The organism is Arcticibacter pallidicorallinus, assembly GCF_003002875.1.
Lineage (GTDB): Bacteria > Bacteroidota > Bacteroidia > Sphingobacteriales > Sphingobacteriaceae > Arcticibacter > Arcticibacter pallidicorallinus.
Genome location: NZ_PVTH01000003.1, coordinates 230,686 through 346,028 on the forward strand (window position 1 = coordinate 230,686; position 115,343 = coordinate 346,028).

Consider the following 115,343-nt stretch of genomic DNA (forward strand, 5'->3'; position numbering starts at 1 on the left):
GTTGTTTCATACTATGATGAAAACTGGGTGCAGCATGAGGAGACATTTAATGGCATGGCTGCCCGTGTCATTCAGCATGAATACGACCATATTGAAGGAAAGTTATTTACTGATAAGCTAAGTCCTCTGAGAAGAGCCATGCTGAAAAGTAAGTTCGATGCTATTAAGAAGGGTGCTATAAAGGTAGACTATAAGATGAAGTTCCCCCTGGCTTCCAAGGGTAAGAAGAAGTAGGCTTAGTTACTCTTACTTTTGTCTCCGTTGATAATTTGCTGAATAAAGGAGCCCCAGGCAAAGGGATTTAAAAGCGGATTAGCCATCCGCTGATTTATTGCCTTGTTGGTCAAAGCAATATGATTGTTCTGGAAGTTGACGCCTCTCATTTCCTGTCCGTCTCTTGGCAGGTCACGCGCCATCGCCAGTAATGAAGATCTTGCTACATTCTTTTTAGCAATCTCCAGATCATCATCTGCGAACTTCATAGACATAAATTCTTTGGTAAATTCGTCAACACTGGCCCATGGCAGTACGGATACCATTGGCAGGTTTACTACGACAGGCTTCATTTTAACCACTACTGTATAGCTTTTTTCACCTTCCATATCGGGTATTACGAGTGCTTCGCGGCGATAACCCACAGCACTGAACAATATGGTGTCGCCCTGAGCGGCTACAAACGAGAAGTACCCCTGAAAATTTGCTGATACGGTCCTGTTGCTTTTGTTCTTATTCGTGACGGTAACATAGGGAACCACAACATTGGAGTCGACATTGTATATGATTCCTGAAAATTGCACAAGAGGCTTGTCCTGAGCTTGTGCAAAGCCAGTTACATACATCATAATCAACGCGGCGATAAATATTCTCATCAACGTAAACCTATCAATAATTGTGCTACTATTTAGTTAAAATCTGTTAAAAGCCAAAAAAGCGAAACATGTTACATGATTCGCTTTTTTGATTATGCTAGCTGTTTGTTTACTGTGCGACGTGCGGCATGACCGCGTTCGGATCGTCCATATCAGTGAGGTTCACCGCCTCTATTCCCACAATTTCAGGAACTGACCTTTTTATGGCTTGTTCAATCCCTGCTTTCATAGTCATTACGCTCATGGGACAAGATCCGCATGCACCCAGTAATCTGACTTTTACTATATTTTCAGGAGTTATTTCTTCCACCGACACATTGCCACCGTCTGCTTCCAGGTACGGCCGAATGCTATCTAACGCACTTTCCACTCTTTGCAACAAATCCATAATAATTTTTTTATAAAATTACACAATAATCTTGAATTAAACAGAAGCCGGCTTAGCGTTATGGATAGCCACCTGCTGTGCAACCCGCTCTGCCACATTCATGAAAGCAACGGACATTGGATTATTATCCTGTAAGATTACAGGCTCTCCGCCGTCGCCAGCCTCGCTGATGGACTGCACCATAGGAATTTCTCCAAGGAACGGTACATCAAACTTTTCAGCAAGAGACTTACCTCCGCCTTTTCCAAAAATATAATATTTATTCTCAGGAAGTTCGGCAGGCGTGAAATAGGACATATTTTCAACAATACCAAGAATGGGAACATTGATGGCATTCATCATGAACATACCAATTCCCTTCTTTGTATCTGCCATGGCAACTTTCTGAGGCGTGGTTACGATCACCGCTCCTGCGACCGGATAGGTCTGCGCCAATGTGATGTGTATATCGCCGGTGCCCGGAGGAAGGTCGACTACTAAATAATCCAGATCGCCCCAGTCGGCATCATTAAACAGCTGTTTAACAGCATTAGACGCCATTGGTCCTCTCCAGGGAATAGGTTGCTCCGGATCAGTAAAGAATCCAATAGACAGCAGCTTGATTCCGTATTTCTCTATAGGTTGAATACGGGTCTTGCCTTCCGGAGTTGGGATTGCCTCGGGCTTGGCATCTTCAACACCGAACATGATGGGGATGGAAGGTCCGTAGATATCCGCGTCGATTAAACCCACTTTGGCACCCTTTTTAGCCAATCCCAGCGCTATATTGGAAGATACAGTCGATTTACCGACACCACCTTTACCTGAAGCGACGACAATGATGTTGCTGATGTTGTGAAGAGGCTGGTTCTTTTGAGTAGTTACTCGGGAAGTCATCTTCACGTCGACTTTGACATCGGGGCTGATGAAATGCGCAATCGCATTGCGACAGGCATTTTCAATTAAGTCTTTAAGCGGACATGCCGGTGTAGTGAGTATAACCGTAAACGTGACGTGGTTGCCCTCTATAACTATATCTTCAATCATGTTAAGGGTTACCAGGTCCTTTTTAAGATCCGGTTCTTCAACATGGCTTAAGGCGTGCAATACCTTTTCCTTTGTAATCATACGATGAGTATTAAAAAACAAAATTAATCAAACCAGCTCGCTTAGCTGTCTGTTTCTTTATGTTTTTACAGATATTTACACTTTGGAAACTAATCTTTTGGGATTAGCGTTTTCTTTATGCGTCTAAAAATTAAATATGTCCGGATACATGCGTATTCCTACGAACTATAAAAAGTACTTAAAAATTACGGGTATTATTCTGCTGATCATACTGGTAGTGGTCGCCATTCTCGGTTCTGTTGCTTATTCAAAAAGGGAAACCTTGTTGAAGCAGATGGTTGCCAAGGCAAAGGATAAGGCAAAGAGAGACTATAATTTAAACCTCAACATCAATAATCCGAGATTTGAAGGGTTGCGAACAATTGCTTTCTCAGACATCTCGATCGTGCCGGAAGGCCGGGATAGTCTGCTCTCGGTTCGGGATCTGCATGTTGGTGTAAAACTGATGCCCTTATTATTCGGCGACATCAAGCTGCTTGGACTCCGGGTGAATGAGGCCGATATTAATCTTATTAAGCGCGATACGGTACGTAATTACGACTTCCTTTTTAGAAAGAAGAAACCGACCTCTACTGAAAAGGGCAAGGCAGATTACGCAGAGCTGGCAAATAATCTGCTTAACCAGCTTCTCTATAAGATTCCCGATGAAATGGACGTAAAAAACTTCAAGCTTACGATCATCAGGGACGAGGAAAAACTGAACTTCCATACCACTTCTGCCGTCATAGAAAGCGGTGAACTTAAGTCGACCATTCTTGTTAACGGCGACGAGTCTGTCTGGCACGTCGATGGGAATGTCGATGCTGATGATAAAAAGCTCGATATTAAGCTATATGCCGATAACAAGAAGGTAGAGCTGCCGATGCTTGAGAAAAAGCTCGGCGGGAAGATCAACTTTGATACCGTATATACCCAGCTGAAGAACACCCGGAAAAAGGGCGATGAGTTTCATATTTACGGATCCTGGGCGATCAGTAATCTGCTGATCAATCACCCCAGGATTGCGGCGAACGACATCATCGTTCCAAGTGGCTCCATCGATGCGGATGTACTGATCGGGAAAGATTTCCTTGCTATTGACAGCTCCTCGGTAATTCATCTGAAGAATATTCAGGCAAATCCTTACATCAAGTACACGATGGGTAAGAACAAATCTTACGCGCTGAAGCTGAAGACCGGCGACATGGATGCTCAGGATCTGTTCAACTCCTTTCCTATCGGTTTATTTGAGTCTCTTGAAGGCATTCAGGTGGAGGGTAAGCTTCGGTACGAAATGGCTTTCTTCCTGGATACCCGCAAGCCCGACAGTGTTCAGTTTAGCTCATCTATGAATCCTTCCGGTTTTCGGATTGTAAAATGGGGCAAGACGAACCTTGCAAAAATTAATGCTCCGTTTGTATATACACCTTATGAATACGGTAAACCGATGCGTGATATCATTGTAGGACCGCAGAATCCGGACTATACCCCGATCGATGAGATATCTCCAAATTTGCGTAACGCATTGCTGACTGCCGAAGATCCCTCCTTTTACTCTCATAATGGCTTTGTTGAGATGTCGATAAAACGGTCTATCGCTACCAACTTTAAAGAAAAAGCTTTCAAAAGGGGAGGAAGCACCATATCCATGCAGTTGGTAAAAAACGTGTTCCTGATCAGACAGAAGACGCTTGCCCGCAAAATTGAGGAAATGCTGATCGTATGGCTGATCGAGAACAACCGCGTATCGAGCAAGAAGCGGATGTTTGAAGTCTACCTGAATATTATTGAATGGGGGCGTAATGTATATGGTATCGGGGAGGCTGCACGCTATTACTTCAGCAAGCACCCGTCGGAACTGACGATAGGAGAAGGGATCTATCTTGCGAGTATAGTTCCTAAACCAAAGTCGTCGCTCTATTACTTTACGCACGACGGCGGGCTGCGAACCAGTTTACGCGGTTATTTCAAGCTTATCGGCAACCTGATGGCCCAACGTGGATATACATCACGAGATACTAACGCTTACGGATTTTATGGAGTAAGAGTGAGAGAGGCCCTGCGTCCTGCGGCTCCGGTTATTGATACGTTGGAAATTGATTCACTTTTCGAGGCAGATGACGACATGGTGGGCGAAGACCTCTTCAGAGATCTTTTTAAGATTCAGAAAGCAGACACAGTGAAGTCAGTCTCCGAAAGGACAAAAGAAATAGCCAAAGATACCTCGTTGACGCGTGCTGAGAAGAGGAGGCTAAGGCGGGATTTGAGAAGGCAGGAAAAAGAAGCAAGTAACTAATACCTGTAAAAAACGTAAAAAGCCCTGGAAGTCCATTAGAAGGTTGCGACCTTACAGACTTTCGACAGTGCAGGTGGCGCTAACAAATTGATATATAATAAAGTACTCTGATGAAAATTGAAATTGAAGACAAAGAGTTTACCTGTTTCCTGGAATATGAGCAGATAAGGAAGCGTACCCGCCTTTTAGCCATTCAGATGAATGTGGATTATGATAACAGGCTGCCCGTGGTGATCGCTGTACTGAACGGAAGCTTTTTGTTTATGGCTGACCTGATGAAGGAAGTAACCATTCCGGTTGAAGTAGCTTTTGTCAAGCTCGCCTCATATCATGGCGGAGAATCAACATCAGGTACTGTGAAAAAAATGATCGGTTTGGAGATAGACCTGAAGGGCAGAGATGTTATTATCGTCGAAGACATCGTGGATACCGGCATTACCCTTTCCTATCTTCTGGAACAGGTAAGAGAACAAGAGCCTGCATCCGTAGCCGTATGTACGCTTCTGATAAAACCAGACTCCCTACAGAAGGAATTTGATGAGATTGCGTACGTAGGTTTTGAGATTGGAAACGAATTTGTTGTAGGCTATGGTCTTGATTACAAAGGACTAGGAAGGAATTTAAAGGATATCTACCAGGCAATTGTCGTTCCGTCGGAAACTTAATAACATTTTTAGCATATTTGCGGTTAAAATTAATTTTAAATGACAATCCACAAAGAAGGCTATACATCGATAGCGCTTTCCATTTTGCTGATCTTTATAATGAACGCCGTTGCTCACTATTACTGGCCGGATCAAAGTGTGATTAAGTGGATTATCTATATTCTTTCATTTGTGATTTTTATCACGGTGCTTCAGTTTTTCAGGCATCCGACACGGAAGACCGTTCTAAACACGGAACATATCATCTGTCCTGCTGACGGAAAAGTAGTGGTTATCGAAGAAACAGAAGAGACCGAATATTTCAAGGATCGCCGTTTACAGGTCTCGATCTTCATGTCGCCGATAAATGTCCATGTTAACCGCAATCCCATTTCGGGAATTGTAAGATACTTCAAATATCATCCGGGCAAGTATCTGGTAGCGTGGGACCCAAAGTCATCTACTGATAATGAGCGTACAACCGTAGTAGTACAGCATGAAACCGGTATAGAAATACTCTTCAGGCAGATTGCCGGAGCGTTAGCCAGAAGGATTGTCTGGTATGTAAAAGAGGGCGATCAGGTTCAGCAGGGCGAGCAGTTTGGATTCATCAAGTTCGGTTCGCGAGTAGACGTTTATATGCCCCTCGGGACAGATGTAAAGGTAACTCTCGGCCAGGTTGTTACAGGCGGCGTTACCGTGCTTGCAGACGTCACGAAAGCAGTTGAAGTAACAGAAGAAGGTTAGACTTAAGTCAGACCTTTGCCGGGAGGCTATATATTCCATAAAAGAAAAAGGCTGAAAGGAATGATGCGATATCATTCCTTTCAGCCTTTTTCTTTTATGTCAGCATCTATGTCCCCTTGCATACAGTACCCTCTACAAAAGGACATAAAAAATCCCGTTCATCGGAATGAACAGGATATGAAATTTCTTTAAGCTAAGATAATTATTTGGTAACTCTCTTAGATTTGATTCTGGCAGCTTTACCAGTTAATGCACGTAGGTAGAACAATTTGGCTCTGCGAACTTTACCAACGTTGTGAACCTCTATTTTGGCAATGTTAGGTGAGTTAATTGGGAAAATACGCTCAACACCAACACCATTAGACATTTTTCTTACAGTAAAGGTCTCGTTATTTCCAACACTATTGCGCTGAAGAACAACCCCTTGATAGATCTGGATACGCTCCTTGTTTCCTTCGCGGATTTTATAGTGAACGCTTACTGTATCGCCAGATTTGAATGCAGGCACTTCTTTCCTGGCTACAGCCTGCTCTTCAACAAATTTTACTAAATCCATGATTTTATTTATTAAAACGGCATTAAACCTTAATATCCGCCCCTTTTTTCGGAGTGCAATATTAGGCATAATAATTAACATTTGAAAGAATGATTTTCAAATAATTGCAAAAAATACAAATCAATCATTCGTTGTTCAATTGAATAGTATATGACTGACGTTAAGATGTTTCACTTAACAAAGACCCTTTTTATTCCAAAAGGTCGGGACGACGCTTCATTGTACGTTCCAAAGCCTTCTCATGTCGCCAATTGTTGATCTTCGCCTGGTCGCCACTTAATAGTATCTCAGGAACACGGATACCTCTCCATTCGGCTGGTCGGGTATAAACAGGCGCATCGAGCAGCTCGCCCTGAAATGAGTCAGACAGCGCAGAAGTTTCATCAGAGAGCACTCCGGGAATAAGACGAACAATGGAATCTACCAGAACAGCCGCGGGGAGTTCACCTCCGGACAAGACGTAATCACCTATGGAGATCTCTTTCGTTACGTACAGATCGCGAATTCTTTGATCAATGCCTTTGTAATGGCCACAAAGAATTATAACGTTCTTACCAAGCGAGAGCTGATTAGCCATGGTTTGGTTCAGGGTCTCTCCGTCGGGAGTCATAAAAACGACTTCGTCATACTGGCGTTCAGCCTGCAGCTTTTCGATGCATGCTGCAAAAGGCTCAATCGACATCACCATTCCGCTTCCACCCCCGTAAGGGTAGTCATCCACATTCTTGTGCTTATTACTGGAGAAGTCTCTCAAATTGTGCACATGAATCTCGGCTATACCTTTCTTTTGAGCACGCTGCAAAATTGAATGAGCAAACGGACTATCCAATAAGCCCGGGAGTACTGATATTATATCAAATCGCATGGTTACTAAGCTAAATATACATCCAGAAGCCCATCAGGAAGCTTTACATGTAAGTTTGAATCTTCTTCATCTATAGAAACGATCATGTCATCGTTAAGAGGAAACATGATCTCTCTGAATTTATAAGAAACTACTGCGATGAACTGTTGGGGATATTCATGAACTTCAATTATCTCCCCCAGCTCTCCTAACTTCTCATCATGAGCTATATACCCTTTAAGATCCGTATAGTAGAATTCATCATCTGACCTTTCGGGTTTCTTTGCAAGGGGCAGATAGAGCTTCTTTTTGAGCAACTTCTCCGCCTTTTCAATGACATCAATGTCTTCGAAGTAGAAATAACCCGTTGAATTTGAATGAAGCTTGCAGGAGGCGGTAAAGAATGGAATTAGCTTCTTATTTATTTCGATGAACACGGAGTCAAACTCGAGATCCTCGTAATCGTCGAATTCGAAGTAAACCTGTACTTCGCCCTTAAGTCCTTTTGTTTTGGTGATATATCCGATGTAAAAGCTTTCTTCTAGCGTCATGGCCTTGAAATAAAAATGTCATTTCAACAAAGAGAATTACCTGAATCAGGGAACTCAATCTGCCAAAATGACATTTGATGGTTCTGTAAGAAAAACTATTCAGCGTTTTCAGAAGTTTCTTCTGACGCAGCTTCTTCAGAAGCTACTTCTTCGGCTACCTCTTCTGCAGGAGGAGTGTTTTTAGCAGCTATTGCAGCGGCTCTTTCTTCCTTCTTCTTCGCTTCAGCAGCTAAAGCAGCTTTTTTAGCAGCATCTTTAGTTTGATTAAAGTTCTCTTTCTTACCAAGAGCTTTATCTTCTTTACTCTGAACCCACTCGTTAAACTTAGCTTCAGCTTGTTCAGCAGTTAAAGCACCTTTCTTTACACCACCATTCAGGTGTTTCATGTAAAGGACACCTTTATCTGAAAGAAGTGTACGAACAGTGTCAGTTGGCTGAGCACCTTTGTCCATCCAGTCTAATGCTTTGTCAAAATTCAGAACGATTGTCGCTGGATTGGTGTTCGGGTTGTAAGAACCTAAACGCTCAATGAAACGACCATCTCTTGGTGCACGCGCATCTGCTACTACTACATAGTAAAAAGGCTTACCTTTTTTACCGTGTCTTTGCAATCTAATTTTAGTTGCCATTTTTTTAAATTATATTTATGTATACAACATAGTTCCCGGAGTATCCTTCTGCGGGGTCGCAAATGTACTGATATTTAGTTATAATTTAAAACATATTGTGCTGTTTTTTAGGCTGCAAAGAGGTGACAACTGACCAATATCAGCTGAATTGCGAGAATCCAGAAATAGCATTGATTACATCTTGAGTTTGATTACGTGAGACAGATATAATTGAAAATGGAAACTTCAGGACAATATAACAAAGGCATGGATCTGCGCGCATTGGAAACGCTGACAACTGTCCTGGATAATCTAAAGGATGCAGTATGGAGCTTTGATCTTGTTAAGCAACAATACATCTATACAAATCGGCAATTCAACGAAATGTACGGCGCGACCCCGGAGCAATTACGGGCCGAGCCCTTTAAATGGAGAACCACAGTACATCCGGAAGATTATGCTTTCGTCAATAGGGAGACGCAACGCCTGTATCAGGGTGAAAGTGTGGAACTGGAATTCCGGATTGTTGTAAACGGCCAGATAAGATGGGTGAGCGATCGTAAGTCGCCCGTTTTCGATTCCGGGGGCAAGCTCTTCGCTGTCGTGGGAATAAGTAGCGACATCACAGATAAGAAGCGTGCGGAACTTGTTCTGAAAGACTCCGAATACACTTATAGGTATCTTTTTCTAAACAACCCTAACCCCTTGTGGATCTATGACCTGGAGACCCTGGCCTTTATGGCTGTAAATAACGCGGCTATTTCTGAATATGGTTTTACGGAGGAAGAGTTTCTTTCTATGAACATAACTGAGATCCGGCCAGCTGAAGAAGTGCCCCGGCTCTTGTCAGCAGTCCGCAGTGTAAAAAAAACACATAGCCGCACGCAGGGTTGGAAGCACCTCACCAAAGACGGGCGGCTTATTGATGTTATCATCTCAGGCCATGGTATCATTTATAACGGCAGGAAATCGGAAATCATCATGGTCCATAACGTGACGGAAATTATGAAGGCACGCGAAGAGATGATAATTGCAAAAACCAATCTCGATGCTACGATAGATAGCATTGATAACATCATTTGGTCTATTGACCCCGATTATCGGCTTCTATCTGCCAATGCTGCGTTTAAGACAATGATCAAAGACAAGTACGATGTGGATATTGAGCTGGGAGACTCTATACTTATACCCGTTGTTAAGCCAGAAGAAGTGCAGTTATGGAAGGCCTATTTTGACAGGTCACTTTCGGGGGAGATGGTTGTATTAAATGCAAAAATATTGCATCCAACAAATACCCACGAAATAAAGATGTACCCCATTCATCATGATAACAGGATTATCGGTATAGTATGCCAAGGACGTGATGTACAGGAAGCCCTGGATAATGCAATACGCATAGAGAAGCAAAATCGTGACCTACGGCAAATCGTCGAGCTTGCTTCGCATGACATAAGGGGACCAGTGGCGTCGTTGATGGGTATAGTACCCTTATTCAACGAGTCAAACCCGGAAGATCCCTTCAATGCTGACATTATCAATCATGTGAGAACCCTTGTCCATCAGCTGGACAGGGTTCTCCATGAGATTGTTAGTAAAAGTCATTTACTTCATCAGGAAAATACGATTAAAGACCCCTCTCCACAAAGTCAATCAGAGAATGAATAACCTTTATATGGATTTCCTGAGCATGATCTGCATATTCGGACCATGGCGCCCGAATCTCGACATCGCAAAGGTCGGCCATCTGCCCGCCGTCTTTTCCAGTTAGCCCGATTACTTTCATCCCGCGGTCTTTAGCCGCGAAAATGGCTTTGAGTACGTTTTCAGAATTTCCGCTTGTACTGATAGCTAATAAAACGTCATTACGACTTCCGATCGCTTCAACCATCCGGGAAAAAACGTGAGCATACCCGTAGTCATTGGCGACACAGGATATATGTGAGGGATCAGATATAGACAGCGCTGCCAAAGCCTTTCGATCATTTCGGTAGCGACCGCTCAGCTCTTCGGCAAAATGCATGGCGTCACACATGGAGCCTCCATTGCCGCAAGACAACACTTTGCCACCAGAAGCCAGAGCTTCTGAAAGCAAGCGTCCTGCAGCCTCTATTCTCTCAAAGTTCGATTCATCTCCTAAGAAAGTACTCAGCACTGCCTGAGCTTCTAAAAAGTGTTGTTTAGCTGATCCCATGTGAGATATAGATTTAGGAGTTATAACGAAAGAATGTTCACAATCTTTAGAAGTCTTGGATCTGCTTCTGAAAGATGCTTTACTGCATTGTAAAATGGTGTATAATGAATGTTATGGTTAACAAGACCAACCATCATGTTTTTTTGCCCGTTTAGCAGCGCTTCAACAGCTGCAACGCCCAGGCGGCTAGCCAATACTCTGTCCATACAGCTTGGTCTCCCGCCACGTTGGATATGTCCGAGAATAGAAAGCCGGGTATCATAGTTGGGGAACTTCTCTTTGATTAACTCTGTAATTTCGAAGCCACCTATCTCGTCTCCCTCTGCTACAATTATGATTTTTGACGCTTTGTCTTTACGGCCACTGGCCAGTCTTTTAAATAGCTGGTCGACATCGGTACGCGACTCTGGAATAAGGATTGCTTCAGCACCGACACCGATACCACTTCTTAGGGCGATAAGGCCGGAATCTTTGCCCATAACCTCTACAATGAAGAGCCTGTCGTGAGATTCGGCGGTATCCCGGATTTTGTCTACTGCATCTATAACAGTATTGATGGCCGTATCGTATCCAATGGTAAAGTCGGTACCGATGAGGTCGTTGTCGATAGTTCCGGGCATTCCAATTACAGGAATATCAAACTCCTTACCAAATATGTTAGCTCCTGTAAAGGTACCTTCTCCACCAATCACAACAAGGGCATCGATACCGTTTTTCTTCAGATTGTCATAAGCCTTCTGTCTTCCCTCTTTAGTGTAGAAAGCATCACTTCTGGCAGTCTTAAGAATCGTTCCTCCACGTTGGATTATATTCGCTACAGATTTGCGATTCATCGGAATGAACTCTTCACCAATAAGACCTTCGAAACCTCTCATGATACCCGTAACCTGGATATCATAATAAAGCGAGGTTCTAACAACTGAGCGGATAGCCGCGTTCATTCCCGGGGAATCTCCTCCTGAGGTAAGCACCCCGATATTTTTTATTTTATTCTTATCCATGATCATTTCTAAAATTCGCCGAAAATTTTAAACTTCTTGAGGCGACGTTGAAATTTCTTACAATTATCGTTCAAATATACTTAAGCTCTTTCAATCCAAAGCACCTTACGCCGTCCGCTGTCTTAAGCTCCAGCAGGCCCGTTTCGGTTACACCGATAATTTCAGCGTCAAAACGCACTCCTTCCCGTTCAAAAACAGCAAGCGTATTTAACCGATATAGCTTTGCTCTGTACTCCTGGCGTTGCAAAACAAGACCGCCATTCTTCAACTGACTGTATCTTCTATCTATTGCGGTTAAAAGATGTGCCAGTACGTCGTTAAGCGTCCACTCCTTTTCTGCTATAAGTGCCATCGAGGTAATATTCTTGATACTGGCAGGAAAGCTGGTCTGGTTGAGATTTAGTCCGATTCCCACTATAGAATACTTCCAGTTCGTGCCCCTTATTATATTCTCAATAAGCACACCGCCGAGCTTCCGGTCATCGAAAATAATATCGTTTGGCCATTTAATCTCACATCCCGATCCAATAAAAGAACACAAAACATCGTTAATAGCTAAACTAATGGCTATATTAAGAGAAAACTGCTGCGAAATCGGCAAGAAAGACGGAGACAGGAGGATGCTGAATGTTAAATTTTGGCCTGGTTGGCTTAGCCATTTATTATCAAACTGGCCCCGGCCTGCAAATTGCTCTTCTGCCAATATAACAGTTCCTTCCGGCACTGGCTTGGAATTTGCCACTTGTTTCTTAAGATAATCATTTGTTGAATCAACGCGCTTTAATGAGACAATATTTTGACCGACAAATAATCCCGAAATTGTTTTATTTTGCAAAGCGTTAATTGACTAATTTTAGCCAAACATAATTTTTTTTAATGATAAAAAACCAAGGACGTAATGAATCCGCTTACATTTCTGAATTAGCCATATTTGGGATTCAGGAAAAAAAAGGAAACGAGATTGTAAGGCTGGATTTAAGAAATATTCACAGTTCTGTGGCAGATTATTTCGTTATCTGCCATGCGGAATCCAGCACTCAGGTTCGAGCGATCACCAGAAGCATTGAAGAAGAAATTTACAAGGCCACAGGCGAGTGGCCTGCCCGAGTAGAAGGTCTTGAATTTGCGGAATGGATCCTTCTTGACTATGTTGATGTCGTAATTCATGTCTTTAAAACCGATAAACGCGAGTATTACGGCATTGAAGATCTGTGGGGAGACGCTGAAACGGTGCACTATCAGAGTGCATAAAATAAGTTTAATAAAATACTGATAATGAAAGACGTAAATACCGAAAATAAAAAAGGGTTTATCAAGAAAACAGGAAAGAAAATGGTTCCCAAGCCCCCACGGTTTAATATCATGTGGGTTTATGCGGGAATTATTCTGCTCCTTTTTGTAGTGCAATGGTTTTTCAATAACCAGACGATAAAGAAAATCACCTATCAGCAATTCGAAACTGAGTATCTGCGGACAAGAGACGTAGAAAAGATTGTTGCATATAAGAGCAACGATTTGGTTGTTGCTGAGGTGTATATCAAAAAAGACAGATTAAAGGATCCTAAATACAAGGATGTTCGTACGGAGGATAACCTGAACATGGGTAATGCTGCAGGTCCGCAATTTCAGTTTACCGATGGATCTTTTGATGGGCTCGAGGCGAAAATCAAAGAGGCCGAGAAAGACTTGCCTGCAAACCAGCGTACACCTGTAACTTTCGACACTCGCGAAAACTTCTGGGCAAGCTGGTTCATGTCGATAATCCTTCCTGTGCTACTACTAATTGGATTCTGGGTGTTCATCATGCGCAGAATGGGTGGTGGAGCCGGCGGCGGCGCAGGAGGTCAGATCTTCAACATCGGAAAGTCGAAGGCTACCTTGTTTGACAAGGAGGCTCAGGTCTCTGTTACGTTCAATGATGTAGCGGGACTTGAAGAAGCCAAACTTGAGGTTATGGAGATTGTAGACTTTCTTAAGAATCCTAAAAAATACACCAACCTTGGAGGAAAGATTCCAAAAGGAGCACTGCTAGTTGGTTCGCCGGGTACAGGAAAAACCCTATTAGCCAAAGCGGTTGCCGGCGAGGCGCAGGTGCCTTTCTTTTCACTTTCAGGATCTGACTTTGTCGAGATGTTTGTTGGTGTTGGAGCTTCGAGGGTCAGAGATTTATTTAAGCAGGCGAAAGATAAGGCTCCCTGCATAATATTCATCGATGAGATTGATGCTATCGGACGTGCCAGAGGCAAAAATAATATCGTAGGAGGAAACGATGAGCGTGAAAACACGCTTAATCAGCTGTTAGTCGAAATGGACGGATTTGGTACTGATTCTGGTATCATTATACTTGCAGCAACGAACAGGCCGGACGTTCTGGACTCTGCATTACTGCGACCGGGACGCTTTGACAGACAAATTTCGATCGATAAACCAGATTTAGTTGGTCGCGAGCAAATATTTAAGGTGCACCTTCAGCCGATCAAACTTGCTGAGGAGGTTGACCCTAAAAAATTATCTGCGCAAACCCCCGGTTTTGCTGGTGCAGAGATTGCCAACGTGTGTAACGAGGCTGCTTTGATCGCTGCCCGTCGGAACAAGGAAGCGGTGGATATGCATGATTTTCAGGATGCAATTGACCGGGTTATTGGCGGACTGGAGAAGAAAAATAAAATTATATCTCCGGAAGAGAAAAAGATCGTTGCTTACCATGAAGCAGGTCACGCGATTGCAGGTTGGTTCCTGGAACATGCTGATCCTCTGGTGAAAGTATCAATTGTTCCACGTGGAGTAGCTGCACTGGGATATGCACAGTACCTTCCGAAAGAGCAATTTCTCTATACTACGGAGCAGCTTACAGATGGCATGTGCATGACTCTAGGCGGCCGTGTTGCTGAAGATATCGTTTTCGGTAAGATTTCTACAGGAGCTCAGAATGACCTCGAACGTATTACCAACCTGGCGTACGGAATGGTGTCTGTATATGGGATGAATGAGAAAGTTGGGAACATCTCTTTTAACCAACAGGATCAATTCACGAAACCTTATTCTGAAACAACGGGTGAACTAATCGACTCTGAGGTACGTCTTTTAATAAAGTCAGCTTACGATCGTACGAAGACTCTGTTAACCGAGAAACGTGAGGGTCTGGAAAAACTTGCTGCGAAGCTTCTTGAAAAAGAGATTTTGTTTCAAAGTGACCTGGAAGAAATTCTGGGAAAAAGGCCTTTTAACCACCGAACTACGTACGATGAGTTTGTAAACGGGGATGATGACACAGGCAATCAGAAACTGGCGGCAGAGAACCTGCATCCTGAGCCTTTTGGAGACTCCACAGAACCTCTTAACAAAAACGAATCAAACAATTAAATATTAAAGCTCCGATAAACGGAGCTTTTTTTTTCAAAAGGATAATGCATATCTTCGGTTTTGCTGATTCCAGTACGGAAAAGAATGAAAGAGACTACCTCTAAAGAAAAAATGCTCAAGAAAATACGGAAGGCCTTGCTTGAAAAGCGAGACAATCCGCACCCTAATCTTGAAGAAGCCCCATTATATGAAGATTATACCGGCTACCTTGACGTTCTCTTTGCAGAGCAATTGAGCCTTGTAGCTGGTAAATTTATCTTTTGTGAAGATGAAATGCAGTTTGTCGAAAACCTGCTGCTTCTGGCGGACGAGAAGGGCTGGCGCAAAATATATTGCTGGGAGCAACCGCTTCAGGAGCTTCTTACGCACTTCGAATTTCCTTTTTACAGTACAGACACAGATTTCATGGATGCAGAGGTTGGAATTACTTTGTGTGAGTCGCTGATCGCTAGAAACGGGAGCGTTCTGGTGTCTAACGGGGGTACTGCGGGAAGACGGCTAAGCATTTATCCGCATTGCCATATTGTAGTGGCCTATACTTCTCAACTGGTATTGGATCTTAAAGATGGCTTTAAACAGCTGAAGAGCAAATATGACACCAATATTCCCTCAATGGTATCGACAATTACCGGTCCGAGCAGAACGGCTGATATCGAAAAAACGCTTGTTTTAGGCGCTCATGGCCCAAAGGAGTTCATTGTTTTTTTACTTGAAGGTTAAGCTTTTTAATTTTATCGACTATACAAGAAATGCGGGTTGAGTCCGCATTTCTTGTATAGTCGATAATTTTCTTTGCTATCTAAGCTTAAGCAACGCTTCCTTAATCCGTGGAAGCATCTCCTGTATATCACTTAAAGAACAAGCGCCGATTGAAGATCTGAACCAGTTTACAGAGCTATCTGCACCAAAAGCTGAAAAGGGCACGAAAGCGGCTTTTGCTTCTTTTATTAAATAGAAGTTGACATCCTCACTGTTTCTCAATACCTGCCCGTCTGAAGTCGTCTTACCGACGTAGTCGATCTTAATGGTCAGATAGATGGCTCCCATTGGCTCAATAACATCAACATCGAGGCCTTCATCCTTGAACTTCTTGAAGCCGTAGTAAATCGCATCAAGACTATCCTGAATCTTCCTTTTGAATGTTGTAAGATAAGTTTCCACAGCTGCTGAATCCTGAAGAAACGCAGCCATAGCAAACTGTTCCGCCTTTGGCGCCCAGGCCCCCATGTGCATCACGAGCGTCTTCATTTTCTCAATAATCAGCTCAGGACCAAATCCCCACCCGACACGCACTCCCGTTGAGGCAAAGCATTTCGAAGCTCCATCAATGTAAACCACAAAGTCTTTGATAGAAGGTCGTAGCGAGACGGGATCATAGTGTGTATGCTCTCCGAACGTTAGCATGGCGTATATCTGATCATAGATTACATATAACGGCTTTTCAGACTCGCCACGACGATTATTTTCTTCGAGAACCAGGTCGCATATTTCTTCCAGGTCTTTCTTCGAGAACATGGTTCCTGTCGGGTTCAACGGTGAACATAGTGCTATCAGGCTAGCATCCTTGATATGCGGACGAAGATCATTTGCTGTCGGCATAAAATTATTTTCAGGACTTGTTGTGATAGGAACACCTTTAGCCCCCGTTAGCGAACAGTAATGATCGTTGTTCCACGAAGGAGCTGCATAGATCACTGTATCACCAGGATCAATAAGCGCAAGATATGCTGCATATATCAAAGGACGTGATCCGCAGGATATCAAAATTTCGCTTGTATTGAAATTTAAGCCATAAGCATCAGCCAGATAATTACTCACTCCCTGTCGCAGAGGAAGGATACCGTCAGCAGGTGGATAATTGGTCTGATGGTCATCGTAAGCCTGCTTAATACTGTTTTTCAGGGCATCTGGAATGGGGAAAAGAGCCGGATCAAAATCGCCAATCGTAAGGTTCGCGATCTTCTGTCCCTGTTTCTTTAATTCGTTAATTTCTCCTGCGATCTTAATTATTTCAGAGCCTTTTAACTTCTGTGCTAAACGTGATACACTCATTTTCTTTTATATGGTTAAGATACCAACGCCTCAACAGCGTCTTCGACCTTTTTAAAGTTAAAATTATCAACCACTAATTTATAGGCGTCGGTGATTTGGGCGTTGCAAAGATTACCGATACTTCCTTCATGCACATGTTTTACTGACGCCGGTGCTTTAAAGTTTCCACTTTCAATCTCCATTCCAACCTTCTTATAAGCTTCTCTGAAAGGCAATCCATTAAGCACCTCTTCATTCACTGCTTCCACGCTGAACAGATATGCATACTTAGGATCATCCAATATATCGGCTTTAATAGAAATATGCTTAAGCATGTATGTGGTCATTTCCAGACATTCGTTTAGCGAAGTAAAGGCCGGAAAAAGGCTTTCTTTCAAAAGCTGCAGATCCCTGTGGTAGCCGGAGGGAAGATTTGTGGTCATCAATGCGACCTCGTTAGGCAAGGCTTGTATCTTGTTGCAACGCGAACGGATCAATTCGAATACATCCGGATTCTTTTTATGCGGCATGATACTTGAGCCCGTGGTCAGCTCATCAGGAAACTTAATAAATCCGAAGTTCTGATTGATGAACAAACATGCATCCATAGCCAGCTTGGCCAAAGTAGCAGCAACGGACGACATGGCCTGAGCCAGGATACGCTCGGTTTTACCTCTTCCCATCTGCGCATAGACCACATTGTAGTTCATAGAATCAAATCCGAGGAGCTCGGTTGTCATCGTGCGGTTCAACGGAAAAGATGAGCCATAACCGGCGGCAGACCCGAGCGGGTTCTTATTACACACCTTCCAGGCTGCGAGCATAAGCTCCATATCATCCACCAGGCTTTCGGCATAAGCTCCAAACCACAGTCCGAAAGATGAGGGCATAGCAATCTGAAGATGCGTGTAACCGGGAAGAAGTTTGTCTTTGTGTTCTTCGCTGAGATCTATCAGCAAGTCAAACAGAGAGGTCGCATTTCCTACGAGGTTCTTTATCTCAGACCGGAAAAAGAGCTTCAGGTCAACAAGCACCTGATCGTTTCTTGAGCGCCCGCTATGTATTTTCTTCCCTGCTTCGCCTATTCGTTTGGTCAGCAGAAGCTCCACTTGTGAATGCACATCCTCAACACCTTCTTCAATCTTGAACTGGCCTTGACGAATTTCCTGATAAATAGACTTTAATTCCGCCTGGACCGCTTCGAGATCTTTCGGGTCCATAAGTCCGATACTTGCAAGCATACGCGTATGCGCAAGTGAGCCTAACACATCGGCTTCGGCAAGGAACTGATCTAATTCACGATCTCTTCCCACAGTAAATTGTTCGACCGAACCTGATACTTCTTTATCTTTTTGCCAAAGCTTCATTTGGTAGTTATTTTATTCAGTAATGTGATGTAAATCGTTATTGCTTCTTCTATCTCTTTAACGTAAATAAACTCGTCTGCCATGTGTGATCGTCCCGAAAACCCTGGTCCCATCTTCAAAGACGGGATATTAAGGAGCGCCTGGTCGCTCGTCGTGGGAGATCCGTATGTATTTCGGCCCATTTCAATACCTGCTAACACGATAGGGTGATCCTTGGCAATAGAGGAGGGCTTTAGACGCATTGAGCGGGGGCGGACTTCGCTTGACACGTGCTCTTTGATTATTTGCAGTACTTCTTCCATCTTGTAGGCATCAGTCAGGCGCACGTCTACAGTGTAATTGCAGGTAGAAGGTACGACGTTGTGCTGAGATCCTGCGTTAATTATAGTGACTGACATTTTAATCGGTCCGAACACCTCGGATTCGCGGGAGAATCTGTATGTACTGAACCACTCAATATCCTTTATAGCCTTATATATTGCGTTATCACCCTCATCACGAGCCGCATGTCCCGCTACCCCCGTTGCGACGCAATCAAGCACCATAAGTCCTTTTTCAGCTATGGCAAGCTGCATTTCAGTAGGTTCGCCTACGATAGCAAACTCAAGTGTTCCTAATTCAGGGAGGATGAGTTCAATACCATTTTGTCCGGAAATCTCTTCTTCCGCGGTAGCTGCAAGACAGAGGTTGTATGGAAGATCGGTCTTCAGGTAAAAGTATCGAAAAGCAGCAATTAGTGACACCAAGGCACCACCGGCATCGTTACTTCCCAGACCATAAAGCTTACCGTCTTCCATATCTGCAGCAAATGGATCTCTCGTATAACCGGGATTTGGTTTTACGGTATCATGGTGCGAGTTAAGAAGGATGGTAGGCTTGGACGCATCAAAATATGCGTTATAAGCCCAGATATTATTAGCTTTTTCGTGAAAGACGATCTGATGCGTCTCAAAAAAAGATTTCAGTAAGGCTGCCGTCTTATCTTCCTCCCGACTTAGCGAAGGTGTCTTGATCAGTTCCTTCAGCAACTTTATACTATCGTCCGCAAGATGATCGATCATTTACTTTTCTTCTGTGTATAATCCACCTGCCTTCAGCGCAGAAAGCTTTATTCCCTTAATCAGCGACGAGCTAAAACCATGATACTCCATTTCGTTTAGTCCGGCGATGGTACAGCCTTTAGGTGATGTAACTTTATCGATTTCACTCTCTGGGTGACTTTCATGAATCAGGAGCAAATCTGCCGCACCTTTTGCTGTCTGAACAGCCATCTTTAATGCATCCTCCGCATGAAAACCTATCTCCACTCCACCTTGCGAGGCGGCACGGATAGCCCTTAAAAAGAATGCTATTCCGCATGCACAAAGTGCCGTTGCCGATGTCATCAGCTCTTCGTTAATGACGACTACAGAACCCACCGTCTCAAACATTCCCTTTACTAAATCCACATTTTCGGTTGTAGCGTTCTCCGAGGCGATACAGGTCATAGACTGACCAATTGAAATAGCTGTATTCGGCATGGCACGTATTACCTGTACGTCTTCGCCGAGCTTAGCTTTAATGTCATTGCAGGAAACGCCGGAGATCACTGAGATCACGGTATGTTTCTTCGCATCGATAACCGGCTTGATTTCGTTAAGTAGCCCGTTCAGTTGCTGGGGAAGTACAGCTAATATGATAATTGAAGCACTTGAAACGGCTTCCATATTATTGGCTGATACCTGGTATCCGAGCGCTGCCTGTTCGGAAAGGCCAGAGACATTCCGTCGGGTCAATATGATAGACGAGGCGGTTTGGTAACTCGACTTTACTAATCCGTAGGCTAACGATAGCCCTATATTGCCGCTTCCGAGGATAGCGATATTACCGATTAAACTTTTCATCAATATGGATATAATGGCGAAAGATACACGACACATGAAGCATGTGTATGGACTGCAATCACCTGTTTTAACTCCTGCTACGCAAATAGGCGCGTACCAAATTGCTCTTTGCCTAACATCTCAAGTTCTTCGGACTTACCGATGTAAACTTCGCTCACTCCGCTATTTATAGCTTGAAAAGCGTTCTGAAGCTTCGGCAACATCCCACCAGCGATAATATTTTCCGCCTTAAGGCGATCAAAGTCAGACGAGCTTATCTCTCTTAAAACGGAGTTATCATCGGCAACATCTAAAAGTACTCCCTTTTTTTCAAAGCAGTAGACGAGACTCACCTGATAAAGAGATGACAATGCAATAGCAAGTGTTGACGCGATCGTGTCTGCGTTTGTATTAAGTAGCTGTCCTTCTCCATCGTGAGTGATGGCGGAAAAAACAGGAACGACACCCGTTTGCAAAATCTCGTCAAGCTTATTACGGTCTACGGAAGATGGAGACAAATCACCAACAAAACCATAATCTATATCTTTTACAGGTCTCTTAGTCGCCCTGATGAGATTTCCATCAGCGCCGGTAAGGCCTATAGCGTTACATTGGTATCTTTGAAGCTGGGCGACTATGTTCTTATTAATAAGACCAGCATACACCATCGTCACGACTCTCAATGTATCGATATCAGTAATTCTTCTGCCATCGACCATTTTTGGCTCTATTCCCATCGTATGAGAAAGGTCAGTTGCAATTTTGCCACCACCGTGTATAAGGATTTTATCCCCGGGCAGAGTCGAAAAATCTTTCAAAAAATAGTGAAGGTTTTCAGAATTGTCGATGACGTTCCCTCCAATTTTAATGACAAATAGCGGTTTCTTATTATCCATCACCTTTCTTATGTAGATGAAAGCAAATTTTTAAGGACTGTTTGAGCTGCCCAGAGACGGTTCCCTGCTTCCTGAATAACCAGAGACTCCTTGCTATCGAGTATTTCTGAAGAAAGTTCAAGATCTCTACGGACCGGGAGGCAGTGCATAACTTTAGCTTCATTTGTAACTTTCAACCTTTCTAGATCAAGCATCCATCCATCTCCTGAGGTGAGAATCTTGCCGTAGTCCTGATAGCTCGACCAGTTCTTAACATATACAAAATCTGCATTCTTCAATGCCTCATCCTGATCATAGGTTATCCGCGCGCCAGAGGTAAACTCCTCTGCGAGTTCATAGCCTTCTGGATGCGTTATAACGAAGTCAAGCAAACCCTCAGCCTGTGCACGGCACATCCATTCTGCAAAGGAGTTCGGAACAGCTTGAGGCAGGGGCTTAATGTGAGGAGCCCAGGATAATACCACTTTGGGACGCGTTACTTTTTTATGTTCCTGAATGGTTATCAAATCGGCGAAGCTCTGTAGTGGATGTCGCGTTGCACTCTCCAGACTTACTACTGGGATGCCACTGTATTTAATGAACTTATTAAAAATGTCTTCGCTGTAATCCTCCTCCCTGTCTTTCAAGCCGGGAAAAGAACGGATCCCTAATACATCGCAATATTCACCAATTACTGCGGCTGCTTCTCGGATATGCTCTACTGTCGTCCCATTCATGACTACACCGTCGCGTGTTTCGAGAGCCCAGCCTTCTTTGTCCATGTTCATTACCATTACGTTCATACCCAGATTAAGCGCCGCTTTTTGGGTGCTTAAGCGAGTACGGAGGCTGGGATTCAAAAAAATAAGTCCTAAGGTCTTATTTTTTCCAAGACTTTGGTCAGCATAGGGGTTTGCTTTAATTGCAAGAGCTTCGTTTACCAGCTCAGCTACATCAGAAACATCGTTAACAGAAGTAAATAAATTCATCTTTATGGTGTTCTCTCTAGGGATTTAAAATACTGTTGAATGCCTGCAAAAACCTATCGGCATGTGCTTTATTCATATTCAGCGCAGGAAGCAATCGAATGACGTTCGGCTTCGCTTCCCCCGTAAAAATATGATGTTTAAATAATAAATCCTTCTTAACATGAGAAAGTTCCTCAGGAAGATCTATGCCAATCATCAATCCCTTCCCTCTAACTTCGCGCACCTGTTCAAACTTTCCAAGCTCTTTCATGAGATATTCTCCAACCGTTAGAGCGTTAGCAAGCAAGTTTTCTTGTTCGATGACTTCCAAAACAGCGAGCGCTGCAGCACAGGCCAGATGGTTTCCACCAAAAGTGGTTCCGAGCATTCCATGCCAGGACTGAAATTTAGGGGCTATAGAAATTCCGGCTACAGGGAACCCATTTCCCATACCTTTCGCCATGGTGTATATATCTGCATCCACCCCGGCGTACTCATGCGAGTAAAATTTACCTGAGCGAGCGTAACCGCATTGAACAGAATCAGCTATGTAAACGGAGTTATAAGTGTCGCATAGAGACCGAATCAGACGTAAAAAATCATCGTTTGCCGGCTTAATTCCCCCCACTCCCTGAATACCTTCGATAATAACTGCACATATTTCATTTCCGTACGCCTGGAAGGCTTCATTGAGCGCATCAAGATCGTTAAGAGGGAGGAATACGATATTATCCGTTTCATTAACAGGGGCGACAATCTTAGGATTGTCTGTTGCAGCCACAGCCAGAGATGTACGTCCGTGAAAAGCACCTTTAAAAGCGATGATCTTTTTTCTTCCATTGTAGAAAGAAGCAAGCTTTAAGGCATTTTCGTTGGCCTCAGCTCCTGAGTTACATAGAAACAACTTATAATCCGCCTTTCCAGAAACCTGACCTAGCTTTTCCGCTAGCTCTTCCTGTCCCCTTATACGAATCGAGTTTGAGTAAAAACCTATTTCATTCAATTGCTCAGTCAACCGTTTAACATAGTGTGGATGGCTGTGACCAATCGATATAACGGCATGGCCTCCGTAGAGGTCCAAATATTCCTGACCATTGCTATCCCATACCAGGCTTCCTTCGCCTTTTACAATTTCAATAGGATTTAATGGATATACATCAAATAACTTCATTCGCGTTTTGTATAATAATTATTCCTCCGGAAGCTCTCGCCATCCGGATTCGCTAAAAAGCTGCCGCTTTTAGCTTCAAACCAGCCTGTTCGTCAAAGCCAAAAAGCAAATTCATATTCTGCACTGCTTGTCCGGAAGCACCCTTAAGAAGATTATCAATTATGCTGATGATAAGCAATTTATTGTCGTGCTTCTCCAAATACAGGAAGCATTTATTGGTATTGACAACCTGTTTCAGATCTATGTTCTTTTTTAGGATATGCGTAAAAGGATGATCCTTGTAGTATTCCGAGAAAACCTTCGAGGCCTCCTCTAAACTGAGATCAGACTCGGTATATAAGGAGGCGATAATACCTCTCGTAAAATCTCCTCTGTAGGGAATAAAACTCATGTTATCCCTGGTTATTGGAGAGCCTGCCTGGTTTAATGACTGAGTGATCTCGTTCAGGTGCTGATGACCAAAGGGCTTGTATACCGATGAGTTGTTATTTCTCCAGCTAAAATGAGAAGTAGTAGACAGGCTTTGTCCGGCTCCCGTCGATCCTGTAGTTGCAGAGATGTGAATCTCGTTCTGCAGGTTACCCGATTCAGCCAGGGGCAATAATGCCAATTGTATACAAGTAGCAAAACACCCTGGATTAGCAACATTCTTCGCCGTTCTTATTTTTTCCTTTTGAAGCTCTGGTAAGCCGTACACAAAACCGCCTTCTCTAAAGTCAGCGTTCTCGGCAAGTCTGAAATCCTGACTCAGATCTATTACCTTGATTCTTTCGTCTATGTGGTTTCTATCCAAGAACTTTTTTGCGTCTCCATGTCCTACACATAGAAACAGCACATCAACATCTTGCGATAAAGTATCTGTGAAAGCAATGGACGTCTCGCCTGTTAGATCCGTATGGACATCTGAAACCAGGTTTCCTGCATTACTATTGCTGTGAACAAAATTGATGTCAACATTGGGGTGATTAACCAGCAGGCGAATCAATTCACCTCCCGTATAGCCAGCCCCTCCAATAATTCCGGCTTTAATCTTCTGCATAACTCTAAACTAAGTAAACGTTTCCTAAATAACGAGCCGACCTGCAGACAGCTCGTTCACGTGTTTGATGAATGAAGGACTAAGATATTCCTTCATTAACTTTATGCCAGATAGAAACCTGGTTTCCGAATATCTTAGAAAAGCCTTTTACGTCCTCGCCAGTATAACCCTCGTTCATCTCTCCATAGCTGCCGAATTTGCTACTCATCAGATCATTTTCAGACTCTATACCTATTACCAGAAAACGGTAAGGCAGTAGCTGAATATACACTTTTCCATTAACCGTTTTTTGAGCGTTGGTCATGAAGGCTTCGATATCACGCATAATCGGGTCGTGAAATTGTCCCTCATGCATCCAGTTGCCGTAAAACATAGCCAGCTGATCTTTCCAGCTTAGCTGCCACTTGGTTAACGTATGTTTTTCTAAGGCATGGTGTGCCTTAATGATTACCATTGGTGCCGCAGCTTCAAAGCCGACACGTCCCTTAATACCTATAATGGTATCACCCACATGTATATCCCTTCCAATGCCAAAAGGTGCAACGATCTCCTGAATAGCCTGTATCGCCTCTACCGGATGCTCAAACTTCTGTCCATTAACAGCAACAAGTTCTCCCTGTACAAATTCAAGTTCCAGATCCTCTGCGGTGCTTTTTGTAACCTGTGTGGGCCAAGCCTCTTCCGGGAGCATGCCTTTCGATGTGAGCGTTTCCTTACCACCGACGGAAGTTCCCCAGATACCCTTATTTATGGAATACTGTGCTTTTTCGGCATTAATCTCAACGCCATGCTGGCGGAGATATTCAATCTCGGCTTCGCGACTAAGTTTTTGGTCTCGTATAGGTGTTATAATTCCAACCTTCGGAACTAAGATATTGAAGATCATATCAAAACGCACCTGGTCGTTTCCGGCTCCGGTACTACCATGAGCAACAAAGTCTGCTCCTATTTCTTTCGCATAATTGGCGATAGCAGTTGCCTGGGTAACTCTTTCAGCACTTACAGATAAGGGGTAGGTATTATTTTTAAGGACATTACCGAAGATCAGATAACGTAAAGAACTGTCGTAATAGCCCTTAACTGCGTCAACAGCGTGATGTGAAGCAACTCCTAACTCATATGCTCTTTTTTCAATTTGGCGAAGTTCTTCCTCACTGAATCCCCCGGTATTTACAATTACGGAATGAACCTCAAGATCAAGATCTTTTGACAAGTAAATCGCACAATAAGAAGTATCTAATCCACCACTAAAGGCTAAAACAACTTTCTTTTTCATTTAATATTTATTTGGTAGGAGGACAACGAAAAGATTTCGGATCTTCCAAATTGTTATATAAAAACGGGTCGCGCTGCCCGCATTGACTGTCGTGAAACTAGGGATGAACAGCAGCAAATAGCACTTTGGCAGAACCTTTGAGCTTCGCCTCAATCCGTTCAAACAGCGAGGCTTTACGAGTAACCTTATTAAGCTTCTCGTTTTGTATACGCTGTTGCTCTTCCAGCTCTTTCATCTTCTCCACCGGATCATAAAGCATCGCAGTGCAAAGACAATTTTTGCGCTCCTTCATTGTAAGGATGTCGTAATTCACACAACTTTGACAACCCTGCCAAAACTTATCATCTTGTGTAAGCTCTGAATAGGTGACCGGTTCGTATCCAAGTTCCGAGTTTATCTTCATTACAGCTAACCCAGTAGTTAGGCCGAAGATTTTCGCTTCCGGATATTTCTCTCTTGAAAGTTTAAATATCCGATTTTTGATTGCTTTTGCCAATCCGCACTTTCTAAATTGTGGATTTACGATAAGACCCGAATTCGCAACAAAGCTTTCATGCTGCCAGGTTTCTATATAGCAAAATCCTGCCCATGTGCCGTCTTGATGAAGAGCAATCACAGCCTTCCCTTCCCTCATCTTGGTCGCCACATATTCCGGACTTCTCCGTGCAATTCCAGTTCCCCGAGCTTTGGCAGATTCTGCCATCTCATCACATATTTGCTCCGCATAAACAGTATGAATATCCGAAGCTACAATTACAGAAAAATCTTTTTCGTTCATTTTAAAGAAATCCGCTCTCAACGGACGAAGACGCTACGTCTTGACAATTTTCCAGAAAAATTATTGATTTTGACTCTGATGAAACCAGAGCCTAAAGGGGAGGAATGCCTGCGAGTTATCAAACTCGCGGCATAAATGGTCGTCGGTGCCTGAACACCAATTTCCCGTTGATATTCTTTTCACCTATCACTACAGGAACATGTCCGGATAAGGAGGAACATGCTGAAGTAATGTTAAAAAGAGAATTGTTCATTTCAGTTGACTAACAATGTGTAAAACCTATTATTACACTACAAAATTATTGAATTAAATGTAAGTTATGCAACATCATTAAATATTTTTATTCATCTGTAAGTCAAGATATAAGCAATTCACTTTTATTTTTCCGCCTTCCGGGAAAGGATTTAATGATACGATAATCCGTAGACCGAACTTAGAAGGGCAAATCATCGGAGGTATCAGTAGAATAATCTACCTGAGGTTCCTGATAATCAGAAGCACTCTTATTAGCTGAGTTTTCAGTGCCTTCGTCGCCCGAACCACCTTTTCTCCCGAGCATATTGAAATTATCCGCCACAATCTCCGTCACATATCTCTTTGTGCCATTCTTATCGTCATAACTGCGCGTGCGAAGCTTCCCTTCCACATAGATAAGCTCGCCCTTTTTCAAATATTTAGCCGCTACATCTGCAAGTCCTCGCCAAACAACGATATTATGCCACTCCGTTTGCTCTACTTTCTTCCCGTCTCTGGTATAAGTTTCTGATGTGGCTAACGTAAAATTGGCGACGCTGGCGCCTCCTTCCAAGTGTCGAACTTCCGGATCTCTGCCCAAATGTCCAACCAAAATAACTTTGTTAACTCCTGCCATAATTTAGCTTTTTAATTGTGAAGTCAATGTAGGAAGTTTCTAAGAAACGAGAAAATTATTTTTGGTTGCGCTATGTTTGGAAGCTCATCCAAAGCCACAAAATGCCACCCCATCTGATCTACGTTCTGGAGTTTATGCGCCTCTATAACAACAAACTGTGCGTGAATCGTCTGATGACTGAGCTGGTGCTTTGCGGGACCGTGAACCGAAAGGATAGTAACCTCTTCGCCGAAAGCCGATACAAAGTCAGGACGCCCGATCAACTCGATTACGTCAAGTATTTTATCAGATTCAAAAAGAGGAAATTCATATAGATTCTCCCAAATATCCTTCGCCCTTCGTTTACTCAACAATATGGAGTCGCGCGACAAAACAACTATGTAGTTAAAATACCGGGGCCTGGGACGCTGTGCTTTTTTCTTGACGGGTAATACAGTAATCATATCGTTGCGCAGAGCAAAACACTGCTGATTTAAAGGACAGACGATGCAGTCGGGATTGCGCGGCTTACACACCTTTGCACCGAACTCCATCATAGCCTGATTACTTGTTCCCGGATCATGTTTATTAATAACCTCGTTTGCAAGTTCAGTAAACGCTCTCTTCCCCTGAGGACTATTGATCACATCCCGAAGCCCAAAAAAACGTGAGAGTAGCCTGAAGACGTTCCCGTCGACCACCGCCTTTGCCTCGCCGGCAGAGAAGGAAGAGATCGCAGCGGCAGTATATTCGCCTACCCCCTTCAACTTTAAGAGATCGTCGTATCTATTCGGAAAATACCCCCCATATTCCTCCATAACTATTTTAGAGGTTTTATGCATATTTCTGCCTCTTGAATAATATCCCAATCCCTGCCATAGATTGAGGATCTCGTCCTCATTTGCCGCAGCGAAATGTGCGATCGTAGGGTACCGATCTAAAAAGCGTTCAAAATAAGGAAGCCCTTGTTCCACCCTTGTTTGCTGAAGGATTATCTCAGATAGCCAGATGATATACGGATCCCGGGTATTTCTCCATGGCAGATCTCTTTTGTTGATGAGATACCACGCAATAATCTCTTCGATGAAATGCATACGCGAAGGTCCTAAAAACTTCAAGATTTCGATGACCGATATCCAAAAAATGACGTCGAGCACAAGCCTGGAAGAGCGGAGAATAGTCTGAAGTGTACTTCGGAGCGGAATTTCAGAACTCTCAACAATGATACAAAGCCTTAACAAGCTGGAGGATGTAGTTCCCTTAAACCGCTGCAGAACGCAGATTTTCAGACTATTTACCTTCTTTGAACAGAATAAATGGAGCAATTTCCAGTGCTATCTGTCTGGCATTTCAGAAGTTAAAAGAAAAATAAATGGATTTATTTTACGAATTCGAATTAAACCAATACTTTTGCAACCCCAAAACAATTAAGAGTTTACGAAAAAGTTTAACCCAATAAGATATGACTAAAGCAGAAATTATCGCAGAGATATCCACCAAAACAGGAATCGAAAAGCTAGATGTGCAGGAAGCGGTAGAAGCATTTTTTAAAGTAATTAAAAACTCAATGGTTAGCGGCGAAAATGTCTACGTGAGAGGTTTTGGGAGCTTTGTTGTAAAGAAAAGAGCGACAAAGACAGCACGTAATATTTCAAAAAACACCGCTATCATTATCCCTGAGCATTTCGTTCCAAGCTTTAAACCAGCAAAGGTTTTTGTTGAAAAAGTAAAGAACGGTAACGTAACAAAATTGGCTGCAGCAGCCGAAGAAGCAAAAACTGCAGCAGAAGCATAATCTCTGAATATGATCAATGGTAAGCAAATAGCAGTAATCGGACTAGTTGTTGTTCTAATGGGACTTCTGTTTTCATTAGACATCAAGGGTTTGGTTAAGGATGGCCAACATTCGGGGGAAGCTGCCGAAAGTGCCTCACAAGCCACTTTGGTGACAGTTCAAACTGTTTCTGAATCGGCTAAACTGATGCTAAATGCTAATTTATCTGCTCAAATATCCTCTCTGGAAACTCAGCTTAAATCCGCAGAAGGTTCAGAGAGGCTACCTCTTCTTAAGGAACTTGCGCAGAAATGGGATGATGTTAATCAACCAGCCCCAAGCGCATTCTACAATGAAGAGATTGCTGAAAAAGAAAACACTGTCTCGAGATGGCTAAAGACTGGAGATCTTTTTACGAGTGCTTACAGTACCACAAAGGATTCGCTGATTCAGCCTACATTTGTTGCCAAGTCTATCGTCGCCTACCAGAAAGCACTAGACTTGGATGCTAACAACCTAGGTGCCAAAACAGGCCTCGGCGTAGCATACGTTAGCGGAACACCTGAACCAATGAAAGGGATCACTCTCTTACTTGAAGTAGTTAAGCAAGATCCTAAGAACATCAAAGCGAACATGAATCTTGGCTTATTTTCGATCAAGTCCGGGCAGTTCGACAAAGGTATTAACCGCTTTAAAACAATTTTAGAGCAGGAGCAAATGCCTGAAGCATGGTTTTACCTGGCGACTTGTTACGAGAATATCGGACAGAATGCTGAGGCTATTCATGCCTATGAACAAAGCAAAACCCTTGCTGCTGACCCTGGTTTCAGCTCATACATAGATCAGCGCATCAACACATTGAAAAGTAATTAATTAACAATAAAAACATTTAAAACTTAAAATTATGCCAAGCGGTAAAAAAAGAAAAAGACATAAAATGGCTACCCACAAACGTAAAAAACGTTTAAGAAAAAACAGACACAAGAAGAAGTAGTCTAACTGCTTAGTCAATGAAAAAGACCTCCACGCTCATGCGACCGGAGGTTCTTGTGTTATAATCATTTCTTGTGTCAAACGTTGACAGGTAACCCTGTCACTAAAAAGGTAGCTGTTGGTAAAAGAATTAATAATCAATTCAGCCCCTAATGGGGTAACTATAGCTTTACTGCAAGACAAGCAACTCGTAGAACTGACCACAGAACACATTAACAACAACTATGCTGTTGGCGATATTTACCTTGGGCGGATTAAAAAAATCATGCCCGGGTTAAATGCTGCTTTTGTTGATGTGGGCTATGAAAAAGATGCTTTCCTGCATTATCTTGACCTGGGGCCTCAGGTTCAGTCGCTGATTAAGCTGACGAAGATTGTAAAGAACGGCAGTTATAAAGAAAAATTGCTGAATAATTTTAAGCTGGAAGAGGACATCAATAAATCCGGCAAAATTTCCGAAGTGCTAAACCGCAACATGTTGTTGCCTGTTCAGATTGCTAAGGAACCTATATCAACTAAAGGCCCACGCTTAAGTTCAGACCTTTCGATTGCAGGACGATTTGTAGTATTGGTTCCGTTTTCGGAGTCGATCTCTATATCAAAAAAGATCAAGAGCAACACAGAGAGAGTTCGTCTTAAGAAGATAGTTGAAAGCATTAAGCCAAAGAATTTTGGCGTTATTATACGTACTGTTTCAGAGGGTAAGGGCGTTGCAGAATTGCAAAAAGACCTGCTCGATTTAATATCCCGGTGGGAGACCATATCGGCGAGATTAGACGCCACTGAACCTTCTAAAAAGATCCTTGGAGAAATGGGGCGTACGTCCACAATTCTTAGGGACTTATTAAATGCTGATTTTACAAATATCCATGTCAACGACACTGCGATATTCGAAGAGATCCGTATGTATGTAAGAGACATTTCGCCTGAACTGGAAAAGATCGTGAAACTCTATAAGCACAAGGAGCCTATATTTGAGCACTTTGGAATAGAGAAACAAATCAAATCAACGTTCGGCAGAACAGTTAATCTACCGGGTGGTGCTTATCTCGTAATCGAGCATACAGAGGCCCTCCATGTCGTGGATGTAAATAGTGGAAACCGGACGGCCAATCCTGAGAATCAGGAAGAAAACGCTTTCATGGTAAACAAGGAAGCAGCCAAAGAAATCGCCAGACAGCTTCGTCTGAGGGATATGGGAGGCATTGTTGTAGTCGATTTTATCGATATGCACAAGCCAAATAACCGTAAAGATCTCTTTGATTACCTGAAGCAGCAAATGGCTCTTGACCGTGCGAAACACACTATTTTGCCTCCAAGTAAATTTGGACTCGTCCAGATCACCAGGCAGAGAGTGCGCCCGGAGATGAACATCGTTACTAATGAAAAGTGTCCTGCCTGTGACGGAACAGGAGAGATAAAGGCCAGCATTGTCTTGATGGACGACATCGAGAATAATCTGAACTATATCTTAAGTGAGCAGAATGAAAAAAGCGTTACACTTACTGTCCACCCCTACATTGAGGCCTACATTAAAAAGGGAATTATCTCCAGACAATGGAAGTGGTTCTTAAATTATGGTAAATGGATTAAAGTTAAATCCTCCCCATCTTATTATCTTACCGAATTCCACTTCATGAATTCGAAAGATGAAGAAATTAAGCTTTAGCTTTAAAAGGACCCGGGAAATTCCCCGGGTCCTTGCTTTTTGCACCCTTCCGAAGCCGTGGTTAATCGACTGTCTAAACTTCTTACATTAATCTCTTCTCACGCATTGACGATGCAAGCAACATTTTTTGGAAGATTGCCATTCCAGAGTGCTATTTTCGTGTGAAATAGATCGAGAAAATTGGCAAAAATTAAATCTGCATACTTCTGTCAAAGCTGTGGCTACGAATCAGCCAAATGGTTGGGTAAGTGTCCCTCATGTAATCAGTGGAATTCATTTGTAGAAGAAGTGATACAAAAACCAGGCGCCGCCGTCCCTGAATGGAAAGGCGCAGGAAATCTCTCCAGAGTCGCAAAGCCTTCAGCGATTCACGAAATCACGTACAAGGAGGAAAGCAGATGGGTTAGTCCCGACTCTGAATTCAATCGGGTACTAGGCGGCGGAATCGTTCCTGGATCTCTCGTCCTTATTGGCGGCGAACCGGGCATCGGAAAATCGACACTGATGCTCCAGCTGGCATTACAACTGAAGGATAGAAAGATCCTTTACGTCTCGGGAGAAGAAAGCGAGCATCAAATCAAGATGAGAGCGGAAAGGCTCAGCAACCAAAATGCTCCAAAAGAAAAAAACGGAGTATTCATACTCACTGAAACCTCCACCCAGAACATCTTCAAGCAGATTGAAATATTGGAGCCTGGCCTGGTAGTAATAGACTCCATTCAGACGCTCCACTCAGCACATATTGAATCGACGCCAGGAAGTGTTTCCCAGGTACGCGAATGCACGGCCGAACTCATGCGCTTCGCTAAAGAAACCTCTACACCTGTCTTTCTCATAGGCCACATCACGAAAGATGGGTCCATTGCCGGACCGAAAATCCTGGAACACATGGTCGATACCGTCTTGCAGTTTGAGGGCGACAGGCACCATGTCTACCGGATCCTGAGAGCGGTGAAGAACAGGTTCGGATCTGCTTCGGAGCTTGGAATTTATGAGATGCAGGGCGCTGGTCTGCGAGAGGTCTCTAACCCCTCAGAGATTCTGCTTTCTCAACGAGATGAAGAGCTGACAGGCATCACTATATCAGCCATGTTAGAAGGCGTCAGACCGATGCTAATCGAAACCCAGGCATTGGTCAGCCCCTCAGCTTACGGAACGCCTCAGCGGTCCGCTACAGGCTTTGACACGCGAAGAATGAATATGTTGCTTGCCGTACTTGAAAAGAGATGCGGCTTCAGGTTAAGTGCAAAGGACGTATTTCTTAACATCGCCGGAGGGCTGCGCGTTGAAGACCCTGCTGTAGACCTCGGGATCATCGTCGCAATCATCTCTTCTCATGAGGATATTGCAGTTTCCTCCAAGACCTGCTTCGCTGCGGAAGTAGGGCTCTCAGGTGAAGTCAGAGCGGTCAACAGGATTGAGCACCGCATCGCAGAAGCTGAGAAGCTAGGATTTGAGCGAATCTACATCTCTAAATACAATAAAAAAGGATTAGACCTCAGCAAATATTTAATCAAAATAGAAACTGCTTCCAAAATTGAAGACGTATTTACATCCCTCTTTGGATAGATACAACATGAAAAAAGGCCGCTAATCGCGGCCTTTTTATTTATTTACTTAAGTACATTGATTTCTCTTTGTAAAGCTTTACGAAGTATGGATCTTCCAGATCTTTTATAAAACGTATTGCCTCACCAGTAGACTTCATCTCAGGCCCTAATTGCTTTTCAACTTCAGGGAACTTATCAAAAGAGAAGACTGGCTCTTTGATGGCATAACCGATCAGCTTGCGCTCAATCTTGAAGTCCTTAAGCTTATTAGCACCTAACATAATTTTCGCTGCAATATTGATATATGGAACATCGTAAGCCTTCGCGATAAACGGAACAGTCCGCGAAGCCCTTGGATTAGCTTCAATCACATATACGTCCTCACCTTTGATCGCAAACTGGATATTTAGCAACCCTCTCACATCGAGAGCCTTCGCGAGCTTAATGGTATACTCTTCCATTAAATCGGTAACTTTCTTCGAAAGGTTGAAAGGGGGAAGAACTGCACTTGAGTCTCCAGAGTGGATACCTGCAGGTTCGATGTGCTCCATTAAACCAACGATATGTACATCTTCACCATCGCAGATACTATCTGACTCCGCTTCTTCTGCACGATCCAGGAAATGATCAATCAGTACTCTGTTCCCAGGCAAATCACCGAGTAATTTCACTACCGCCTTTTCAAGATCTTCATCGTTGATGACAATGCTCATACCCTGACCACCCAATACATAACTCGGACGAACCAGGACAGGATAACCAACTTGTCTCGCTACATCGATAGCCTCTTCAGCACTCTCAGCAACACCGTATTTAGGATAAGGAATGTCAAGATCCTTCAACAGGTCAGAGAACCGGCCGCGATCTTCAGCTATATCCATGTTATTGAATGAAGTACCGATGATCTTGATGCCCTTTTCATGAAGCTTTTCAGCCATCTTAAGAGCTGTTTGACCTCCCAGCTGAACGATCACACCTTCCGGCTTTTCAAGATCGATGATCTCGCGAACGTGCTCCCAGAATACAGGCTCAAAATAAAGCTTATCTGCCATATTGAAATCCGTAGACACTGTCTCAGGGTTACAGTTCACCATGATAGATTCATAGCCAGCTTCTTTAGCAGCTAAAAGACCGTGTACACAAGAATAATCAAACTCTATACCCTGCCCAATACGGTTGGGCCCCGATCCAAGCACAATGACTTTTTTCTTGTCAGACGGGAAAGACTCGTTCTCGTCTTCGTATGTGGAATAATAATAAGGTGTCTGTGCCTGAAACTCAGCAGCACAAGTATCAACCATCTTATAAACACGCTTGATACCCAGCTCTTTCCTGCGGTCATAAACATCGTCCTCAGTAACCGAGTTACCCAGTAACCATGCAATCTGAACATCAGAATACCCCTTCTGCTTCAACGTCAGGAAGAAATCCCTTGGAATATTAGTCAGCGAATATCTCTTGATTTCTGTCTCCAAAGCAACAAGCTCCTGGATCTGAATAAGGAACCACTTATCTATCTTCGTAGCCTTGCGGATCGACTCAAGAGGCACGCCCATACTCATAGCATCCTTGATCAGGAACAATCTGTTCCAGCTTGGATGCTCCAGTCCGTGCATAATTTCATCCAGGTTGCGGCACTGCCGCCCGTCTGCACCCAAACCAGAACGGCCAATCTCAAGACTTTGTGTCGCCTTTTGAAGAGCCTCAATGAATGTACGACCGATTGCCATAACCTCACCAACAGACTTCATCTGAAGCCCCAGCTCCGTATTGGCACCCTTGAATTTATCAAAGTTCCATCTCGGAACCTTCACAATTACGTAATCGAGTGTAGGCTCGAAATAAGCCGATGTTGTTTTGGTGATCTGATTCTCAACCTCATCAAGGTTGTATCCGATCGCAAGTTTCGCAGCGATCTTTGCAATTGGGTATCCGGTTGCCTTAGAGGCAAGAGCTGATGAACGAGAAACCCGTGGATTGATTTCGATAGCAATAATCGATTCATCTGCAGGATTCACAGAAAACTGTACGTTACATCCACCTGCGAAATTACCAATGGCACGCATCATCTTCATCGCCTGATTACGCATCTCCTGGTAACAACGATCGCTTAAGGTCATAGCCGGAGCAACGGTTATAGAGTCGCCGGTATGAACCCCCATCGGATCGAAATTCTCGATTGAACAGATAATAATCACATTATCCTTGCTGTCTCTCAATAATTCCAGTTCATACTCTTTCCATCCAAGAACCGCCTGCTCAACCAATACCTCATGGGTTGGAGAAGCTTGCAGACCCCGACTTAAAGCTGCATCGAAATCCTCTTTCTTGTGAACTATACCACCTCCGGTACCACCAAGAGTGTATGACGGACGGATAACTAAAGGAAATCCTATCTCCTGAGCAGCTTCCTTACCTTCAAGAAAAGAGTTTGCAATTTTGGATGTCGCTACCCCAACGTTGATGTCCACCATAAGCTGGCGAAACTCCTCGCGGTTTTCTGTCTTTTCGATAGCTGCAACATCAACACCAATCACACGGACGTTATATTTAGCCCAGATGCCTCTTTCTTCCGCCTCTTTACAAAGATTTAACGCTGTTTGTCCTCCCATAGTTGGTAAAACAGCATCAATTTGACGCTCAGAAAGAATCTGCTCTAAACTCTCGCAATTAAGCGGAAGAAGATAAACGTGATCTCCGATCACTTTATCTGTCATAATGGTCGCCGGATTGGAATTAATTATAGAAACTTCTATCCCTTCATCTTTAAGAGATAAAGCCGCCTGCGATCCTGAATAATCGAATTCACAAGCTTGACCGATAATAATAGGCCCTGAACCGATGATCAGGACTGATTTAATGGATGGATCTTTTGGCATAGGGTTGTTAAAGTCAAAAGTTAAATCGAAGTCTTAAGACTTCATAACCAGCGAGATTTCCTATGCTGTTTATGAAAATCCCGGCCTGATTGTCGGGATGCAAAGGTAAGGAATAATAATACTTTTAATTATATAAAGTACAAAAAAAATAAACGTAAAATCTCGCTATGTAAAGTTAGATCCGCTCATAGCCCTAATCTTCGTCCTTGCACCCACTTCCGGTTTTCATACCTTTGCTGCGTGATCGCCTATAGCATGAATTTTGGAGAACTTATTCTCAACCAGCTCATCCAAACCTCAGCTCTGGAGTGGGTTGGAACAATTACCGGATTTCTTTGCGTTTACCTCGCAGCCCGCGAGAACATCCTGAATTGGCCTGTCTCGATTATAAGCGTGCTTGCATACTCCGTTCTTTTCTTCCAATACCATCTTTTCGGTGACGCTGCCCTGCAAATTTATTTTCTCGGAACAGCACTCTATGGCTGGTATTTCTGGAGAAAAAACAAGTCCGAAGATCAAAAGCCGGTAGTCTCGCTCAAACCGACAGAATACCTCATAGTCGGAGCTGCCGTCGTTACTTTATCAGGCCTGCTGGGTCTCTTTCTTGATCACTTCACCCCAACAGACGTTCCCTATATAGATGGGACTTGCACTGCAATCAGTTTCGTTGCACAAATTTTGCTTACAAGAAAAGTACTGCAAAACTGGATACTATGGATTATCGTCGATATTATCTACGTACCATTATATTTATATAAAGAACTTGCACTCACAGCTATCCTCTACGTGATATTTCTATTTATCGCAGCAATGGGCTATAAAGACTGGAGAAAGACATGGAAAACAGCACAGACATCATAAAGAAAATAGCAGTCGTAGGGCCAGAATCTACCGGAAAATCTACCATTTCGGCTCAACTGGCAGATTACTACCAAACCGTATGGGTGCCCGAATACTCCAGAGAGTACTGCAGCAAGCTCACCGGCCCATGTAGCTGGGAGGATGAAATCAATATGTTCAAGGGACAACTGGCCCTGGAGGATGAACTATTACCGAAAGCAAATAAACTGCTCATCTGCGATACTACCTTCATAACAGTAAAGATCTGGAGTGATCATGTTTTCGGCAAAGCACCCGAAGAAGTCCTCACTGAACTGCCTCGTCGCCATTACGATCTCTACCTCCTGATGGATATCGACCTTCCATGGGAAGATGACCCTTTAAGAAATTTCCCCGACCTCAGGGAGTACTTTATGACCATCTGGATGAAGGAACTTCAGGCGCTCAACGCAAACTATTCGGTCATCAGCGGCACTTACGATGTGAGAAAAAAGAATGCAATTGATACAATTAACCAATTCTTTAACATCATTTAACAGTCAATTCGAAGATTTTTCATAGTTTTACAATGATACCAATTAGCTTATGTGATAAGCAATCGTATGCAGGTTGACCGATTACAAGGTGAACAAATCTGCTTAATTAGGCACAATGGAGACGAGGGAAAAGACTGGGATGTATTCATTTAGTGCCAGTTAATTTAATTACCGACTTAGCTCTCCTAAGTATACGTTCTTTTTAGTTAATGATTAAAAAAACCTTCTGCTCTTCAGAAGGTTTTTTTTTGCACAACATTACTATATTCGCTTCGTAAAAAATCATCTATGGAATTCTTATCGAACCCCGAAATCTGGGTTTCTCTCTTAACCCTTACCGTCCTTGAGATCGTCTTAGGGATCGACAACATTATTTTTATATCGATTTTGTCCGGCAAACTGCCCGAACACCAGCAAAAAAAAGCACGACAAATCGGACTGGCTCTTGCCATGATTACGCGCATCTTGCTTCTACTCTCACTAAGCTGGGTAATGACACTTACCGATCCCCTCTTTAACTTAGGATCCCTGGTCGGCATTAGCAGTCCCGAATGGCTCGAGAAGCTGGCTATTTCAGGGCGCGACCTCATTCTCTTAACGGGAGGTCTATTTCTTATTTACAAAAGTACTGCCGAAATACACGACAAGCTCGAAGGACACGAACATGAAAGCGGCGTAAAAAAGGTCTATTCTTTTTCCGGCGTCCTTGCTCAGATATTAGTACTCGATGTCGTATTTTCTCTTGACTCCGTAATCACAGCAGTAGGTATGGCCGACGAGGTAATGGTAATGATTGCCGCAGTCGTCATCTCTATTATCGTGATGATGTTCTCCGCCGGAAGCATCAGTGCCTTCGTGAACAAACATCCAACGGTTAAAATGCTTGCATTATCCTTCCTGCTCCTGATAGGCGTATCACTGATAGCAGAAGGTCTTGATCAACACATACCAAAAGGATATATTTATTTCGCGATGGCCTTCTCTGTGCTGGTTGAAATGCTTAACCTCAAAATGAAAGGCAGCTCTCAAACGCCGGTAGCTCTGAAAAACTTCCCCGACGAAAGCAAAGAATCATAATCCAGACATACCTGTTAAACAAATAAGGAGTGCCAAATCGGCACTCTTTATTTGTTTAGACAATCCTGCAAAACAAACCCTTCAGATATTCTCCCTCGGGGAACGAAGACCTTACCGGGTGATCTTCTGGCTGACAGAACTGATATATATACTGAATTTCCTTTCCGGCGTCCAAAGCTGCCCAGGCCAATATCTGCTTAAAGTGACTAATATCCACTGCTCCCGAACAAGAAAACGTCGCCAGTAAGCCCCCGCTGTTTAAAAGCCCCATTGCCATCCTGTTTAAATCTTTGTATGCTCTTGAAGCTTTGTCAAGCGATGAGCGGGAGGGCGCATACTTCGGAGGATCCAGTACGATGATATCAAACTTCTGTCCCTCCTCTTTCAATACGCGCAGATATTTATTCACATCCGACTGTATAGCCGTGTGCTTCGCTTCATCAAAACTATTGAGTACGATATTTTGCTTCAGCGTTTCTACAGCCAACGCAGAACTATCTACACTTGTCACTTCTGCCGCACCAATCTTTAAGGCATTTAAGGTAAATCCGCCGGAATACGAGAAGCAATCGAGCACCCGTTTACCTTCCGCATACCCTGCAACAATTCTGCGGTTCTCCCGCTGGTCACAGAAAAACCCGGACTTTTGTCCCTCCGCAATATTGATATGATACTTTAATCCGTTCTCCAACACCTCCACAAACTGAGGTGGTTCCTCTCCGTAAAGAATCCCAAAAGAGGCATCCATTCCATCGTGTGCCCTCGCAGAAGCATCGCTCCGGTCAAACACCCCCTTTACGTTTAAGAGACTAACAAGCTCATCTACGATAATCCCTTTCACTTTTTCAATCCCCGACGTCAGGATCTGCACCGAAAGATAATCAGCATACCGGTCCACAATCAGTCCAGGCAGAAAATCCGCTTCACTAAAAATCAGCCGGTAAGTATTGGTTCCGGTAGCCGACAACAAATCCTTACGGGCAGAAACCGCCCTTTGAACCCTCATCCTCCACCAAGACTCATCAATAGTAACCTGTTCATTCCATTCCAGGAGGCGCACAGCAACGCGGGACTGATCGTTGTAAAATCCCTTTGCCAGGAATTCCCCCGAATGATCCCTTACATCTACTATATCACCGTTCTCCGGCTTTCCATTTATATGTTCAATCGCTCCCGAAAAAATCCATGGATGCAATTGACGCACTGCTTTTTCTTTTCCTTTTTTAAGACGCACTTCCGACATAAGATCAAAGGTAACACGATCGTATCAATTTATCGTATTACTGCTACATTTGCCTAATGGAAGAGATTGCGTGGAATGACTTTGAAAAAGTCGAACTCCGGATAGGAACGATTCTGGAGGTATTACCATATCCGGAAGCGCGAAAGCCTGCTTATAAAATTAAGGCTGACTTTGGCATTTTCGGAGTAAAGTGGAGTAGCGCACAAATTACAAAACTATACTCCCCAGACGAATTAACAGGCAGGCAGATCATCGGCGTAACTAATTTTCCCAAGAAGCAGATCGGCAAATTTATGTCCGAATTTCTAGTAACTGGTTTCGAGAATGAAAACGGCGATATCGTTCTGGCAGCAGTAGAGAAACCGGTTCCTAACGGTTCAAAATTAATTTAATACAATCACCATTATGAGATATATAAGCTTTACCGATGATCCAGTAACGCCACCTGATGAGATTTTTATGAAGGAAGCTCTCAGAGAAGCTGAAAAGGCCCTCGAGCAAGATGAGGTCCCTATAGGAGCTGTAATTGTCAGCAAGGGCAAAATTATCGGCCGTGGTCACAACCTTACCGAACGGCTTAACGACGTCACTGCACACGCCGAAATGCAGGCTTTCACCGCCGCAGCTGGCTACCTGGGAGGAAAATACCTTAAAGACTGCACGTTGTACGTAACCATCGAACCCTGCGTAATGTGTGCGGGAGCATCCTACTGGACACAAATCAGCCGGATCGTTTACGGTGCAGAAGATGAAAAAAGAGGATTCAGCAAAATTAACAGCATCATTACCCATCCCAAAACAGAAATCACCGCAGGTGTCATGCAACAAGAGTGCGCCACCCTCATAAAAGATTTCTTCCTCAAGAAAAGAAAGTAAATTGACAATGAGCTGAACAAATCACTTTTACAAAAGTTATATTTGTAGAGCTTAAAATTTTAACTCATAAAACGTAATATTATGGCTTTTGAACTTCCTGCGTTACCATACGCATCTGATGCCCTTGAACCAAATATCGACAAAGCAACGATGGAAATCCACCATGGCAAGCATCACCAGGCTTATGTCGACAATTTGAATAAAGCTATCGCTGGTACCGAAGCTGAAGGCAAAACAATAGAAGAAATATTAGCAAATATCTCTTCTTACGCTCCTGCTGTTCGCAACAACGGTGGCGGACACTACAACCACAGCTTATTCTGGACAGTCTTAGGTCCTGATGGCGGTGGCGAACCTACAGGTGAACTGGCTGAAGCTATCAACGAGGCTTTCGGTTCATTCGAAGATTTCAAAAAGAAATTCGCTGAAGCTGGAGCAACACGTTTCGGATCAGGATGGGCTTGGTTATCGATCTCTTCTGAAGGTAAGCTTCAGGTTTCATCCACTCCAAACCAAGACAACCCGCTGATGGATGTTGCCGAAGTTAAAGGAACTCCGATCCTTGGTCTTGACGTATGGGAACATGCTTACTACCTGAAATATCAGAACAAACGCCCTGACTATATAGCGGCTTTCTGGAACGCAGTAAACTGGTCTGCAGTTGCAGAGCGCTTCAAAAAATAAGTTCTAAAAACATTTAGAGAAAAGTAGTGTACTAATCGTATACTACTTTTTTTATGGAAAAGAAAATAACATACCTATCAGCGCTTTTATTTATCAGCATGCTGTCAAGCTGTGAGCTTGCCGGCGACATCTTCAAAGCAGGTGCCTACGTTGGAATATTCATGGTCGTGGCCGTGCTCATTTTGATCTACTGGCTATTCAGCTTTTTCAGAAGGAGATAAAATACCGGAAGGCTGGATTAATTACATGAAGCCTTCCAGTATTTCTTTTTTGGAATTGCTGATCATTTCTTCAGGCAACGACTCGATGATCTCGCGTTCCAAAGCAGATATAATACCTCGCTTGAGGAAGTTGCGATGAGTAACGATGCTGATCTCCCTCGCGGGAACAGGATCTTTAAATCTTCTTACCCGCTTCATTTCTTCCTTATTAAGATCCAGAATACTAAGCTCAGGCAATACTGTCACGCCTGTATTGATATCAACCATTCGCTTAAGTGTTTCGACACTCCCTGTATTGTACTCAAAAGGCTTAAGCTTGCTGCCTTCTGCCTTTTTACTACACAAATTCAATACCTGATTCCGCATACAATGGCCCTCATTAAGAAGCCATAGATCGTTAGGATCAATATCCTCAGCGGTAATGCTGCGCTTATTCAAAACCCCGTTACCTTTCGAAGCATATACAGCGAATGCTTCGTAGAATAAAGGAAGCTCATTTAAAGTCTTATCATCCAGAGGTGTCGACAATATTCCGCAGTCCAGCAAACCCACCTTCAGCTTCTGAACGATCTGCTCCGTAGTGTACTCCCAAATCAGCAGCTGTACCTTAGGATACTTCTCGGTAAACTTCGTTATGATTTTAGGCAACAAATAAGGAGCAACGGTGGGGATAACTCCTACTTTAATGACCCCACTCAACTCTTTCTTATATGAATTGATAATTTCATTCAGATTATCAGCTTCTGCAAGCAGTACCCTCGCCTGATCGATCACAGAAATACCTATTTCAGTAGGCACTACCGGCTGCTTGCTCCGGTCGAAAAGAATCACACCCAAAGTGTCCTCCAGCTTCTGGATCTGCATACTTAATGTCGGCTGCGTTACAAAACACTTCTCTGCGGCAACAACAAAGTTTCGGTAAGTATCAACCGCCACTATATATTCTAACTGGACCAAAGTCATATAAGCAAAATCTATGTGATAATAGCAAATATCGATTTTTCTCATCCATTAATTAGACAGATCTTTATCGGACAATTAGAAAGGACATTTTAACTACAAAGTACATGGCAAATAAGCAAAAATTGACAACTGCATCCGGTATCCCTTATTACGAGAATGAGAACTCCATGACGGCAGGGCCGAGAGGACCTGTTCTTCTTCAGGACTTCATACTTCACGAAAAGATGGCACATTTCAACCGGGAACGTATTCCTGAGCGTGTCGTCCATGCAAAAGGCTCCGGCGCCTATGGTACTTTCACCGTTACCCACGATATCACTCAATATACGCGTGCTAAAATTTTTAACCAGATAGGAAAGCAAACAAGGGTATTTCTTCGATTCTCCACAGTGGGCGGTGAGAAAGGCTCGGCAGATACAGAACGTGACCCAAGAGGATTCGCCCTGAAATTCTACACAGAAGACGGCAACTGGGATCTTGTCGGCAATAACACTCCGGTGTTTTTTGTCAAAGACGCAAAAAAATTCAGTGATTTCATCCACACTCAAAAAAGAGACCCTTATACCAACTGCAAAAGCGCAACCATGATGTGGGATTTCTGGTCGCTTAATCCCGAAAGTCTGCATCAGGTTACCATTCTGATGTCTGATCGCGGAACCCCTTACAGCTACCGCCATATGCATGGATTCGGCAGTCACACTTTCTCCATGATCAACAAAGACGGAGAACGCAACTGGGTAAAATTCCACTTTAAAACACTGCAGGGGATTAAAAACTTTACCGATGCTGAAGCTGCTGCCTTGCGCGGTACGGATCCCGACTGGGCTCAGCGTGACCTGGTACAATCAATTGACAAGGGCGAATTCCCTAAGTGGGCGCTGAAAATACAGATCATGTCTGAAAAGCAAGCCGCAGAATTTCGTTGGAATCCGTTCGACCTCACCAAAACCTGGCCTCAGGGAGACTTCCCGCTGATTGACGTGGGCGTTCTTGAACTCAATGAGAACCCTGACAACTATTTCGCCCATGTCGAGCAGGCTGCATTTGCTCCGGCTCACGTAGTAGACGGAATTGGATTCTCTCCCGACAAAATGCTGCAGGGTAGGATCCTATCTTACACCGACGCTCAGCGCTATCGTCTGGGGACAAATTATGAGCACATCCCGGTAAATCGCTGCCCGTATATGGTTAGCAATTATCAGCGCGACGGCGCCATGCGTATGGATGGAAACGGTGGATCTTCACCTAACTATTTTCCTAACAGCTTTGACAACATAGAAGCAGATCCGGCTTACAAAGAACCCGGCTTGCCGATTGAAGCCACCAACGCGGATTGGTATGATCGCAATGCGGAAGGAGAGAACGATCACTATACACAACCGGGAGATCTTTACAGACTCCTGAGCGCAACAGATAAAGCGAATCTCATTTCTAATATTGTAGGCTCTATGAGCGGAATTGACGGTCCAAAAAGAGAAGAAATCATAAACCGTCAGCTATGCCACTGGTTCAGGGCCGACATCAGCCTGGGAATAGGAGTAGCAAAGGGTCTGAAAATCGACCTTGACTCGGTAATGAAACACATGCCGGCATAACAAAAAAACCGCCTGATTTACTCAGGCGGTTTTTTTTGTTTTATTCTACCGTAACCGACTTAGCCAGATTACGCGGCTGATCTACATTGCAGCCCCTCAGAACAGCAATGTGATAAGATAATAACTGTAACGGTATTGTCGCCAGAAGCGGCAGATAGGCTTCGTTACAAGCCGGTATCTCAATAATATAGTCTACCATTTCCTTTACCGTCTTGTCGCCCTCTGTTACAATAGCGATAACCTTACCTTTCCGGGCCTTTACTTCCTGGATATTACTAATCACCTTCTCGTATGAAGAATTCTTTGTCGCAATAAACACAACCGGCATATCCTCATCGATCAAAGCGATTGGTCCGTGTTTCATTTCTGCTGCAGGATAACCTTCAGCATGGATATAAGAGATCTCCTTCAGCTTCAATGCTCCTTCCAACGCAACAGGGAAACCACTACCACGACCCAGGAACAGGCAATTAGATGAATCTTTGAACTTCTCAGCAATCTCAGCGATTTTCTCGTCCGATTTGAGAGCCTGCTCTATAAGCGTCGGTATCTCGTCCAGCTCAGTAAGCATGCTTACCAGATCCGACTGCTTAACAGTTCCCCGCTGCTGAGCCATATACAAGGCCATGAGCGTTAAAACTGTTACCTGCGCGGTAAAAGCTTTCGTAGAAGCCACTCCAATCTCCGGACCTGCATGCGTGTATACGCCCGCATCAGTAATTCTCGGAATAGATGAACCTACAACATTACAAATACCGAAAATCGTAGCGCCCCGCTCCTTTGCGAGTTCAATGGCAGCCATGGTGTCTGCCGTTTCGCCCGATTGGGATATTGCAATAACGATGTCTTTCTCGGAAATAATCGGGTTACGATATCTGAATTCAGAAGCATATTCAACCTCCACCGGTATTCTTGCGTACTCTTCAATCAGGTACTCACCAACCAGACCGGCATGCCATGAAGTACCGCAGGCAATAACGACTATACGCTCAACATTCTTCAATTTGTCTGCATAATCCTTTATCCCGCCAAGCTGAACCTTTCCTTCAATCGGATAAATCCTCCCGCGCATACAATCACGTACAGAGCGAGGCTGTTCATAGATTTCTTTAAGCATAAAATGCTCAAAGCCCCCTTTCTCCAGCATTTCCAGCTGAAGCGATAATTCCTGAATATAAGGTGTCTGAATGATATTGTCGATAGTCTTCACTACCAGCTCATCGCGTTTAACAAGCGCAATTTGCGAGTCTTTCAGATAAATAACGTTCTTGGTATATTCAACGATCGGAGTGGCATCCGAGGCAATGAAATACTCACCTTCGCCAACACCAATTACCATCGGACTTCCCTTCCTGGCAGCAATGAGCTGATCAGGACTATCCTGGCTCATGATCACAATAGCATAGGCTCCTATCACTTCGTTCAGGGCCAAACGCACTGCTTCAAGCAAGTCAGTGGTATCACTATGAATATCTTCTATCAGGTGTATAAGAACCTCTGTATCCGTATCACTACTAAATACATGCCCCTTTGCCAGCAAAGCTTCCTTGATAACAGAGTAATTTTCGATAATGCCGTTATGAATAATGGAAAGCTTTCCATCTCCCGAGCGGTGCGGGTGAGAGTTCCGGTCCGATGGCGCGCCGTGAGTTGCCCAGCGGGTATGTCCCATACCTGTCGTTCCAGATCGGTCTTCGTGTAGCGTATGAGCCTCCAGATCAGAAACCTTTCCGGCCTTTTTGTGGATTTTTAACCCACCGTTCATTAATGCAATACCAGCACTATCGTAACCCCGGTATTCTAATCGCTTAAGCCCTTTGATAACAATATCCCAGGCATCGCGATGGCCTATATATCCAACAATTCCACACATAAGTAATGAATAAGATCAAGGGGAGCGAAATTATAAAAAAAATAACCAGAACATGGCAAAGCCTGATATTAATCAGGCTTTGTATAATAAATGTTCAGTTTTATCTTTAAATTTTCATGGTTATTTCCCGCTAATATAGAGCGCGCCGCGGTAGTGAGTACGGGCGCAATATTTGCAGCCTGAGTATTGAGGAAGTTAACATCAACCGGAGCTATGTAGGTACTATATTGCGTATCCTTCCCGTTAACCAGGTTTTGTATATACGAACTGACATTGAAAATATAGCGTTTCCGGTTCGTATCATATGGCGTGCCCAGAAAAGACACCTGATCCGCAACCTGACGCTGGCCGGCAATATCCGTACGATAAAGCGTCAGTCGTGGTAAAGGTTTAAATATAGTTTCTGTTCCTGGCTCTACATATACTACAAGCTCGGCCTTATTTATGGCAATTTTACCCAAAGCGCGCAGAGCATCCAGATTTGTAAAAGAAATTTTGGTACGTAAACCCGCAAGCGGTTGCGCGTAAACAGTGCTGAAAGACTGCTGCGGATTATCCAGTTGAGCCTGCACAGCTGTTCCCGCATAATTGTGTTTGATCGCTGCAGATGTTGTCGTATTAGACAGGCCAAAGATCACTTTGTTGGTATCGACTGTTGTTCCGGTCGTGTTCTTGTAATATAACTCCAGTCCACTAACATTGGCCGTCGCCAGATCAAAGTAGGCAATTCCACCTCTTCCATCTGGCTGCACCTTTCTAACTTTCACATAAAGACCTTTAATATGGTTCTGAAATGCAGCTGCAGTAGCGAAATGAGTGGAAGACGCATTTAGAAAATAAGTTCTCATGAACTCAGGTGTCATCTTGATTCGGATCTGCGGAACTACCTTCAGGGCAGTATCTTGTCCTCCCTTAACGATTTGATTAACAAATAAACTGTCGTTCCATCTGAAACGATTAACGTTCGGCGCTGATCCTATCACCGTAGTGCTGTCATAATTCCACTTCCTGTTCGTATAGTAGTTTGACGTCGAAATGTAATTTTCCTTCAGCTGATGAACCGTTACATTATAAGTCGTGTTCGTTGAATCTCCAAAAAATCCTTTTCCATATTTCAAAACAAGGACTCCTGAATCCAAGGATGTGGTAGCACCGAAGCTAAGTGCAGTTGAGGGCAAGGATATACCCATAGCCAGGGCTGCATCAGTAGTTCCTAACACCGGGTCAGTAATCGACCCCGCAGGATATTGAGGCTGACTGGAAGCCAGGACACTATCCTCACGAACAGTTACCGTGCTTACATCATAATCTTCAATATATTTACTGTTGATCGTATCGTTAGGGTTAATATCCAGTCCAACATTGTCCGTCTTCTGACAACTGCTAAAAGCGATAAGACTTACAAAAATGAATAAGCCCCTGCTTAAATAATTCATATGTATAAAATAATTCTTTGTCATTCAATATTTCGCGCTAAGATATAGATTTTAGTTTTCTTTTCGTGCTTTGTTAAAGCTTGCCAAAGATAGACTACGCAGGCCACTTCTGTTGTTAAAAACTGTTAATCAGGACATCCGTTTTCGCCCGCTTAGTGTTAAAGGATGTTAAAGAAACGGACTTTAACATCCAAAAGTCTACGTCATGATCATTTCCCTATGTTTTTGATCACGCCAATGGCCATAATGCAAGAAAGGCTGTCCCGAAAATCACGAGACAGCCCTTCCAATGTTGTATAAGCTTTCTAAGCTAGAGACGCCAATTCCTCATTGTGCATCTCTTCATAGAGATTAAAATAATTCTCAAAATCAGCCGTAGCATCATATGTCAATACTGGCTTATCGGTAGCTTCAACCACCTTCAATACCTCAGGATGCGTATTAGGTCCGCCCAATACAACAGCATCCGAATAGGATATAGCACCTAAATGCATAGCCTCACAGCTTCCGTCCCCGTAAGGTACCAGATGAGATGCATCCATTCCGCTCATAACCGCTTTCTTTGAAAAATCAGGATTTAACTTTTCGCCGAAGCAATTGTCATAAACCGAATACACAATCTTAGCTGTTTTGAACGTCGGATCGTCCTTATAGGTCGTTTTCATGTAAACGGGAACCAGAGAACTCATCCAGCCATGGCAATGCACCACGTCAGGCGACCAACCTAATTTCTTAACCGTCTCCAATGCTCCTTTACAAAAAAAGATTGTTCGCTCATCGTTGTCTTCGTAAAACTTACTATTATTGTCCCTGAAAACATGCTTACGCTGAAAGTATTCTTCGTTATCCAAAAAATACACCTGCATGCGAGCTGAAGGAATTGATGCCACTTTAATGATCAACGGGTTATCGTTTTCATCAATGATGATGTTCATTCCTGAAAGACGGATAACTTCATGCAGACGATTACGACGTTCATTGATGTTACCAAAACGAGGCATTAAAATGCGGATTTCAAATCCTTTGTCTTGCATCGCTTGCGGAAGTTTCCGCGTTATCTCAGAAATTTTTGTTAACTCGAGGAAAGGCGACATCTCGTGAGTAATAAACAGTAACTTCGTTTTTGCCATCTCCAAATGTTAAATTTTATGAAAGAATTTGGGACTGCAAATATACATATATATTATGATATATCAATGAATTACGCAATAGCCTTTGATATAATTGCGGGAATTCTCACCTTTGCAACGGCATTTTCATTATCGTATTAATTAAAAAAGCCTTGAATATTAAGAAAACTATACGCATTTCACAGGTAACCGCCCCTTCATACTGTTTTAACTCTGCCTTAACACATTCAGCCGTTAAAATCTGTCTTAAAAAAATCAAAAATTGAAAATTTTCACCTCGAAATCCGGACTTTCAGACGCGCTTCAGGATCTTAAAGCACAAGGGAAACAGATTGGTTTAGTGCCTACAATGGGAGCACTTCACGATGGTCATATTTCACTCATCGACATGGCCAAACAGCAAACAGACGTGGTCGTTTGCAGTATTTTTGTGAATCCCACCCAGTTTACAGATCCACTCGATCTGGAGAAGTACCCCAGAACCGTAGAAGACGATATTAAAAAACTCGAAGATGCAGGGTGCGACATCCTCTTTCTTCCTGAAGTTGCAGAAATGTACGGCCAGAACGAAAGCTGGGATATTGATCTGGGTTATCTGGAAACTATCCTGGAGGGGCAATCGCGCCCTGGACATTACCAGGGTGTAACGCAAATCGTTTACAAACTATTCCAGGTAACATCGCCCGACAAGGCATTTTTTGGCCAGAAAGATTATCAGCAGGTATTGGTGATAACCAAAATGGTCTCCATCTTCAAGCTGCCTGTAGAACTTGTTATGTGCCCTATACAACGCAGTGAAGAAGGACTTGCTCTGAGTTCAAGAAATATCCATTTATCCCCCCAGGAGAAGCGTCAGGCTTATACGATCAGTCGCGCGCTCTTTACCATGCGGCAGCAAGCTTCAGTATTACATGCCGACAAACTGAAAGAGATTGGCCTTAATATTCTAAACGAAGAGCCGGGAATCAACCTCGACTACTGCGAAATACTCGACAAAGATACCCTCAAACAGCCGAACGAAGACACATCGGGACTTGTAGCCCTCATCGCTGCTCATGTCGGAAAGACACGTCTCATCGATAATATGATTTTAAATTAACACGACGAATCATACCAACCACAACTCTTTCGATACCTTTTGCTAATTTTGCGTTATGATTATTCAAGTTTTGAAGTCAAAGATACACCGGGTGAAGGTGACGCAGGCGGAATTGAACTACGTGGGAAGTATCACTATTGATGAAGACTTAATTGACGCTGCCAATATCATTCCTAATGAAAAGGTACAGATCGTAAACAATAACAACGGCGCCCGCTTTGAAACATACGTCATTAGAGGCGAACGAGGATCGGGTATTGTTTGCTTAAATGGCTCTTGTGCGCGCCTTGCTCAGGTAGGAGATATCATTATTATTATGTCTTACGGACAGCTCAGCATGGAAGAAGGAAGAAAATACCAACCAATCCTGGTGTTTCCTGACGACAATAACCGGCTGATAAAGTAATTGCTCTAAATCCTAATAAGTAACTTATGAACAAACTAGAGACGCTCAACAATAAGATACTTAGCCTGCCGGAAATCATTAAGTTGATACAGGTATGGAAATTTCAGGACAAAAAAATAGTCTTCACCAACGGCTGTTTCGACCTTTTACATCTCGGACATATTGACTATTTAGCTCAGGCTGCCTCTCTTGGAAACAAATTAATCATCGGTTTGAATACCGACGCTTCAGTCTCCAGAATCAAAGGGCCTGCCAGGCCAATTACCGACCAGCAGTCCAGGGCCTCCCTTATAGCAGCGCTTTTCTTCGTAGACGCAGTGGTGCTATTCGACGAACCCACACCCGCAGACCTCATCTCTGCAATAAAACCAGACATTCTTGTTAAGGGTGCCGATTACACCATAGCCCAGATTGTAGGAGCTGAAACCGTTCTTTCTAATGGTGGTGAAGTGAAAACCATACCTCTGATCGAAGGCTATTCAACCACCGCTATAGAAAAAAAAATACGTAGTCAACAATAGTCTTTTGATCATTAATAAGGGTTAGATGCTTCCAAAAAACTTCTATAAGCTGGCACTTTTGCTATCGTTCCTGATGGTAACGATGCTCTCTTGCAGAAATAAGAACAACGAATTCTCCGCCGGAACCTGGAGAGCAACCATAAAAAATGAATCAGGAACAGAGGTGCCGTTTAATTTCGAAGTAACCGATTCTTCGGGAGTAAAAAAGCTCTATATTCTAAATGCAGACGACCGTCTGTTGGTCGACGACATTCAGGTCAGCAATGATTCGGTAACCATCAGACTTCCGTTGTTCGACTCAGAGATCAAGGCCGCACTAACATCAGACGGCTTCACAGGAAAGTGGATCAGACACCTAGTCGATAATGACATCTCCATGGAGATCAATGCCCAAAAAAATACCGACTACCGCTTCTTTAAAGACGATCCCGACGCCCCAAACCAGCTCAGCGGAAGATGGTCTACCACCATCGTTAGTCAGGATAACCAGGACACGACTATCGCAGTAGGCGAATTCCGCCAGGAAAAATCGCGGGTAACGGGCTCATTCCTCACCAGTACCGGCGACTACAGATTTCTTGAAGGCGCGGTATCCAGCGGGCGACTGTTTCTATCTGCCTTTGACGGATCCAACTGTATGCTGTTCACGGGTACAATAAACGGAAACACGATCACCGAGGGCAAGTTTTATTCAGGTCTGGCTACGGTGCGCAACTGGTCCGCCCGAAAAGACGAGCAGGCCATTCTCCCGGATGCCTATACCCTGACAAACCTGAAACCCGGTTACTCCAGCCTGGAGTTTCGCTTTCCTGACCTCGACGGTAATCAAACATCATTGAAAGACCCACGTTACAAAGGTAAAGTTGTCATCGTTAGCTTCCTGGGCTCCTGGTGCCCCAACTGCATGGATGAAACAGCTTATTTGACTAATTTCTATAAAGAGTACAAGGACAAAGGAGTTGAAGTCATAGGATTAGCCTATGAGCGAACCAACGATACAGAAAGGTCAAAAAAGAGCCTGGAACAACTTCGCAAACGGTTCCATGTTAGCTATCCGATTCTTCTAACCGGATACACAAACAAAGAAGTTTTGAAAAGCATGCCCGAACTGAGCGAATTCAAAGCCTTTCCTACCACCATCATCATCGACAAGCAAGGGAAAGTAAACAAGATTCATACAGGATTCAGCGGACCCGGCACGGGCAAACACTACACCGAATACATCAACGAGTTCGAAAACCACATCAACAAACTTCTTACTGCTAAATAATATGAAGCTATCATGCGCGCGCTGAGCGAAAAGCGTGTATTATTGCCCCTGAAAGTTTCATTACCGTTTAAAAAACAAATCGTTCCAATGAAAAACAGTCTCCTGATGCTCTGTTCCCTAATGGCAGCGCTGTTACTAGGCTCTTGTTCCAGTACTCAAAAAGTTACTCTTGATCCGATCTCCGTACATGGTGCCAGACAAGGGTCGCAAATCTACCAGGCGAGCTACACCCGCCTGACCGACATCATCCATACCAGCCTCGACCTAAAACTGGATTGGGATAGCGCCTACGTTATAGGGCGTGCAACCATTGAGGCTAAACCATACAATTATCCCTTGTCTGAAGTTGTTCTCGATGCAAAAGGATTCCGGATCAATCAGGTATCTCTCATAGAGGGTTACGATAACAAACCGCTCAAGTACACCTATAACAACAAAAAGCTTACTATCCACCTGAGTCAAAAGTACAGCGGTGAGCAAAAGTTTAAGATCCAGATCGACTACGTGGCAATGCCCGAGAAGCTGAAGGTCGGCACGGATATCAACGGCCCCGGAAGTAAGGGATTTTTTTTCGTTAACCGCGACAATTCCGAACCCGGCAAGCCAAAGCAATTCTGGACCCAGGGAGAGACCCAAAACAACTCATGCTGGTTCCCTACAATAGAAGATCCACAGGAAAAGATGACCCAGGATATCAGTATCACCCTCCCGGACGGCATGGTTTCCCTGTCGAACGGACTTCTGGACTTCTCTACTGACAACGGCGACGGTACGCATACCGACAGCTGGCGACAGGAGCTTCCCCATTCCACCTATCTGACGATGCTCGCCGGTGGCGACTTCCGGATCGCCAAAGATTCCTGGAAAGACAAAGAAGTAAGCTATTACATGGAGCCCAAATTCGCTGATCATGCAAAACTGATATTTGGGAAAACTCCTGAAATGATGGAATTTTTCTCCAACATATTAAAAGTGGAATATCCCTGGGAGAAATACGCCCAGATCGTGCTGCGCGATTTCACCGGAGGAGCCATGGAAAACACCACTGCCACCACCTTCTTCGAGGGCATGAACATGACTCCGGCCGAATATTTGGATGAAAACCACGAAGACATTATAGCCCATGAGCTCTTCCATCATTGGTTTGGTAATCTCGTTACATCCGAATCCTGGGCAAACCTCCCCCTTAACGAGTCTTTTGCTACATACGGAGAATACCTTTGGAACGAACACAAATATGGTGGCGATGAAGCCGATTATCAAGGATGGAATGACGCAAATGCCTATTTCAACACCGAACGGGCGAAGCAGGCCGATGTTATCCGCTTCAACTATCCCGACAGAGAGCAGATGTTTGACGTTGTAAGCTATCAAAAAGGCGGACGAATTCTGCACATGTTACGCAAAACAGTAGGCGACGAAGCATTCTTTGAGAGCCTGACGCTTTACCTGAAACGGCATTCTTATAAAACCGCAGAGATCCATGACCTTCGTTTAGCATTTGAAGAAGTGACGGGTAAAGACCTCAACTGGTTTTTTAATCAATGGTTCCTTGCATCGGGCAATCCGGAACTTGAAATCTCCAATCACTACGATGCTGCTGGTAAAAAAGCAACCGTAACGGTAAAACAAGTCCAGTCCTTGAACGCCGCACCCCTATATCGTTTACCTGTAAAAATCGATTTTTACGCTAATGGCCAGGTAGAAAGAAAACAAGTAGTTGTAGATAAAGCTGAGCAAAGCTTTTCATTTGATATGCTGCAGCAACCCGAACTGATCAACTTCGACGCTGAAAAGTATCTATTGGCCACGAAGAAAGAGAACAAAACCCCTGCTCAGTATGCCCTGCAATATAAGCAAGCGCCCTTGTTTCTTGATAGGATGGAGGCCCTGCTGGCAATAACTAAACAACCAGCCGACAAACTATCAGCGCCCCTGATTATCTCTGCTATGAACGATAGGCATTGGGCTATCCGCCGACTCGCTGTAAAATCACTCGCATTGCTAAACAAGGAGGCACAGGCATCAGCACATGATAAAGTGAAAGATCTTGCGATAAATGACTCGCGCTCCTATGTGCGGGCATCAGCGATCAATGTATTGAAAAAAGTCTACAAGGCTGAAAAGAATGACGAAACCCTGAGTAAAGCTCAGCAGGATGTATCGCCATCAGTCGTAAAAGCGCTTACTGAATAGATCACAAACGCAGGCCGCAGAATGGCTGATAGTCAACCCGGCTGGCTGCATGGTATAATCTCTATTCGTTTTCCCGGGACAAATCCTTAGACCTTAGCGGTCGCGGTCGCTTGTAAGCGAGCCAAAGACCATTTTAATTACAGAAAGGATGAGGGCAAAGATCAGGGCAGCCCAGAAACCTTCTGTATTGAAGCCTTTCATCATTGAATCTACCAGCAGCACCATCAATACGGTAATGACAAAAGACATCAGACCTAATGTCAGGATGTTAACCGGAAAAGTAAAAATGCGAAGTATGGTCCCAACGGTCGCATTTACAAGCGCCAACAAGATGCCGGCTATAAGCGCGCTAAGAAATCCGTCAACGTGGACACCCGGAGATAGGAATGCCGCTACTGAAACCGCTATTCCCGTAAGTAAAAGTTCGATGATGATTCTCATATTAATGTGATTAACGTGAGCGGGGATCAGATAGTTTTCAAAAAGCCTGATAAAGCTGAGTCCATTCTTTGTCCATTCCTAAAAACACCTTTATATGTAACCCATAACAGGCCCTCTTTATCCCGTGATAAGTCCGACGTTTCGCTGTTGAAGTCGGACTCATCACGGGATTTTCCCGGGTGTATTGCCCCTTCATATAAAGGCGTTTGACTCTGATTTCTACCCATGCATCACACTAAATCTGTTAAAATCCAAAGGCTTTTGCCTAAAAAGCTACAGATAAGTTCCTACTTTTATACGATGGCTTTACCTGCTGGCGAAATTCTCAGGAAATATTTCGGGTACGACCGGTTCCGGCCGCTTCAGGAACAGATCATCCAGTCCGTCGTATCCGGGAAAGACGCGCTCGTCCTTATTCCCACCGGAGGTGGCAAATCGGTCTGCTTTCAGATTCCCGCCCTGATGTTGGACGGGGTCTGCATTGTGATCTCACCGCTAATCTCTCTGATGAAGGATCAGGTGGACGCGCTGAGAGCTAACGGCATCTCCGCTGCCTATCTGAACAGTTCCCAAACTTTTTCCCAGCAACAGGCTATTCTTGACTCGTGCTACCGTGGGGAGGTTGCCCTGCTATACATATCGCCTGAAAAACTCACGGCCGACATTTCGCTGATCTCACAGATGGCCCGGCCTTCTATGTTTGCCGTAGATGAAGCGCATTGCATCTCTGAATGGGGACATGATTTTCGTCCGGAATATATGCACCTAGGCGCTTTGCGGGAGCGCTTTAGCCACGTCCCCTTCGTAGCACTAACCGCTACCGCTGATAAGGTAACGCGCAAAGATATTATCCGGCAGCTCAAGCTCAAAGATCCCGGGATTTTTATCTCATCCTTCAACCGTAGCAACCTTAGTCTGGAGGTGAGGGCGGGTGTAAAACCCAAGCAACGATTAGCAGAGATCGCAGCATTTATCAGGCAAAAGAGAGGGCAGTCAGGCATTATCTATTGTCTCAGCAGATACAATTGCGAAGAACTGACTTCGGACCTGCGCATGTTGGGAATCCAGGTTGCTTTCTATCATGCGGGCATGAGCGCAGCCAACAGGAGTAAAGTTCAGGAAGGGTTTTTGAATGACGACCTCCAGGTGATATGCGCGACTGTCGCTTTTGGTATGGGGATCGATAAATCCAACGTCCGCTGGGTCATCCATTACAACCTGCCGAAGAATATGGAAGGCTACTATCAGGAGATCGGACGTGCCGGAAGAGATGGCTTACCCGCAGACACCATCCTGTACTATAACTATGCAGACCTGACCACTCTGAACCGATTTGCTGCCGAAAGCGGCCAGGCTGATATCAGCCTCGAAAAGCTGAAACGTATTCAGCATTATGCCGAGGCAGATATCTGCAGAAGGAGGATCCTGTTAAACTACTTCTCCGAGAATCTGAATGAAGACTGTGGCAACTGCGACGTGTGCCGTAACCCGAGAAAGCATTTTGACGGCACCCATCTTGTTCAGAAGGCTCTCTCGGCCATAACGCGCATGAGGGAAAGAGAGGGAGCTGCCATGGTTATCGATGTACTGCGAGGCTCCATGCGTACCGATCTTAAAGAAGCAGGGTATCACCTGCTGAAAACCCATGGGGCGGGGGCCGATATCAGCAGCTTCGACTGGCAGCGCTATCTGATGCAGATGCTGAATTTGGGGATCCTTGAGATAGCATACGACGAAAACTTTGCACTGAAGATTACCGCACAGGGCCGAGATATTCTTTTCGGAAGAACGAAAGCCAGACTAACGGTTCTTCCTCTGCTCATCAGAAAAGTCAGCAGCACATCCGGAATACAGTCTTCCCATGTGAACGACGAGGATGAACTTTTCGAACAATTAAAGAAGGTAAGGCGGAAATTCTCGTTGGAAGAAGACATATCTCCTTACCATATTTTCAGCGATGCCACCCTTTATGAAATGGCGAAAGAAAAGCCCCTGACCGAGCAGGAGATGCTACTCATCCCGGGTGTAGGAGAGCACAAATTTGACAGGTACGGAGAGGATTTCCTGGATATAATTAACAGTTACCCGGTGCAAAAAACACGCAAGGGGAGGTAACTAAAAATCAACACAATTTCACTACCGAGCTGATAATCTTCACTTTATCCAAATAAAGTTTTGTTAAATATATATTTATATATATTTGCATCTATGGAAATGCTAACTGAGGGACTGCAAATCTATCTAGAGCAACACTGCGAACCAGAGCCTGAATTGCTCAGATATATAAGTAGGGAAACGCATTTAAAGGTGCCAATGGCCCGAATGCTTTCCGGGCATTATCAGGGTCGTGTCCTGAGCTTTCTCAGTAAAATCCAGTCGCCAAAACGCATTCTTGAAATAGGAACCTTTACCGGATATGCCTCTATATGTCTGGCCGAAGGGCTTACTGAAGATGGCACTCTTCATACGATTGACATCAACGAAGAGCTCGAAGAACGGGTTCGCGACTATTTCAGTAAATCTCCTTTCGGATCGAAGATTAAATACCAGATCGGCAATGCGGTTGAAATTGTCCCGACGCTAACGGATGTTTTTGACATGGTATTTATAGATGCAGACAAGAAAAATAACGGTACTTATTACGATATGATATTTGATAAGGTAAGACCCGGGGGCCTTATCATAGTGGATAATGTGTTATGGCATGGGAAAATCACTTCAGGGGCGCAGGATAAGGACACGCAGAACATCAGCAATTTCAATGAGAAAGTAATTAACGACCAACGCGTAGAGAAACTAATACTTCCTGTACGCGATGGCCTATTGATAATCCGTAAACTGTAATCTATGCTAAGAAAATTCATTTATGCCAGCCTTATAGTTTTCATATCAGGTACCGCTACGGCGCAAAGCCCGGCAGAGAACTACATAGAAAATTATAAGGAAGTGGCAGTGAGTACCATGAACCAACATGGTATCCCTGCCAGCATCGTACTTGGAATTGCCATACATGAGTCAGCCAGCGGCACGAGCAGAATTGCCAAGTATCTTAACAACCATTTCGGACTAAAGGGAAAAACAGGTCCGAAGCCTATCAAATCAGCCTACAAAGGCTACGAAGAAGTTGACGATTGTTACGACGACTTCGTTAATTATTTAAAGAAGCGGTTTTCAGGGCTCTTTACGCGATACTCATCAGACGATTACAGGGGTTGGGCGATGGGAATTCAACGTGGGGGCTATGCTCATAGCCGCACATGGGCCAGTCAGGTAATGGCTATCATTAAAAAATATAACCTGGACCAATTTGACCAGAATGCGGAAAACGCCGCCAAAAGTACTATACTTGCGGCCAACAAAGCTGAGAGCGATCCGTCAGAGCCAATTGTTTATCACGTTCGCCGGGGCGATACACTGTCGAGGATAGCACAACGTTTTAGAACCACCGTCAAAGAAATTAAAAATAAAAATGGCTTGTCGAGTAGTTTACTCGACGTAGGTCAGCGATTACATTTGTAGTATCTGAATGGAGCTGTAATGAGCACGCTTCGGCATATAGAGGAATATATCGGCTCATAGCAGCTTCACTACCGTTAAAAAAACAGATTATATCTGATGAGAAATTTTTTACTGATTGCCTTTGTGGCTTTCTTCCTAGCATCTTGTAGCAGCAAAAAACAATATACTGCGGCACGCCGTCCAACCAAGCAACCGGACAAGATCATTACAAATAAGCCCGAGAAAGTTCGGTTTCCTAAACATCAGGGAGCTGTGATAGAAGACAAGATCGTCAGAGTCTATTCTTCCAGTGGCTATGTGGAACGTTTCAAAGATATCGCTATTGAAGAGATGCTGAAGAGTGGTATTCCTGCGAGCATAACACTCGCTCAAGGGATGCTTGAATCGGCAAGCGGAAACAGCACACTGGCCCGGGAGGCTAATAACCATTTCGGCATTAAATGTCATGCCGGCTGGACCGGAAAGACGATCCTCAAAGATGATGATGCGGTAGGTGAATGCTTTCGTTACTACAATTCGGCCGAGGAATCGTACAGGGACCATAGCGAGTTTCTGAAGCGTAGCCATTATGCTTTCCTCTTCGATCTGGACAGGAATGACTATAAAGGTTGGGCGAGAGGGTTAAAGAAAGCAGGTTATGCCACTAACCCCCGGTACCCTGAGCTCCTGATCAGCTTGATTGAACGTTATGGCCTTGATCGTTATGACCGGGAAGAATCCGTCTTCGCTAAAGCTAATCGTGAAGAGCAGGTCCTGGCCCAGATCGCTGCAAAGCCAGCAGAAACCAAGGCAGAGGTTGCTATTCCTGCCGTAGCGATGAAAGTTTATGAAGTTGCCGCGGGGGATACCTTATATGCTATCAGCCGAAAGGTGGGCCTTAGTGTTGACGAATTGAAAGTTTTGAATTCTTTAGGTGGAAATGATATTAAACCAGGACAGCTTTTAGTTGTTTCCAAATAGTTAAGAGTTGTTAAATAACTTTTTTCCGGAATCAATTTAGGTAGATTTACACCACTTGAAAAGCAATATTGTCCTGTTCCTCTTATTTATAACCTGTACAGCTTTCGCCCAGGAGAAAACGGTACAAGGCATTATCTTTGATAAGGACTCCAAAGTGCGACTCACGCGTGTCTATCTCTACAACATGCGTACGCACTCAGGCTTTTACAATAATACCAAAGGAGAATTTACTACCAAAGCGGTTGTTGGCGATACGCTCGTAGCAGCCCTGCAGGGATACCACGTGGATACGCTGATCGTACCGCCCGCCAATACCGTTTTATTCTATTTGAAACGCAACAGTATCCTCCTCCAGGAAGTCAGGGTGAGTGATAGCTTGCTGAGCCCGCAGGAGCGGCTCAACCGGACACGCAAGGAATACGGGGGGATATACAGAAAAGGTGATCCTCAGGATCTGCTACAGCTCGGAACTGCAAACAGGCCAGGAGGCGCGGGGCTGGGTATCGACGCTTTATACAGCCTGCTCAGCCGGGAAGGAAAGAATGCCCGCTACCTGCAGGAGATCATTGAACGGGATTATAAAGACAACATCATAAATTACCGGTATACTCCCGCGCTAGTGAAGAGTGTGACGGGGTTGCAGGACGAAAAGCTGAAAGACTTCATGCAGCAGTATCGCCCTTCCTATTATTTTATTTTAGAGGCGGGAGATTATGCGCTGATCAAGTACATAAAAGAATCTTTCCGCCAGTATCAGATGAATCCTTCGTTAAACAGGCTGCCGCCTTTGGTACCCGAATACAAATAATGAGGTTTCTGATACTTCATATTGCGCGCTTACCTGCCGCCGGCATGGCGCTATTCCCGTTCATACTGGTTAAACGCAAGGCTTATAAGGAAGATAAGGTGCTGATCAACCATGAAAAGATTCATCTGGTTCAGCAGCTTGAGCTCTTGCTGATTTTCTTTTACATCATCTATCTGGTCCATTACGTGATCAATCTGGCGAGGTATCGGAGCCACCGGATGGCGTATTTAAACATCGTATTTGAGCGGGAAGCATTTCATATGGATGCTGATCTGTTGTATCTGAAACGCCGTAGATTGTTCGCCTGGCGTTATTTCTTCGGGTAGATCACAAACACATTAGATTTTTTATACTACTCAATTTTTCATTAATTTGCCGAAATATGGTGAAAAGGCTAATCTTTCTACTGTGCTTAACCTGCTCATTAAGTGCATTCTCTCAGGATAGTCAGACGGACACGACTGATTTAAGTGATTTGAGGCTATACCCATCCAAGAAACCGCTTCCGGTTAGAAGGCCAATCCTTCAGCTACGACCTGTCGAAATTGCGAATTCTCCGCTTGATCTGAAGGTAAACTATTGGCGGAACTGGGTTTCGTTCGGGGTCAATTTAAATCAGGCAGCGTTCAGCGACAACTGGAGCGGTGGGGGTGTTAACTCCATGGCTGTTGGTACGACCTTCAATTATAAGACTGACTATACCAAGGGCGACAAGAATTACGTCTCTGAGGTGATATTCCAGTATGGTAAGATTAAGAATAAGGGGCAATTACAGCGCAAAACGAATGACCGTCTCTATTGGGATAATAAAATCTCGATGAAGCTCTCTAAGAACTGGAGCTTTTTCGGGTCATTAAACTTTGAATCGCAGTTTGACAGGGGCTTTTCCTACTACAAGGAAAAAGACGAAGACGGCAATGAAATAGAAAGACAGCGTACTATTTCGCGCTTTATGTCTCCCGGCTATCTGACTGAGTCTTTAGGTTTTGAGTATAAGCCCAGTAAATACTACTGGCTACGTATAGGTACAGGTACTGCCAGGCAGACTTTTGTACTGGATAAGGATATTTATAGGAACATTCCTAAAAACTATGGGGTTGACACCGGCAAGGTTTTCAGAAACGAGCTGGCTTTCCAGTTGGTGAGTAACTTCGAGAAAGACATCATGCAAAACCTCTCGCTGAAGACCAGATACGCGATGTTTGCCAACTATGAGAACCTGAGAAGCATTGACCAGCGTTTGGATGTAAGCCTCCTGGCCAAAGTAAACAGACTGATCAATGTAACAGTAAATGGAGTGATCCTTTACGATGACGACGCCAGCGGCAAAATCCAGGCAAGCCAGACACTGGCGTTGGGCTTACTTTATAAGTTCCCCCATTGACGGGACTTGTTATCTTACTAAAAATAATACTTACCTTTGCAAGCTGTTTAAAAGCGGATTAACACCATGTTTGAAAATTTACAGGATAAACTAGACAGAGCTTTTAAGGTACTTAAAGGTCAGGGCTCAATTACGGAAATTAACGTGGCCGAAACCATGAAGGAGATTCGAAAAGCCCTTCTTGACGCCGACGTAAACTATAAAACTGCTAAGACTTTTACAGACGAGGTAAAGGTAAAAGCTTTGGGTCAAAATGTACTGACCTCTGTTTCCCCGGGACAGTTGCTTACCAAAATCATGAACGATGAGCTTGCTGAGCTCATGGGAGGAACAGCTACAGAGCTTAATTTAACAACAAACCCAACAGTCATATTAATCGCCGGCCTTAACGGTGCGGGTAAAACAACTTTCTCCGGAAAGCTTGCTAACTATCTGAAAACGCAAAAAGGCAGAAAGCCTTTGCTGGTTGCAGGTGACGTTTATCGTCCGGCGGCTATTACGCAGCTTCAGGTACTTGGGGAGCAAACGGGCATACCTGTTTATGCGAACCTGGAGTCGAAAGACCCCATTGCCATCGCTATGGAGGGTATCGCGGAAGCGAAGCGGAACGGCAACAATGTGGTTATTCTGGATACCGCTGGTCGCTTGGCCATTGATGAAGAGATGATGAACGAAATTGCGGCGGTAAAGGCCAACGCAAAGCCTGACGAAATTCTCTTTGTTGTGGATGCGATGACCGGTCAGGATGCTGTAAACACAGCCAAGGCGTTTAATGACCGTCTTGACTTTACCGGTGTGGTGCTAACCAAACTGGATGGTGATACGCGTGGCGGTGCTGCCCTGTCTATTAAGTCGGTGGTTAACAAACCCATCAAATTCATCGGTACCGGTGAAAAGATGGAGGCTCTGGATGTTTTCTATCCGGATAGGATGGCTTCCAGAATCCTTGGAATGGGTGACGTCGTGTCGCTAGTTGAGCGTGCGCAACAGCAGTTTGATGAAAAGCAGTCTGCAGAACTTCAGAAAAAGATTCGTAAGAACAAGTTTGACTTCAATGACTTTATCGGACAGATCCAGCAGATTAAGAAGATGGGTAACATGAAAGATCTGATGGGGATGATTCCGGGCGTTGGAAAGGCTGTTAAAGATATAGACATCGACGACAACGCATTCAAACCTATTGAGGCGATCATTCAGTCGATGACTCCGTTTGAGCGGGAGAACCCGGATTCAATTAATCAAAGTCGCAGAGCGCGTATTGCAAGTGGATCAGGCACATCCTTGCAGGAAGTAAACAAGCTGATTAAGCAATTTGACGATATGCGTAAGGTGATGAAGCAATTCAGTAACCCGGCAGCTATGTCAAAAATGATGAAGGGCATGCCTAAAATGCCTTTCGGAAAATAAAGTAATTAAATGGACGTCCATGCTTAATGTCATAGACGTCCATTTTTCTTTTCTACAAAAGCGGAAGCAAGGTCTCCAGCTTCATTCCACGCGAACCCTTTAGCAGAATCGTCGATCCGCTCACAGGACGACTTTTTATTCCCTCAACAGCACTCTGTATATCGGCGTAAAAATCAGCGTTCCGGCTATGCTTTGAAGCAGAAAAAGCTTTACCGATAAATATATTGCGGTCTGCGTTGATTTCCATCGCGCAATCGACGATGCGCTGATGCTCTTGTTCAGACTCTTCCCCAAGTTCAAACATATCGCCCAAAATAAGCGTCTTATGGTTTGCAGTAATTGCAGCCAGATTATCGATAGCCACCTGCATACTGCTGGGATTAGCATTGTAATAGTCGCATATCAAGGTATTGGAGGATGTTCGGATCACCTGAGACCGGTTATTTCCCGGAACATAGGAAGATATTCCTGTATGAACCTGCTCTTCGCTCAGGTCAAAATGAAAACCTACCGCTACGGCTGCCAGAATATTCTCCAGATTATAGCTACCCGTCAGGTTGGTACCGAGTTCTCCGAATGCTTCGGCAGATTTCCATAGGATGGTCAGCAGTGGATCGTTGGAGACGATTGAGCCTGAAATATCATTCAGTTCATTTTCTCCGTAAGTCACACGCTTCGTTATTCCCTTTGAGCTGTATAATTCATGTAAGATAGGGTTGTCGTCGTTGACGAAGATGGTACCACCTGTTTCTTTCATAAAGTCGTAAAGCTCCGCCTTCGCTACTTTGACTCCTTCGAATCCGCCAAAGCCCTCAAGATGCGCTTTGCCTATATTTGTAATTAAGCCGTAGTTAGGTTTTGCTATGGCGCAAAGAGCGGCGATCTCCCTCTTGTGATTGGCGCCCATCTCGACGATAGCCATCTCTACATCTGGCTGGATAGCAAGCAAGGTCAAGGGGACACCGATGTGATTATTCAAGTTCCCCTGTGTACAATAGGTAAAATATTTTTCGGCCAGGACAGCGTTCAGTAATTCCTTCGTCGTCGTTTTTCCGTTAGTGCCTGTGATGCCGATCACCGGAATCTTAAGCTGGTCGCGATGATAGGCAGCGAGCAGCTGAAGAGTTTCCAGCACATGGGGAACCAGAATACAACGGTCATTATCTGCGTATTTCGGGTCATCAACCACCGAGAATGCCGCTCCTTTCTCCAGGGCGGTGAGGGCGAACTCGTTTCCGTCGAAGCTCTCGCCTCTCAGGGCAAAGAAGATGCTTGCCGGCAGAATATTTCGTGTGTCAGTTGTTACTTTTCTGCTTTGCGTGTACAGCCTGTATAATTCCTCTATCTTCATCTTCAAACTTTGATACAATTATAACATGAAATTGGGAGAGGAATTGACATGATTGAAACTTTCGACACAAAAAAAACCGGACTAGCCGGTTTTTTTATATTCATCAATAGGGTAGGTATTTTTAAAGGCTCTTCACATAAGATACATCTCCGTCTGGAGTAACCTTCACCAGTACATTCTCTGTATCATTTTTCAGATTCACAAAATACACGGTATTGTAGTATCTTTTTCCGGTTAGCATTTGCAGATGAGCATCAGGCTCGCCATCAAAGTCATAACGAACAACTTCGTTTACTTTGTAATCCCCGTATAATTTAACTAGTCTCTTTTTACCAACTGAAGGAATTTTGTTTGCTGTCACATACTGAGTTGTGGCGATATATTCTCCGTTTCTGTCAAAAAAAGCAGACATTGCCTGTCCGTCAAGAGTGAATACCGCTTTCTGGAAGTTGCTTGTAACAACCCACTTCACGTCTTCAGCAGCAAAATATTTGTTTAAAAAGTTGTTTTCAGCGAAATAAGATACTTCAGCATCCTTTCCGTCATTCTTATCAGCCGCGAAACTTTTAGCAGATAGAACAGTGATTAAGCAGGCCAGGAATAAAATCTTTTTCATAATGTTTGTTTTTATTTTCATAACAAAAGTAGCTAAGATTTACACACTTTCCAAGTAAATTGTTTTTTTTATAAGATTTTCATAATAAAAGCGCTTATTTATTGAATTTTTAAAAAACGTACAGCGCAAACGTAAGGCATTTAAGAGTTTCTTAAAACGAGTTTGTCTTGGATACCAGAAGCTAGCCGCGCGATGAAATAAATTCGAGTTCGGAAACCTAATTTCATAACGTTTGTTAAAACATCTCATAAACATCTGAAATACAGCTATGAAAACGAAAATCTTAATGTTAACGCTCGCTGCCGGACTGGGTCTGACAGCATGTTCCGCCAGTCGGGAATCACAATCTAATTCTGACAGCGCGATGGTGGATTCCACCGGTGCCGAAACTACCGATCCCGGAATGACCGATACTTCCACCACACCAGGAACTACCACTCCCGACGCAGGAACACCAGGCACAACTACCCCCGGCACATCTCCTGATACTGCTGCGACAACGTCTCCCATGTAAATAGAGAGCGGTCTGCGAACCCAGACCGCTCTTTCATTTTCGAATTCTTATAAAACAATTAAGAAATATTAATATTTGTAGTTCAGATACACACCAAATATTAATACTATGAGAGCCATACGGCCCCGCCTTTTTATATTCTTTACCATCCTTCTGACTAGCTACAGTCTTTCCGCTCAACACAAAAAGCCATTTTACGAAGCCGACGCCGATAAAGACAGATGGGTAGACTCCGTATTTAACAAGCTAAATAAAAGAGAGAAAGTAGCGCAGATGTTCTTTGTCAGGGCACATACCGATAAAGGCAAGGCGTACGAAGATTTGGTTGAGAAGATGATCAGGAGGGGTAAAGTCGGAGGGTTGGTATTTTTCCAGGGAGGACCGGGAAGGCAGGCTGCTCTCACTAACCGGTATCAGTCGGTATCATCAGTTCCCTTGCTAATCGCTATGGATGCAGAATGGGGAGTGGCTATGCGCCTTGACAGCACTATCGCTTATCCCTATCAAATGACACTGGGGGCGATACAAGATACCAGCCTGATCTATCAAATGGGCAGGGAGATAGGAAGAGATTTCAGGGCGCTGGGAATGCACCTGAACTTTGCACCCGTAGTCGACATCAACAACAATCCTGCGAATCCCGTGATCGGATATCGGTCATTTGGCGACAATAAGTATAACGTAGCGACGAAAAGCCTTGCTTACATGCAAGGACTTCAGGATGAGGGAATATTGGTAAGTATAAAACACTTTCCCGGACACGGTGATACCAACGTAGACTCTCATCATGACCTCCCCCAGCTTAAGTTCAGCAAAGAGCGCCTCGACTCGCTCGAATTATATCCCTTTAAGCAGCTCATCGACAAAGGAGCTTCAGGTGTGATGATCGCCCACATGAACATCCCTTCGCTTGATGCGACAAAGAATCTCCCGTCTACACTTTCTGAACCAATAGTAAAAGGCTTACTGAAGAAAGAGCTCGGTTTCCGCGGCCTCGCTATTACCGATGCGATGGAAATGAAAGGAGTGGTAAAGTTTTTTCCTGACGGCGAAGCAGATGTAAGAGCAGTTATTGCAGGAAATGATGTCATTGAGCTATCAGAGAATACGAAACGGGCAATTAAGCTTGTTAAGAAAGCCATAAGGCAGGGAAGAATAGAGATTCAGCAGATTGATACAAGCGTACGGAAGATCCTCGAGGCAAAATACTGGGCAGGACTAAGCATCGTTAGACCTCTTTCTACAGAGCATATTTCAGCCGCCGTGATGCGCCCGGAATCATCCAGCCTCGTGCAGCGACTAACTGATGCATCAACAACTGTATTAAAAAGCGACAGTCTGATAAAGACCCTTGACCTTTCTAAGAAAACCGCGATTATCAGTCTGGGTACAACAGAGGTTTCAACTTTTCAGAGGGAGTTAAAGTCGAGAATTCCGAACTCTACAAACTTTCTTATGTCCAAGATAGGATCTGCCACGGATATTAGAGCAATGCTGCGTGAAGTAGCGAAGTTCGATCAGGTAATCATGGCTATCCATGATTACCGTAAACGCCCTCAGAGCTCGCTTGATTATAACACCCAGCTAAAAATATTCATAGCTGAGCTTTCTAAGTTGAATACCATTACCTGTGTATTTGCAAATCCTTACACCATTGCGGGCTTACCGGGAATCGAGTCAAGTAAGAGCATCATCGTTAATTATGAGAACAGCCCCCAAGCACAGCGGTCTGCCGCAAAGGTAGTAACGGGCCAGATGCCTGCAATGGGCAAACTTCCAGTGAGTATTAACACATTCTTCAGAAACGGGGATGGAATTAATTATTTCCCGGAGCCAAAGCCAGTGCTCGGACAAGTGAACTACTAGAAGCCTCGTCCGCCCGGAGGGCCACCGCCCCCGGGTCTGAAGCCCCCTTCGCGTCTTTCTCCGCCCCCTCTGCTATCGTTGTTTTGCGTTCTACCAGCAAACTTGTTAAACCGGTAAGAAAACGTCAGCAGGAAATAGCGAGTCAGGAGGTTCGTGTTGCTGGATGAGTATCCATTGTCTCCCTGGCTAAAAGTTACTCCAGCCGCCTGATTCAGCAGGTCATATCCCTGTAACCTCAGTCCGCCTTTTCTGTTGAAGAGTTGCTTTTCCAGATAACTATTGATAACAAGAGGATTGGTATTAACCCGACCAAAGCCACTGTTTATATTCTTGCTGCCATCAAAACCAATGATCCAGGTTTTGAGAAAATAGATCTTAGCATTAAGGTCGAGTGACACAGTCGAATTTTTGGCGTCTATGCTATTGGGGAGTGAATAATTAACAAATCCATATCTGTAGTTAACTCCTGGCGTAATATCAATATTCTCGTTAGGGTTGATCTGAATTCTGGCCATTTGAGAGAATGTCCAGTTCTTGCCTATGTTCTTTTCGTTATCTACATAAGAAATATCATTGGTATAATTCACCGAGCCTCCCAGCTGCAGACGATATTTTCGGTCCTTGAAAGGTTTGGACCACCGGTAGTATCCGTTTGATGTATAATATCCATCTTCATTAAGAAATCTTCTTTCCTGAATGAGGTTGTAGGTAGTGTCGCTGCCCTTTATAACGGGCTGGCGTACGCGTATCGTATTATTGATAATTCGGTCGCTTACAAGGTTGCCCCTCAGTCCCGCACTAAAATAGGATCCGGTTTCCGCGCTGGTATTGTTATATTCAATATTCAGGCTTTGGTTCAACGAAGACTTCAAGTTGGGATTACCGATAACGGGACTCTGCGGGTTGCTCAGATCGACTACCGGTTGGATTTGCTCGAAGCTTGGTTCACTGCTTGCCCCTGAGTAATTAATTCTAAGAGAAACCGTTTTTGCAAAATTATAAGAAAAACGTACGCTAGGAAAGAAATTGAATCCATCTTTCCCGGCACGAACATTATTTGTCTCTGAATAGCCTTTTAATGACGTAGGCTGAGCCGCGAGTCCGATGGAGAAGTTATAGAGTTTATCTCTGTCATACCGGTAACTCAGGCCAAAACGATTCGTAGTGAAGGAATAATCAAAAACATTACTAAGCGAGTCTGATCTTAGATAACCACCAGCACCCTCCAAATTCGTGATCCTGCTGTTGTCGTACTCGCTTCGGCTCAAGGCATAAGAAAAATCCAGGCGAGAGTAAACACCCAAAGGTTCACTGTATGTTACATTCAACTCATTATTGAACCGCTCGTTATCTGTATATATTAGTCTATTGGACGCGGAGTCTGCTACAAATATTCCACCAGTATCATAGAACTCAAAAGCGTCTGCAACGTTTTGGTCATTCTGGTTGTACGACTTGTTAAACGAATAGTTCAAAGAGAAATTTCGCCCAGGTTTTAAGAACCGTTTGTTGTAAAGAATATCCGCACCGAATGCAGGAGAGCTGGCATCACTGCTTGAAATGGTATTTTGATTTTGCCTAACTAGCTCCGTTATCTGCCTTGCGCTAAGATTATCTGATTTACTGGAACTCAGGTTAAGAGAAGGTGCTATTTTAAGAAAGTTAAGTGAATCAATTTTATACTCGAGGTTTAAATTGAGTCCCTGATTAACATTGTCGCGTTCAGAACGGCTGTTTTGAATGGTGAGTATCTCCCGGCCTCCTGTGATTGTTTCAGATATTCTATCAGTAATGGCATTATTATTAGAGGCTGAAACACGGTAACTGCCGAAAACGGTAATCTTTTTGGAAAGATCTTTCCTGTAATCAAAGCCACCGGCTTGCGTATTCGTGATGCCACCGCTATTGCCGCCACGACCACCGCCTGCCCCTCTGAAGCGGCCACCCCGCTGATTCCCTCCACCCGCAAAATCGAACAGGTTAGCATTGGTGTTATTGAGGTTAAACATGAATGATACCTGTTCATCATTGTTCATAATCCGGCCCATACCAGATGCAATATAACGACTATCATTTCCACCGCCGGCAACGCCATTGGCTATCACTCCCTTATTCTTGCTTGGACTGATAGTAATGTTGAGGATCTTATCAGGATCTCCGGTGCGAATACCACTTGCATTCGCTTGGTCACCGTAGTCGTCTACTAGCTGTATGTTTTCTATGATTTCAGCAGGCAGATTCCGCGTTGCAGTTTTCAGATCACCATCGAAAAAGTCCTTACCGTTTACCCTCACCCTCGTTACACTCTTTCCCTGCGTGGTTACGTTACCGTCCTTGTCGACTTCAATGCCGGGAAGCTTCTTTAAAACGTCCTCTACAACGGAGTTTTCTCTAACGGGAAAATCGCTGGCCCTGTATTCTATCGTATCTTCTTTCACCGTGATCGGCAAAGCACCGGATACAAGCACCTCATTTAGCAGGTTACTTTGGGTTTTAAGCGTAATAACTTTCAGCTTAAGAGGTGTAGTGCCCTCCGGAAAAAGAAAGCGCTGATTAAAACTCTTGTAACCAAGACTACTAACACTGATCAGGAACTGCGAAGACCGAACGTTTTTGAAAGCATATTTCCCATCGATATCGGTACGTGTGAACAGCGTATCGCCGGATGATGTCAGTTTGACTGTTGCAGCTATGACACTGGTGCCTGTAGAATCGAGTACAACACCGGAAACGTCGCGCGCACTCTGCGCATACAGGACAGAACTAAAGAGAGTGATTAAAAAGAAAAATAAAACAGGTTTCATTGAGCTTAAATGAGGGGTATATAATTGCAACCCTTTTAAGACTCCATGAAACCCCGGAGGTTTAATCACCAATCTAACTTTTTTCCTCCCAAATAAGCGCGATATTAACAATGGTCTCAACGGCTTTGTGCATGTCCTGCACAGAGATCCATTCATGCTTGCCGTGGAAGGCATGCTCTCCTGCAAAAATATTGGGACAGGGAAGTCCCATAAAGGACAATCTAGAGCCATCTGTCCCACCCCTGATGCTTTGCAGCTTAGGCTCAATGCCTGCTTTTTGGATAGCCAGCATAGCATATTCCACAAGATCAGGATGTTCATCAAGAACATTCTTCATATTGCGGTATTGCTCCTTTATTTCCAGTTGATAAGAAGATGAGGGATAGTGTTCCATGACTTCCTCCGCGATTACTTTCAGAATCTGCTCATGGTTTTTCAATTCATGATCAGAAAAATCACGGAGAATAAAATCGATAGTGGCTGTTTCCACCGATCCTTGCATAGCTACAGGATGAATAAATCCTTCCTTCCCTGAGGTGCTTTCCGGCGAAAGTCTGTCTTTGGGGAGCAAAGCTACTATCTGGGCTGCGATCTTCAATGCACTTTCCATATGCCCCTTGGCAAAGCCTGGATGAGAGCTCACTCCTTGTATGGTGATGCGGGCGAAATCCGCGGAGAATGTTTCATTTTCTATAGATCCAAGGGTTTCCCCGTCGACAGTATAGCCGTATTGGGCCCCCAGCTTTTGCAGATCTACCTTGTCTACACCGCGGCCGATCTCCTCGTCAGGGGTAAACAGTATCCGGATCTTCCCATGCTTTAGATCCGGATTAGACATCAGGAAAGCTGCGGCATCCATAATTTCGGCAAGGCCTGCTTTATTATCGGCACCAAGTAAGGTGTCGCCACTTGCAGTAACAATATCATTACCAATTTGATACTGAAGGTCGGGGTGTTCGGCAGCTTTTATAACCTGTCTGGAATCCAAGGGCAATACAATGTCCTGACCCTGATAGTTGTGGTGCACAAGAGGACTCACATTGTATCCACTACAATCGGAAGAAGTGTCCATATGGGAACAAAAACATATGACAGGCACGTCTTTATCTGTGGTTGAAGGTATTGTAGCGTATACATAACCGTACTCATCTAACTCCGCATCCCTGATTCCCATCTCGTGAAGCTCATCGACAAGCAAACGTCCGAGGTTTTTTTGCTTCTCGGTAGAAGGCTGTGATGGTGATGCAGGATCTGACTGGGTATCAATCGTCACGTATTTCAGAAAGCGTTCGAGTGCTGTAAAGGAGTAGGATTTAAAACGGTCCATGATATCGGGTTTTCAGACAAAAGTAAAATAATTTGTACATTACGGGCATTATGCAAGATCTATTTAGCCAGACTCCTGTAGCTGCTTTCATCTTTATCCTAACGATAGTAACGAGTCTATACGCCTTTTCAAATGAGCAGGTTTATGGAAAATTCATGCTTCATCCTTACAGTGTTTCACGCGGTCAGAGGGTGTATTCGATCCTTACCAGCGGCCTGATTCATAAGGACTGGGGACATCTTTTCTTTAATATGTTTTCTTACTATTTCTTTGCCTTTACCCTGGAAAGAATGATAGGAAGCTGGCAATTTGCTGTCCTGTATATAGCAAGCCTTGCCTTGAGTGATCTGACTACGATAAGCCGCCATAAAAACGATTTCTGGTACAATAGCCTCGGTGCTTCTGGTGCGATAGCGGCGGTAGTATTCAGCTACATCCTGTTTGACCCAAGTACGAAGTTCTACATTATGTTCATTCCCATTGGCATACCTGCAGTAATATTTGGTGTGTTATACCTGGCATATAGTGCCTATGCAGCAAAGCAGGCAAGTGGCATTAACCACGATGCTCACTTTTACGGTGCGCTCTCAGGCATGATCATTACGATTATTTTCTTCCCGGGAATTGTCAAACATTTCTTCTCGGAGCTCTCAAGAATGCTGGGAGGCTGATGCTGGCCGCGGGTTAACGATAAAATGACCCTGTGCATCTAACAGAAAGCTCATCGGATGATCCGGATCTTTTATGATCTCAAAAAGGACATATCCCCATGGCTTCCAGAACGTTTCCAGAACCTGTCCGTATGTTTTTGCTTGCCAGGCATCAAAAACCGGTCTGCTGCTGATACGCAGCGGCATGGCATCGATATAATTCATATCTCCGGTAGAAAGGAGCGAATATTCAGGCAGGCGATTAAAAATATATGCCGAGTAAAAGAAACGCGCACATAGCTCTTCGAACTGAATCGGCTGAAGCGTATTAGAGCCCACCTTATTGAGCACATCCTGATGATAGTTGGCATTCTCTCCATTGTCCTGCAGGCAGGCTATGATACCAAAATCTGCCATGGTGAGAGAAAATACTAGAGTATTGATTTCGTCTCTGTATATAAACGCAGCGGGAGGATTGTCGATGGGGAACACCAGGATCTTCCAGGGGAGCACCCCTTCAAACTCGACCGGGCTGACCAATGATTGCAACATCAGGTGGAGGTTTCCAAATTTCTGCATCAGGCCCTGAGAAAAATTGAGTGCTTCTCCAGCGGCTCTCTGCTGGCGCATTCCTGCTCTTACCTCATGATGGATCATTCCGTACACCTGCTTGGCGATCCATTGGAATAGACGAAGATCATCCAACTCTTTCACTGCCTGATATCCGTGGTTAAAGGCTGTGCTTACATCCGTTTCCAGTTTGTTCAATTCACCAAGTGCCTTTTCAGAAACAGGGATTTTGATATCCGGATAGGTAAGGATATGCTCATCAAGCATTTTAAGCGCTTTATCTTCCAGATGAAACTGAGCTACCATCCATTCAGGAAACACCTGAATCTGATGGCCGGCCTCCAGACCCGTCAAAAAGCAGACCTTGTCACTAAAGTTAAATCTTTCAAAAGGACGGAATAATGTAGTACTCATAGTTGAAATATATCTTTAAGAATCCGTTTTCTTCAACTCAGCGATTGCCGCAGAGATATGTTTGATCTGCTCTTCCAGTTCTTTCTTTTGTTGAGCAGAAGCGTTTTTAGCCATCTCCTGCTTCACTTGCAGGAACGACTCGAACAGATCGAGCATATAGACGTCGATACCGTATTTGCGGTTTTCGACGCCAATCTTTTTGAAATCAGTGATACGTCTGTTAACCACGCCTGTGTCGCCTGCTCTTGCCAGGATACTCAAATAAGGGGTAGCCATTTCTACTTTGTCCTGAAGCCCCGCCTTATCGAAAGAATCACTGAAAAAGGTCAATTCATCTTCGCCGCCGCCGTAAGTATAGGCAGCCATTACAGCTTTAGTCAACTCGCCCCTGCTCCCTTTTTCCAGATTTTTGGCAATTGGGAAAGCGTCGTCCGGATTCAGCATGATAACTCCGGCAAGTGCCGCCGCTTGTACAGAGTAAGACCGGCTTTTAAGGGCAGTATCGAATATGGGTCTGTTCGACGGATCGCGCATGGACGCAAGGTTCTGAAGAGCTGCTGCCCGCACAAGTGTTTTGGGATCTGATGCCGCAATCTCCCGTATTAAAGGTAATGCCGAAGCTTGGGTAATGGAGTCGTTCAGATCAATATTGTTAAGTGCGAAGATGCGCAGGCCATGGTATTTATCCTTCAACCCAGCAAGCATCACACTACGCGCTCCTTCATGAGTTTGCTGTGCAGTGCTACATGAGTCTAAGGCTTCAAGCCGGTCGACATACAAGGGTGCATTGAAATACTGGAAAGTAAGCTCCTGGAGTGTTTTGTTATCTTTTTTCTCAGCGAGAAGTGTTTTTTCAGCATCTACATTAACCAGGTCGGGCTTTGAATTCAGCTTAATAACCAGTGTGTCTTTTTTGTTCGTGACAAAGAAATTATATCGCTCGCCTTTTCCATTGGCATATACATCGACAGCCAGAGGAAGTTTAAATGCGCTGCCTTCCTGAGTCTGACTTAAAAATATTTTCTGGATCTTGGCGGCTTCATCCCAATGGTAACTAATATTCAGCACCGGGTGCCCGCTATTAAAGTACCACTGATTAAAGAACCAGTTCAGATCTTTTCCACTTACCTGCTCCAATGCCAGACGCAGCTGGTGGGCCTCCGTAGCCTTAAATGCGTTTTGTTTCAGATATAGGTTCAGCCCCTTGAAGAATGCTTCTTCACCGAGATAATTCCGAAGCATGTTCACAATTCTCCCCCCTTTCTGGTAGCTAACGAGGTCGAACATATCGTCCTTGTTTTTGTAGTGGAAGCGCACCAGATGCTTTTCAGCGTCTTCAGGAGAGCTGAGATAACGCTGCATATCTTTATAGTTCACAGCATCACCCTCATCTTTTCCATACTTGTACTCACGCCAAAGCACCTCGCTGAAGTTGGCGAAGGATTCGTTAACGGTGAGATTGCTCCAGCTTTCGGTGGTAACATAATCACCAAACCATTGGTGAAACAGCTCGTGCACAATCACGTCTTCGCCTTCGTTCTCATCCAGCAACTGTCTGTCTGTGGCCTGAACGAACTCCCCATGAATCGTTGCCGTTGTGTTTTCCATAGCACCGCTGACGAAATCCCGAACGACAATCTGTGCGTATTTATTCCAGGGGAAGTCTACTCCAAGCTTCTTGGAAAAGAATTCCATCATTTCGGGAGTATGCCCGAATATTTGCTTTGCATAGGGTGCGTAGGCAGGCTCCAGATAATAATCAACATGAAGGTCTCTCCACTTATCTTTGAAAATTTTAAAGTCGCCAACTGCCATCATAAACAGGTAAGGAGCATGAGGAAGATCCATTTTCCATGTATCTGTTCGGGTACCATCATTATTCAATTTTCTGGATACCTGCTTGCCGTTTGACAGGCTCTCGTACTTTGCAGGAACCGTCATGCTGATTTCCGAAGTGGTTTTCTGGTTGGGTCGGTCGATGGTCGGAAACCACACAGAAGAGGCCTCTGTTTCTCCCTGCGTCCAGATTTGTACAGGTTTATCTTTATCCGAGCCATCTGGATTGATAAAATATAGTCCTTTAGCGTCTCTGATAGCCTGGCTTCCCTCTGCCTTCAGCTCATTAGGTTTGGAAACATAATCGATGAAGACCGTGTACTTTTCATCACGATTGTATTCTCTTCCCAAGTTGATCCGAAGAGACCGTCCGTCGTAGGAATACTTGAGGGGAAGTAATGACTTCCCGGAGATGAGTGAGACATTCTTGATCTCCATACCTTTGGCATCCAGCTGTAAGGAATCGGTAGCATAAAAATGTGGCTTGAGTGTCACCCAGGCCTTGCCATAAAGATAACACTTTGCATAGTCGAAGCGAACCTCAAGTTTGGTATGAACCAGGGCATTAATTTTCGCAGCACTCTCTCTGTATATACTTAGTTCCGGAGCAGCTGATACGTTTACCTGCGACGTAGCGACAGCAGGTATAAAAAGGGCAATTGTGACAGCAAGTGCAAGTTGCCTGAACGATTTGTTAATCATATAAATAGAAAATTCTATGGAGCTTTTTGTTTGAAAAATGTCTACTTACTGATGTAAGACCGGGGATCAATCGCAAGGGGAGACCAGTTATTCAGGAACTCCAGCACCTTGGCGGAGCTATGCCCCTTGCCGCTTTCAAGATAAGCACTATTCTGGGTATGAATCAGGTTTCCTTTTCCATCCAGGATGACAAAGACAGGGAAACCAAAACGCTGCGGATACCCTAAAGATGCAAGTACCTCTTCATTTTTATTTTCCTTGCTGTGATTGACGTGAACAACTACATAATTTGTTTTCAATTTGTTGCTCAAGGTATCGTTTTTGATGACGAGCTCATTAAACCGAAGGCACCATACGCACCAGTTACCCCCGATTTGCAAGAATACATGCTTGCCTTCCTGCCCCGCTTTTGATATTGCCTGCCTGATTTCAGCTGCGGCATTGGCCCCGGGATTGTATACTTTAACATCCTGTGCCGATACAAGGCTAATCAAAACTGAGAGGATAAAAAATAGCTGGAAAATTCTTTTGATCATATGGATACTGTATTCTAAATGCAGACGCACAAAGATATAAGCCTTTCTTAACATCTTTTAACATAATGCCATTAAACTATCTCCTCCTTTAGTCATCTATCTTATAAACACACTAAAACATGAAAAAGACACTCATAGCAGCTCTATTGTTGGCAGGATTAGCAACATCAGGCATAGCCCAGGAAAAGGCAAAGCGCACTCAGAACAGACATGGTGGACAACTTGAAAGGTTCGAAAGAGGCCGAAATCGAATAGCAAGTCCGGAGCAACAAGCACGACAGGCAACAGACAGACTGGACAAGCAACTTTCACTGTCAGATAAACAGAAGTCCGAAGTATATAAAATAAACTTAAAGAGGGCTAAGAATATGGCTGTTGCCCGTGAGAAGTCGCAAAAACAGAGACTTCAGCAGTTAAAACAAATGGAGTCTGAGCGGGCAGACAATGAAAAAAGATTAAGCCGGGTGTTGAACAGCCAGCAGCAGGCTAAGTATGCCTCCTTAAAACAATCGAGGGCAGAAAAGCTCAGGGACAGGAAGGGGAGTTCGATCAAAAGACAAAAGAACGTTGCAAAAAGGGATTCGAGCAACCGGAGGACTGTGGAAGCCAGGCGAGCAAGATAAACTGGTTTTTTGAACGGTAATGATGCGGCCCCGACAGGGGCCGTTTCATTTTGCACGCCACTTTTCTATGTAACATTTGATGCGAGCATCCTCCGGGTAGGTCTCCATTGCTCGAATTAAAGGCCCGATTTGTATGATTTATTTTCAAACCGGGTCATTATCGGTCATATCGTCTCCACTGCTACTTGTTTCCCAAACATTACTGCATTATATTTGCGTTCCAAATATTGATTTAGCAAATAATGAGAGAAATACAGTTCAGAGAAGCGCTGCGTGAAGCAATGAACGAAGAAATGCGCAAAGATGAAAAGATATTCTTAATGGGCGAAGAAGTTGCTGAGTATAACGGTGCTTACAAAGTGAGCCAGGGTATGCTTGCAGAATTCGGTGCAAAGCGAATAATCGATACTCCAATCGCGGAACTAGGTTTTGCCGGTATTGCTACTGGTGCTGCCATGAATGGCTTAAAACCTATCGTTGAATTCATGACGTTCAACTTCTCCCTGGTTGCTATAGATCAGATCATTAACGGAGCTGCGAAGATCCTTTCAATGAGCGGAGGACAGTTTCAGGTTCCTATTGTATTCCGTGGCCCTACTGGTAATGCAGGACAATTAGGCGCCCAGCATTCCCAGAACTTTGAGAACTGGTTCGCGAACGTTCCCGGATTGAAAGTTGTTGTTCCTTCAAATCCTTATGACGCCAAAGGTTTATTGAAACAGTCCATTATAGATCCGGATCCTGTAATTTTCATGGAATCGGAAGTTATGTACGGTGACAAAGGACACGTTCCTGAAGAAGAATACTACATCGAGATCGGTAAGGCACATGTGGAAACCGAGGGAACGGATGTAACTATCGTATCTTTTGGAAAAATGCTTCCACGTGTTGTTCATCCGGCACTTGAAGAACTGAAGAAAGAAGGAATCAGCGCTGAGGTGATTAATCTGCGCACGGTACGTCCGATTGATTATGATACCATTATCAATTCCGTTAAGAAAACTAACCGTTTGGTGATTGTGGAAGAAGCATGGCCTCTGGGCTCTATCGCTACTGAAATCGCATTCAAAGTACAGAACGAAGCTTTTGATTACCTTGATGCTCCGGTTGTACGGGTAGTTTCGGCAGACGTACCTCTTCCTTACGCTCCAACGTTGATAAAAGAAGCATTACCTAATGCGGAGCGCGTGGTAAAAGCGGTTAAAAGCGTGTTGTACGTGAACAAATAACAATATACTATACCATAAAAAAGCCAATCCCGGATAACGAGATTGGCTTTTTTTATATGAGGCCCTAATATTGATTTGAGACTACAGATCAAGGCTGATCTGCCTTTTAATACTTTCTTCCAAAGAGATAAACGTTTCAGTACGTTGAATACCTGCTACCGATTGAATATGATCATTGAGAACCAGACGAAGATGGTTGGTATCGCGGCAAATAATTTTCGCGAACATACTCCAGGCACCTGTTGTGTAGTGTAACTCAACGATCTCTTTTATCCCTCTGAGCTTCTCCACCGCATCCTTATATGTAGAACCTTTTTCAAGGTAAATTCCAAGATAGGCGCATACGTCATAACCAATCTTTTGCGCGTCGACTAATAGGTTAGAACCCTTGATTATACCAAGATCCTGCATCTTTTTCATTCTGACGTGAATCGTTCCTCCCGACACAATCAGCTTCTTGGCGATCTCTGTATAAGGTATTGTAGCATCTTCCATCAGGATAGACAGGATTTGCATATCCAGATTATCAATTTCTAAATTAAGGCTCTTCTTTTCCATAAATTTTTTGAAAGATATTAATATATATACGAAGTAAATAATAAGTTCACAAAAATTAAAATATTTTGTTAAAATATTTGCAACAATCGCGTACCCGATACTATATTTGTATCAAGCGGAAAGAAACTGCTTGAAAATACTGTAAGGTGGTGAAACTGGCAGACACACCTCCTTGTCTCGGTGGCGGAGAATATGGGAAACCAGCAATGGCTAACCACTCCTTGAAGGTTCGACTCCTTCCCTTACAGCTCCTTTCAATAATTTAGGTTTATAATTGGTTAGTTTGAGCTCTCGCCCATCGGGAGCTTATTTTTTTTCGTTAAAAGTAAAAAAAATGATTCATACAGTTGTGTAAACTGACAAAGATTTTGTTACATTAAACTTGGTCATTTATGCTGAGCCCTTTTCTTAAATCAATACAATTTTCGTTTCTTTGAGTAACTATTAGAAAATTATGTACGATTTCTTATTCCACGCGCATTCTTTGCTGCGATTTGTAGTATTCTTTGCCCTGGTTGTGGCAACCATATTAGCTTTTATGGGCTGGTTCGGCAAAAAACCTTTCAGCAAAGCTAATAAGACGCTGAATCTGGTAACGTTGATATCAACGCACGTACAGGTACTTGTTGGATTATTTTTATATTTCGTGAGTCCCCTGGTTACCAGTAGTACAATGGGTGAGGCAATGAAAGACAGCACCCTGCGCTACTGGAAGGTAGAACATGTGGCGATGATGCTCGCAGCTGCGGTGTTAATTACTATTGGAAATGCAAAGTCAAAGAAGATTGCCGAACTAACCGCTAAACATCGCCCTGTTGCCATCTTCTTCGGATTAGCTTTGTTATTAATTGTTGTGGCAATTTTACAGAGTGGAAGACCGCTATTAGGCATCAGTCATTAATTGAAAAAACATTTGGTAATTTAACTTGCTTTACTTTCATTTGTAATATGTTGAATAATAAATATACTCAAAACTGGTGGTGGCACGAATCTGTGCACCGTAGCGTTGTATGTTTATAATCCATTGATCTAATTTTTCAAGATAAATATAGAACCCGGTGCATAACACCGGGTTTTTTGTTTTTTATTTTTCGCATCAAGATAATACGATATACATGCATAAGCTATTTACATCATACAAAAAGTTGCTTGCTGACACCACAACACCTGTTAGTATCTACCTGAGAATCAGAGATGTGTTCCCCAACAGCATTTTATTGGAAAGTTCCGATTATCATAGTCGCGAGAACAGCATGAGCTTTATCTGCTGTGATCCGATTGCGGGTATCGTATTGGATAAAAATACGCTGATGACTTACTATCCGGACGGAAGCAGGATGGAGGTTCCTTCGGAAGGCATTAATCTGCAGGAAGAAGTGACTGAATTCAGAAAAAAGTTCGCGTTTGAAGACGGTGATTTTAAGTTTATATCTAACGGGCTGTTCGGGTACTTCACATTTGAAACTATTGAAAAATTTGAAGACATCAAGCTTACTTCTTCTCTAAGTGAAGCCAGGGAGATTCCCCTATTACAGTACCATGTGTACAAATATGTTATCGCAGTTGACCACTTCAAGAACGAACTCTATCTGTTCGAGCACAGGTGTTCGGAGGAAGAAGAATCCGGTTTAGAGAAACTTCAGTATCTGACACAGAACAAGGATTTTCCAGAGTACCCTTTTGCTTCAGAAGAGTCTGAAACCTCTAATTTCTCCGACGAGGGTTTTATCGAGGTAGTTGAAAATATGAAAAAGCATATTTTCAGAGGAGATGTATTTCAGATTGTGCCATCCAGGGCATTTTCCAAGCCTTTCAGCGGCGATGAATTTAACGTTTACCGCGCGTTGAGATCAATCAATCCTTCTCCTTATCTTTTCTACTATGACTACGGCGATTTCAAATTGTTTGGATCTTCCCCGGAGGCACAGCTTACTGTAAAAAAAGGGGAGGCGACGATCTTTCCAATTGCGGGAACTTTCTTAAGAACGGGTAATGATGCGATGGATGCGCAGTTAGCGGAGAAACTGGAGAACGACCCTAAAGAGAGCGCCGAACATGTGATGCTGGTTGACCTCGCTCGAAATGATCTGAGCAGGCACTGTAGCAACGTACAGGTTAAGGCTTTTAAGGAGGTTCAGTATTATTCCCATATCATTCACCTCGTTTCGAAGGTGACCGGTATGTTACAGGCAGAGGTAGATCCCTTTAAGGTTGTGGGAGCCACCTACCCCGCGGGAACTCTTAGTGGCGCTCCAAAGTACAAGGCTTTACAGCTGATAGATAAATACGAAAACACCGGCAGGGGTTTTTACAGTGGTGCAATAGGGTTCATGCGATTCAACGGAGACTTTAACCACGCCATTATGATCCGCTCGTTTATGAGCAGAAATAACGTTCTTCATTATCAGGCGGGAGCTGGCATAGTAGCCGACTCGGATCCTCAAAGTGAGCTTAATGAAGTGAATAATAAAATAATGGCTTTGCGCAAGGCGATCGATCTGGCAAAAACGATAGTACCGACATTTGAAAAAGTTTAAACATTTACAGCTGAATGAAACCATCATGTACATACTGTTCCACGCAGCAATAAAATATGTTCATGATAGCTTCACCACCGAAAACAAATAAAAGTCTGATGAAAATATTAGTTATTGATAATTATGATTCATTCACGTTTAATCTTGTCCATCTGCTAAATGAGTGCGGACAAGATCCTGTTGTCTGGAGAAACGACAAGTTTCAGCTTGAGGATGTGAATGAGTTCGATAAAATACTACTTTCACCTGGTCCGGGAATTCCTTCCGAAGCAGGCCTGTTGCTTGATGTAATCAAAGCTTATGCACCTACGAAAAGCATTTTGGGTGTTTGTCTCGGCGTTCAGGCAATTGCTGAAGTGTTTGGTGGTAATCTGTATAATCTTTCGTACCCCGTACACGGTAGGGCTACCGAGATGTCGGTTCTGGATAAAGAGGAAACGTTGTTTTCCGGGCTGCCTGAAACATTCAACATCGGCCGCTACCATTCATGGGCAGTAAGCAGAGACGGACTCCCTGACAGTTTACATATCACAGCCAAAGATGCAGAAGGCGTGATCATGGCGCTAAAGCATAAGCAATATGATGTAAAGGGAGTTCAGTTTCACCCCGAGTCGGTGTTAACGGAACATGGAAAAATGATGATCTCTAACTGGCTCGCCTAAACTCTTTATGATGGAAGATAAAAACGTAAATAATTCCGCTCCGGCGGCTGAACAGAGTGGTATTCTGGCTAAAATAGTTGAAAATAAACGCCTCGAGGTCGCTCAGGCTAAACAAAATATATCTGTTTCCAGCCTTGAAAAAAGTGAATATTTCGATAGGACATGTTACTCACTTCGGGATTTTATGCTTGCTGAAGGGCGCACAGGTATTATTGCTGAGTTTAAGCGCGCATCGCCGTCTAAAGGCATCATAAATGATCTTGCAGAAGTATCAGTCGTAACCAGGCAGTATGCAGATGCTGGTGCTTCTGCCCTGTCAGTACTTACTGATCAGAAGTTTTTCGGAGGGAAGATTCGCGACCTTGTTGAGGCGAGAGAAGCCAATCAGATACCCATACTTAGAAAAGATTTTATAATCGACGAATATCAGATTGTAGAAGCAAAAGCGATAGGCGCAGACATTATATTGCTCATTGCGTCGATTCTTACGCCTCAGCAAGTTGCAGGCTTTGCCAAATTTGCTAAAACTCTAGGCTTAAATGTTTTGTTAGAAGTACATAACCGCGAGGAGCTAGAGAAGAACATTTTTGACGATTTAGACGCTATAGGCGTTAATAACCGAAACCTGGATACATTTACTGTTTCAGTTCAGCATTCTCATGATTTGGTGGAATTGATTCCTGATAATTTTTTGAAGATCTCTGAAAGCGGGATAAGTGATCCGAAGACGATTACTGAATTGAAAGCTGCAGGCTTCAACGGTTTTCTGATTGGTGAAAACTTTATGAAGAACAGTGATCCAGGCTCGGCAATACAAAATTTTGTAAAAGAACTAAGAAATTAAAAATGCCCAGACAAGAATATTTTGACACAGCGATAAAACCGGAACGCGCAGTTCTGGTGGGAGTGATCACCCCAGACGAAAAGGAAGCGCAGGTGCGCGAATACCTCGAAGAGCTTGAGTTCCTCGTGGATACTGCAGGTGGGATAACGGAGAAGACGTTTACACAAAAGATGACCCATACAGATCGTTCTACATTTGTAGGAAAGGGTAAACTGGAAGAAATCCAGGCGTATGTGAAATCAGAAGAGATCGATATCGTGGTGTTTGACGATGAGCTTTCTCCCTCACAAATCAGGAACATAGAAAATGAGTTGCAGGTGAAAATCCTCGACAGAAGCAATCTGATACTCGACATATTTGCAAGCAGGGCACAAACGGCTCAGGCAAAAACACAGGTTGAACTGGCACAACTTCAGTATCTCCTGCCCCGACTGACACGTATGTGGACCCACCTGGAAAGACAGAAGGGGGGAATCGGGATGCGCGGTCCGGGTGAAAGCCAGATTGAAAGTGACCGTCGTATGATTCAAACCAAGATTTCCTTGTTGAAAGAGAAGCTTAAACAGATTGACAAGCAGAACGAAACACAACGGAAAAACCGGGGACAACTCATTCGTGTTGCACTTGTCGGCTACACGAATGTTGGTAAGTCGACAATCATGAACATGATATCGAAGTCTGATGTATTTGCAGAAAACAAGCTGTTTGCAACGCTTGACACCACCGTTAGAAAGGTTGTAATTGACAATCTTCCGTTCCTGATGTCTGATACAGTTGGTTTTATCCGCAAGCTTCCTCATCATCTGGTGGAGTGCTTCAAATCAACTTTAGACGAAGTAAGGGAGGCAGACATCCTGATACATGTTGTTGACGTTTCTCATCCGAACTTCGAGGACCAGATCAATACCGTTAATGAGACGCTGAAAGATTTGGGAGCTGCCGACAAAGAGACCATTACGGTATTCAATAAAATTGATGCCTGGAGACCTGAGTCTGGAGAAGAAGCACCCGTTTTAACGATAGAGGAATTTAAGAACAGTTGGATGGGGAAACACAATAGCCCTGCAGTTTTTATTTCTGCACTGAATAAGGAAAACGTCGAAGAATTTAAGCAGCTGGTATACGATAAAGCAAAAGCTATCCATACTGCGCGATATCCTTATGACAATTTACTATACTAGGGCTCCTTTAAGGGAGCTCTGAACTCTTATCATTATCTTTGGACCGGCCCTTAGGGAATACTGGGGCTTCTTATTTACAAAAACAAGATGGAAAGTAAAAGGCAGCAAAAATTCGCAGGAGTAATTCAGAAAGATTTAGCGGAGATATTTCAAAGGGAAGGCATGAACTTCCTGCCTAATATGCTGGTTACGATCACCAAGGTTCGTATGACCCCCGATCTGGCTATCGCCCGTGTCTTCTTGAGCTTTTTTAATAGTCAGGATTCGAGCCTGGCCTTAAATACGATTAAAGCACACGCAAGTGAAATCCGTTATAAGCTTGGCGCGAGGATAAAAAACCAGGCACGCATCATCCCTCACTTGGAATTCTTTATTGACGATACAAACGAGTATGTGGAGCGTATGGATGAGATCTTTGACAAGATCAGCAAAGAACCTCGACAACCGGACACTGAGGAGTAACTGACACTCAATAAATCGGCTTTCATTTCGTTATACTATTAATGAAAGTGAATATTCTCCTGAGCTTATTATTTCTTCTTCTGACATCACTTATGCCGGAAGAGGATCCTTTTTTCAAAGGAGGAAATCAGGGATTGCGAAACTTTATCAGCGAGAGTCTGATTTACCCTCATTATTCAAAACACAACTGTATTCAGGGAACCATAGAGGTGAGCTTTCGCCTCGGTTCAACTGGTAATGTAACGGAGGCGAGAGTTTCCAAAGGTCTCGGCATAGACCTTGATGAGGAAGCTTTAAGGTTGATACGACTGACTTCCGGCAAGTGGCAGATTCCCGCCGGATATGACTCCACAAGCGCTATTTTTCTCCCTATCAACTTTTCCTTGAGTAACCTCAACTGCTGGAGATCCGAGGCTGAGGTACAGGCAGCCATAGAGGCCTATAAAGCTCAGCAATCTCTCTCGGATGCAATTACCACTTACTATGATAATAAGGATAAAGGTGGCTATGACGAAACTGCAGAACAAAAGATTAAACAGCTAAAAGACCAGCTCGGCTACAATGATGAATACATCGGGAGGGTGATAGATCAGGCGAAAGAAAAGATAAAAAAGGGCGATAAAGAAAGCGCCTGTCAGGATCTCCGGTTTGTGAGAAAGATAGGTAGTGACCGGGCAAATTCCCTGATCAACGAACACTGCCCGGACGCTAAATAGATTGCACATCCCTTGCGCCTAGCAGGTCATGATAAACTTCCGGGTTCGGTTCATACTATTATTAATAGTTTTGTGGCGATGATTTTTAAGCTTGATGAAAAGGACACCTTCTTCCCACCCCCGGAGTTGGCTGAGGATGACGGCCTTCTGGCAGTGGGCGGAGATCTCAGTCCCCAGCGTTTAATCAACGCCTATAGTCAGGGGATTTTTCCATGGTATTCAGACGAAACACCCATATTGTGGTACTCACCTCATGAACGCTTCGTGCTATTCCCCAACGACCTTAAGGTATCGAAAAGTATGAGGCAGGTCATTCGTTCCGGGAAATTCAATATCACACGAAATAGGGCGTTTCCAGATGTGATCAGGGAGTGCTCGGCTACAGTCCGCAAAGATCAGGATGGAACCTGGATTACGCAGGAGATGCAGGATGCATACATTCGTTTGCACAACCTGGGCATAGCGCACTCGGTGGAGGTGTGGGACGGGAATGACCTGGCCGGCGGACTCTATGGCGTTTCCGCCGGAAAAGTTTTCTGTGGTGAAAGCATGTTCAGCCATGCCAGCAATGCTTCCAAGCTGGCTTTGATTTGGCTATGCCAGACACAAGAATATCATCTTATTGATTGTCAGATTGAAAGCGAACATTTAACTCGCCTGGGGGCCGAAATGATAAGCAGGAATGAATATCTGAAATTCTTGGCTACTTAACTCAGTATATCTCTGATATCTTCCGAACTTAGAGACTTAACGAAACTCTCCTCCGTGGTGATAAGAGATTCTGCGACAATCCTTTTTCTGCTCTGCAGAGCTAGTATCTTCTCTTCGATACTATCCTTCGTAATGAACTTATATATAAAAACATTCTTTTTCTGGCCGATACGGTGCGCTCGGTCTACAGCCTGTTGCTCAACAGCAGGATTCCACCAAGGGTCTAACATAAACACATAATCTGCTTCTGTAAGATTCAAACCCACCCCGCCAGCTTTGAGAGAAATCAGAAAAAGCTTGATCTCATCGTTTCGCTGAAATTCTTCTACAACCTCCCCGCGGTTCTTGGTCGCACCGTCCAGATAGGAATAGCTAATACCTTCTTTATCGAGATACAGGCGATAGATGTCTAGTTGTTTAACGAATTGAGAGAAAACAAGGATTTTATGACCTTCAGCAAGCACATTTTGCAAGGTATGAATGACGTTTTCAAATTTCCCGGATTCGCCTTCAAAGCCCTCGTCGACCAAAAGAGGATGGTTTGCAATCTGGCGGAGCTTTGTTAGACCCTGCAATACCTGAATCTGCGTTTTAGCCAATGTTCCATCTTCCAAAGCCTCTAACAGCGCGTTCCTATATTCAGACTTAACGTTTTCATAGTACTCCGCTTGCTCCTCACTCATCCGGCAATAGAATAGCTGCTCCGTCTTTTCGGGAAGCTCTCCGGCAACCTGGTTTTTCGTACGCCTCAGAACGAAGGGCTTGATTAAAGCCTGAAGCTTTCTAGCTTTCTCTTCATCTTTTTTCTTTTCTATGGGATTTACAAAGTCGTTTAAAAAGAACGTTTGATTACCCAGCAAACCGGGATTTATGAACGACATCTGCGTCCAGAGGTCGTTTACCGTATTTTCTACGGGCGTTCCGCTTAGTATCAACTTGTGCTTTGCTTTCAGCTGCCTGACCGCCTTATACGCTTTCGAAGCCGGATTTTTGATATTTTGACTCTCATCAAGTATGATATAATCAAAATAAAGCTGGACCAATAAATCAATATCTACGCGTGTGACGCCATAGGTAGTCAGCACTACATCATACTCCAGAAACCTTTCAACCTCCTTGCTCCTAGAGGTTCCGGTGTGCACGAGGATTCTAAGCTCAGGCGCAAATTTACCTGCCTCATTTTGCCAGTTGTAAATAAGGGAGGTCGGCATAATAATTAGGGAGGTCGATATTGCTCCTTTTGCGAAATTCTCTTCTTTAATCTTTTGCAGCAGTGCAAGTGTCTGAACCGTTTTGCCAAGCCCCATGTCGTCTGCCAGACAACCCCCAAAATTGTATTTCCTAAGAAAATGAAACCAGTTGTAGCCCGCCTTCTGGTAGGGTCTTAGCAGCCCTTTAAAGTTCAAGGGAATATCAGTTTCTTCAATCTGTTCAAAAGAGCTTAACATTTGCAGCTTTCGGCCCATTGACAGTGTTGCCAGTTCGCTATTGGCGAAATCCGCTATCAGGCCTATATGGTGCTTTTTCAATCTTAAATGATTACCCAACTTGTCAGAAAACATCATCAGATCTCCATACTGCGTGAACCACTCTTCCGGAATAATGGCAATCTCCCCTGAGGGTAAAATATATTCGCGAATCTTGTTTAGAATATGATGCCGCAGATCAATAAATGGTACCTGGTAAGGTCCGAAGTGTACTACAGCCTGTAAATCAAACCAGTCATTGTTCTCTTTAAAGCCAAGTTCCACTTTGCTGGAACCGAACAAGAAACGTTTAGTACCCTCCTGCTGTTCGATGATGATACCCATAGCCGATAGCTCATCATGATGAAGGTTAAGCCACTCCAGTACTCCCAACGCCGTATCAGATGTCTCTGTGGCCGCACCTACTTCAAATTGGGTAAAGATATCAGAAGTCTTTTTCAGGCCAAGCTGGATAAGCTCATCCTGCTTCTTTTTTTCCCATGTTTGAGATCTTCTGATGCGGTGGAAGGTATAATCATCGCTCTGGACTTCCATCTTGACGGAAACCTTTCTGGATCCTCCCGCAGGAAAAATGTAATTCCCGTACCTGAAGAAGAGTTGCAGCCGCGAGGTACCTTCCGGAACGTAGTCGACCCGAAGTACCGGAACCGCATCATATCGCTCTGTATTTATGAGGAAACCGTCAGCAAATACATTGTGTTTTTCAATCAGGGGGGTAACGAACTTTTCGAAGTATGTTCGTTCTGAGGTTTTCGGGATAGAGATATACCGTTTATTTAAGAACGGCTGGAGCTTCTTTCCTTCCATATCGTCCTGAAAATTGTACAGAACGCCTTCCAACAACAGCCATGCGGGCTCATTGCAAACAATCTGCGCGTCTTTGAACATGAACTCAATTCTCACTCCCTGAAACTTTATGGTAGGGAAATAGCGTGTTTCGGTCTCCGAACGTCTGAAATGAAATAAAACCGATGCAGGCTCTTCAGCAATCGAGAGCGCCTTGTCTACAGGCCATCCTTCCCGGCTCATCAGAAAAACTTCCCTTTTGCGTAGCAGTGCAAATGCATCCACCAGACGCTTTTCGATTTTTGGACGTATTAAATTGTGAATCTTGTCATCGAATACCCTGGCAAAGAACTCAACCGGGCGGATCATCTTTTTGTAATAGCGCTTGATCACATAGCCCTGCTCCATCTCATCAAGCAACTTGATAAGCTTAAAATCTAACTCATGAAGATCCTTCGAAAATTCTTCAACGGTATTGCTGAACAAACGCTGATGCGTGAGAGAGAACCCTCCATCGGAATTAAGCTGAACTGCATGGGGCTCAATCAGCCACCCAAGAAATTCATGCCTGCATAGGGAATATACAACTTTAAATGGCTTCGAACTATCAACACGCAACATGAAAGGCAGACTAATGAAAATAAGCCGAACTTAAAAAACTCTAAACTTATGCAGAAAAATAGCTAAATCAAAATTTGATGCTTAACTTTGCGGCATCTTAAGGGGTGCTTGTTAAAACAGGCTGAGATTACACCCATCGAAGAGAATGGTATAAAAGCGTACCTTCCCTCTTCGTGAACTTGATCCGGATAATGCCGGCGTAGGAATAATAAATAAGATTGTGCGTATAGCCCCGTTACGCATTCATTTAATTAAAAGCATTTTGAAAAAAATCTACTTAGTTGCCCTTGTGGCACTTATCCTGCCTTCTTTGGCATGGGCTCAGTTTTCAATCAGGGGAAAAGTAACAGACAAGACGAACCAACGCGCACTCGCCGGTGCAAGCATTACCGTGGGTGACCGTACTGCCAGAAGCAACGCTTCAGGAGAATTCGACGTTCAAGACCTCGAGGCCGGAACCTATCGTCTATCATTCCGGTTCATCGGCTTCAGTGAGATGTCAACCACCATCAATCTATCCGGAGACAGGGTCTACAACGCTGCATTATCTCCGATGACCGTACTTACGGACGAGGTCATCGTACGCTCAACAAGAGCTACGGAGAGCTCGGCTACAACTTACCGGAATCTTAACAAGGAAGAGCTGGATAAATACAATCAGGGGCAGGATCTTCCGTATCTTTTAAATCAAACGCCCTCTGTTGTCGTCTCATCAGATGCCGGAGCCGGGGTAGGCTATACGGGGCTGCGCATACGGGGTAGTGACGCCACCCGAATAAATGTTACCCTGAACGGAATTCCTTTAAATAACCCCGAAAGTCAGGGGTCCTTCTTTGTCAACATACCCGACTTTGCTTCATCTGTTGATAATATTCAGATACAGAGGGGGGTAGGGACCTCGACCAATGGAGCGGGAGCTTTTGGCGGAAGTTTAAATATCCAGACTATTACACGCCGCGATTCCGCCTACACTGAGCTCAATAATACTTTCGGCTCATATAACACCTGGAAGAACACGGTAAACATCGGAACCGGACTACTGAACGGTAAGTTCACCTTCGACGGACGCCTGTCCAGAATCAAGTCTGACGGTTATATTGACAGGGGAGCATCAGACCTTAAATCGTACTTCCTGTCCGGTGCCTACTATGGCAAACGGGATATGTTGAGAGTAAATGTATTCTCAGGACAAGAGAAGACTTACCAGGCATGGAACGGCGTACCCGAGGAAAAGCTAAGGGGCTCTGCCGCAGACCTTAATGATTACTATCAGAACAACAAAGGAGTGTACTTTTTCACACCCGCAGATTCTGCTAATTTGTTCGGATCAAACAAGCGAACCTACAACTCATTTCTGTACAAGGATCAGACCGATAACTACAAGCAAGATCATTACCAGGCGTTTTATACTCATACTTTCAACAGCAAACTATCCCTTAATACGGCCCTACACTATACCTATGGAAGCGGCTATTTCGAAGAGTACAAGAACGCAGCAAAGTTTGGAAACTATGGATTACCCAATATCGTTACCGGTACTGATACATTGAAAAGAACCGACTTGGTAAGACGCCGCTGGCTGGATAACCATTTTTACGGTTTAACTTATTCTTTGAATTATAACCCTTCAAGCGACCTGAACCTTATACTTGGAGGCGCTTATAATGAGTACGACGGTGATCATTTCGGCGAGATCATATGGGCCAGAAACAATTCTTCTAATGAGCCCGGTGATCGTTACTACCAGGGTAACGGCTTTAAAACAGACTTTAACATTTATGGAAAGGTTGAATACCAGCTTGACGATTTTCTCTTGTATGCTGACCTCCAGTATCGTCGAACCGGCTACAAAATCATTGGAACCGATAAGAACCTAAATAGTCTGGACATAGATGATCAACTCAACTTTTTCAATCCCAAGGCAGGAATCACTTATAAGCTTAACAACGCCAATAACGTCTATGCATCGTTTGCTGTAGCCAATAAAGAACCGAACCGCGACGACTATATCAATATGCCTGGCGGACGTCCATTAAGAGAACATCTCAAAGACATTGAAGCAGGATACAGGTTCAACAGCTCGTCTTTCCGGGCCGGCATCAACGGATACTGGATGATCTACAAAGATCAGCTCGTTTTAACCGGTAAAGTAAATGATGATGGCGAAGCGCTTCGACAGAATGTAGCTGACAGCTACAGGCTTGGTCTTGAAGCGGATGTCCAATGGCCGCTTAGCAGAACCCTCACCTGGGGACTGACTGCTAATCTCAGCCGGAATAAGATCGACAGCTTTACAGAGTATGTCGATAATTGGGACACCGGAGGTCAGACCAGTTTCACGCACAATAACACAGACATCTCCTTTTCACCTTCGTTCGTTGGCTCCAGTGAATTAGCCTACCGTCCGCTTAAAAATGCAGAGGTCGCCTTACTTAGTAAGTATGTAAGCAGACAGTACATGGATAACACATCCAATGACAGTCGCTCATTAGACGCATTTTTCGTTAACGACATCCGATTACGCTATAATACATCCGCAGGAAGAATCAAAAACCTGGAATTTTCACTTTTGATAAACAATGTGTTTAGTGAGCTTTATGAATCTAACGGATTCACATACAGCTACATCGTTGGAAATCAACTCGCCACTAGTAACGCCTATTTCCCTCAGGCAACGAGAAATTTCCTACTATCCGCGAAGTTTAAGTTTTAAGCGTATATCCATTTAAAAACAAGCTTCGACGAAACCGGAGCTTGTTTCATTTTAATCAGTCGAATTCTGATATTCTATTGCGATATTTGAATACATACATTTTAAAGAATGAATTTACGATACGTATTCCAGGCAGCATTTCTGCTGCTTGCCCTTGATGCTTCAGCACAAAAAAAATCTACATCTTCTCAACCAATACCCAGACCTAAACTTGTTGTCGGCATAGTCATAGATCAAATGCGATGGGATTACCTGTACCGCTATCAGGACCGATATACAGATGGTGGTTTTAAGCGACTGCTGAACGAAGGCTTTACTGCCGAAAATACCAATATCGATTATGTACCTACTGTAACCGCAATAGGGCATTCTACCATTTATACGGGATCTGTGCCGTCTATCCATGGGATTGCGGGAAATGACTTCATTATCCAGTCGACCGGAAAGTCGATGTACTGCACAGAAGATACTGCATCAAAGACCGTAGGAAGCCCTTCAAAAGCTGGTGAGATGTCGCCAAGAAACCTGCTTAGCAACACCATGACTGACGAGCTGAAACTGGCTACAAATTTTCGCTCCAAGGTAATCGGAATTGCCATAAAGGACCGCGGAGGGATTTTACCCGCTGGACATAGCGCTGATGCTGCTTATTGGTTTGACGATCAAACCGGAAACTGGATTACCAGTACCTATTACATGAATGAGCTGCCTCAATGGGTCCAAAATTTCAATAACCAAAAGCTGCCGAAGAAGTATCTGGACCAAAACTGGAAAACCTTATTCCCGCTCGACACTTATTTGCAGAGCGAAAAAGACGACAGTCGTTTCGAAGCAAAGTTCAGTGGAACAACCGCACCTGTCTTTCCACATGAAACATCTAGTATGTATGACAGAGACTTCAGCATCCTGAGAACGACCCCTCAAGGCAATACCATCACACTGGATATGGCCAGGGCAGCAATAGAGAATGAAAAGATGGGTCAAAGGGATATAACCGACTTCCTTGCGGTTAGTCTATCATCAACAGATTACATCGGGCACCGCTTCGGACCAAATTCTATAGAGGCAGAGGATACGTACCTACGTCTAGACCGCGACTTATCGGCTTTTTTGAGTTATCTGGACAGCAAGGTGGGCAAAGGAGCATATACTGTCTTCATTTCTGCGGATCACGGAGCAGCGCATAACCCTAACTTTCTGACATCACATAACATTCCCTCAGGCATCTTTCCAACCAGTGCGGTTACAAAAGAGTTGAATGCCTACCTGGCTCAGGAGTTTAAACAGGAGAGACTGGTATTGAGCCTAATGAATTATCAGATAAGCTTAAACAACTCGCTCATTGAAAAGAACAGACTCGATGAAGATGCGATTAAAAAAGCATGCATTAAGCACCTTCAAAAAAGAGCGGATATCGCTTATGTAGTCGACATGGAAGCTGCCAGCCAGGCGAGCATCCCTCAGGGATTGAAAGAAAAAATCATAAACGGATATAATAGAGAAAGAAGTGGTGCGGTCCAGATCATACTAAAACCCGGATACTACAGTGGCAGCAGCACAGGAACAACTCACGGAACATGGAATCCCTATGACACGCATATTCCTTTCGTCCTAATGGGTTGGGGTGTTAAGCATGGCAGCACAAATCGACCTACCGGAATGACAGACATAGCACCAACTATATCAGCCCTTTTACGCATTCAGGCGCCAAACGGAAATGTTGGAAAACCAGTGACCGAAGCATTACTTAACGAGGTACGCTAATTTATGCAAAAGTATGTCTCTAGGTTTCACTACCTTACTCAGGATCTTCAACACAAGTCGCATCTGGAGCAAGTGATCACCGCTTGTGAGTCCGGCGCCAATTGGATTCAGTACCGTTGCTTTTCAAAGACTGAAGAGCAACACCTGGATGAATTAAATCGTATCGCCGAAGTCTGTGACGATTGGGGCACTACGCTGATCATCACAGATCATACGTCACTGCTTTCCAAAGCCGATATTCAGGGAGTACATATCGAAGACCTGTCTGCAGATTTTACCTCCATAAGAAAGGAGATCGGCCCCGATAAAACATTAGGAGCTTCAGCAAACACGCTGGATGATATCAAACGCATAGCTGCGAGCGGGGCGGTCGATTACATCGGCTGCGGCCCCTTTGGTGTCACACTCACTAAGCCAAACGACTATCCGATTCTCGGCTTGGAAGGATATAAAGCGATAATGGCCGAGATGGATATTCTTCGAATCGCCATACCAATCATTGCGGTAGGCGGCATCACCGCTGCAAACATTGACGCACTTGCGGATATGGGTGTGCACGGAGTGGCCGTATCTGCAGCCATCAATAAATCCGACAACCCAGCATCTGCATTCAAGGAGATATATAGAAAACTTCATTAACATGTCTTCGCATCATATTGTAAGAGAGAAGCAGGAGCCTGCGCTGTTAATTGCTGATTTGGACGGGTTCGATCCCGAAAATCTCGGACAGCTTTTGGAATGGAGCCCTACAATTATTGTTGCGGAAGACGCCTATGATTCAGCTGACTCTCTGGGAATAAAGATAGATTTCCTGGTCGGCCGACCAGATGAATATTCACTCCAACCAAGAACCCAGCTTATCCCTTCAGAAGAGCATGCAATCCAGAGCGCCCTGGACTTCCTGACCCGGGAAAAATATCCTGCTGTCAATATTATTACCGGCAAGCCAGTTATCACTGACTATCTACCCTACTGCGACCACATCAATATCGTTATCCTTACCATCAAACAGCGAATCTTCATGGTTCGCTCCGGTTTCAGCAAATGGAAGACGGCAGGCGAAGACATTGAGATCTTGGGCAATGCAACAGAGCTCGTCCATACAGGTCTAGATCAAAACTCCTCACATATGTTCACTACGCAATCAGATGGCTTCTACTCGCTTCGTTTCCAAGAGTCTTTTATCTTTGTAGCAGAAAATCTTTAGTACGATTAATGAGCTTGACAATAAGGTTAGCAGTACCAGAAGACCTCCCGATAATACATCAGTTGGCTGAAGAAATTTGGTGGCCTACTTATAGCCATATACTTAGAAGTGAACAGATAAGGTTCATGCTCGACACGATGTATTCGATCGATACACTGAAAGAGCAGCAGGCTACCGGCACCGAGTTCCTGCTCGCCGGGAGGAACGCAAAGGTCGTTGCTTTTGCAGGCTATTCATGCAACGAAGAAGATAATAAGCTGAGCATTCACAAATTATATGTACATCCCTCAGAACAGGGAAAGGGCACAGGGAAATCCCTGATACATCACATCGAACAGACCGCTAAGAATCTGGGGATATCCCTCTTAGAATTGAATGTAAACCGAAAAAATGGCGCATTGAACTTCTACAAGAAAGTAGGCTTCGAAATTTTTAAAGAAGAAGATATCCCGTACTATCAATACTGGATGAATGATTTTATCCTTCAAAAAAGTCTGAATTAGCCTCCCGAAGTATCATCCGCTTTCGTTTTTCCGTCTCTGCATCAATTCTTGTATCTTGAACTGCATCCGTAACCGCCACTTCGAAATCCCTGTCCTTAAAGGAACCATGGATCGCCGCCTCTTCTGTATTTCCAAGAGCAATATCATAAGGGCCTTTATCGCTCATCAACTTCACGAAAACTGGGAGGCATTCGAATAATATGAACAACAAGCCGATAAATGCAACGGCCAGATAGGTTCCCAGATCTCTGCTTCCGTCGGCTTTGAAGCTTAACTGACCCAAAGCCCAGTTCCTGTCTGCGAAACCGGCAACATTAGCAAGACTATCAAGCTGTTTATTACTAAAAAGCCGCTGGCTTGTAAGCCCGTCTTGGTCCCTCCTCTCACGCACAAAACCTTCCATTGCGGAAATCTCCGCTCTAACCGCTTCTAAACGGGCGACCTTTTGACTGAGAACCTCCTCTTTTTGCTTTGCGTAAGTCCCATAACCCACTTTACCAGATGTCTGATTCGTTTTGTCACCAAATATCTCCTGATTCAAAAGATAACGTGACCGGGTGATATCCGCCTGAAGAGAATCCCTTTCAGCTGAAAGGTCTTTTAATTTACTTAGCTCTGTGCCATACTTATTCTGAAACGTACTGTTAAGTGTATCAATCTTTGAGCGTTGACCATTCAGATAGGAAAGTTTCAGCTTCTCACGAATCTCCTTGTTGAATATCTTAAGCTCAAGTGGTCTGGAAATCACAATGCCGATCATTATCGCGAGCAGAATTCGCGGAGTTGCCTGAAGTATTTGCTTGTTCACGGAGGCGTTCTTGCTGATGCTGGAAACAATATACCTGTCCATATTGAAGATAGCCAGCCCCCAGATCAGTCCGAACAGTATTGCAAAGAAAACAGCAAAATTATCACCAGAAAAGACAAAATACATGGCGTAGCCACCAGATAGTGTTGCAAAAAGAGCAGTAAAAAAAATTGTCGCACCAATACCAACGTACTTGTTGTGCTCCGTAGGAAAGTTCCTCAATGTATCTGCATGAACCCCAGAGCAGAACCAAAAAAAACGACTGACACTATCCATCCCCTGAATTTTCCCTTTAGAACATCCACAGGGTGCACTTGTTACAGGAAAATGTAAAAAAATCCTTCTAAAAGCTTTGTCCTTCGCATTGCCCGGAAGCTTCAATCTTAATTCCTATCTTTGAATCAATAAACGTTTTGTCATGAAAGAAATAACCGTTGAAGAACTAAAAAAAATGATAGATAATGCTGAAGACTTTCAGCTGATCGACGTTCGCGAATCTTTTGAATACGAGGTATCTCATTTAAATGGCGAAAACATCCCATTGTCAGGTATCATCGTTGAATCAGATAAGATTGCTACAGACAAGCCTGTAATCGTTCAGTGCAGAAGCGGAAAGCGCAGTGCCGCTGCGATCATGCAGCTTGAGCAGCAGCTTGGGTATGAAAACCTGTACAATCTGGAAGGCGGCATACTTGCCTGGAAAGAGAAAATAGATCCGTCAATTCCAGTTTATTAATTCACTATACATCATACGGGTGCCCTGTGCACCTGTTTTTACCTCTTTCAAGTACTCATGGGAAAAAAAATCTTTCTGAATATCCTGTATAATATCGCGTTGATGGTTATGGTCCTATGTCTGTTCTGGAGCATAAAACATGAGCAGTACGCAGTAACTCTTGGTTCTACGGTTATTATCGCCTTCGTTATTTTTCTGAAAATTCAGTTAAGAAAAGAAGTTAAGGCCATGTTCAAAGAGAAAAAGAAATAACTTAGGGATTCAGCTTTTGAGCAGGCGCCTTTTCTTTCGTCTTAAACTCCTTGTACGATTTTCTTATATAAACCACAAGGTCGTATTCATTCCAGGAGCGTAGCTGTTCTACACCCGGCAAATAATCAGCTCTGAAGTCCTGAAGCTCCTCCTGCTTTATTTCCGGAACCGCATTTTTTATAGACAGATCATTGAATCTCCTCGCGACTTCCTGATACTCCAGTTCCTGATTGGCGAAATCATTGAACCTCCTGGCCCGCTTGCCGGTTTTACCGAAACGATCTCCAAGTGCTGAAAGCGGACTAAATATATAAGCAAGTACCGGAGGTTTACCCCCAAAATATGATCCTTTACTTTTGTAAGCGTCTTTTATTTCATTCAAATCAGACTCCAAAGACCTACCTGTCACGACCACTTCTTCCAATCTCGTAATTTCCTGCAAGTAAACAATCTCATCCCTGAAATCTGATACAATAAGGGGATATGACATATATCCCATGGCAGATACCTCCAATGTGTCTCCCCGGGAAGCGAGGATACTGAAAATCCCCATTTCATTCGTTGCCACAGAAAAATGGCTCCTTTTATTTTTAACAGATGCACCGCTTATGCGAAGATTACTACCGCGCTTCAGCACAGCACCTTGCTGAGCCTTAACTGTCTGCGCAAAGGCCTGTCCACCCAGAAATAACGTGAGCAAAACCATAACAACAGCGATAATGCGATAGTTTCCCATAAAGTATTACAAAAGTAAGTTAATATTCCGGCCTCTGCCTTTAAATACCCTCATATAACGACGGGATACTTAGAATAGTTCTATGAGATTAGTATCTTTGTTGATGATTAAGTCAATGACCGGCTATGGTATAGCCTCTACTGATTTTGCTAATACCAAATATACTGTCGAGATCAAATCACTTAACAGTAAATTCCTTGAGTTAGCACTGAAACTTCCAAAAGCATTTTCAGATAAGGAGCTCATCCTCCGCAACGACTGCTCCAAGCAGATAGAACGAGGAAAAGTCAACATAACCGTCACTGTAGAATACGCTTCAAACGAGAAAAAGGCGGCTACTATTGATCAGGGACTACTCACTCTTTATTACAATCAGCTCAAACAGGCTGCAACCACGCTGAATGATAACGGCAACAATCTTCTACAGCTGGCCCTTACATTTCCGGAAGTAATCAAGTATGAAGAAGATCTGGTCTCTGAACAAGAATGGATACAACTTCAGCAAACTTTTGCAGAAGCCATGAACAACTTCCAAACGTTCAGGAAGGACGAAGGCCGTGTATTACTACAGGACCTCGAACTGAGAATCAAGAACATCCTCAATGCCTTGAAGCAGGTAGAAGAACAGGATCCAAAACGAATTCCGGCAATCAGAGAGAGAATTTCGCAACTTCTGGAAGAGTTTGTAGGTAAAGAAAATACCGATTCCAACAGGTTCGAGCAGGAGCTGATTTTCTATATCGACAAACTGGATATCACCGAAGAGAAGATACGTCTGAGAAGCCATTGCGACTACTTTATCGAAGCATTGAAATCAAACGATGCCAATGGTAAAAAGCTTGGATTCATTTCTCAGGAGATAGGTCGTGAAATCAATACAATGGGTTCCAAAGCAAACGATGCGCAAATCCAGCAGATCGTAGTTGGAATGAAAGAAGAACTTGAAAAAGCTAAAGAACAACTCTTGAATGTTCTTTAATTTTAAAATATAACACCAATACACAATGTCCGAAGGCAAACTGGTCATCTTTTCAGCTCCCTCAGGTGCTGGCAAAACAACTATAGTACATCATCTCCTGAAGCGCTTCCCGCAGCTGGAGTTCTCCATCTCCGCAACTACCCGCGAATCCAGAGGAAAGGAAACACACCAAAAAGACTATTACTTCATCAGTAAGGAAGAATTCTTGCACAGGGTTGCAAAGCATGAGTTTGCAGAATTTGAAGAAGTATACTCAGGAACTTTCTACGGAACACTTAACTCAGAAATTGAGCGTATCTGGAAGCAGGGGAAATGTGTGGTGTTTGACATTGATGTAGAAGGTGGCCTGCGGCTTAAAAAGAAATTTGGCGACAAAGCATTGGCAATATTTGTGCAGCCTCCATCGCTGGAAGTGCTTATCGAACGCCTTACTGGCAGGGGTACAGATAGCGACGATAAGCTTAAAGAGCGTTTCGCCAAAGCAGGTAAAGAGTTAACTTATGCATCCCGCTTCGACGTAATACTTCCAAATTACGAACTTCAAACAGCCTGTGCAGACGCAGAGAAATTAATCAGTGACTTCTTAGCAAAGTAGACTATGAACATCGGTCTGTTCTTCGGTTCTTTCAACCCGGTACACGTCGGTCATCTCATCATCGCTAACCACATGGCCAACTATACCGACCTGGATAAGGTATGGCTAATGGTTTCTCCGCATAATCCATTAAAGGATAAAAATGCGCTCATTAACATGTACGACCGGTTGGAGATGACCCGTCTGGCAGTCGAAGATTCACTGAACATAACAGTCAGCGATGCTGAGTTCAAGCTGCCGCAGCCATCATACACGATAGACACGCTTACTCATCTAAAGGAGAGGTATCCTGAACATAACTTTTCCCTCATCATGGGAGCTGACAATCTCACCTCCCTGAAGAAATGGAAAAACTACGAAATACTGTTGAGAGACTATAAGATCGTAGTCTATCCCCGGCCCGGATACAACGAGTCTGAGCTGATGCATCACCCATCAGTAACAATTACCAACACGCCGATGATGGAACTCTCTTCAACATTTATCAGGCGTGCAATAAAAGCAGGTAAGAGTGTTCGATATATGGTACCTGAGTCCGTAATACGTTTTATCGAATCAAAGAACCTGTATGGCTAAGCTTTTCGCCAGCCAATCACCTGCTTTAGATAACCATCAATCAACTCCGTGTCTACGATGTCATTGATGTATCCGATATGAAGATCCGGCCTTACTATGATCGCTCTCTTTGCTTTTCGGCTACTCATCTCAAAGGCCTCAAAGATGGCCTTGTTCCTGTCAGATGGGGGCATATAAAAGAAGTTTAGCGCAAAGGGATAAGCAGATTTGATCCATTTAGCAATGCCCGAGACGGCCATAGGGCTCAACTCCCCAAGCACAAGCAGTGTAAAACCGCCTTTTGAACACCACGCTTGAAGATCAGTATCCACTTTCAACTTTTCATCAAACACTCTTAAGAATGGCAAGCGATCTCCTGCCTTTATTGCCGTGGTAGCGGAATGATGAACAGAAAGTATACTTTTCCGATAAGTGATGCCTATCTGAGAAATTCGTTTGAACAGCTCACCTTTTAGATCTTTACTTCTTGCAATACGCTGAATCAAAACAGGCGCCACCCATTTTCTGATCCTCTTAATGAAGAAATTATTCGAAACAATCATGGAAAATAGCCGGTCCGTAGTCTTCAGTAAACCATGCGCTACCGGCATCCGCTCCACCGAATATGAATCCAAAATCGCTTTATTATATTCTTTGTTAACTACGCCGGCAAGCTTCCAGGCAAGATTGTAAGCATCCTGTAATCCTGTATTCATACCTTGTCCTCCTACGGGGGAATGAACGTGAGCAGCATCACCTATTAAAAAGACCCTTCGCGACCTGAATTGATCAGCCATTCGGTGATGCAAACCATACACCGAAAACCAGTTGCATGACTCCACCTGCAGGGGAACACCCAAAGTGAAAGTAACATAAGGCTTCAGGTCATCGAAACGTAGATCTGTTCTATTTTTCAAAGCTGCCGGCACGACTCCTATACAGCGTACCAGGTTATTGCTTATCGGAAAAAGCGCGTTGAATCCATCCTTCTTCGAAATGATCCGTATCTGATTGTCAGGATAAGGTATGGTCAGCTCCAGATCAGCCAGGTAGAACCGGTGAATATAAGAACCACCTGAAAAGTTAATCTTAAGAGCCTTTCTGACTGCGCTGGAAGCTCCATCTGCGCCGATCAACCAGTCGCAGCTTATTCGCTTATCCAACTCACCCTGCCTCATCTGTAGTACCACACCCTCGTCAGATTGCTCCACGCGTAGCAGAGTGGTATCCCAATACACCGGACACGCATGTGCAGTCAGGTCTTCCAATAAATGCTTTTCAGTCTTACTCTGCTCCAATGTCAGAACAAATGGAAACAGCGTCTTATCAGAACCGTCAATTATAAGCCGGTCAGGCTCCTCATCGTTCAAAAAATAAAAATCAAACCCGGAAACCTGCATACCCTCTTTGAGAAACTGATCCGACAGACCGAGCTGCCGCAGTATCTCCAACGTCCTGGCATGCACTGCTAGAGCTCTCGATTGCTTTGTCAGCTCCTTCTTAGAATCAATAATGACCGGTTGGATACCTTGGCGTAACAAGAGAGCCGCCATCATCAAACCCGAAGGTCCGGCTCCAACAATTACTACACTGGCATGATCCGGTAAACTCATCATTTCATCAACAAAAATATAGCTGGTATTTTATGGAAGTCAACCTTCTGCTTCCGCCATTGTTCTATTGGCAGTGAAATAATCCGCTCGTCTTCTCCCGTCAGGTTCACCGCTACACATAAGCGTGTCTTATCGGAGCACGTTCTCACAATCTCCTCAATAACCTGATTGTTACGAAAAGGGGTTTCTATAAATATCTGGGTTTGACGGAACTTTTCCGACGCATTCTCCAATTCCTTAATTCGCCTTGCTCTCTGAGACTTATCTATCGGCAGATAGCCGTGGAAACTAAAGTTCTGACCGCTAAAGCCGGAAGCCATCAACGCCAGCAAAATCGAACTAGGTCCAACCAAAGGAACAACCTGAATACCTCTCCTGTGTGCCTCCGCAACAATGTCAGAGCCAGGATCAGCCACTGCGGGACATCCGGCCTCACTCATCAAACCTACATCTTCACCTTTTTCCAGCTCTTTGAAGAAAACACTAAAGTCATTCTTCTCTGCATGTTTGCCATAAGGATGAAGCTTCAACTCACTCTGAGGTGTCTTAAGCCCCATTTCTTTTAGCCACCGCCGGGCAGTTTTCTCATTCTCAACGATGTATGTTTTCAGCGTGTTAATCAAAGCTGATTGCGTGGCAGGAATCGTCTGTGCAACAGAATTTTCAGCAAGGGGTACCGGAAGTAAATAGAGCATTCCTTTAGACATGCTGCAAATTTGAGCATTTTATTTTTATTACATAGCCAACCGGCTTATCTGCCCCTTAGAGTAAACCAGATTTCACTAAAAATAAAAGCCGCTCTACTTTCGTAAAGCGGCTTTTAGTAGCCCCGGCGGGAATCGAACCCACATCTAGAGTTTAGGAAACGCCTATTCTATCCGTTGAACTACAGGGCCCTTAATCAAAGCCCGAAAATAGGTTTTTCAAATTGAATATACCTATCCGAACATCAAATTTATCTGATAGTACTGCCATTAGCCGTACTTTCAAACGGAGCAACAAAATTAAGCTTTCCATCTGAATTTTCAGACATTAAAATCATTCCCTGAGACATGATTCCTTTGATCTCCCTCGGTTCCAGGTTTACAAGGATGCTAACCTGCTTACCTATTATCGCATCCGGCTGAAAATATTCCGCAATCCCCGAAACAACCGTCCGCGTGTCAATACCTGTATCAATGGTCAGCTTCAGCAGCTTTTTCGTCTTGGCAACCTTTTCAGCCGTCAGAATTGTTCCTACCCGGATATCCATCGCAGAAAATTGCTCGTAAGTAACATTCTCCTTTGCTGGTGCAACAGTCGCCTCTTCTACAGCAGCAGCTTCAGCCACAGATTGTGCCTTGTCCGCTAGCTTCTTCAATTGCGCCTCAATCACATCATCCTCCACTTTCTCGAAAAGCAGCTCAGGCTTACCCAACTGATGTCCCACCTCAAACCTAATCTCCTCATCGTAAGAGAAAACATCCTGACTAAGCCCCAGCATCGTAAAGATCTTCCCGGACGCGACAGGAAGGAACGGCTGAGCCAAGACACCAAAATGCGCAATAATCAAAAGGCAGTCTTCCAGAACAACGCGCGTTGCCTCCGGATCAGTCTTAAAAGTCTTCCAGGGCTCTTTTTCAGTGAGGTACCTGTTACCCAATCGCGCGACCTCCATTAAAGAAGCTAAGGCCTGTCTGAATTTATAAGTCTCTATATGCTCCTCAACCTCGTCGTACTGCTTGCCGATCAGGTCATGGAGTTCCGAATCCCTGAACGAAGACACACCACTAACCTTACCCTCATAATATTTATGCATCAGGATCATCACCCTGTTCACAAAATTACCGGCAATCGCCACCAACTCATTATTGATACGAGCCTGGTAATCCTTCCATGTAAATTCACTATCCGATGTTTCAGGTAGAATAGATGTCAGCACATACCTCAACTCATCTTGCTTACCAGGAAACTCGTTCAGATATTCATGCAGCCATACAGCATGATTCCTTGAAGTAGAAAGCTTATCGCCTTCCAAATTCAGAAATTCATTAGCAGGAACATTATGAGGCAGGATATAGTCACCATGCGCATGCAGGATAGAAGGGAAGGTGATGCAATGAAAAACAATATTATCCTTTCCGATGAAATGGATCAGGCAGGAATTATCTTCCTCATTTTCCTGCTTCTTCCAGTATTTCTGCCAATCCTTACCCACATTCTCAGCCCATTGCTTAGTCGCAGAAATATACCCTATAGGCGCATCCAGCCACACGTAGAGCTTCTTACCCTTCGCTTCTGCCAATGGAACGTCAATTCCCCAATCCAGATCTCGAGTCATAGAACGAGGCTGCAGGCCCGCCTTCAGCCATGAGCTGCACTGCCCGTAGACATTTGTTTTCCACTTATTCTTTTTACCCTCCAGTAACCACTCTTCCAACCAGGGCTGATACTTATCCAGCGGCAAATACCAATGCTTGGTGGTTCTTAAAACAGGCTCATTCCCGCTAAGAGTAGACTTCGGATTAATCAAATCCGTCGGGTTCAATGAAGACCCGCACTTTTCACACTGATCGCCATAAGCTCCATCATTTCCACAGTTCGGACAGGTTCCTGTGATATACCTGTCAGCTAAAAACTGATCAAAATCAGCGTCATAGTACTGCTCCGATTCCTTCTCAATAAACTCACCCTTCTCATACAGATTGAGAAAGAATTCCTGCGAAAGATCATGATGAACAGGCGAGGAGGTGCGGTGATAGATATCAAACGAAATCCCAAACTCCGCAAAACTCGTCTTTATCTGAGTATGGTATTTATCGATAATCTCCTGAGGAGTAATGCCTTCCTTTTTGGCGCGTATGGTAATCGCTGCACCATGCTCGTCCGATCCGCATATATAAACTACATCCTTCTTCTTCAGACGTAAATGCCTCACAAATATGTCAGCGGGAATATATGCACCCGCCAGGTGTCCTATATGTAAAGGTCCGTTTGCATAAGGCAAAGCAGATGTGATCGTATATCGCTTAAAGGAATCTAGTTCTGACATTAATTATCGTGTATTTTGCAAAGATACTCATAGATGTCGAAATTTATGAAGATTACAGAATATCAGGACCAATTCCGATATATCCCGTAAATTAGACTTTTTCACCACATGATTACTCCTCCATACCTGAAAAAGGGCGACAAAATCGCGATTACTTGTCCCGCTAAAAGCCTGCCTGGCGATATTACAAGCGCTGTCAGATTATTGGAGTCCTGGGGACTTGAAGTTATCCTTGGCGATACCGTCAAAGCAAGCCACCATCAGTTTGCCGGCGATGACGAGCTCAGAACCAAGGACCTTCAGCGCTTCCTTGACGATCCGTCGGTGAAAGCCATCATAGCCGCCCGCGGGGGATATGGGACGATAAGGATTATTGATAGGCTTGATTTCACCAGCTTCCTTCACGAACCCAAATGGATCGTCGGCTTTAGCGACATTACCGTCTTGCACAGCCATATCCATGCTACCTGTAATGTACAGACCATCCATGGTCAAATGCCCCTGAATGTCCCTGATGGAACAAAGCCCTCCTTGGAATCGCTAAGAAAAGCCTTGTTCGGCGAATCAATAAACTACAGCTATGAGTCATCAACACCCGGCCGCAGCGGCTCTGCGAATGGTAAACTCATTGGTGGAAATCTTACGCTACTGGTCATGATGAGTGGCTCCATATCCGAAATGAGCTTCCGTGACAAGATCCTGTTCATCGAAGATGTGGGTGAATACTATTACTCGATAGACAGAATGCTGTGGCAGCTGAAGCGTGCCGGCAAGCTCTCTGAATTAAAGGGCCTTATTGTAGGTGGCTTTACTGACCTGAAAGACAATGCCACTCCTTTTGGAGAGTCTTTACAAGAAATGGTGATGAACCATGTAAAAGAATATGACTACCCTGTAGCATTCGAGTTCCCGGCAGGCCATATTCCCGACAATCACGCATTGATTTTTGGTAGGGATACTAAATTGGATGTTATGCAAACCGGGCTGAGCCTCAGCTTTATTTAACTATCTTACCTTAAACTCAAAACTATAGGTACCAGCCTGCCCTTGCTCAGTAAGTCCTTGAATCACGCCACGATATGACCCCGGGCGATCAGAAGTATAAAAACTTAGTTGAGTCTTGCCGTCCCTGCCTGTTTCCACATCCGGATTCCATAATAAGAGATTTCTAAAATCCGGAAGTCGGCTATTGAGCTGATCAGGAGAGTCATACCGCGGAGCGTAAAACTCCCGAACCTGCTGTAAACCATCGTAGTCAATGATGGAGGCATCCGGATCAAGCTCCATCCCGTCTAAATTGCCTTTATAGGTATTGAACAGGATAAGCCCCCCGTAAACATCCGGCCCATAAAAATACCTCTTAGACAACACCTCTACGCTTTTGATTTTAAGCGGATCATAACTAAAAAACTTCAGCTGGTCAAACATCGGAACTCCGTCCATCAAGACAAGCGGAGGTTCCTCGAAGAAGCCTTTGTTAACGTCTCCGCTGAACACCTGCATCATGGGCTTACCGTTCCTTCGACGAACTCCTACACCCAGCACATATTCCCTCAAAACTTCCTCTACCGTCGGGAAACGTGTATAATTATCAAGCAGGTACTTTTCCTCCAAATGACCGTAGAACGGCACGGTGTCTATTATTGATTCGCCAAACCGATTCAGCTGCTCCCTCAGAAAGATGTTATGAGCCTGCATATTGATACTATTGATTAAAAGCGTCTTTTTAGGCAATGAAGTGAGCGATACAGGCGAAGAGAACTTAGCCGAATACTTATCAGAAAAAACATCTGTGAGGTCCACGTTGTATAGCGCAGTATCCGCATTACTGGTTTGCAGAACGAGAGGTTGCACTCCATTTAGGCCCCTTGTATAAAAATCAACCCTTCCGTCCGAATTACTGGTCCCATTGTAATAGCGAATGAACCTTCCCGGAACGGACAAATAGCTTCTGATCCCGCTCACCGGACGATTGGTCACAGAACTTGTTACCCGTGCAGGGACAATATGATAACTTGTCTCCGGTATATACTCTGCTTTGAAAGGTTGCTGACTAAAAACCTGATCCCAATTAAACCGGCGCCATCCATGGGTAAGCATCAGATTATCGATAGCCTGAGATACTTCCTTATCCCCCGAAAAGTAATACTCCGGCTGCTCTATCGTACCTTTTAGCTCCGATCGTAAGAGAAAATAGCTATCGATTCCGCCGTGGACGCTGTGTTGCAGTGAATCCGCATTGTAAATAGCAATGGAAAGATTGGCTGCTGCAGGCACAGATCCGGTTATCGAAGAACGTACGTCAACCAGCACTTTTTTCCTTCGGTCATATTCCTGATTATCTGTTGAAGCCTCTACCGTCAGTTCTTTAGGGCTCCGTTTAAACCAAAGACGTTCCGACACCGGTTTGTAACCCGAATTGAACAGCGTAAAATGCGATATACCATTGTGCAACTTGGTTTTAGGGATGGAAATTTGCGCCTGCCCCTCGTTTAGCCTTACTTTCGAAGCAACCTCAACTCTATTTGAAGCGTGAACAAAGAGATACATTTCCGCCATATCCCGGCGGTTTGAAGCTACATGAACAAAAACCTCATCATCGCTTTCAGTTAAAGCCAGCCGATAGCCGTCACTTTTCGCTGCAGGCAATCGATATGTCGCTTTCCTTCCGTCAGAAAACTGAACAACTGCCTTGTACCCAGTGCCTGGAACTGGAGTCAGCATAAAATTGCCTATCCCAAAACGTCCAGATATCATTTCTGACACGATTCTGCCTGCGTCATCCTGTATATTTCCTTTAATATTCACTCCCTTACCCGATTCATCGATAGCTCTAAAACCCACCTTACTTTCGACGCCCGACAAAAGGTCCCCCCCTTCAGGGAAGAACTGAACATCGTAGTGCTTTTCATTCGCACGCACCATATCGGGTTGCGCAGTCAGCGTATTAATAACGCGGATACGCTCTTCAAAAAAGAAATCAGGAGAAAAATTCCTCATCCATCTGGTGTAGACACGAAAACTGTAGTTTCCAGAAGTTAGACTAACCGGCAGATAGAGCGAGCCATTTCCCTTTCCTTTATTCAGTGCAATCTTAGCCTGAACAACAGCTTTAGACTGCGCGTTCAGCACCTCAACGTAAGCAACTGAACTTAACTCCAGTGGCCTGTGATACGAAGCATCTACATTATAGATCTTAAACCATAGGATTTCACCTGCCAGATAGCTGGTCCGATCAATATGAGCGAAGATCTTTTCCTGTACATGAGACTGGCGGTAGCGGTCAAAAGAGGCATTAATGCTATCAAAAGCTGCCATCTGCGTCAACCCGATAAACGGCTGTAGCAAGAAACAGAATATTATAAATTTCCTATACATAGCTTAATTACCAAAAATCCGGCCTGACCGGAGTACCCCTAAAACGGCAGTCAACACAATCCGGTGAGGCGCCCGTATACGCAGTAATTCCTCCGAAAGGATCACCTCTTGACTCAAGGGGGATATTTGCAGGAAATATAACAGCTAGACTATCAGGGTGGTTGACAGCAAACTTTTCATCACATAATATGTCATATTGCCAGTCCCCAACCTCCGCCTTTGTAATAAATATCCTCACTTGCTTAATCGTCGATGCATCGAAAAAGCCGACAACTTGTTCTGCGGGATCACTTATACAAGATATATTACCCCGGATCTCAGATGGCTGAGGATCAAAGATGCTCCCCAGACCTTCGGTATTTTTTTTCATATTTTGCCAGTATTCAAAGCCGGCAGCACTAAGTGCAAACTGTTTTACAAGAATACTATACCTCGTGTCAATCTTCCATGAGTTATTCGGGACATGAGCGATTGGGGCAAGATGGATTACATCATCCGTTAACTTGGTAGATGACGCCATGATAACATTCTTAGAATATTCTGATTGCCAACACGCCCTCGGAAACTGACTTTGGGGGCGTCGTTGAATGATATCGTATGGAAAAGGGCTCCCTAGAGGAGCAGGTACTTTCGGAACTAATTCATAATAAGAAAAACGTCGGGGGACAATCTCCCACGTTTCCTCGTATTCCCATCGATAATACCTTGTGTTATTGCTGGCGTCATGCGTATCAACATAAATCTGAACTCCGGTAGAAGCTCTATTCCACGACACCTCTTCTATATCAGGGGTATTTAAAACACTAACCTCTTCAGAGGCGTATTCTTTTCCATCAGATGTACGGATATGCAATGAGTATTTTCCGGTCGAAGGAAAACTTGCTGATGTAACATATTGCCCCGCAGATGATTCTGTTAAGGGATACGCCTGTTTGTTCTCATCAAAGATCGAAACCGTAGCATTTCTTTCGACCAGCTTTGCTCTTGAATCATTAGCCTGCGTTCGGGATAACTTGACCGAGGTTACCCCGCTACCATTTAAATGACCTTCGACAACCAACAGATTTGTCGCCGTAAATACGACTTCCGGTTCATAAGCTTCTTTACACTTCACGAAGAGAAGCATAACCGACAATAGAGTAAAGAAACTGCAAATCTTTTTCATCAGAATCTCAGGTTATAATTGATAAATGGCACAGGAGTAGCAAAAATAGATAGTTTATAACCCTTCACCCATCCGTTCTCCGTGGTAAAATAAGTTGAATACGGATTATGTCGTCCTGTGACATTATAAACCCCAATCGTCCAGGAGCTATGTATCCATTGGTGTACCTTATGATTGCCTTCAATATTCATGGACAAGTCAGTCCGGAAATAATCAGGAATGCGATACTGGTTCCGGTCCGAATAAAGCATTCTCTCTGCGCCACCGTAGTAAAACCTGCCTACCGGCAAAGTAATCGGTCGGCCGGTGCTATACGTTACATTAGCCGAAACCGAAAACCGGTGTGATGCTTTAAAATTCCCTACCATTGTAAAGTCATGTGGTTTGTCATGATTAGCCGGATAGTACTTTCCACCGTTAATCAACTGAATAGACGTGGGGTCATCCATTTTCAGCATTGTTCTCGAATAAGTATAGCTTATCCAACCATTGAGCTTCCCGGCAGTCTTCTTAATCTGAAACTCCGCACCGTAAGCCTTACCCTGAGTATTAATAACATCCTGTTCGAGATGATGATTCATAATCAAAGTAGCACCACTCCTATAATCCAGATAATTATCCAGCCACTTGTAATAGACCTCTGCCGATGTTTCAATAGTATTCGATTTGAAATTCTTATACAGTCCGAAAGAAGCCTGTCGCCCCGACTGCGGTTTGATATGTAAATCACTTAGTTTCCAAATATCCGTCGGCGCAATTGCAGTCGTGTTCGAGAGCATGTGGATATATTGTCTCAAGGTATTGAACGCTAACTTAACAGACATATCGCCGGTAATTGCATAACGGGCTGAGATACGATACTCCGGCCCCCCGTACTTCTTGATCACATCACCTCTATTAAACACCAGACTATCGGTGACATTGAAGTCGTTCTTAGGCAATCCTTCCGGATACGCATAGGTCGACTGAGGGCCGAGATAATGATATAAAGAAAATCTCAAACCCATATTCAGTGAAAGGGCAGGAGTTATTTCAAACCGATCGCCTAAATACACGGCACTTTCTAAGGCCTGCTCTGACTGCAAGATATCCGGCCTTACGAGAGATTCCGTTCCCCAGGGAACAAACTTACCCGGATGCGTTTTATACAAAATACTGCTTCCACCAAAATCTAGTGTATGCTTATTACTCAAATAATAAGTAAAATCTGCTTTGAAGTTTGATTGATTGATATCGAACCCCATATCATAAGCATTTATAGGATTCTCATGAGACTCAACCTGGTACTCGTAATTATCTATGCCGGCAGTCAGAGACATATTAAACTTATTGTGGAAGATATGCTTCCATTTGAGTGACAGGTTCCTGTTTGAATAGCTGTAAACCGTATCACTATTCAAATTAAAACGATCGTTACTCAGATAACCGGTAAATGCGAGCGTATTCCTGTCATCAAACTTATGATTCAAGTGAACGTCTATATCAGAGAACGCTGCCTTACTATTCTTATAGCCTGATTTCTCAGGAAGCTTGCCAAGTAACCAGTCAGAATAAGTTGTCCTTCCTCCCAGCATAAAAGTTGTCCTATCTTTAATAATCGGCCCCTCAATATTAAATCGACTAGTTAACAGACCTATTCCAGCTGAACCCGCAATTTTTTTGCTATTGCCCTCGCGGCTGCGTACATCAAGCACAGACGATATCCTGCCTCCAAACCTAGCCGGTATACTACTTTTATATAATTCAATATCTTTTACCGCATCAGAATTGAATGCAGAAAAGAATCCAAATAAATGCGTTGGATTATAAATGGTTGCGTCATTATACAAAATCAGGTTCTGATCAGTTCCTCCACCCCTCACATTGAACCCTGTACTCGCTTCCCCAACCGATTTTACACCCGGTAACGTTAATATCACCCTTAAGATGTCTGGCTCGCCAAAAACCGTTGGAATCTGCTTAATAGTCGCCATCGTTAACTTCTCGACCCCCATCTGCGTACTCCTGATATTTGCCACTTTCTCAGCAGATATGTCAACCTCTTTGAGTGATCGTACCTGTTCAATCATCTCCACATCCAGCTTCCCTTCTGAATACAAATTAATCACTCGTACAGCATCACGCATCCCGATATACCGGATGTTCAATGAATGCCGACCAGCCGGCAAAGTCAGGGAATAAAAACCCGATTGGTCTGTACTCACGCCTATCCGCGGATTCGTAATGTAAACGTTGGCACCAATAACCGGTTCTCCTGTTTGGGCAACCCTTACAAAACCAGCAATCGTAACATTCCCTTTCCTAAAGTTCGCTGTCTTAACGCCGATATCGTAGACTCTGTTATTTGAAGCGATGACAGATATTTGTGGTTCTGTCTCTGTCAGAAACTCCCTCACCTCCCTTTCGATTTTCCGGACCGGCACTACTTCATCTGATACAAGCTCAGGAAGCAAATTGTCTAGCGTCACGACCATTTTATCGCCGGATGTTAAGAATATATTTTTCTGAAAGTCGATTGCATACCGATACTGCGTATTCTTAAACGCCTGATCAAGGACCCAGTCGATATTTTTATTTGTGAATTCCAGATTAACCCGCAGACTATCGAACTTTGTTTGGTCATAATAGATCTGGTATCCTGTAGCCGAATTTAAGAAATCGATAAATTCGCCTACTTTGGCATTTTCGAGCTTACCGCTTATCAGGATACCCGGCTTTTCCTGACTATAACCCGGTATAGCCAATAAGATGAACCAAATGCCGGCTAGTGTCTTGAAAAGGCTCATCAATCGCAGACTATAAGGTTTTTTCATCGTAAATCTTCGAAGCTATAATCAATGCCCTTTCTCTATCCTTCTTAAACTTTATTTTATTCTTACGTAATTCCGTAGAGATTTCACGCCGTTTACTACCCATCAGTGCGAACATGTCTCTCTTTGATTTAACAAGGTGATAAGCGCCATCCAGAAACAGATAATATTGATTAAAACTAGTAAAGTCCCGCTCTAAACCATACATGGTGGGCCTTTCATTAAGATGCCTTCTTTTCTTTGCGAACAGAGATACTGAATCACCCTCATAAAGGACTTCACACAAGCCTTTAGGGACCACCTGTCGCGATTCTATCACAGGAAAATTCACAAAACGATGATCGTGGAGAACAAACTGCTCAATCTTCTCATTTATCAAAGACATCCGGCTGTGTCTGTAAAAATGCGTAATGACCAGCTTTTCGGCGTAAAGATCATATAGCATTGGAATAGTGTACCAGACGCCATCAAATTTAACCCGCCCTTCCACAAATTCTTCGCTATCCAGATAAGCTGATCCCTTTATGCTTCTTAGATAACCGGGGTGTTCAATCCCGTTGTAAAGGTTCGAGCCTGCTGCCAAGGCATCGGTCAAATAATTCTGAGAAGTTTGGAACAATTTCTTACGAAACAACGAATCATCTACAACGAATTGAGCTACTGCAACCTGCGTCCATGATAAAGCTAGAAACAACAAAGTGTTTGAAAAAAAATGCACCTCTTTAGGTAAATTGATTAGGATTTACTCGTACAATCTACGAAATAGTTTCCCTATTTACAACTGCTTAGATACTGTTTCCTGTCGCACATCGTTCGCACAACTTTCCTCCCGTTTGGTACCTGATTGCTCGCCTACCATATAAGCAGATCTCCAGTGTGGCAATCGCTTTATTCGGATACATTATGAGCACTCCAATCTGGTGATATAATGAACAAAAAAAAACGGCCAGAATATTCTGGCCGTCTAAATACAGTATGTTATTGCTAAGCTACTATTCTAGCCCTAACTTGAACCGGAATGATGGTCGTTCCGTCATCGAGAGTGATCAAAAACATAAATGCAATCTCTCCTCCCGCGACAGGAGTAACCTTGGCTTTTGAGATAAACTCCTGAAGAGTGGTCTTGAAAACGTATTCAGTCGAATTTACCGCAATTGGGCTCGTTATATAGGTTGATGCGTTAAGACTGGCCGCATTCACACTACTTGTTCCTCCCGCCACTTTGGTAATTTCCTTTATAGTACGGCCAGATGTTGCAGGAATTGACATCTTTAATTCAATTTCCTTACCTGACGATAATGAATAGGTAATATAAGGATTGAAGCCAAATGTAGTTGCATCAGGAAATGTTACCGGGATTTCGGGCCTATTATCACTGTTAAAAGTCCCATAGTCCTTGTCGCACGATGTCAATCCACTTGCTATAATAAAGAGTAATATTAAAATTCTTTTCATTTGATTCGTTTAAAATAATTAATCAATATCCCACCAAACTTTAACGTTGGAATATACGTTGTCTGGAAAGTTTGGATTTCTGCTAATCTCCTCATTAATATATGGAGTTCTTACAGGCCTTGTTCCATCAACCCCAACTGCATTTTGGTGTTGGGCCAAAACAGGGTATCCAGTCCTTCTCCAGTCGTTCCACTGCTCAAGTCCATTTCCATATTGCGCAATATATTTTTGAGTTATGATCTGACGTATTCTATCTTCAGTCGTTCCACTCAAAGTAACAACCTGTGGATTCGCTGCAAAATACCCGTCGATTTCAGACTCTGTAAGACCAGCAGAAGACATTGACGCCCTGATACCTTCAGTGTAAAGAGCTTGAGGATCTCCGGGAGTTCCAAGCCTTACCGCGGCTTCAGCTAATATAAACGCTCTTTGAAAGTTTGCCAATAGTCGAACCGGGCCCTCTCCGTTAACACCTGTTACATAAGAACTGAATCGCGACCACGTTGCCGTAGCCGGTAAGGTAAGTCCTCTAGCACCGTTGTCAACAGTAACATAATCTGTTCCGGGCTTAGTTACAAACTTTGGTAATCTTGGATCGTTCAATCCCTTCAATAGATTAACAAAACGTGTACTGATCATCAAGTCGTTACGAAAAGAAGATACGTTAGTATAAGTATGAGTTGGAGCCTGACTACCAACCTGTCCACCAAACTTTATCGTCAGATCCTGTGAGTTATTAACGATATAATTATTCCCCTGAATAACTTCGGTTATGATTTGTCTGGCTTTTTCCGGCTCAACGCGACTAATCTGAATGGCTAACTTCAAAAGAAGTGAATTGCCGGCACGCTTCCAATTTGCAATTTTATCAGAATATTGAGGGAAACCATACGCTATATCATCAACCCCTGGATCAACACTACTTTCCTTATCTAAGTCACTTAAACCTTCTTTTACCAGGTCAAATAAACTTTGAATATTCGAGCTTGGGTTACCCAGATAAATGTCCTTTTGTGAATCAATTCGTGGTTGTGGATTTGCATCCCCTTGTAATGCTTCTGAGTAAGGAACATCTCCCCAAGAATCTGTCGTTAAAGCAAATGTGTAGGCCTTCATGATTTTTGCTATCCCTTTATAGGAGTTAGCGTTCAAATCCTCAGATGTCTCCAACAAACGCTCGTAATTGATTAGAGCGCCATTATATATTTCAAAACGCCATTGGTTTCCAAAATCCGCACCGTCGGTATTATAAATATCCCAAGCTGCAGGATCGTTTGCTGCACCATAGGTCACACTCATGATAGTAGACGCGAAACGATTCAATTCGTTTGAATTCGCAAATGCACTTCCTGATAATGCAGTAGGCAATAATGCAGACGGAGGTACAGCTGTGGGATTATTAGGCGTTTCATTCACGTCTAAAAAATCGGAGCATGAGGTTGATATCAAAATAATTGATGATAAACCTATTGCCTTTATTTTATTGAAAATCTTAAATTTCATCATTCTCTAATTAAAATGTAACTCTTAGGTTAAACCCGTAGTTTTTTGTAGCTGGAATACCGTTTAGATCCAATCCCTGGATGTTACCAGCTCCTTGAGTGTTCAACTCTGGATCACCCGGGAAGCCCGGTGCCCACAACAAAAGGTTACGACCACTTAATCCGAAAGTGACACTACCAAACGGCGTCTTGCTAAGCAGTGCCGATGGCAGGTTATAACTCAGCGTAACCTCTCTCAATCTATATGCAGTGGCATCAAACACAGCTCCTTCAGATGCTAAGCCGCCTATACCAGACCAATAAGACTGAGCACTAATCTGAATATTATTCGGACGGAAAGTTCCGTCTGGATTTGCGATAACGCCAGGTAATATACGAGGTTGATTTCTGTCTACACCAGTAGGCTCCCAAGAACCACCACTTCTTACATCAACCTGAGAGAAGGAATATAAATTTCCACCTTCTCTAACATCAACTAATGCAGACAAGCTGAAATTTTTGTATTTGAAGGTGTTGGTCAGACCACCTATCCAATTTGGTTGAGGATTAGCAATGACTTGTCCCGCAGTTCCTGGGACAAATAACCCTGTATTTGGATTAATCAACAAGTCTCCATTTTCGTTTCTTGTATTTGCCGTTCCTATAATAACTCCATATGGATGGCCTTTGGCTATAGACGGTATAATTCCACTGAAGGCATCACCATCAATATCAGAGGTTTCTACGCCAGGAGCGATATCCACAACTTTGTTTCTGATCCGAGTAAAGTTTGCCAGGATGTCCCATGAGAAAGATCTTGACTTTATCGGCGTAGCAGAAAGTTGCGCCTCGATACCCTTATTAGTCATCTCACCAATATTGGTTGTACGCGTATCATATCCGGAAGCGCTCGAAACGGAAACATTAAAGATTTGATTTGTACTCTTGGTATAAAAATAGGTAAAGTCTAATCCAAGCCTATTCCTCAAAAAGCCCACGTTTAATCCAGCTTCGTAAGAGGTTACAAATTCCGGAGTAAGATCTTCAGAACCGATTCGTGAACTGATCTGAAAACCAGGGATACTTGAACCGCCAACCGATATTGGGAATACAATATCAGCGACGTTATTTCCAAATGAACTTTGTACATATACGGATTGTAACAAGTATGGATCTGCATCTCTACCTACTTTAGCTGCACTCGCTCTGAACTTAAGGTAGGATAATACATCTGATTTAATATCAAAT

Annotated in this window: 107 protein-coding genes and 2 tRNA genes (2 of these 109 only partly in view); 58 read left to right on the forward strand and 51 right to left on the reverse strand. The window is 43.8% G+C overall.

Annotated features, from left to right (window positions below):
- Positions 1-234 carry the 3' portion of a peptide deformylase gene (gene def / locus B0I27_RS05940; protein ID WP_106292307.1) on the forward strand. 336 nt of this gene lie to the left of the window's left edge, so only the last 234 of its 570 coding nucleotides appear in the window; the start codon falls outside the window, past its left edge; its stop codon occupies positions 232-234.
- 2 nt (positions 235-236) lie between these two features.
- Here def and B0I27_RS05945 read toward each other — a convergent pair whose 3' ends face one another.
- The 3 genes from B0I27_RS05945 to B0I27_RS05955 form a co-directional block, all read right to left on the reverse strand.
- Positions 237-869, reverse strand: coding sequence for a peptidase associated/transthyretin-like domain-containing protein (locus B0I27_RS05945; protein ID WP_106292308.1), 633 nt, complete (start codon positions 867-869; stop codon positions 237-239).
- 109 nt (positions 870-978) lie between these two features.
- On the reverse strand, positions 979-1,257 hold the full coding sequence (locus tag B0I27_RS05950; protein ID WP_106292309.1) for a NifU family protein: 279 nt from the start codon (positions 1,255-1,257) through the stop codon (positions 979-981).
- Positions 1,258-1,293: 36 nt separating this feature from the next.
- A complete protein-coding gene (locus B0I27_RS05955; protein WP_106292310.1) occupies positions 1,294-2,364 on the reverse strand; it encodes an Mrp/NBP35 family ATP-binding protein in 1,071 nt (356 codons plus the stop codon).
- 136 nt (positions 2,365-2,500) lie between these two features.
- Here B0I27_RS05955 and B0I27_RS05960 point away from each other — a divergent pair, with 136 nt between their 5' ends.
- From B0I27_RS05960 to B0I27_RS05970, 3 genes are all read left to right on the forward strand, one after another.
- The gene (locus B0I27_RS05960; protein ID WP_106292311.1) at positions 2,501-4,639 is read left to right on the forward strand and encodes a biosynthetic peptidoglycan transglycosylase; all 2,139 of its coding nucleotides are present in this window, start codon (positions 2,501-2,503) and stop codon (positions 4,637-4,639) included.
- 110 nt (positions 4,640-4,749) lie between these two features.
- A complete protein-coding gene (hpt, locus tag B0I27_RS05965; protein WP_106292312.1) occupies positions 4,750-5,304 on the forward strand; it encodes a hypoxanthine phosphoribosyltransferase in 555 nt (184 codons plus the stop codon).
- Positions 5,305-5,343: 39 nt separating this feature from the next.
- On the forward strand, positions 5,344-6,030 hold the full coding sequence (locus B0I27_RS05970) for a phosphatidylserine decarboxylase family protein (protein ID WP_106292313.1): 687 nt from the start codon (positions 5,344-5,346) through the stop codon (positions 6,028-6,030).
- A 202-nt stretch (positions 6,031-6,232) separates the two neighbouring features.
- Here B0I27_RS05970 and rplS read toward each other — a convergent pair whose 3' ends face one another.
- From rplS to B0I27_RS05990, 4 genes are all read right to left on the reverse strand, one after another.
- Positions 6,233-6,586, reverse strand: coding sequence for a 50S ribosomal protein L19 (rplS, locus tag B0I27_RS05975; protein WP_106292572.1), 354 nt, complete (start codon positions 6,584-6,586; stop codon positions 6,233-6,235).
- A gap of 190 nt (positions 6,587-6,776) precedes the next feature.
- Complete coding sequence (gene trmD / locus B0I27_RS05980) at positions 6,777-7,451, reverse strand: tRNA (guanosine(37)-N1)-methyltransferase TrmD (protein ID WP_106292314.1); 675 nt, start codon at positions 7,449-7,451, stop codon at positions 6,777-6,779.
- A 5-nt stretch (positions 7,452-7,456) separates the two neighbouring features.
- Positions 7,457-7,981 (reverse strand): ribosome maturation factor RimM, encoded by a 525-nt coding sequence (gene rimM / locus B0I27_RS05985; RefSeq protein ID WP_106292315.1) that lies wholly within the window; start codon positions 7,979-7,981, stop codon positions 7,457-7,459.
- A gap of 95 nt (positions 7,982-8,076) precedes the next feature.
- Complete coding sequence (locus B0I27_RS05990) at positions 8,077-8,610, reverse strand: 30S ribosomal protein S16 (RefSeq protein WP_106292316.1); 534 nt, start codon at positions 8,608-8,610, stop codon at positions 8,077-8,079.
- Positions 8,611-8,826: 216 nt separating this feature from the next.
- Here B0I27_RS05990 and B0I27_RS05995 point away from each other — a divergent pair, with 216 nt between their 5' ends.
- A complete protein-coding gene (locus B0I27_RS05995) occupies positions 8,827-10,254 on the forward strand; it encodes a PAS domain-containing protein (RefSeq protein WP_106292317.1) in 1,428 nt (475 codons plus the stop codon).
- Here the strand turns inward: B0I27_RS05995 and lpcA are convergent.
- The 3 genes from lpcA to B0I27_RS06010 all read right to left on the reverse strand — a co-directional run bounded on the left by lpcA (position 10,214) and on the right by B0I27_RS06010 (position 12,616).
- Positions 10,214-10,780: a D-sedoheptulose 7-phosphate isomerase gene (gene lpcA / locus B0I27_RS06000; protein ID WP_106292318.1), complete on the reverse strand. Its 567-nt coding sequence runs from the start codon at positions 10,778-10,780 to the stop codon at positions 10,214-10,216. The genes B0I27_RS05995 and lpcA overlap by 41 nt on opposite strands.
- A gap of 20 nt (positions 10,781-10,800) precedes the next feature.
- Complete coding sequence (gene pfkA, locus B0I27_RS06005) at positions 10,801-11,781, reverse strand: 6-phosphofructokinase (protein WP_425428127.1); 981 nt, start codon at positions 11,779-11,781, stop codon at positions 10,801-10,803.
- Between the two features lie 70 nt (positions 11,782-11,851).
- The gene (locus tag B0I27_RS06010; protein ID WP_106292320.1) at positions 11,852-12,616 is read right to left on the reverse strand and encodes a biotin--[acetyl-CoA-carboxylase] ligase; all 765 of its coding nucleotides are present in this window, start codon (positions 12,614-12,616) and stop codon (positions 11,852-11,854) included.
- Positions 12,617-12,657: 41 nt separating this feature from the next.
- Between B0I27_RS06010 and rsfS the strand changes: the two genes are divergently transcribed.
- The 3 genes from rsfS (at position 12,658) to B0I27_RS06025 (ending at position 15,864) form a co-directional block, all read left to right on the forward strand.
- On the forward strand, positions 12,658-13,032 hold the full coding sequence (rsfS, locus tag B0I27_RS06015) for a ribosome silencing factor (protein WP_106292321.1): 375 nt from the start codon (positions 12,658-12,660) through the stop codon (positions 13,030-13,032).
- A gap of 24 nt (positions 13,033-13,056) precedes the next feature.
- A complete protein-coding gene (gene ftsH / locus B0I27_RS06020; protein WP_106292322.1) occupies positions 13,057-15,144 on the forward strand; it encodes an ATP-dependent zinc metalloprotease FtsH in 2,088 nt (695 codons plus the stop codon).
- A gap of 84 nt (positions 15,145-15,228) precedes the next feature.
- Positions 15,229-15,864: a LutC/YkgG family protein gene (locus B0I27_RS06025; RefSeq protein WP_106292323.1), complete on the forward strand. Its 636-nt coding sequence runs from the start codon at positions 15,229-15,231 to the stop codon at positions 15,862-15,864.
- Positions 15,865-15,939: 75 nt separating this feature from the next.
- Here B0I27_RS06025 and B0I27_RS06030 read toward each other — a convergent pair whose 3' ends face one another.
- The 12 genes from B0I27_RS06030 to mutY form a co-directional block, all read right to left on the reverse strand.
- Complete coding sequence (locus tag B0I27_RS06030) at positions 15,940-17,196, reverse strand: pyridoxal phosphate-dependent aminotransferase (RefSeq protein WP_106292324.1); 1,257 nt, start codon at positions 17,194-17,196, stop codon at positions 15,940-15,942.
- A 14-nt stretch (positions 17,197-17,210) separates the two neighbouring features.
- On the reverse strand, positions 17,211-18,542 hold the full coding sequence (gene argH / locus B0I27_RS06035) for an argininosuccinate lyase (protein WP_106292325.1): 1,332 nt from the start codon (positions 18,540-18,542) through the stop codon (positions 17,211-17,213).
- On the reverse strand, positions 18,539-19,603 hold the full coding sequence (locus B0I27_RS06040) for a M20 family metallo-hydrolase (RefSeq protein WP_106292326.1): 1,065 nt from the start codon (positions 19,601-19,603) through the stop codon (positions 18,539-18,541). The genes argH and B0I27_RS06040 overlap by 4 nt, the downstream gene beginning before the upstream one ends.
- Entirely contained in the window at positions 19,604-20,425 is an 822-nt protein-coding gene (gene proC, locus B0I27_RS06045; RefSeq protein ID WP_181276696.1) for a pyrroline-5-carboxylate reductase, read from the reverse strand. It abuts the gene before it with no gap.
- 77 nt (positions 20,426-20,502) lie between these two features.
- Positions 20,503-21,300, reverse strand: coding sequence for an acetylglutamate kinase (gene argB / locus B0I27_RS06050; protein ID WP_106292327.1), 798 nt, complete (start codon positions 21,298-21,300; stop codon positions 20,503-20,505).
- A gap of 8 nt (positions 21,301-21,308) precedes the next feature.
- Entirely contained in the window at positions 21,309-22,268 is a 960-nt protein-coding gene (locus B0I27_RS06055; RefSeq protein WP_106292328.1) for a Rossmann-fold NAD(P)-binding domain-containing protein, read from the reverse strand.
- 16 nt (positions 22,269-22,284) lie between these two features.
- Positions 22,285-23,418: an aspartate aminotransferase family protein gene (locus tag B0I27_RS06060; protein WP_106292329.1), complete on the reverse strand. Its 1,134-nt coding sequence runs from the start codon at positions 23,416-23,418 to the stop codon at positions 22,285-22,287.
- A 52-nt stretch (positions 23,419-23,470) separates the two neighbouring features.
- Positions 23,471-24,457, reverse strand: coding sequence for an N-acetyl-gamma-glutamyl-phosphate reductase (gene argC / locus B0I27_RS06065; protein ID WP_106292330.1), 987 nt, complete (start codon positions 24,455-24,457; stop codon positions 23,471-23,473).
- A gap of 79 nt (positions 24,458-24,536) precedes the next feature.
- A complete protein-coding gene (gene argG, locus B0I27_RS06070) occupies positions 24,537-25,733 on the reverse strand; it encodes an argininosuccinate synthase (RefSeq protein ID WP_106292331.1) in 1,197 nt (398 codons plus the stop codon).
- Positions 25,734-25,830: 97 nt separating this feature from the next.
- A complete protein-coding gene (locus tag B0I27_RS06075; RefSeq protein ID WP_106292332.1) occupies positions 25,831-26,511 on the reverse strand; it encodes an N-acetyltransferase in 681 nt (226 codons plus the stop codon).
- Positions 26,512-26,944: 433 nt separating this feature from the next.
- Entirely contained in the window at positions 26,945-27,382 is a 438-nt protein-coding gene (locus B0I27_RS06080; RefSeq protein ID WP_106292333.1) for a single-stranded DNA-binding protein, read from the reverse strand.
- A 23-nt stretch (positions 27,383-27,405) separates the two neighbouring features.
- On the reverse strand, positions 27,406-28,686 hold the full coding sequence (gene mutY, locus B0I27_RS06085) for an A/G-specific adenine glycosylase (RefSeq protein ID WP_342751872.1): 1,281 nt from the start codon (positions 28,684-28,686) through the stop codon (positions 27,406-27,408).
- A 137-nt stretch (positions 28,687-28,823) separates the two neighbouring features.
- Here mutY and B0I27_RS06090 point away from each other — a divergent pair, with 137 nt between their 5' ends.
- The 4 genes from B0I27_RS06090 to radA all read left to right on the forward strand — a co-directional run bounded on the left by B0I27_RS06090 (position 28,824) and on the right by radA (position 33,366).
- Positions 28,824-29,156: an HU family DNA-binding protein gene (locus B0I27_RS06090; RefSeq protein ID WP_106292335.1), complete on the forward strand. Its 333-nt coding sequence runs from the start codon at positions 28,824-28,826 to the stop codon at positions 29,154-29,156.
- A 9-nt stretch (positions 29,157-29,165) separates the two neighbouring features.
- Positions 29,166-30,008 carry a tetratricopeptide repeat protein gene (locus B0I27_RS06095; RefSeq protein ID WP_106292336.1) on the forward strand — a complete coding sequence of 281 codons (843 nt, stop codon included), beginning with the start codon at positions 29,166-29,168 and terminating at the stop codon, positions 30,006-30,008.
- Between the two features lie 238 nt (positions 30,009-30,246).
- Complete coding sequence (locus B0I27_RS06100) at positions 30,247-31,797, forward strand: Rne/Rng family ribonuclease (RefSeq protein WP_106292337.1); 1,551 nt, start codon at positions 30,247-30,249, stop codon at positions 31,795-31,797.
- A 180-nt stretch (positions 31,798-31,977) separates the two neighbouring features.
- Positions 31,978-33,366, forward strand: a complete 1,389-nt coding sequence (gene radA, locus B0I27_RS06105) for a DNA repair protein RadA (RefSeq protein WP_106292338.1) — start codon at positions 31,978-31,980, stop codon at positions 33,364-33,366.
- Positions 33,367-33,406: 40 nt separating this feature from the next.
- Here the strand turns inward: radA and carB are convergent, their stop codons facing one another.
- A complete protein-coding gene (carB, locus tag B0I27_RS06110; RefSeq protein ID WP_106292339.1) occupies positions 33,407-36,226 on the reverse strand; it encodes a carbamoyl-phosphate synthase large subunit in 2,820 nt (939 codons plus the stop codon).
- Positions 36,227-36,481: 255 nt separating this feature from the next.
- On the opposite strand from carB, the gene pnuC reads away from it, so the two are divergent.
- The 3 genes from pnuC (at position 36,482) to B0I27_RS06125 (ending at position 38,679) form a co-directional block, all read left to right on the forward strand.
- Positions 36,482-37,087 carry a nicotinamide riboside transporter PnuC gene (gene pnuC / locus B0I27_RS06115; protein WP_106292340.1) on the forward strand — a complete coding sequence of 202 codons (606 nt, stop codon included), beginning with the start codon at positions 36,482-36,484 and terminating at the stop codon, positions 37,085-37,087.
- Entirely contained in the window at positions 37,063-37,602 is a 540-nt protein-coding gene (locus B0I27_RS06120) for an AAA family ATPase (RefSeq protein ID WP_106292341.1), read from the forward strand. The genes pnuC and B0I27_RS06120 overlap by 25 nt, the downstream gene beginning before the upstream one ends.
- A 288-nt stretch (positions 37,603-37,890) precedes the next feature.
- Complete coding sequence (locus B0I27_RS06125) at positions 37,891-38,679, forward strand: TerC family protein (RefSeq protein WP_106292342.1); 789 nt, start codon at positions 37,891-37,893, stop codon at positions 38,677-38,679.
- Positions 38,680-38,734: 55 nt separating this feature from the next.
- Here the strand turns inward: B0I27_RS06125 and B0I27_RS06130 are convergent, their stop codons facing one another.
- Positions 38,735-39,922, reverse strand: coding sequence for a class I SAM-dependent rRNA methyltransferase (locus B0I27_RS06130; RefSeq protein WP_106292343.1), 1,188 nt, complete (start codon positions 39,920-39,922; stop codon positions 38,735-38,737).
- A gap of 56 nt (positions 39,923-39,978) precedes the next feature.
- Between B0I27_RS06130 and B0I27_RS06135 the strand changes: the two genes are divergently transcribed.
- From B0I27_RS06135 to B0I27_RS17460, 4 genes are all read left to right on the forward strand, one after another.
- A complete protein-coding gene (locus B0I27_RS06135) occupies positions 39,979-40,314 on the forward strand; it encodes a tRNA-binding protein (RefSeq protein WP_106292344.1) in 336 nt (111 codons plus the stop codon).
- Between the two features lie 13 nt (positions 40,315-40,327).
- Positions 40,328-40,798: a nucleoside deaminase gene (locus B0I27_RS06140; RefSeq protein ID WP_106292345.1), complete on the forward strand. Its 471-nt coding sequence runs from the start codon at positions 40,328-40,330 to the stop codon at positions 40,796-40,798.
- An 81-nt stretch (positions 40,799-40,879) separates the two neighbouring features.
- A complete protein-coding gene (locus B0I27_RS06145; protein ID WP_106292346.1) occupies positions 40,880-41,482 on the forward strand; it encodes a superoxide dismutase in 603 nt (200 codons plus the stop codon).
- Between the two features lie 53 nt (positions 41,483-41,535).
- Positions 41,536-41,703, forward strand: a complete 168-nt coding sequence (locus B0I27_RS17460; RefSeq protein WP_181276697.1) for a hypothetical protein — start codon at positions 41,536-41,538, stop codon at positions 41,701-41,703.
- A 21-nt stretch (positions 41,704-41,724) separates the two neighbouring features.
- On the opposite strand, the gene B0I27_RS06150 is transcribed toward B0I27_RS17460, so the two are convergent.
- Positions 41,725-42,666 (reverse strand): hydrogen peroxide-inducible genes activator, encoded by a 942-nt coding sequence (locus tag B0I27_RS06150; RefSeq protein ID WP_106292347.1) that lies wholly within the window; start codon positions 42,664-42,666, stop codon positions 41,725-41,727.
- A gap of 104 nt (positions 42,667-42,770) precedes the next feature.
- Between B0I27_RS06150 and B0I27_RS06155 the strand changes: the two genes are divergently transcribed.
- Positions 42,771-44,261, forward strand: coding sequence for a catalase (locus B0I27_RS06155; protein WP_106292348.1), 1,491 nt, complete (start codon positions 42,771-42,773; stop codon positions 44,259-44,261).
- Between the two features lie 40 nt (positions 44,262-44,301).
- On the opposite strand, the gene glmS is transcribed toward B0I27_RS06155, so the two are convergent.
- The 3 genes from glmS to B0I27_RS06170 form a co-directional block, all read right to left on the reverse strand.
- Positions 44,302-46,134 carry a glutamine--fructose-6-phosphate transaminase (isomerizing) gene (glmS, locus tag B0I27_RS06160; RefSeq protein WP_106292349.1) on the reverse strand — a complete coding sequence of 611 codons (1,833 nt, stop codon included), beginning with the start codon at positions 46,132-46,134 and terminating at the stop codon, positions 44,302-44,304.
- A gap of 68 nt (positions 46,135-46,202) precedes the next feature.
- Positions 46,203-47,570 carry a DUF4270 domain-containing protein gene (locus tag B0I27_RS06165; RefSeq protein WP_181276698.1) on the reverse strand — a complete coding sequence of 456 codons (1,368 nt, stop codon included), beginning with the start codon at positions 47,568-47,570 and terminating at the stop codon, positions 46,203-46,205.
- A 305-nt stretch (positions 47,571-47,875) separates the two neighbouring features.
- Positions 47,876-48,700: a glycogen/starch synthase gene (locus B0I27_RS06170; protein ID WP_106292574.1), complete on the reverse strand. Its 825-nt coding sequence runs from the start codon at positions 48,698-48,700 to the stop codon at positions 47,876-47,878.
- A 262-nt stretch (positions 48,701-48,962) separates the two neighbouring features.
- Here B0I27_RS06170 and panC point away from each other — a divergent pair, with 262 nt between their 5' ends.
- The 5 genes from panC to B0I27_RS06195 all read left to right on the forward strand — a co-directional run bounded on the left by panC (position 48,963) and on the right by B0I27_RS06195 (position 54,192).
- Positions 48,963-49,799: a pantoate--beta-alanine ligase gene (gene panC, locus B0I27_RS06175; RefSeq protein WP_106292351.1), complete on the forward strand. Its 837-nt coding sequence runs from the start codon at positions 48,963-48,965 to the stop codon at positions 49,797-49,799.
- Between the two features lie 55 nt (positions 49,800-49,854).
- Positions 49,855-50,205: an aspartate 1-decarboxylase gene (gene panD, locus B0I27_RS06180; protein ID WP_106292352.1), complete on the forward strand. Its 351-nt coding sequence runs from the start codon at positions 49,855-49,857 to the stop codon at positions 50,203-50,205.
- Between the two features lie 26 nt (positions 50,206-50,231).
- Complete coding sequence (gene rfaE2, locus B0I27_RS06185; RefSeq protein WP_106292353.1) at positions 50,232-50,726, forward strand: D-glycero-beta-D-manno-heptose 1-phosphate adenylyltransferase; 495 nt, start codon at positions 50,232-50,234, stop codon at positions 50,724-50,726.
- Positions 50,727-50,751: 25 nt separating this feature from the next.
- Complete coding sequence (locus B0I27_RS06190; RefSeq protein WP_106292354.1) at positions 50,752-51,996, forward strand: TlpA disulfide reductase family protein; 1,245 nt, start codon at positions 50,752-50,754, stop codon at positions 51,994-51,996.
- Positions 51,997-52,083: 87 nt separating this feature from the next.
- Positions 52,084-54,192 carry a M1 family aminopeptidase gene (locus B0I27_RS06195; protein WP_106292575.1) on the forward strand — a complete coding sequence of 703 codons (2,109 nt, stop codon included), beginning with the start codon at positions 52,084-52,086 and terminating at the stop codon, positions 54,190-54,192.
- 93 nt (positions 54,193-54,285) lie between these two features.
- Here the strand turns inward: B0I27_RS06195 and B0I27_RS06200 are convergent, their stop codons facing one another.
- Positions 54,286-54,633: a phage holin family protein gene (locus tag B0I27_RS06200; protein ID WP_106292355.1), complete on the reverse strand. Its 348-nt coding sequence runs from the start codon at positions 54,631-54,633 to the stop codon at positions 54,286-54,288.
- A 300-nt stretch (positions 54,634-54,933) separates the two neighbouring features.
- Between B0I27_RS06200 and recQ the strand changes: the two genes are divergently transcribed.
- The 8 genes from recQ to ffh all read left to right on the forward strand — a co-directional run bounded on the left by recQ (position 54,934) and on the right by ffh (position 62,711).
- Positions 54,934-56,748 (forward strand): DNA helicase RecQ, encoded by a 1,815-nt coding sequence (recQ, locus tag B0I27_RS06210; protein WP_106292576.1) that lies wholly within the window; start codon positions 54,934-54,936, stop codon positions 56,746-56,748.
- A 93-nt stretch (positions 56,749-56,841) separates the two neighbouring features.
- Positions 56,842-57,477 carry an O-methyltransferase gene (locus tag B0I27_RS06215; protein ID WP_106292357.1) on the forward strand — a complete coding sequence of 212 codons (636 nt, stop codon included), beginning with the start codon at positions 56,842-56,844 and terminating at the stop codon, positions 57,475-57,477.
- Between the two features lie 3 nt (positions 57,478-57,480).
- Positions 57,481-58,152, forward strand: a complete 672-nt coding sequence (locus B0I27_RS06220) for a glucosaminidase domain and LysM peptidoglycan-binding domain-containing protein (protein ID WP_106292358.1) — start codon at positions 57,481-57,483, stop codon at positions 58,150-58,152.
- A gap of 96 nt (positions 58,153-58,248) precedes the next feature.
- On the forward strand, positions 58,249-59,112 hold the full coding sequence (locus B0I27_RS06225; protein WP_106292359.1) for a glucosaminidase domain-containing protein: 864 nt from the start codon (positions 58,249-58,251) through the stop codon (positions 59,110-59,112).
- A 55-nt stretch (positions 59,113-59,167) separates the two neighbouring features.
- Positions 59,168-59,920: a hypothetical protein gene (locus B0I27_RS06230; RefSeq protein WP_106292360.1), complete on the forward strand. Its 753-nt coding sequence runs from the start codon at positions 59,168-59,170 to the stop codon at positions 59,918-59,920.
- The gene (locus B0I27_RS06235) at positions 59,920-60,246 is read left to right on the forward strand and encodes a hypothetical protein (RefSeq protein WP_106292361.1); all 327 of its coding nucleotides are present in this window, start codon (positions 59,920-59,922) and stop codon (positions 60,244-60,246) included. The genes B0I27_RS06230 and B0I27_RS06235 overlap by 1 nt, the downstream gene beginning before the upstream one ends.
- 56 nt (positions 60,247-60,302) lie before the next feature.
- Positions 60,303-61,304, forward strand: a complete 1,002-nt coding sequence (locus tag B0I27_RS06240) for a DUF3078 domain-containing protein (RefSeq protein ID WP_106292362.1) — start codon at positions 60,303-60,305, stop codon at positions 61,302-61,304.
- 66 nt (positions 61,305-61,370) lie between these two features.
- Positions 61,371-62,711, forward strand: coding sequence for a signal recognition particle protein (gene ffh, locus B0I27_RS06245; RefSeq protein ID WP_106292363.1), 1,341 nt, complete (start codon positions 61,371-61,373; stop codon positions 62,709-62,711).
- Positions 62,712-62,763: 52 nt separating this feature from the next.
- Here the strand turns inward: ffh and B0I27_RS06250 are convergent, their stop codons facing one another.
- Both B0I27_RS06250 and B0I27_RS06255 read right to left on the reverse strand, forming a co-directional pair.
- On the reverse strand, positions 62,764-64,062 hold the full coding sequence (locus B0I27_RS06250; RefSeq protein ID WP_106292364.1) for a UDP-N-acetylmuramoyl-tripeptide--D-alanyl-D-alanine ligase: 1,299 nt from the start codon (positions 64,060-64,062) through the stop codon (positions 62,764-62,766).
- A gap of 121 nt (positions 64,063-64,183) precedes the next feature.
- A complete protein-coding gene (locus tag B0I27_RS06255) occupies positions 64,184-64,678 on the reverse strand; it encodes a hypothetical protein (RefSeq protein ID WP_146133095.1) in 495 nt (164 codons plus the stop codon).
- 268 nt (positions 64,679-64,946) lie between these two features.
- Between B0I27_RS06255 and B0I27_RS06260 the strand changes: the two genes are divergently transcribed.
- Both B0I27_RS06260 and B0I27_RS06265 read left to right on the forward strand, forming a co-directional pair.
- Positions 64,947-65,192, forward strand: a complete 246-nt coding sequence (locus tag B0I27_RS06260) for a hypothetical protein (RefSeq protein ID WP_106292366.1) — start codon at positions 64,947-64,949, stop codon at positions 65,190-65,192.
- A gap of 108 nt (positions 65,193-65,300) precedes the next feature.
- Positions 65,301-67,058: a glycoside hydrolase family 3 protein gene (locus B0I27_RS06265; protein WP_106292367.1), complete on the forward strand. Its 1,758-nt coding sequence runs from the start codon at positions 65,301-65,303 to the stop codon at positions 67,056-67,058.
- On the opposite strand, the gene B0I27_RS06270 is transcribed toward B0I27_RS06265, so the two are convergent.
- Both B0I27_RS06270 and pepT read right to left on the reverse strand, forming a co-directional pair.
- Positions 67,055-69,862 (reverse strand): outer membrane beta-barrel protein, encoded by a 2,808-nt coding sequence (locus B0I27_RS06270; RefSeq protein ID WP_181276699.1) that lies wholly within the window; start codon positions 69,860-69,862, stop codon positions 67,055-67,057. The genes B0I27_RS06265 and B0I27_RS06270 overlap by 4 nt on opposite strands.
- Positions 69,863-69,935: 73 nt before the next feature.
- Positions 69,936-71,189 (reverse strand): peptidase T, encoded by a 1,254-nt coding sequence (gene pepT, locus B0I27_RS06275; RefSeq protein ID WP_106292369.1) that lies wholly within the window; start codon positions 71,187-71,189, stop codon positions 69,936-69,938.
- Between the two features lie 50 nt (positions 71,190-71,239).
- Between pepT and B0I27_RS06280 the strand changes: the two genes are divergently transcribed.
- Positions 71,240-71,860 (forward strand): rhomboid family intramembrane serine protease, encoded by a 621-nt coding sequence (locus B0I27_RS06280; RefSeq protein WP_106292370.1) that lies wholly within the window; start codon positions 71,240-71,242, stop codon positions 71,858-71,860.
- Here B0I27_RS06280 and B0I27_RS06285 read toward each other — a convergent pair.
- The 3 genes from B0I27_RS06285 to B0I27_RS06295 are packed head-to-tail and all read right to left on the reverse strand — an operon-like array spanning position 71,840 to position 75,897.
- On the reverse strand, positions 71,840-72,823 hold the full coding sequence (locus tag B0I27_RS06285) for a hypothetical protein (protein WP_106292371.1): 984 nt from the start codon (positions 72,821-72,823) through the stop codon (positions 71,840-71,842). The genes B0I27_RS06280 and B0I27_RS06285 overlap by 21 nt on opposite strands.
- Before the next feature lie 15 nt (positions 72,824-72,838).
- On the reverse strand, positions 72,839-75,361 hold the full coding sequence (locus B0I27_RS06290; protein ID WP_106292372.1) for a M1 family metallopeptidase: 2,523 nt from the start codon (positions 75,359-75,361) through the stop codon (positions 72,839-72,841).
- A gap of 41 nt (positions 75,362-75,402) precedes the next feature.
- Positions 75,403-75,897: a thioredoxin family protein gene (locus B0I27_RS06295; RefSeq protein WP_106292577.1), complete on the reverse strand. Its 495-nt coding sequence runs from the start codon at positions 75,895-75,897 to the stop codon at positions 75,403-75,405.
- A gap of 119 nt (positions 75,898-76,016) precedes the next feature.
- On the opposite strand from B0I27_RS06295, the gene B0I27_RS06300 reads away from it, so the two are divergent.
- Together B0I27_RS06300 and B0I27_RS06305 are read left to right on the forward strand one after the other, a co-directional pair.
- Complete coding sequence (locus tag B0I27_RS06300; protein ID WP_106292373.1) at positions 76,017-76,520, forward strand: hypothetical protein; 504 nt, start codon at positions 76,017-76,019, stop codon at positions 76,518-76,520.
- Between the two features lie 242 nt (positions 76,521-76,762).
- The gene (locus B0I27_RS06305) at positions 76,763-77,749 is read left to right on the forward strand and encodes a pyruvate dehydrogenase complex E1 component subunit beta (RefSeq protein ID WP_106292374.1); all 987 of its coding nucleotides are present in this window, start codon (positions 76,763-76,765) and stop codon (positions 77,747-77,749) included.
- Positions 77,750-77,830: 81 nt separating this feature from the next.
- Here B0I27_RS06305 and B0I27_RS06310 read toward each other — a convergent pair whose 3' ends face one another.
- Positions 77,831-78,307 carry an Lrp/AsnC ligand binding domain-containing protein gene (locus B0I27_RS06310; RefSeq protein WP_106292375.1) on the reverse strand — a complete coding sequence of 159 codons (477 nt, stop codon included), beginning with the start codon at positions 78,305-78,307 and terminating at the stop codon, positions 77,831-77,833.
- 140 nt (positions 78,308-78,447) lie between these two features.
- On the opposite strand from B0I27_RS06310, the gene B0I27_RS17465 reads away from it, so the two are divergent.
- The 9 genes from B0I27_RS17465 to aat all read left to right on the forward strand — a co-directional run bounded on the left by B0I27_RS17465 (position 78,448) and on the right by aat (position 85,420).
- Positions 78,448-78,555 (forward strand) — tRNA-Asp (locus B0I27_RS17465).
- Positions 78,556-78,761: 206 nt separating this feature from the next.
- The gene (locus B0I27_RS06315; protein WP_106292376.1) at positions 78,762-79,208 is read left to right on the forward strand and encodes a cytochrome B; all 447 of its coding nucleotides are present in this window, start codon (positions 78,762-78,764) and stop codon (positions 79,206-79,208) included.
- Positions 79,209-79,422: 214 nt separating this feature from the next.
- A complete protein-coding gene (locus tag B0I27_RS06320; protein ID WP_106292377.1) occupies positions 79,423-80,844 on the forward strand; it encodes an anthranilate synthase component I family protein in 1,422 nt (473 codons plus the stop codon).
- A 98-nt stretch (positions 80,845-80,942) separates the two neighbouring features.
- On the forward strand, positions 80,943-81,506 hold the full coding sequence (locus B0I27_RS06325; RefSeq protein WP_106292578.1) for an anthranilate synthase component II: 564 nt from the start codon (positions 80,943-80,945) through the stop codon (positions 81,504-81,506).
- A gap of 7 nt (positions 81,507-81,513) precedes the next feature.
- Positions 81,514-82,350, forward strand: coding sequence for an indole-3-glycerol phosphate synthase TrpC (gene trpC / locus B0I27_RS06330; RefSeq protein ID WP_245925445.1), 837 nt, complete (start codon positions 81,514-81,516; stop codon positions 82,348-82,350).
- Between the two features lie 2 nt (positions 82,351-82,352).
- Positions 82,353-83,531, forward strand: coding sequence for a GTPase HflX (gene hflX, locus B0I27_RS06335; protein ID WP_106292379.1), 1,179 nt, complete (start codon positions 82,353-82,355; stop codon positions 83,529-83,531).
- An 87-nt stretch (positions 83,532-83,618) separates the two neighbouring features.
- On the forward strand, positions 83,619-83,993 hold the full coding sequence (gene rbfA, locus B0I27_RS06340; RefSeq protein ID WP_106292380.1) for a 30S ribosome-binding factor RbfA: 375 nt from the start codon (positions 83,619-83,621) through the stop codon (positions 83,991-83,993).
- A gap of 41 nt (positions 83,994-84,034) precedes the next feature.
- A complete protein-coding gene (locus B0I27_RS06345) occupies positions 84,035-84,709 on the forward strand; it encodes an energy transducer TonB (protein WP_106292381.1) in 675 nt (224 codons plus the stop codon).
- A gap of 78 nt (positions 84,710-84,787) precedes the next feature.
- A complete protein-coding gene (gene aat / locus B0I27_RS06350) occupies positions 84,788-85,420 on the forward strand; it encodes a leucyl/phenylalanyl-tRNA--protein transferase (RefSeq protein ID WP_106292382.1) in 633 nt (210 codons plus the stop codon).
- On the opposite strand, the gene B0I27_RS06355 is transcribed toward aat, so the two are convergent.
- A complete protein-coding gene (locus B0I27_RS06355) occupies positions 85,417-88,314 on the reverse strand; it encodes a DEAD/DEAH box helicase (protein ID WP_106292383.1) in 2,898 nt (965 codons plus the stop codon). The genes aat and B0I27_RS06355 overlap by 4 nt on opposite strands.
- 262 nt (positions 88,315-88,576) lie before the next feature.
- Between B0I27_RS06355 and B0I27_RS06360 the strand changes: the two genes are divergently transcribed.
- The 5 genes from B0I27_RS06360 (at position 88,577) to B0I27_RS06380 (ending at position 94,501) form a co-directional block, all read left to right on the forward strand.
- Positions 88,577-91,027 carry a TonB-dependent receptor gene (locus B0I27_RS06360; protein WP_245925446.1) on the forward strand — a complete coding sequence of 817 codons (2,451 nt, stop codon included), beginning with the start codon at positions 88,577-88,579 and terminating at the stop codon, positions 91,025-91,027.
- Positions 91,028-91,135: 108 nt separating this feature from the next.
- On the forward strand, positions 91,136-92,791 hold the full coding sequence (pafA, locus tag B0I27_RS06365) for an alkaline phosphatase PafA (RefSeq protein ID WP_106292384.1): 1,656 nt from the start codon (positions 91,136-91,138) through the stop codon (positions 92,789-92,791).
- Positions 92,792-92,794: 3 nt separating this feature from the next.
- Positions 92,795-93,430: a thiamine phosphate synthase gene (locus B0I27_RS06370; protein ID WP_106292385.1), complete on the forward strand. Its 636-nt coding sequence runs from the start codon at positions 92,795-92,797 to the stop codon at positions 93,428-93,430.
- Between the two features lies 1 nt (position 93,431).
- A complete protein-coding gene (locus B0I27_RS06375; RefSeq protein ID WP_106292386.1) occupies positions 93,432-93,998 on the forward strand; it encodes a thiamine diphosphokinase in 567 nt (188 codons plus the stop codon).
- Positions 93,999-94,006: 8 nt separating this feature from the next.
- The gene (locus B0I27_RS06380; protein WP_106292387.1) at positions 94,007-94,501 is read left to right on the forward strand and encodes a GNAT family N-acetyltransferase; all 495 of its coding nucleotides are present in this window, start codon (positions 94,007-94,009) and stop codon (positions 94,499-94,501) included.
- On the opposite strand, the gene B0I27_RS06385 is transcribed toward B0I27_RS06380, so the two are convergent.
- Positions 94,476-95,585 (reverse strand): DUF4407 domain-containing protein, encoded by a 1,110-nt coding sequence (locus tag B0I27_RS06385; protein ID WP_106292580.1) that lies wholly within the window; start codon positions 95,583-95,585, stop codon positions 94,476-94,478. The two genes, B0I27_RS06380 and B0I27_RS06385, sit on opposite strands and share 26 nt — an antisense overlap.
- Before the next feature lie 142 nt (positions 95,586-95,727).
- Here B0I27_RS06385 and B0I27_RS06390 point away from each other — a divergent pair, with 142 nt between their 5' ends.
- Together B0I27_RS06390 and B0I27_RS06395 are read left to right on the forward strand one after the other, a co-directional pair.
- Positions 95,728-96,045, forward strand: a complete 318-nt coding sequence (locus B0I27_RS06390; protein WP_106292388.1) for a rhodanese-like domain-containing protein — start codon at positions 95,728-95,730, stop codon at positions 96,043-96,045.
- A 57-nt stretch (positions 96,046-96,102) separates the two neighbouring features.
- Complete coding sequence (locus B0I27_RS06395) at positions 96,103-96,297, forward strand: DUF6358 family protein (protein ID WP_106292389.1); 195 nt, start codon at positions 96,103-96,105, stop codon at positions 96,295-96,297.
- Position 96,298: 1 nt separating this feature from the next.
- On the opposite strand, the gene B0I27_RS06400 is transcribed toward B0I27_RS06395, so the two are convergent.
- Positions 96,299-97,033 (reverse strand): carboxypeptidase-like regulatory domain-containing protein, encoded by a 735-nt coding sequence (locus tag B0I27_RS06400; protein ID WP_106292390.1) that lies wholly within the window; start codon positions 97,031-97,033, stop codon positions 96,299-96,301.
- A gap of 115 nt (positions 97,034-97,148) precedes the next feature.
- Between B0I27_RS06400 and B0I27_RS06405 the strand changes: the two genes are divergently transcribed.
- From B0I27_RS06405 to nadD, 3 genes are read left to right on the forward strand one after another with little or no spacing between them, the layout of a single operon-like run.
- Positions 97,149-98,012, forward strand: a complete 864-nt coding sequence (locus tag B0I27_RS06405) for a YicC/YloC family endoribonuclease (protein ID WP_106292391.1) — start codon at positions 97,149-97,151, stop codon at positions 98,010-98,012.
- Positions 98,013-98,037: 25 nt separating this feature from the next.
- Positions 98,038-98,607, forward strand: a complete 570-nt coding sequence (gene gmk, locus B0I27_RS06410; protein ID WP_106292392.1) for a guanylate kinase — start codon at positions 98,038-98,040, stop codon at positions 98,605-98,607.
- 3 nt (positions 98,608-98,610) lie between these two features.
- Positions 98,611-99,183 carry a nicotinate (nicotinamide) nucleotide adenylyltransferase gene (gene nadD / locus B0I27_RS06415; RefSeq protein WP_106292393.1) on the forward strand — a complete coding sequence of 191 codons (573 nt, stop codon included), beginning with the start codon at positions 98,611-98,613 and terminating at the stop codon, positions 99,181-99,183.
- Here nadD and B0I27_RS06420 read toward each other — a convergent pair.
- The 4 genes from B0I27_RS06420 to metG all read right to left on the reverse strand — a co-directional run bounded on the left by B0I27_RS06420 (position 99,180) and on the right by metG (position 103,806).
- Positions 99,180-100,778 (reverse strand): FAD-dependent monooxygenase, encoded by a 1,599-nt coding sequence (locus B0I27_RS06420; protein WP_106292394.1) that lies wholly within the window; start codon positions 100,776-100,778, stop codon positions 99,180-99,182. The genes nadD and B0I27_RS06420 overlap by 4 nt on opposite strands.
- The gene (locus B0I27_RS06425; RefSeq protein WP_106292395.1) at positions 100,775-101,482 is read right to left on the reverse strand and encodes an SAM-dependent methyltransferase; all 708 of its coding nucleotides are present in this window, start codon (positions 101,480-101,482) and stop codon (positions 100,775-100,777) included. The genes B0I27_RS06420 and B0I27_RS06425 overlap by 4 nt, the downstream gene beginning before the upstream one ends.
- A 117-nt stretch (positions 101,483-101,599) precedes the next feature.
- Positions 101,600-101,671 (reverse strand) — tRNA-Arg (locus tag B0I27_RS06430).
- A gap of 59 nt (positions 101,672-101,730) precedes the next feature.
- Entirely contained in the window at positions 101,731-103,806 is a 2,076-nt protein-coding gene (gene metG, locus B0I27_RS06435) for a methionine--tRNA ligase (RefSeq protein ID WP_106292396.1), read from the reverse strand.
- A gap of 108 nt (positions 103,807-103,914) precedes the next feature.
- On the opposite strand from metG, the gene B0I27_RS06440 reads away from it, so the two are divergent.
- Positions 103,915-104,811, forward strand: a complete 897-nt coding sequence (locus B0I27_RS06440; RefSeq protein ID WP_106292397.1) for a S66 peptidase family protein — start codon at positions 103,915-103,917, stop codon at positions 104,809-104,811.
- On the opposite strand, the gene B0I27_RS06445 is transcribed toward B0I27_RS06440, so the two are convergent.
- The 7 genes from B0I27_RS06445 to B0I27_RS06475 form a co-directional block, all read right to left on the reverse strand.
- Complete coding sequence (locus B0I27_RS06445) at positions 104,812-107,124, reverse strand: hypothetical protein (protein WP_106292398.1); 2,313 nt, start codon at positions 107,122-107,124, stop codon at positions 104,812-104,814.
- 67 nt (positions 107,125-107,191) lie between these two features.
- Entirely contained in the window at positions 107,192-108,349 is a 1,158-nt protein-coding gene (locus B0I27_RS06450; protein ID WP_106292399.1) for a DUF4249 domain-containing protein, read from the reverse strand.
- On the reverse strand, positions 108,349-111,162 hold the full coding sequence (locus tag B0I27_RS06455) for a TonB-dependent receptor (protein ID WP_106292400.1): 2,814 nt from the start codon (positions 111,160-111,162) through the stop codon (positions 108,349-108,351). The genes B0I27_RS06450 and B0I27_RS06455 overlap by 1 nt, the downstream gene beginning before the upstream one ends.
- Positions 111,146-111,856, reverse strand: coding sequence for a hypothetical protein (locus tag B0I27_RS06460; protein ID WP_146133096.1), 711 nt, complete (start codon positions 111,854-111,856; stop codon positions 111,146-111,148). Before B0I27_RS06460 ends, B0I27_RS06455 begins: the two co-directional genes overlap by 17 nt.
- A 287-nt stretch (positions 111,857-112,143) precedes the next feature.
- Positions 112,144-112,614, reverse strand: coding sequence for a hypothetical protein (locus tag B0I27_RS06465; RefSeq protein WP_106292402.1), 471 nt, complete (start codon positions 112,612-112,614; stop codon positions 112,144-112,146).
- An 18-nt stretch (positions 112,615-112,632) separates the two neighbouring features.
- Complete coding sequence (locus B0I27_RS06470; protein WP_219904991.1) at positions 112,633-114,120, reverse strand: SusD/RagB family nutrient-binding outer membrane lipoprotein; 1,488 nt, start codon at positions 114,118-114,120, stop codon at positions 112,633-112,635.
- Between the two features lie 7 nt (positions 114,121-114,127).
- Positions 114,128-115,343 carry the end of a SusC/RagA family TonB-linked outer membrane protein gene (locus tag B0I27_RS06475; RefSeq protein WP_106292403.1) on the reverse strand. The gene runs 1,895 nt beyond the window's last position, so the window shows 1,216 of its 3,111 coding nt (coding positions 1,896-3,111); the start codon falls outside the window, past its right edge; its stop codon occupies positions 114,128-114,130.

Coding starts and splice junctions, on each gene's coding strand:
- B0I27_RS05945 (WP_106292308.1), bottom strand. CDS start 869: ATGAGAATATTTATCGCCGCGTTGATTATGATGTATGTAACTGGCTTT.
- B0I27_RS05950 (WP_106292309.1), bottom strand. CDS start 1,257: ATGGATTTGTTGCAAAGAGTGGAAAGTGCGTTAGATAGCATTCGGCCG.
- B0I27_RS05955 (WP_106292310.1), bottom strand. CDS start 2,364: ATGATTACAAAGGAAAAGGTATTGCACGCCTTAAGCCATGTTGAAGAA.
- B0I27_RS05960 (WP_106292311.1), top strand. CDS start 2,501: ATGTCCGGATACATGCGTATTCCTACGAACTATAAAAAGTACTTAAAA.
- hpt (WP_106292312.1), top strand. CDS start 4,750: ATGAAAATTGAAATTGAAGACAAAGAGTTTACCTGTTTCCTGGAATAT.
- B0I27_RS05970 (WP_106292313.1), top strand. CDS start 5,344: ATGACAATCCACAAAGAAGGCTATACATCGATAGCGCTTTCCATTTTG.
- rplS (WP_106292572.1), bottom strand. CDS start 6,586: ATGGATTTAGTAAAATTTGTTGAAGAGCAGGCTGTAGCCAGGAAAGAA.
- trmD (WP_106292314.1), bottom strand. CDS start 7,451: ATGCGATTTGATATAATATCAGTACTCCCGGGCTTATTGGATAGTCCG.
- rimM (WP_106292315.1), bottom strand. CDS start 7,981: ATGACGCTAGAAGAAAGCTTTTACATCGGATATATCACCAAAACAAAA.
- B0I27_RS05990 (WP_106292316.1), bottom strand. CDS start 8,610: ATGGCAACTAAAATTAGATTGCAAAGACACGGTAAAAAAGGTAAGCCT.
- B0I27_RS05995 (WP_106292317.1), top strand. CDS start 8,827: ATGGAAACTTCAGGACAATATAACAAAGGCATGGATCTGCGCGCATTG.
- lpcA (WP_106292318.1), bottom strand. CDS start 10,780: ATGGGATCAGCTAAACAACACTTTTTAGAAGCTCAGGCAGTGCTGAGT.
- pfkA (WP_425428127.1), bottom strand. CDS start 11,781: ATGGATAAGAATAAAATAAAAAATATCGGGGTGCTTACCTCAGGAGGA.
- rsfS (WP_106292321.1), top strand. CDS start 12,658: ATGATAAAAAACCAAGGACGTAATGAATCCGCTTACATTTCTGAATTA.
- ftsH (WP_106292322.1), top strand. CDS start 13,057: ATGAAAGACGTAAATACCGAAAATAAAAAAGGGTTTATCAAGAAAACA.
- B0I27_RS06025 (WP_106292323.1), top strand. CDS start 15,229: ATGAAAGAGACTACCTCTAAAGAAAAAATGCTCAAGAAAATACGGAAG.
- B0I27_RS06030 (WP_106292324.1), bottom strand. CDS start 17,196: ATGAGTGTATCACGTTTAGCACAGAAGTTAAAAGGCTCTGAAATAATT.
- argH (WP_106292325.1), bottom strand. CDS start 18,542: ATGAAGCTTTGGCAAAAAGATAAAGAAGTATCAGGTTCGGTCGAACAA.
- B0I27_RS06040 (WP_106292326.1), bottom strand. CDS start 19,603: ATGATCGATCATCTTGCGGACGATAGTATAAAGTTGCTGAAGGAACTG.
- proC (WP_181276696.1), bottom strand. CDS start 20,425: ATGAAAAGTTTAATCGGTAATATCGCTATCCTCGGAAGCGGCAATATA.
- argB (WP_106292327.1), bottom strand. CDS start 21,300: ATGGATAATAAGAAACCGCTATTTGTCATTAAAATTGGAGGGAACGTC.
- B0I27_RS06055 (WP_106292328.1), bottom strand. CDS start 22,268: ATGAATTTATTTACTTCTGTTAACGATGTTTCTGATGTAGCTGAGCTG.
- B0I27_RS06060 (WP_106292329.1), bottom strand. CDS start 23,418: ATGAAGTTATTTGATGTATATCCATTAAATCCTATTGAAATTGTAAAA.
- argC (WP_106292330.1), bottom strand. CDS start 24,457: ATGCAGAAGATTAAAGCCGGAATTATTGGAGGGGCTGGCTATACGGGA.
- argG (WP_106292331.1), bottom strand. CDS start 25,733: ATGAAAAAGAAAGTTGTTTTAGCCTTTAGTGGTGGATTAGATACTTCT.
- B0I27_RS06075 (WP_106292332.1), bottom strand. CDS start 26,511: ATGAACGAAAAAGATTTTTCTGTAATTGTAGCTTCGGATATTCATACT.
- B0I27_RS06080 (WP_106292333.1), bottom strand. CDS start 27,382: ATGGCAGGAGTTAACAAAGTTATTTTGGTTGGACATTTGGGCAGAGAT.
- B0I27_RS06090 (WP_106292335.1), top strand. CDS start 28,824: ATGACTAAAGCAGAAATTATCGCAGAGATATCCACCAAAACAGGAATC.
- B0I27_RS06095 (WP_106292336.1), top strand. CDS start 29,166: ATGATCAATGGTAAGCAAATAGCAGTAATCGGACTAGTTGTTGTTCTA.
- carB (WP_106292339.1), bottom strand. CDS start 36,226: ATGCCAAAAGATCCATCCATTAAATCAGTCCTGATCATCGGTTCAGGG.
- pnuC (WP_106292340.1), top strand. CDS start 36,482: ATGAATTTTGGAGAACTTATTCTCAACCAGCTCATCCAAACCTCAGCT.
- B0I27_RS06120 (WP_106292341.1), top strand. CDS start 37,063: ATGGAAAACAGCACAGACATCATAAAGAAAATAGCAGTCGTAGGGCCA.
- B0I27_RS06125 (WP_106292342.1), top strand. CDS start 37,891: ATGGAATTCTTATCGAACCCCGAAATCTGGGTTTCTCTCTTAACCCTT.
- B0I27_RS06130 (WP_106292343.1), bottom strand. CDS start 39,922: ATGTCGGAAGTGCGTCTTAAAAAAGGAAAAGAAAAAGCAGTGCGTCAA.
- B0I27_RS06135 (WP_106292344.1), top strand. CDS start 39,979: ATGGAAGAGATTGCGTGGAATGACTTTGAAAAAGTCGAACTCCGGATA.
- B0I27_RS06140 (WP_106292345.1), top strand. CDS start 40,328: ATGAGATATATAAGCTTTACCGATGATCCAGTAACGCCACCTGATGAG.
- B0I27_RS06145 (WP_106292346.1), top strand. CDS start 40,880: ATGGCTTTTGAACTTCCTGCGTTACCATACGCATCTGATGCCCTTGAA.
- B0I27_RS17460 (WP_181276697.1), top strand. CDS start 41,536: ATGGAAAAGAAAATAACATACCTATCAGCGCTTTTATTTATCAGCATG.
- B0I27_RS06150 (WP_106292347.1), bottom strand. CDS start 42,666: ATGACTTTGGTCCAGTTAGAATATATAGTGGCGGTTGATACTTACCGA.
- B0I27_RS06155 (WP_106292348.1), top strand. CDS start 42,771: ATGGCAAATAAGCAAAAATTGACAACTGCATCCGGTATCCCTTATTAC.
- glmS (WP_106292349.1), bottom strand. CDS start 46,134: ATGTGTGGAATTGTTGGATATATAGGCCATCGCGATGCCTGGGATATT.
- B0I27_RS06165 (WP_181276698.1), bottom strand. CDS start 47,570: ATGAATTATTTAAGCAGGGGCTTATTCATTTTTGTAAGTCTTATCGCT.
- B0I27_RS06170 (WP_106292574.1), bottom strand. CDS start 48,700: ATGGCAAAAACGAAGTTACTGTTTATTACTCACGAGATGTCGCCTTTC.
- panD (WP_106292352.1), top strand. CDS start 49,855: ATGATTATTCAAGTTTTGAAGTCAAAGATACACCGGGTGAAGGTGACG.
- rfaE2 (WP_106292353.1), top strand. CDS start 50,232: ATGAACAAACTAGAGACGCTCAACAATAAGATACTTAGCCTGCCGGAA.
- B0I27_RS06190 (WP_106292354.1), top strand. CDS start 50,752: ATGCTTCCAAAAAACTTCTATAAGCTGGCACTTTTGCTATCGTTCCTG.
- B0I27_RS06195 (WP_106292575.1), top strand. CDS start 52,084: ATGAAAAACAGTCTCCTGATGCTCTGTTCCCTAATGGCAGCGCTGTTA.
- B0I27_RS06200 (WP_106292355.1), bottom strand. CDS start 54,633: ATGAGAATCATCATCGAACTTTTACTTACGGGAATAGCGGTTTCAGTA.
- recQ (WP_106292576.1), top strand. CDS start 54,934: ATGGCTTTACCTGCTGGCGAAATTCTCAGGAAATATTTCGGGTACGAC.
- B0I27_RS06215 (WP_106292357.1), top strand. CDS start 56,842: ATGGAAATGCTAACTGAGGGACTGCAAATCTATCTAGAGCAACACTGC.
- B0I27_RS06220 (WP_106292358.1), top strand. CDS start 57,481: ATGCTAAGAAAATTCATTTATGCCAGCCTTATAGTTTTCATATCAGGT.
- B0I27_RS06225 (WP_106292359.1), top strand. CDS start 58,249: ATGAGAAATTTTTTACTGATTGCCTTTGTGGCTTTCTTCCTAGCATCT.
- B0I27_RS06235 (WP_106292361.1), top strand. CDS start 59,920: ATGAGGTTTCTGATACTTCATATTGCGCGCTTACCTGCCGCCGGCATG.
- B0I27_RS06240 (WP_106292362.1), top strand. CDS start 60,303: ATGGTGAAAAGGCTAATCTTTCTACTGTGCTTAACCTGCTCATTAAGT.
- ffh (WP_106292363.1), top strand. CDS start 61,371: ATGTTTGAAAATTTACAGGATAAACTAGACAGAGCTTTTAAGGTACTT.
- B0I27_RS06250 (WP_106292364.1), bottom strand. CDS start 64,062: ATGAAGATAGAGGAATTATACAGGCTGTACACGCAAAGCAGAAAAGTA.
- B0I27_RS06255 (WP_146133095.1), bottom strand. CDS start 64,678: ATGAAAAAGATTTTATTCCTGGCCTGCTTAATCACTGTTCTATCTGCT.
- B0I27_RS06260 (WP_106292366.1), top strand. CDS start 64,947: ATGAAAACGAAAATCTTAATGTTAACGCTCGCTGCCGGACTGGGTCTG.
- B0I27_RS06265 (WP_106292367.1), top strand. CDS start 65,301: ATGAGAGCCATACGGCCCCGCCTTTTTATATTCTTTACCATCCTTCTG.
- B0I27_RS06270 (WP_181276699.1), bottom strand. CDS start 69,862: ATGAAACCTGTTTTATTTTTCTTTTTAATCACTCTCTTTAGTTCTGTC.
- pepT (WP_106292369.1), bottom strand. CDS start 71,189: ATGGACCGTTTTAAATCCTACTCCTTTACAGCACTCGAACGCTTTCTG.
- B0I27_RS06280 (WP_106292370.1), top strand. CDS start 71,240: ATGCAAGATCTATTTAGCCAGACTCCTGTAGCTGCTTTCATCTTTATC.
- B0I27_RS06285 (WP_106292371.1), bottom strand. CDS start 72,823: ATGAGTACTACATTATTCCGTCCTTTTGAAAGATTTAACTTTAGTGAC.
- B0I27_RS06290 (WP_106292372.1), bottom strand. CDS start 75,361: ATGATTAACAAATCGTTCAGGCAACTTGCACTTGCTGTCACAATTGCC.
- B0I27_RS06295 (WP_106292577.1), bottom strand. CDS start 75,897: ATGATCAAAAGAATTTTCCAGCTATTTTTTATCCTCTCAGTTTTGATT.
- B0I27_RS06300 (WP_106292373.1), top strand. CDS start 76,017: ATGAAAAAGACACTCATAGCAGCTCTATTGTTGGCAGGATTAGCAACA.
- B0I27_RS06305 (WP_106292374.1), top strand. CDS start 76,763: ATGAGAGAAATACAGTTCAGAGAAGCGCTGCGTGAAGCAATGAACGAA.
- B0I27_RS06310 (WP_106292375.1), bottom strand. CDS start 78,307: ATGGAAAAGAAGAGCCTTAATTTAGAAATTGATAATCTGGATATGCAA.
- B0I27_RS06315 (WP_106292376.1), top strand. CDS start 78,762: ATGTACGATTTCTTATTCCACGCGCATTCTTTGCTGCGATTTGTAGTA.
- B0I27_RS06320 (WP_106292377.1), top strand. CDS start 79,423: ATGCATAAGCTATTTACATCATACAAAAAGTTGCTTGCTGACACCACA.
- B0I27_RS06325 (WP_106292578.1), top strand. CDS start 80,943: ATGAAAATATTAGTTATTGATAATTATGATTCATTCACGTTTAATCTT.
- trpC (WP_245925445.1), top strand. CDS start 81,514: ATGATGGAAGATAAAAACGTAAATAATTCCGCTCCGGCGGCTGAACAG.
- hflX (WP_106292379.1), top strand. CDS start 82,353: ATGCCCAGACAAGAATATTTTGACACAGCGATAAAACCGGAACGCGCA.
- rbfA (WP_106292380.1), top strand. CDS start 83,619: ATGGAAAGTAAAAGGCAGCAAAAATTCGCAGGAGTAATTCAGAAAGAT.
- B0I27_RS06345 (WP_106292381.1), top strand. CDS start 84,035: ATGAAAGTGAATATTCTCCTGAGCTTATTATTTCTTCTTCTGACATCA.
- aat (WP_106292382.1), top strand. CDS start 84,788: ATGATTTTTAAGCTTGATGAAAAGGACACCTTCTTCCCACCCCCGGAG.
- B0I27_RS06355 (WP_106292383.1), bottom strand. CDS start 88,314: ATGTTGCGTGTTGATAGTTCGAAGCCATTTAAAGTTGTATATTCCCTA.
- pafA (WP_106292384.1), top strand. CDS start 91,136: ATGAATTTACGATACGTATTCCAGGCAGCATTTCTGCTGCTTGCCCTT.
- B0I27_RS06370 (WP_106292385.1), top strand. CDS start 92,795: ATGCAAAAGTATGTCTCTAGGTTTCACTACCTTACTCAGGATCTTCAA.
- B0I27_RS06375 (WP_106292386.1), top strand. CDS start 93,432: ATGTCTTCGCATCATATTGTAAGAGAGAAGCAGGAGCCTGCGCTGTTA.
- B0I27_RS06380 (WP_106292387.1), top strand. CDS start 94,007: ATGAGCTTGACAATAAGGTTAGCAGTACCAGAAGACCTCCCGATAATA.
- B0I27_RS06385 (WP_106292580.1), bottom strand. CDS start 95,585: ATGGATAGTGTCAGTCGTTTTTTTTGGTTCTGCTCTGGGGTTCATGCA.
- B0I27_RS06390 (WP_106292388.1), top strand. CDS start 95,728: ATGAAAGAAATAACCGTTGAAGAACTAAAAAAAATGATAGATAATGCT.
- B0I27_RS06395 (WP_106292389.1), top strand. CDS start 96,103: ATGGGAAAAAAAATCTTTCTGAATATCCTGTATAATATCGCGTTGATG.
- B0I27_RS06400 (WP_106292390.1), bottom strand. CDS start 97,033: ATGGGAAACTATCGCATTATCGCTGTTGTTATGGTTTTGCTCACGTTA.
- B0I27_RS06405 (WP_106292391.1), top strand. CDS start 97,149: ATGACCGGCTATGGTATAGCCTCTACTGATTTTGCTAATACCAAATAT.
- gmk (WP_106292392.1), top strand. CDS start 98,038: ATGTCCGAAGGCAAACTGGTCATCTTTTCAGCTCCCTCAGGTGCTGGC.
- nadD (WP_106292393.1), top strand. CDS start 98,611: ATGAACATCGGTCTGTTCTTCGGTTCTTTCAACCCGGTACACGTCGGT.
- B0I27_RS06420 (WP_106292394.1), bottom strand. CDS start 100,778: ATGATGAGTTTACCGGATCATGCCAGTGTAGTAATTGTTGGAGCCGGA.
- B0I27_RS06425 (WP_106292395.1), bottom strand. CDS start 101,482: ATGTCTAAAGGAATGCTCTATTTACTTCCGGTACCCCTTGCTGAAAAT.
- metG (WP_106292396.1), bottom strand. CDS start 103,806: ATGTCAGAACTAGATTCCTTTAAGCGATATACGATCACATCTGCTTTG.
- B0I27_RS06440 (WP_106292397.1), top strand. CDS start 103,915: ATGATTACTCCTCCATACCTGAAAAAGGGCGACAAAATCGCGATTACT.
- B0I27_RS06445 (WP_106292398.1), bottom strand. CDS start 107,124: ATGGCAGCTTTTGATAGCATTAATGCCTCTTTTGACCGCTACCGCCAG.
- B0I27_RS06450 (WP_106292399.1), bottom strand. CDS start 108,349: ATGAAAAAGATTTGCAGTTTCTTTACTCTATTGTCGGTTATGCTTCTC.
- B0I27_RS06455 (WP_106292400.1), bottom strand. CDS start 111,162: ATGAAAAAACCTTATAGTCTGCGATTGATGAGCCTTTTCAAGACACTA.
- B0I27_RS06465 (WP_106292402.1), bottom strand. CDS start 112,614: ATGAAAAGAATTTTAATATTACTCTTTATTATAGCAAGTGGATTGACA.
- B0I27_RS06470 (WP_219904991.1), bottom strand. CDS start 114,120: ATGATGAAATTTAAGATTTTCAATAAAATAAAGGCAATAGGTTTATCA.